Consider the following 112,773-nt stretch of genomic DNA (forward strand, 5'->3'; position numbering starts at 1 on the left):
GTCACGGTGACTTCGGCGTAGCGGCAGTTGTGCGCGGCGAGATCCTCCGCGAGGCCGGTGACCAGGGTGTGGATGTCGTGGCGGTCGCGCACGAGCGAGGTGACCGCGAGGTACACGGTGAGGAAGTGGGCGAAGTTGCGGAAGGTGAAGAACTCCGCCAGCTCGCGTTCGTCGGTGGGGACGCCGGCGGCGGGCCGCCGCCGCGCCAGTGCCAGCACGGTCGGCAGGCTCGCCGAACCGACCAGGTGGACGTGCAGTTCGACCTTGGGCAGGGCGTGCGCGAACGCGCGCAGCGCCTGCCCGGTCAGGATTCCGGGCATGACTGAGCTCCCTGGGAGGTGCGGAAGAGGTGACGGAAGGAGCGCGCGGCTCAGGGAGCGAGGTCGCCGCGCTCGGTGTCGGCTCCGTAGAGCGGGAGCTTGAACGTCGTCACGTGCGCCAGCTTACTGCGTGGGGTACGGGCCCGTCTGGTCTTTCGGGCAGAACCACGTCGGCCGCCGCCGGACGTCCGCACCCTGCGTGCGGACCAGGAGCCTGCCGCCGCAGCGGAAGCAGCCCTGCCGGGTGCGCTCGTACACCCAGTTCTTGCGGTTGCGGTCGAGGTGGCCGGTGGTGCTCTGGTCGAAGCGCCCGGCCACGGCGTTGGCCAGCAGCAGCTTGCGGGCCAGCGCGACCGTGCGCTCGGCGTCCACTTCGGACACGGGCGTCCACGGCGTCACCCCGAGCAGGAAGGCGATCTCGCACTTGTAGAGGTTCCCGACGCCCGCCATCACGCGCTGGTCGAGCAGGGCGAGGCCGAGCTCGCGGGCCGGATCGGCCGCCAGCGCCGCGCTCGCGCGGGCCGCGTGCTCGTCCGTCCACTCCGGATCCAGCAGGTCCGGGCCGAGGTGGGCGACGAGGTCGTGTTCCTTGCTCGTGGCCACGAGTTTCAGGTCGTGGACGCGGAAACCGATCACCTGGACGTCGGCCGCGGTGAGGATCACGCGGGCGTGGTGGCCGGGGCGCCGCCACTTCGCGCCGGCCGGGTAGACGTCCCACATCCCGTCCATCATCAGGTGCGAGTGGAGGGTCAGGTCGCCGGAGAAGCGGGTGAACAGGTGCTTTCCCACTGTTCCGACGCCGAGCACCGCGCGCCCGGAGAGGTCCACAGTGGCCAGTTGCGGTACTCGGAATTCGCCGCGCAGCAACGTCTTTCCGGCCATCGCCTTGGCGAAACGCTGGGCGACCAGGAAGACGGTGTCACCTTCGGGCACGGCTCACCCCGCGGATTCGGTCACCTCGGCCGGCGCCTCGGGGGTCTCCGGGGCCGGGCCTTCTGGCCAGTCCGGGCCTTCGGGGTCCTCGCCGGCGATGCGGTGCCGTCCCGCCCGGTTCGAGCGCAGGATCTTCGCCAGCACCATGTTGAACGTCAGCGCGATCTCCTGGGCGCCCGGCGAGTGCCACTCGTGGATCGGGCTGCACGCGCCCTGGGCCTGCTGCACCGCGAGCCGGTCGGTGATCGCCGTCGGCATCACCAGCGAGCCGAAGTTCTCGCGCAGCTCGGCGATCCGGAACTGGTGCTCGTAGGAGCGCACGCGCAGCTTGTTCACCAGGACGCCGATCGGGCGCAGCTCCGGGTTGAGCTCCTTGCGGATCTTCTCGATCGCCTCCAGGGCCCGGGACGCGCCGGCGACGGCGTACATCGTGGGCTCCGTCACGATGAGCGCGCTGTCCGCGGCGACCAGCGCCGACTTCGTCAGGCGGCCCAGTGACGGCGGGCAGTCGAGGACCACCAGCTCGTACGGCGTTTCGCGGAGTGGGGTGCGGTGCAGCTCGTCCAGCGCGCGCGAGAAGTTCGCCAGGCGGTCGCTGTCGGCGTCCGGGTCGTTGAGCAGCTCCAGCTCTTCGGTGCCGACGAGGACGTCGACGTCTTCGCTCCAGACGCTCGGCGCGATCGCGCGTTCCAGCGTTTCCCGGGTGGGGGTCTCGAGCACGTCCGCGAGGGTGGCGTCGGTGAACGGCGGGTCGAGCGACGTGGTGGCGTTGCCCTGCGGGTCGAGGTCGACCACCAGCGTCCGCGTGCCCCTACGCAAGGCGGCGGACGCGATACCGAGAGCGACCGTCGTCTTGCCGACGCCTCCCTTGAGGCTGAGTACGGCGACCGTGTGCACGTTCACCAGCCTACGGGTGCGCGGGGGAGGCGCCGCCGGGCAAGGGCTGTTCACTCGAAGGGAGGAGCTCGGGAGACGGACGGCGGCGGGCACTACCCTGTGCGACATGAAGACGGAGACCGTGGCCGCCCGGGGTTCGGGTGCCGTCCGCCGGGTGCTCGAAGCCGAGCTCAAGGCCGCCCGTGCCCGGGGCGCCGAGCACCCTCGCGTGGTGGACGTGGGCGGTGGCAGCGGAGGCTGGGCGGTGCCGTTCGCGGCGGCGGGTTGCCGGGTGACGGTCGTCGAGCCGAGCCCGAACGCGCTGGCCACGCTGCAGCGGCGGGCCGAGGAGGAGGGCGTCTCCGAGCTGATCACGGTGATCGCGGACGACTCCGACGCGCTGGGCCGGTACGTCGAGGCCGGCTCGGCCGACCTGGTGCTGGCGCACGGCCTGCTGGAGATCGTCGACGACCCGGCGGCGGTGCTCTCGGCGCTGGCCACGGCGGTCGCGCCCGGCGGCGCGGTGTCGGTGCTGGTGGCGAACCGCCACGCGGCGGTGTTCCACCGCGCACTCGCGGGCCGGGTCGGCGAGGCCCGGCAGCTGCTCGAGAGCGCCGACGGGGTCATCCCGGGCGACACGGTGCTGCGCCGCTTTTCCACCGCCGGCCTGCGGGCCGACCTGGAGGCGGCCGGCCTGGAAGTCACGCTGCTGCAGGGCGATCGGGTGATCTCGGACCTGGTCGCCGGCGACGTCCGGGACGACGAGCTGGCGGAGTTCGAGCGGGTGGCGGCGGGCACGCCGGAGCTGCGGGAGATCGCCGGCCGGCTGCACGCGGTGGCGCGCCCGGCCTGACTCGTTCCACCCGGTTCGCCCGCCTTCGCCCGCCGGTGGTCCGAAACTGTCGGTGGTGGCCGGTAGCGTCCTCCGGCGTGGGGCGAAATGCTGAGTTGCCGGGCGGGATGAGCCGGTTCCGCGTCCGGCCGGGTGAGCCGGTGCCGGACGACACCGGGTGCGGGCTGCTGCACGTCGACATGGACGCGTTCTTCGTGTCGGTCGAGCTGCGGACCCGGCCCGAGCTGGCGGACCGGCCGGTCGTGGTGTCCGGGGGCGGGCCGCGGGCCGTCGTGGCCGCGGCGAACTACCCGGCGCGGAAGTTCGGCGTGCGCTCGGCGATGCCGTTCTCGACGGCGAAGCGGCTGTGCCCGCAGCTGATCAACATCCCGCCGACGTCGGGGCTGTACGGGGAGGTCTCCCGCGGTGTGATGGGCATCTTCCGCGAGCTGACGCCGCTGGTCGAACCGCTCAGCCTCGACGAAGCGTTCCTGGACGTCAGCGGGGCCTTGCGGCGCCTGGGCGCCACGCCGGCATCGCTGGGCGCGGAGATCCGCTCGCGGGTCGCGGCCGAACACGGGATCACCTGCTCGGTGGGGGTGGCGAAGGTCAAGTTCGTCGCCAAGCTGGCGTCGGGGATGGCGAAGCCGGACGGCATGGTCGTCGTGCCCGCCGCGGAGACGCTGGCGTTCCTGCACCCGCTGCCGGTGTCGGCGCTGTGGGGCGTCGGCGCGCGGACCGAAGAGCACCTGCAGCGCCTGGGCCTGGCCACGATCGCCGACGTCGCCGCGTTCCCACCGGAGCGGCTGAAGAAGTCGCTGGGTACCGCGGCAGGCGAGCACCTGTACCGGCTCGCGCACGGGGTGGACGAGCGGTCGGTGGTGGTCGACTCGCCGGAGAAGTCGATCGGCGCGGAGCACACCTTCGACGTCGACCGGCACGACCGGGCCGCGCTCGGGCTGGAGCTGCTTCGGCTCTCGGAGCGGGTCGGCGCGACGTTGCGGGAGCGGGGCGTGCGCGGCCGGACGGTCTCGATCAAGGTGCGGTTCGCGGACTTCCGGACGATCACCCGGGCCCGCACGCTGGTCTCGGCGACGGATGTGGCGCGCGAGATCCACGCGGTGGCCGTGGCGCTGCTCACCGAGCACGCGCCGGCCGGCGCGGTGCGGCTGATCGGCGTCCGCGTCGAAGGGCTGGACACGGGGGAGGCGGGGGAGCAGCTGGTGTTCGACTCGCCGGCACCGCGGTGGCGCGACGCGGAGCTGGCGGCCGACGTCGCGCGGTCGAAGTTCGGGTCGGCGGCGGTGCGGCCGGCGTCGCTGCTGGGGCCACGGGAGGGGTGAGGACGGACGGTGATCTTCGGCGTGGCGGCGTCCCCCACAACGGTGGTCGAGCTGCGAAACGGTCACGATCGGCGACGGTGACCGTCCGCAACGCCTGGTGGGCGGGATTTAGCCCAATTCGATCCCTTCTGGATGCGGGATCGGGTAGTCGTGCGGGCGCGGGCCTCGTATCCTGGACAGTGCCACCCCGCCTGGGGTTGGCTGTTGGGTCCAGGACGTTGCGCGGCCCGGCGCCCGCGACAGCTGTGCCGGAGGAGGAAAGATGCCACTCTCCGAGCATGAGCAGCGGCTGCTCGATCAAATCGAGCGCGAGCTCTATGCCGAGGACCCCAAGTTCGCATCCACGGTGCGTGGCACCCGGTTGCGTCGCCCCGCTCGCCGACGGCGTATTCAGGGCATCGCCCTGTTCGTAGTGGGCGTCGCCCTGCTGGTGCTGGGCGTGGTGGTGCCGCAGTTCCGGGTGGCCGACATCCCGCTGATCAGCGTGCTCGGGTTCCTTGTGATGTTCTTCGGAGTCATGTTGGCCGTCACATCGATTCGGCACGGCGCCGAGGGAGACGGCAAAGGCGGAGGACCGGGTGCCCGCGGCGGTAAGCCATCGGGTGGCCGGAGTTCCTTCACCCAGAGGATGGAGGAGCGCTTCCGCCAGCGCTTCGAGGAACAGTAGCGCCGCAAGACGACGAGATCCGCGTCCCGCCGAACGGGGGGACGCGGATCTTCTTGTGTGCTCACCCACGCCGCGGCGGCTGGGTCACCCGTGGTAACAGTGGGTGACCCCCACGCGGGTGAGCCCCCGCCGCAAACCCGGGCTCACGTGATCAAGGCCGGATCTCGTGTGATTGGAGGGGCGACACGTGTGACTGAAGGGTCGACACGTGTGATTGGAGGGGCGACACGGTGATGCCCGGCCAAGCACGCGTGATGCCCTTCCGGCACAGGTGAGGTCCCTGCCCGGGTCAGTCGCGGTTGCGGAAGACCGAGCGGGGGAACAGCTTGCCCTTCCACGAGAGGGGTGCGTTGCGGCGAAGGCTCCGCCGCAGTCCCTCGACGGCCGGGGGGAGCTCCGGCTGAGGCGCGTCGTCCTCGCCGTACCACGACCGCTCCAGCACCCCGATGACCGTCCGGAGGCCTTCGCGGCCTTCGTCGTCGAGGTGGTGCTTCGCCGCCAGCTTCTGGCCTGCCACGCGGACCGTGTCGCTGGTCGGGATCGGGAGGCCGCGGTCCGCGCACTCCGCGCGCAGCTCCGCCCAGGCCGCGTCGGCCGCGCCCGGCTGCTGCTGGACGATGCGCTGCAGACGCCGTCGGCGGAGGACCTCGCGGACCAGCGCCGGGCCGGCCACCGCCAGCAGCAGGACCGCCACCAGCACGCCGAACCACCAGGCCAGCGTCGCCGCCAGCAGACCGACCGCGATGATCCACAACACCACCGCCAGCAGTGGCAGCCAGCCGAGCAGCGCCTGGGGCCGGGACGGTGCCGCCACCGGGGCCGGCGCCCGCACGAGCAGCGCGCCCTCACTCCGGTCGCCTTCCGACGGAGGAACGGACGCCGGCGTGCCGTCTCGCGGCGTGCGTCCGCGGTTGAGCATCCGGCGCAGCAGCGCCGCGGCGAGCAGCGCGCCCGCGCCCAGCGCGGCGAGGGTGAGGGCGATGTTGAACAGCCAGTCGTCGCTGTCCGAAGCGTCCTTGGTCTCCTGTTCCGGCAGGTTCGGCTCGTTGTCCCGCGGGACGCCGGTCGGCGCCGCGCTCGACTGGACCGTGCTCGGGGCCACCTGGGTGTCCTCCGGCTGGTTGCCGTTCTGCGGGCCGGCCTGCAGGTACGACGGGGTGATGCCGCGGCCGTCGGACAGCGGCGTCGGGTCGAACGTCACCCAGCCCTTGTCGCCGAAGTACGCCTCGACCCACGCGTGCGCGTCCTGGGTGGTGATCGACAGGTAGTCGTTGACCTGCGTGCCCGGGGTGAAACCGATCGCCACCCGCGACGGGATGCCCGCCACCCGCAGCATCACGCCCATCGCCGACGCGAACTGCTCGCAGAAGCCGCGCTTGCCGTTGAGGATGAAGTCGGTGAGCGCGTCGGTGTCGTCCGCCGGCGCGGTCTTCGTGTCGTAGACGAACCCGTTCTGCGCCGTGAAGTAGCGCCAGATCGCCGAGGCCCGGTCGAAGTCGTTGGACGCGCCGGAGATCAGCTGCTCGGTCTTCGCGCGGACGCGCTCGTCGACCTGGTCGATCTGGAGGTAGCGCGGCGGCAGGTCGTCGGTCCGCGGTGTCGTCACGCGCAGTTCCCCGGCCGTCGGTTCCTTCAGTGACGCGTATTCGGTGTACGCCGGCGGCGCTTCGCTGCGGGTGGTGAACACCGTGCCGCTGACCTGGTCGTAGAGGTAGCCGCCGGCCGCGCTGTCGATGGCGCGCGGCGCGCCGTACACCGGCAGCCAGTTGTCGCGCCAGCTCGTCGGCTCGACGTCGATCCGGCGCGCGGTGCCGGTGCCGTCGTCGCCCGGGGCGGCCGGCAGCTCCGGCCCGACCGGGACGCCCTGCTGCGAACGGCCTTCGTCGTGCAGGCCCCAGCCCTTGTTGGGGTAGTAGGTGTCCAGCGTCATCGCGCGCATCAGCCGCCGGTCGGTGCCGAGGCCGCGGACCTTGAACAGCTCGCGGTTGTCGCCCTGGTCGAGCATGCCGCGCAGTTCGGTGAACGGCTGGATGCCGAAGCCGCCGGAGCCGGCCCCGGGGCCGCTGCCGCCCTCGCCGAACGGCATCCGCCCGATCGTGCCGACCCAGGTGACCGCCCCGCCCAGCAGGCCGAGCACGATCGCCGCGCAGACGACCGCGACCGGCGCGGACAGCACGCCCGGCTTGCCGCTGCGCCCCGGGGCTTCCCGGGTGCGCCAGCGCCGGTGCCGGTGGTTGCCGTCGACGGCCAGCAGACCGGCGAACGCCGCCCCGCCGAGCAGGAACGTCCACCACGGCAGCATTTCTTCGCTCAACGCGGCCGGCACGGCGTAGACGCAGAGCAGCACGAGCCCGGTGGCCGCGGGCGCCGCGGCGGCGACCGTCAGCGTGTCGACGAGGACGGCGACCAGTCCGATGAGGATGGTTATGAGGCACAGGATCGGCTGGCTGCCCTCGACCGGCGGCAGCCCGACGCGGATCTGCTCGGCGGCGGCCGACAGCGTGGTCCCGATCTCGGAAAACGCTTCCGGGCCGGGGATGATCTGCAGGATGCCGTGCGTGGTGAAGGCGCCGGTGATCAGGAAGAGCAGGACGAGCAGCTGCCCGAGGCCGACCAGGATGGTCGGCACCTGCAGCGAGCGCAGAGCCAGCCCGGCCGCCCCGATGAGCAGGACGGCGACGAACAGGTAGCCGAACCAGGCCAGCCCGGACACGACGCTGGTGACCGAGGTGGCGGCACAGAGGGTGGCCACCCCGGCGGCGACGGGCGCGAGAACGCTGCTGCGCCAAGCGGAAAGCGGACGTTCCGGCCGCGGCGAGGGCCGCTCGAACTTCCGCGGCGGTGCGGCGGTGCTCATCGCTGACCCCCGAGGTAGGTGCGGCGGGTGGCGCCCGGCGGGACGGCGGTGCTGATCGCGGCTGCCCGGTGGCGTGTCGCGGTCGAGTTCGGTGCGGGGCTGGGGGTCGGCTGGGCGTGCGTGGCGGTGCTCATCGCGGGCCCCCCGGGGACGGTGCGGCGGTGGGGGTGCGGTGCGGGCCGGTGTGTTGCGGTTGCCGGGACGGCAGCGCTGATCGCGGCTGCCCGGCGGCGTGTCGCGGTCGAGTTCGGTGCGGGGATGCGGGTGGCGCCCGGCGGGACGGCGGCGCTGATCGCGGCTGCCCGGTGGCGTGTCGCGGTCGAGTTCGGTGCGGGGCTGGGGGTCGGCTGGGCGTGCGTGGCGGTGCTCATCGCGGGCCCCCGATCAGCGTTCCGCGGCGGGCGCCGCTGCGGCACAGCTCGGCCCACACCTGTGGCATCGGCGAACCCGGGCCCGCGACGATCACGCCCCAGCCGGCCGCGCGCAGCAGGGCCGCCGAGTCCTCCGTGGCCGCCGCTCGCTGCTCCGGTGCGCTCACCCCCGCCGACCACGTCGGGGTGTCCAGCAAGACCGCCAGGCTCCTGATGCCGCGTGGGCGGTACTGGGTCAGCTCGTGCACCGCCTCCGTGCTCACCGTGCCGAGCACCGCGATCAGCTCCTGGCCCTCGGCCGGGTCGCCGGCCAGGGTGATGTCGCGCTGGTGCGCCGGCTGCAGGGCCGCCAGCGCGTCCAGCACGACGTGGTCGTAGTGGTCGCCGCCGTCGCCCGGGGTGTCCGCCAGGGTGATGCCGTGCTCGCTGACCAGCCGGACGCGGTGGCCGGAGCGGCGCAGGTGCAGTGCCGCCGACGCCGCGAACGACACCGCCCACTCCATGCTCGCCGCCGGGCCCGAACCGTGGTGGGCGGCCGCGCGGTGGTCCAGCAGCACCGTCGTGCCGCCGCGCCACGGGCGCTCCTCGACACGGACCATGATCTCGTCGCGGCGGGCCGTCGAGCGCCAGTGCACCTTCCGCAGGTCGTCGCCCTGGCGGTACTGGCGGACGATCACGTCGGGCTCGCCCTGCCCGGCGTGCAGCCGGACCGTGCCGTCGTCGCCGACGCCGATGCCCGCCCCGCTCGGCAGGCCCCACAGCGCGACCACCCGCGGCACCACGACCAGCCGCGAGTGCCCGATCAGCTCGCGCTCGAACTCGCACAGCCCGAACGGGTCGGTGATCGTCGCGCGCAGCGGGCCGACCTGCTGGATCCCGCGCAGCACCGGCTGCAGCGGGTAGCGCAGGGCGACGCGCCGGTCGTGCGGGAGCCGCTCGACGACGAACCGCGGCCGCGAACCCAGTGCGTACGGCACGCCGTCTTCGAGGAGGATCTCGCCGGCGGGCAGCCGCCCGCTGCGCCACAGCTCCAGCTGCACCTCGCTGTTGCCGCCGACCGCGACCCGTTGCGGGCGCAGCGCGCGGGTGGCGCCGATGCGCAGCCGCGTCGCCGAGATGAACGCGGCGACCAGCAGCGGCAGCGCCACCACGAACACCGCGACCCGCAGCAGGTCGCGCTCGTTGAGCACGAACGAGCACACCGCGGCGGCGATCCCCGCGGCCAGGAGGCAGCGGCCGCGGGTGGTCAGGCCGGACAGGGCACGCAGCATGCCGTTCTCTTCTCTTCGGCGGGGAGCTAGGGCCGGGTGCCCTGCGGCACCGGCACCCGGTGCAGCACCGCGCGCACGACGTCGGTCGCCGACCGGCGGGCCGCGTGCGCCTCGGTCGTCAGCATCAGGCGGTGCGCCAGCACCGGGACCGCCACCGTGTGCAGGTCGTCCGGCACGACGTAGTCGCGGCCCGACAGCGCGGCCTGCGCCCGCGCCGCGCGGACGAGGTGCAGCGTGGCCCGCGGGGACGCGCCCAGCCGGATCTCCGGGACGCCCCGGGTGGCCGAGACGACCTCGACGGCGTACCGGCGGACCTCCGGCGCGATGTGCACGCCGCGGACCGTCTCGATCAGCCGGTGCACGGTTTCGCCGTCGGACACCGGCTGCAGGTCGTCCATCGGGTTGTGGCCGGCGTGCTCGTCGACCATGGCCAGCTCGGCCTGCTGGTCGGGGTAGCCGATGGAGACGCGCGCGGTGAACCGGTCGCGCTGGGCTTCGGGCAGCGCGTAGGTGCCTTCCATCTCGATCGGGTTCTGCGTCGCGATCACCATGAACGGCTCTTCGAGCCGGTAGGTCGTGGTGTCGACGGTGACCTGGTGCTCTTCCATGCACTCCAGCAGCGCCGACTGCGTCTTCGGCGAGGCGCGGTTGATCTCGTCGCCCACCACGATGTTCGCGAACACCGGGCCGGGGCGGAAGTCGAACTCGCCGGACTGGCGGTTGTAGATGGAGACGCCGGTGACGTCGCTCGGCAGCAGGTCGGGCGTGAACTGGATGCGGCTGACCGTGCAGTCGATCGACCGGGCCAGCGCCTTGGCCAGCGACGTCTTCCCGACGCCGGGCACGTCTTCGACCAGCAGGTGACCTTCGGCGAGCAGGGTGACCAGCGCGATCCGGATGACGTCGGGCTTGCCGACCAGCACGCGCTCCACGTTGGCGGCGATCCGCCGCGCGGTGTCGTGCAGTTCGTCCAGTGGCACTCTGCCGGGCTGGGGGTGGACCCGGCCGTTGCCCGAGGGCTCCGCCGGGTAAGGCGGCCGCCCGGATGCCTGCTCGCCCGATCCGGGCGCGGCAGACTGGATTCTCGACGTCACTCGACCTCCTGGTGGCGCATGGCCGCGCGCACTGTGCGCACCGCCGGGCCGAACGGCCCCCTCGCTGCTGTCCGCGCGCAGCGACCAGCCTTCCACCCAGTGTGTCAAACCCGGGCGAACCGGGGGCTGGAACCCCGCGATGACACTGCGCAAGCAGCGACGATACCCCGATCGGGTGGGTATTCACCCGATTCTGGGTGCTCCCGCTGACGCCCCGCTCTGTCGTATGCTGCGGTTCGAGGTCGCCCGGCTACGGAGAGGCGTATCCGCTTATGAGCGAGCTGCGAACCCAGCCGTCCTTCGACGTCCGCAGCTTCGCGGTCGCGCCCGAGCTGGCCACGGACGCTTACACGAAGCTCGGCCAGCTGCAGGACGTCGTGGGTGAAATGGTGCGCGAAGCCAAGGTGCTCGGCCGGAGCGTGCCGTTGGGCGGCGGGTACGCCGGTGAGATCGGCGAGTTCATGGCGGAGTACGGCATCGGCGGGCAGGGTTCCGCGGTGCAGCAGCTGACGGCGTTCGGCAAGGAGCTCGAGACGCTCAAGCAGCGGATCGGCGAGGCGCTGGCGAAGTACCAGCACGCCGACGAGATCGCGGCCGAAGGCGTGGACTGCACGGGTGGCTGAGCCGGAACGGGGGAAATCGATGGGCCGCGGGGTGGCGTGCGGGCTTCTCCTCTTCTTCCTCGCGGCGTGCGGGCAGCAGACCGCGCCGCCCGCCGCCGTCGGGCACACCTCGGCGCAGGCGTCCGCCCCCGCCGTGCCGCCGCCGTCCGCTTCGCCCACCGGGCTCGGCGCGCTCGACCCGTGCACCCTGCTCTCCCCGCAGGACCGGTCGACCGCCGGCGTGACCGTGCTCGGGAAGCCCAAGGACATCGCCGGTGCCCGTGCCTGTGACTGGACGGTGCCCGGCACCTTCGGCGTCACCGTCACCTTCGACGACGAACACGGGCTGGCCGAGCTCGACGTCGCCAAGAAGAACGTCACGAAGACGACGGTCGGGCGCCACCCCGCGCTGAAGGTCGCCGACAAGAAGGCCGCCGACGGCACCTGCGCCGTTCTCCTCGGCGTCGGCGACGGTGCCAGCGTCCAGATCGACGTCAGCAACACCGGTTTCTCGGACACCCCGCTCGCGTGCCGCCGCGCGGGCACGGTGGCCGGGCTCGTCGAACCCAAGCTGCCCTGACCAGGAGGTGCGCCGTGCCGGAACCACCCGTGCCCACCGCGCGGTACGAGGCCTACAGCCACGAGGCGATGGCCGCGGAAGTCGACCGCGGCAACGACCCGGTCGCCGCGGGCGAAGCCGGTGCGCGCTGGGACGGGCTGGCCAGGCGGCTGCAGGAGTCCACCGCCGACGTCGCCGCGCTGGTCGCCTCCTCGGAAGAGCACTGGCGTGGCCGGGCGGGAGACGCGGCGCGGGCGGCGCTGGGCCGGGCCGCGCAGTGGCTTTCGCACTCCGCCGCCGTCTCCGCGTCGGTCGGCCAGGCGGTCGGTGCCCAGGCCGAGGCGGCCGCGCGGGCGCGGGCCGACATGCCGCCGCCGGTGACCTACGACCCGGCGTCGATGATCCGCGACGCCGCGTCCAGCGGGAACGTGCTGGTCCTGGCCGGGCTGGCGGGGGAGATGGCGGTCCGCCGGGCCGAAGCCGAGGCCGCGCGGCAGAAGGCGATCGACGTCCTCCGGACGCGGGACACCGCGCTGCGCGGGCACGTGCCGGCCGAGACGTTCCCCGCCCCACCGGCGCTGGGGCGGGCTTGATCCGGGTTTCGGCGTCGGCGTTCGACATCCTCTGGGCCGACCTCGGTCTCGACCGCCCGCCGGAACCGCTGAGCGTCCGCAGCGTGGGCGGCACCGACGCCGAACGCGCCGAGGTGCGCAAGGCCGTCTACGACAACCTCGCGGAGCGGGGCCTCTACGACGGGTCCCGGCTGGAGCCGGCGCTGGCCTCGCGCCTGAACCTGCTCGCCGGCGCGGACGTGTTCGTGGCGTGCGAGGCACTGGCGGACATGACGGCGGCGACGCCGTTCCGCGCGGTGACGGCGGCCCGCGGCCGCCGCGGCGTCCTCGCGACCCAGCCGGAGCAGACGATCGGCCTGGACTCGATCCGCGACGGCGAACTCGGCACGGCGATCATCGACGTCCTGCCGGAACTGTCGGCCGGCCCGGGCTACGGCATCAGCCTCCCGGCGTCGACGCTCTCGGGAGCCTCGGAGGCCGCCTCGGGGACGACGTCGGCGCAGCTCGAGGAGGTCCGGGCGATCCAGGCGCGGCCGGTGTACGCGGCGGGACAGTTCAGCGTCAGCCGCCGGTCGGCGTCGGGCCGGGTCGCGCGGACCGGCGGCCTGACCTGGTTCGACACCGACGTGGGCGCGTACTGCGCGACGAAGACCGCGGGCCGGGGCGGACAGGAGTGGGTGACGGTCAGCCCGGTCGACAGCACCCGTCTCGCCGCCCGCATCGCAGCCCTCCTCACCCCGGAAGCCTGAGCCGGCCGCGCTCCGGAGCGGAACCGGCGTGATCAGGGACGTAGCTGGCGTGATTGAGGCCGTAACTCGCGTGATCAGGGACGTAACTCGCGAGTTCCGGCTTCAATCACGCGAGTTCCGGTCCTGATCACGCGGGATCGGGGTTCCGTCCCCCCACCTTGACCCACCGGTCTCCCCACCTTGACCCACCGAGGGGGCCGCTGGGGGGGGCGGGAGGGTTCTTTCGCGGCCGTTATGCGGACGTTTGGGGAACAGCTGAGGTTGCTCCGGCCCCCGGTGCGGGGGATCTTGGCCACCGTCCCCCACTACGCCCCCCACCAGCCCCCACCCTGCTGACCTGCGCAAACGGAACACCCGACGGAGTGGTGTGCCCGTTTGTCGCGTTGACTGTGGTGAAAAGTGGGGTACGGTGGTGGCCAGTGGGGCGGAAGGGAAGCCCCGTGGCCGTCCGGGGTGGTTCGCCACCGTGGACGGTAGGGAGGTGGAGGCCGTGTTCCTCGGCACCCACACCCCGAAGCTGGACGACAAAGGGCGGCTCGCGCTGCCCGCGAAGTTCCGTGACGCCTTGGCGGGTGGGCTGATGCTTACCAAGGGGCAGGACCACTGCCTCTTCGTCTTCCCCCGCGCCGAGTTCGAGCAGATGGCGCGCAAGGTCGCCGAGGCCCCGTTCACCAACGAGGCGGTTCGGGCCTACCAGCGTTACCTGTTCGCGGGCACGGACGAGCAACGCCCTGACGGGCAGGGGCGCATCACCATCGCGCCCGAGCTCCGCCGCTACGCGGGGCTCACCAAGGAGTGCGTGGTGATCGGGGCGATCACCAGGCTGGAGATCTGGGACGCCCAAGCGTGGCAGGGCTACCTGGAGGAGCACGAAGACAGCTACGCGAAGGCTCGAGAGGAAGTACTGCCGGGCGTCTTCTAGGCGTGCGGTCGCGGTGCACCTTCGTCGTCGGGGGACGAAGAGGTTCGCCGCCCGCACGAAGAGGGGAAGCCCACCCGGATGCCGTGAGGCCTCTGTCCGCTCAACAGCCCTGGTGCACCTTCCCCGGTACCAGGTCGGCAGCGGGCGGACAGGGACCTGACGGCATCCGCCATATTTCCCCCGGGCCGCCCAGGCGAGAAAGGGGGAGGGAACGATGACGGCACCTGAGCACGTCCCGGTGTTGCTCGACCGCATAATCGAGCTGTTCACTCCCGTGTTCGCCGACCGCGACGGCGTCCTCGTGGACGCGACGGTCGGCCTCGGCGGGCATTCCGACGCTCTTCTCGAAGCCTTCCCGCGGCTGCGCCTCGTCGCGCTGGACCGCGATCCCGCCGCGCTCGAGAAGTCCGCGGAGCGGCTGGCCCGCCACGGCGACCGCGTCGGCTTCGTCCACACGGTCTACGACGGGCTCCCGGAGGCCCTCGAAAGCCTGGGCATCGCGAAAGCCGACGGCATCCTGTTCGACCTCGGCGTCTCGTCGATGCAGCTGGACCGCGCCGAGCGCGGGTTCGCCTACTCGAAGGACTCGCCGCTGGACATGCGGATGGATCCGACGACCGGGTTCACCGCCGCCGACGTGCTCAACACCTACGCACCCGGCGAGCTCGTCCGCATCCTCCGTGACTACGGCGAAGAGCGCTTCGCGCAGCGGATCGTCAAGGCGATCGTGGCCGCGCGCGAGAAGGAACCCTTCACCTCCAGCGGGCGCCTGGTCGAGCTGCTCTACGACGCCGTCCCGGCCGCCACCCGCCGCACCGGCGGGCACCCGGCCAAGCGCACGTTCCAGGCACTGCGGATCGAGGTCAACGGCGAGCTCGAAGTGCTCCGCCGCGCCATGCCGGCGGCGCTGGGCGCGCTGAAGACCGGCGGGCGGATCGTCGTCGAGTCGTACCAGTCACTGGAAGACCGGCTGGTCAAGCAATCGCTGGCCGAGCTCGCGAAGTCCCGCACCCCGGAAGGGCTCCCGGTGGAGCTGCCGGGACACGGGCCCGAGCTGAAGCTCCTGACGCGCGGCGCCGAGAAGGCCGGCGAGAAGGAGATCGAACGGAACCCGCGTGCCGCTTCGGTGCGGCTGCGGGCCGCAGAGAGGATCGGAGAGCCGCGATGACCGCTCCCGCGAAGTCCCGCCGCCGGGCCGCGCCGGCGACGCGGGGCCGCAGCGACGCCGCCCGCACCTCGACCACCGTCGAGCCGGACCCGCAGGCGCCGCAGCCGGGTCAGGCCGCGCCCCGGCGCGGTTCGCGTGGCCGCACGTCCGCGGCCGAACGCGCCTACGCACGCCGCGCTCAGCGCGCCGACCTGCTGAAGGAGCGCGAGGCGCGCCCGGAGCCGAAGGCCCGGCCCGCCGAGCTGCCGGAGAAGCCGAAGCTCAAGCTGAAGCTGCTGCTGCCGAAGTCGCGCGCGTCGTTCGTGCTGCTGATGATGGCGTTGCTGGCCGCCGGCGTGGCGACCACGCTGTGGCTGACCACGCAGGCGATCGCCGACTCCTACCGGCTCGAGCAGCTGCGCACCACCAACGCGAACCTGGCCGAGCAGAAGGAACAGCTGCAGCGCGACGTCGCGAAGGCCGAGTCGCCCGCTTCGCTGGCCCCCGCGGCCCAGCAGCTGGGCATGGTGCCCGGCGGTGACCCGGCGCGGATCGTCGTCGGCCCCGACGGGAAGACCTCACTCGTCGGCGAGCCCAAGAAGGCCGAGGCGGACGCCCCGGTGGTGCCGGCCGCGCCCCCGGTCGCCCCGGCCGCCGGGACGCAGTCGCAGCAGGGCGCGCCGGTCGAGGGCGACCAGCCCGCCGTGCCCGCCGAAGAGCCGCCGGCCCAGCCGGGAGGCGGCCAGTGATGGCTTCGGGCCGCAGCCAGGTCCGCGCCCGCGCGGCGGGCAGCGCGCGCCGGACGTACGCCGCCGGCACCCGCAGCGCGGCCGCGCGCCGCGCCAACGGCGGGCACCGCAGCCGGTTCTCCGCGGTGCGCCTGCTGCTGGTCGCCGTGCTGATCGTCGCCGGCGTGAAACTGGTGCAGGTGCAGTGGTTCGACGCCGCGGCGCTCTCGGCCGCGGCCGAACGGCAGCGCGCCCAGACCATCGACATCCCCGCCCAGCGCGGGTCCATTGTGGACCGCAACGGCGCCAAGCTGGCGTTCAGCGTCGAGGTGCGCACCCTCTCGGTGAACCTCAAGGCGCTGCGCAAGAGCATGGACGACTTCGCCGCGAAGAACCCCGGCACGCCGAAGACGTTCGACTCCGAGACCGCCGCGGCCGCCAAGTACATCGCGGGCAAACTGCCGAACGTGATCGGCGAGCAGCAGCTGCTCGACCTGTTCCACAAGCAGGCGTCCTTCACCTACCTGGTGAACAACGTCGAGCCGTCCGTCGCCGCCGACATCGTCAAGCACTTCGCGTGGATCGGCGTCGAGAAGCGCGCGCTGCGGGAGTACCCGGGCGGCAGCCTGGCGGCCAACATCGTCGGCGCCGCGAACTGGCGGTCCGACGACCCGGACGTGTCCAAGCACAACCTGCACGGCCTCGTCGGGCTCGAGCTGCTGCGCGACAACGACCTGGCGGGTACGCCGGGCCGGATGATGGTCAACACCAAGAACGGCAGCGACAACGTCGTCATCCCGGGCACCGAGCGCGACCTGCAGGCCGCCGTCCCCGGCTCGGACCTCGAGCTGACCCTCGACTCCGACCTGCAGTACGAGGTGCAGCGGCAGCTGGCGGACTACGTCCGGCAGTCACACGCCAAGGGCGGGCAGGCCGTCGTCATGGACGCCAAGACCGGCGAGGTCTACGCGCTGGCCAACGACAAGACGTTCGACCCCAACGACCAGCGCAACTGGACCACCGACGACCTGGCGAACCCCGCGGTCACCACGCCGTTCGAACCCGGGTCGGTCAACAAGCTCGTCACCGCCACCGGGGCGATCGACTACGGCATCGCGACGCCGGAGTCGACCGTCGAGGTGCCCGGCGCGCTGCAGGTGGCCGACAAGACGGTGCACGACGCCTGGACCCACGGCACCCAGACGTTCAGCACCACCGGGATCTTCGCCAAGTCGTCCAACATCGGCACCCTGCTGCTGGCGCAGAAGATCGGCGAGGAGCGCTACGCGAACCTGCTCAAGTCGTTCGGCCTCGGCCAGCGCACCGGCGTCGGCCTGCCCGGCGAGAGCGCGGGCGTGGTGCCCGCGCGCAGCCAGTGGTCGGCGACCACCTTCGGCAACCTGCCCATCGGGCAGGGCCTGTCGATGACCGTCCTGCAGATGGCCGGGATGTACCAGACGATCGCCAACGACGGCCTGCGCGTCGAACCCCGCATCGTCAAGGCCAAGGTGAACCCGGACGGCACGACCGTGCCCGAGCCGGCCCCGAAGTCGGTCCGGGTGGTCAGCCCCCAGACCGCCAAGACGGTGCGCGACATGATGCGCGCGGTCGCCCAGAACGGCAAGGGCCTGCAGAAGGGCACCGCTCCCTCGGCGGCGGTCGAGGGCTACCAGATCTCCGGGAAAACCGGCACCGGCCAGCAGGTCGACCCGCGGACGAAGGCCTACAGCGACCACCTGTACAACATCACCTTCGCCGGCATCCTGCCCGCCGACCACCCGCGGTTCGTCGTCGGGATCCGGCTGGACGCGCCGGACACGACGCTGCCCGTCGGTCACTCCGCCGCGCCGCTGTTCCACACCATCGCGTCGTACCTGACGCAGCGGTACCAGATTCCGTTGTCGGACGGCCCCTCGCCGGAAGTCCCGCTCATCATCACGCCGTAGGCCCGCTCATCACCCCGTAGGCACTGTCCGTTAGAGCCCCCTCACCCCGGTGAGGGGGCTCTGGCGCGTGAGCGTCCACATCGGCCTGCGTCGCCGGGGAAACCCTTGCGGGGCAACGACGTCCAGATCGCCGTTTAGCACATGTGCCCGGCTGGCACGCAATCGCCGTACCGCGTGCGGGTGCCCGAACCGGCCGCCGGTAGCCTCTTGGCCGTGTCCGTGTCCTCGTCCAGTTCCCAGGTGCCGGAAAGCCCGGTTAAAGCGGTCCCCGCGCCGCCCCGCCCGGCGCGCATCGACCCGGTCCCGCTGGCGACGCTGCTCGCCAGGGCGGACGCCCGCCTCATCGCCGGCTCGCCCGACGCGGCCGAGCTCACCGTCACCGGCACCACGCTGCGCGCGCAGCACGTGCTGCCCGGTGACCTCTTCGCCGCCCTCCCGGGCGCCCGCGCCCACGGTGCCGACTTCAGCGACCAGGCCGTCGCGGCCGGGGCCGTCGCCGTGCTCACCGACGCCGAAGGCGCCGAACGGCCCGCCCTGCGCGACGCCGGCGTGCCAATCCTCGTGCTCCCGGACCCGCGGGCGGCACTGGGCGAGATCGCCGCCTGGATCTACGGCGAGCCCTCGCTGAGGCTGGCCGTCCTCGGCGTCACCGGCACCTCCGGCAAGACCACGACGTCCTACCTGGTCGACGCCGGCCTGCAGGCCGCCGGGCTGACCACCGGCCTGATCGGCACGGTGGAGACCCGGATCGCCGGCGAACGCCTGGTCAGCGGGTTCACCACGCCGGAGGCGCCGGACCTGCAGGCGCTGCTCGCGGTGATGCTGGAGCGCGGCGTCACGCACGTGCCGATGGAGGTCTCCAGCCACGCCCTCGCGCTGGGCCGGGTCAACGGCACCCGGTTCGCCGTCGGCGCCTTCACCAACCTCTCCCAGGACCACCTGGACTTCCACAAGGACATGCAGGAGTACTTCGCCGCGAAGTCCCTGCTGTTCGACGGCCGCTCGACCACCGAGGTCGTCGTGGTGGACAGCGCGTGGGGCCAGGCCCTGCTCACGCCGCAGACGATCACCGTGACCACCGATCCGGGCACCGACGCCGGGTGGAAGGCCACCGACCTCGAAGCCACCCCGCAGGGGGAGCAGACGTTCACCCTGCACGGCCCGGACGGCCTCCGCGCCCCGGCCCGGATCCCGCTGCCCGGCGAGTTCAACGTCGCCAACGCCGTGCTGGCCGCGGCCATCCTGGGCACGGCCGGGGTGAGCCTGGAGCACATCGTCGCCGGGCTCGCCCGGGTGCAGGTGCCGGGCCGGATGGAGCGCGTCTACGTCGGCCAGGAGTTCACCGCCGTCGTCGACTACGCCCACAAACCGGCCGCGGTTGCCCAGGGCCTCGACGCACTGCGGGCGCGCACCGAGGGGCGGATCATCACCGTGCTCGGCTGCGGCGGCGACCGCGACACCGCCAAGCGGCCGATGATGGGCGAGGCCGCGGCCCGCCGCAGCGAGGTCCTGATCGTCACCGACGACAACCCGCGCTCCGAGGACCCGGCGGCGATCCGCGCCGCCATGCTCGCCGGTGCCCGCGCGGTCGGGCCCGCCGAGGGCGGCGAGGTCGTCGAGATCGGCGACCGCCGCGAGGCCATCGCGCACGCCGTCTCGCTCGCCGGTCCGGGCGACATCGTCTTCCTCGCCGGCAAGGGCCACGAATCCGGCCAGGAAGCCGGCGGCGTCGTGCACCCGTTCTCCGACCGCGACGAGCTGGCCGCGGCCATCCGCAACAAACTCGAGGTGAGTGTGTGATCGTGCTCAGCCTGGCCGAGATCGCCGACGTCGTCGGCGGCCGGCTGCACCGCGCCGATCCGGGCGCGCAGGTGACCGGCACCGTGGAGTTCGACACCCGGAAGCTCACGCCCGGCGGCCTGTTCGTCGCCTTGCCGGGGGAGAAGGTCGACGGCCACGACTTCGCCGCGCAGGCCGTCGAGACCGGCGCGGTGGCCGTGCTGGCCGCCCGCGAGGTCGACGCGCCCGCGATCGTCGTCCCGCCGCTCGCCGCGGGCGAGGCCCACGAGCGGTCGGTCGCGCTGACCGGCGACAAGGACGGCTCCGGCGCCGCGGTGCTGGCCGCGCTGGCCAAGCTCGCCCGGCACGTCGTGCAGCGCCTCGCCGAGGGCGGGCTGACCGTCGTCGGCGTCACCGGCTCCTCCGGCAAGACCTCCACCAAGGACGTCATCGCGCAGCTGCTGGAGCCGCTCGGCCCGACGATCGCGCCGCCCGGGTCGTTCAACAACGAGCTCGGCCACCCCTGGACGGCGCTGCGGGCCGACGCGGCGACCCGGCACCTCGTGCTGGAACTGTCGGCACGCGGGCCCGGGCACATCGCCCACCTCGCCGAGATCGCGCCGCCGAAGATCGGCGTGGTGCTCAACGTCGGCAGCGCGCACGTCGGCGAGTTCGGCTCGCGCGAAGGCATCGCGAAGACCAAGGGCGAGCTCGTCGAGGCACTGCCCGAGGACGGCGTCGCGGTGCTCAACCTCGACGACCCGCTGGTCGCGGCCATGGCGAGCCGGACGAAGGCCAAGGTGGTGTTCGTCGGCGAGACCCCGTCCGCCCAGGTACGGGCCGCGGACATCACGCTCGACGACGAGGCCCGCGCCTCCTTCCGGCTGATCACCCCGGCCGGCGAGGCCGACGTCAAGCTGCCCCTGCACGGCGAGCACCACGTCGGCAACGCCTTGTCGGCGGCGGCGGTCGCGCTGGAGCTGGGCGCGACGCCGGACGAGATCGCCACGAGGCTCTCGGCTCTCGAACGGCGCTCCGCACGCCGCATGGAGGTCGTCACCCGGCCCGACGGCGTGACGATCCTCAACGACTCCTTCAACGCCAACCCCGAGTCGATGCGGGCCGGCCTGAAGGCCCTCGCGGCGATGACCCGGGAGACCGGCCGCCGCTCCTGGGCCGTGCTCGGCGTGATGGCCGAGCTCGGCGCGGACTCGGTCAACGCCCACGACGAGATCGGCAGGCTCGTCGTCCGGCTCAACATCGCCAAGCTCGTCGTCATCGGACCCGAGGCGGCGGCCATGCACCAGGGTGCGTTCCAGGAAGGCTCCTGGGGCGAGGAATCCACTTTGGTACCCGACGTCGAGGCCGCGATCGCCCTGCTGCATGATCAGCTCCGCCCCGGGGACGTGGTGCTGGTGAAGGCCTCCAAGGCCGCCGGCCTCTGGCGGGTCGCCGAAGCTCTGCTCGAACCCCGGGAAACCGACAACTCCGAGAATCGCTCGAACGGTGGTGACGCGTGATCAGCATCCTGATCGCGGCCGCGGCGGGCCTGCTGATCTCCATCCTGCTCACGCCCTACCTGATCCGGGTCTTCTCCCGGCAGGGCTTCGGCCAGGAGATCCGCGAGGAAGGCCCCCAGGGACACAAGTCCAAGCGCGGTACCCCGACCATGGGCGGTGTCGCGATCATCATCGCGATGGTCGTCGGGTACTTCGCCGCGCACCTGATCAACTGGATGTTCAACTCCCGCAGCGGCGCGCCGACGGCCTCCGGGCTGCTCGTGCTGATGCTCGCGGTGGGCCTGGGGATCGTCGGGTTCCTCGACGACTTCATCAAGATCCGCAAGCAGCGGAACCTGGGGCTGAACAAGACCGCGAAGCTGGTCGGGCAGCTCGTGGTCACCATCGCCTTCGCGGTGCTGGCGCTGAACTTCCCGAACGAGCACGGCATCACGCCGGCGTCGGAGAGCCTCTCCTACGTCCGTGACCTCGCGCTGATCACCTTCCCGTCGGTGATCTTCGTGATCTTCTGCTACGTCGTGATCTCCGGCTGGTCGAACGCGGTCAACTTCACCGACGGCCTCGACGGCCTGGCCGGTGGCGCGGCGGCGATGGTGCTGGCCACCTACGTGGTCATCTCCTTCTGGCAGGAGCGGCTTTCCTGCGCCAACGCCCCGGCCGCGGCCTGCTACGACGTCCGCGACCCGCTGGACCTGGCCGTGGTCGCCGCCGCGGCGACCGGCGCCTGCGTCGGGTTCCTCTGGTGGAACGCGGCCCCGGCGAAGATCTTCATGGGCGACACCGGTTCGCTGGCCCTCGGCGGCCTGGTCGCCGGCCTGTCCATGACGACCCGCACCGAGCTGCTCGCCATCGTCATCGGCGGCCTGTTCATGGTCGAGATGATCTCGGTGGTCGCGCAGATCGCGGTGTTCCGGACGACCCGGCGCCGGCTGTTCCGGATGGCGCCGTTCCACCACCACTTCGAGCTCGCCGGCTGGGCCGAAACCACGGTGATCATCCGGTTCTGGCTGCTGTCGGCGGTCTGCTGCATGTTCGGGCTCGGCCTGTTCTACAGCGAGCAGCTCGGTCTCGGAGGCTGACTTTGGACGTCGCCGGTCGTCACGTTCTCGTCGCCGGGGCCGGGGTCACCGGCAAGTCGGTGGTCCCGGTGCTGGTCGAGCTGGGTGCGCGCGTCACCGTCACCGACGGCAACGCCGAGCGCCTGGCCGAGCTCGAAGGCCTGGGCGCCGAGCTGGTGCCCGGCCTGACCGAGCCACCCCCGGACGTCGTCCTGGTCGTCACCAGCCCGGGCTGGCGGCCGACGTCGCCGCTGCTCGTGGCCGCGGCCGAGGCGGGCGTCGAGGTCATCGGCGACGTCGAGCTGGCCTGGCGGGTCGGGCAGCTGCGCGAACACCCGCCGTGCTGGCTCGTGGTGACCGGCACCAACGGCAAGACGACCACCGCCGGCATGCTGGAGTCGATCCTCAAGTCGGCCGGGGCGAACGCCGTGGCCTGCGGGAACATCGGCTACGCGGCGCTCGACGCGGTCCGCGCGGGTTACGACGTGCTGGCCGTGGAGCTGTCGAGCTTCCAGCTGCACTGGTCCTCGACGCTGGCCCCGGATGCCGCCGTGGTGCTGAACCTGGCCGAAGACCACATCGACTGGCACGGCTCGATGGACGAGTACGCGGCCGCGAAGGGCCGGGTCTACACCCGCGCCAAGGTGGCCGTGCACAACGCCGACGACGACTGGTCCACCCGGATCGCCGGCGAGCACGCGCCCGAGAGCGCCCGCCGCGTCGGCTTCCAGCTCGACACCCCGCGCGCCGGCGAATTCGGTGTGGTCGAGGACCTGCTGGTCGACCGCGCCTTCGTCGCCGACCCGGCGAACAGCGCCGAGGAGCTCGCCACGCTGTCGGACGTGCGCCCGGCGGGCCCGCACAACGTCGCGAACGCGCTGGCCGCGGCCGCGCTGGCCCGTGCACACGGCGTCTCGCCGGAGGCCGTGCTGAAGGGCCTGCGGGAGTACCAGCCGGCCCCGCACCGGGCCGTCGAGGTCGCCGAGGTGGCCGGTGTCCGGTACGTCAACGACTCGAAGGCGACCAACCCGCACGCGGCCGCCGGATCCCTGCGCGCCCACGAGAGCATCGTCTGGATCGCCGGCGGCCAGCTCAAGGGCGCCTCGGTCGACGAGCTGGTGAGCAGCATCGCGGGCCGCCTGCGCGGAGTCGTGCTCCTCGGCGTCGATTCACCCGTGATCGCCGCCGCGGTTGCGCGACACGCGCCGGATGTCCCGGTGAACAGCCTCCGTCCGGGTGACGATGAACCCATGACTGCGGCGGTGAGTGCGGCCAGCGCGATGGCCCGACCCGGTGACGTGGTGCTGCTGGCACCCGCCGCGGCGTCGTTGGACATGTTCTCGAGCTACGGCGAGCGCGGCGACGCGTTCGCCGCGGCCGTGCGTGTCCTCCGCGACGACGCAGCGGGGGAGCCGAGTGCCGACAGCTGAGTCCAAGCCCGCACCGCCGCCGAAGCGGCCGCGCCGCGAGCGCAAGGAGAGCGGCTTCGTCGCCTTCCGGACCGCGCTGACCGCGTGGCTCTCGCGGCCGCTGGCGTCGTTCCACCTCGTGCTCGCCCTCACCGGTGTGCTCACCGTCATCGGCATCGTCATGGTGCTCTCGGCGTCGTCGGTCGCTTCGTACAACCCGAAGACCGGCAGCGGCGTGTACTCGCTGTTCGTCAAGCACCTGGTGTTCGTCGCGCTCGGCTCGGTCGTGTTCTGGCTGGGCCTGCGGGTCAAGCTGGAGCGGATCCGGCGGATGTCGGCCACCGCGACGGTGATCTGCCTCGCCCTGCTGCTGCTCGTGCTCACCCCGCTCGGCTCGGAGGTCAACGGCTCGCAGGGCTGGTTCAAGATCGGCGAGTTCACCTTCCAGCCGGTCGAAGCCGCGAAGGTCGCGCTGGCCTTCTGGGGCGCCCACATCCTGGTGATCAAGTACAACGTGATCCACCAGTGGCGGCACCTGCTGGTGCCGGTGGTGCCGATCGCGCTGCTGATGTTCGCCCTGGTCATGCTGCAGCCCGACCTCGGCGGCACGGTCACCCTCGCCGTGGTGCTGCTGGCCCTGCTGTGGTTCGCCGGCGCCCCGAAACGGCTGTTCGGCGTCATCCTCGCCGGCGGCCTGGCCGGCGTGCTGGTGCTCGCCGTCATCGCGCCCTACCGGCTCGACCGGGTCATGTCGTTCCTCTCGCCGGACGCCGACACCAGCGCCGAGGGCTTCCAGGCCAACCAGGCCAAGCTGGCGCTCGCCGACGGCGGCGTCCTCGGCAAGGGCCTCGGGCAGGGCGCGGCCAGCTGGAACTACCTGCCGAACGTGCAGAACGACTTCATCTTCGCGCTGATCGGCGAGGAGCTCGGGCTGATCGGCTGCATCGTCGTGCTCGCCCTCTTCGGCGGCGTCGCCGTCGTCGGGCTGCGGATCGCCACCCGCAACATCGACCCGTGGATCCGGATCGTCTCCGGCACGCTGACGGTGTTCCTGGTCGCCCAGGCCGGCATCAACATCGGCTACGTCGTCGGCCTGCTGCCGGTCACCGGCGTCACGCTGCCGCTGATCTCCTACGGCGGCACTTCCCTGGTGATCACCATGCTCATCATGGGCGTGCTCGCGAACGCCGCCCGGCACGAACCGGAGGCGGTGGCCGCGCTGCGCACACAGGGGCCGGGTAAATTCGGGCGTCTGCTGCGGCTGCCCGCGCCCGACCCGTACCGCCCGCCCGCCACGCGCAAGGCGGCGGGACGCAGTGGGGCGAAGGCGGCCAGGCCGGCGCCCCGTGCGGCCCGGCCCGCCCCGGCTCAGGAACGACGCAGGTCGGTCCGCGAACCGGTGCGCCGCAGCGCGGCACGGACGAGCACGGCCCGCACGAGCACGTCTCGCGGCGGGGCCGCGCGGACAACAGCGAGCCGTGGTACCCGGAGTACCGCGAACCGGAGAGGTCATTGGTGAGTAACCCCGTCAAGGGAGCCGAGCGAGCCGCCGCGGGCAAGGGGCCCGTGGTCGTGGTCGCCGGAGGTGGCACCGCAGGACACATCGAACCCGCCCTCGCCCTGGCCGACGCCGTCATGCGGCTGCGCCCGGACGCGAAGGTCGTCGCGCTCGGCACCGAGCGCGGCCTGGAGAACAAGCTCGTCCCGGCCCGCGGCTACCCCCTGGAGCTGATCCCGCCGGTGCCGCTGCCGCGCAAGCCGACGCCGGAGCTGATCAAGCTGCCGCTGAAGGTCCGCGACTCGGTGCGCAAGACGCGGGAGGTGCTGGACCGGGTCGGCGCGGACGTCGTCGTCGGGTTCGGTGGCTACGTCGCCCTGCCCGCCTACCTCGCCGCGCGCGGGCGTGTCCCGATCGTCGTGCACGAGGCCAACAAGTCGGCCGGCCTGGCGAACAAGGTCGGCGCGCGGTTCGCCGCGCGGGTCGCCGTCGCGGTCCCGGGCACCCCGCTGCCGAAGGCCGAGGTCGTCGGGATCCCGCTGCGGCGGTCGATCACCACCCTGGACCGGCCCGCCCTGCGGGCCGAGGCGCGCGCACACTTCGGCCTGGACCCGGACGCGCCGACGCTGCTGGTGTTCGGCGGTTCGCAGGGCGCGCAGTCGATCAACGCCGCCGTGTCCGGCGCGGCGAAGGACCTCGCGGACGCCGGTATCGGCGTCCTGCACGCGCACGGGCCGAAGAACACGCTGGTCGTCCAGGAGTTCCCGGGCAAGCCGGCCTACGTGCCGGTGCCGTACCTGGAGCGGATGGACCTGGCCTACGCCGCGGCCGACGTCGCGATCTGCCGCTCGGGCGCGATGACCGTGGCCGAGGTGACCTCGGTCGGGCTGCCTGCGGTGTTCGTCCCGCTGCCGATCGGCAACGGCGAGCAGGCCACCAACGCGCGTCCGGCGGTCGACGCCGGGGCGGCGCTGATGGTCGCCGACGCCGACCTCAGCGCGGCCAAGGTCGCCGAACTCGTCGTCCCGCTGGTCACCGACGCCGACCGCGTGGCGAAGATGGGGGCGGCGGCGGTCGGCATGGGCCACCGCGAGGCGGACGAAACCCTCGCCCGGATCGTTCTGGAGGCTGCCGGTGCGTGAGTCGGTACAGCTTGAGTTGCCCGAAGAACTGCGCCGGGCGCACCTGATCGGGATCGGCGGGGCCGGCATGTCCGGCATCGCCCGGATCCTGCTCGCCCGCGGGGCGTTCGTGTCGGGCTCGGACGCCAAGGAGTCGCGCGCGCTGCTGTCGCTGCGCGCCCAGGGTGCCGAGCTGTTCGTCGGGCAGGCCGCGGCGAACCTCGCGGCGCTGTCCGAACCGCCGTCCGCCGTGGTCGTCTCGACGGCGATCAAGGAGACCAACCCCGAGCTGGCCGCGGCGCGCGCGGCGGGCATCCCGGTGCTGCACCGGGCGCAGGCGCTGGCCGGGCTGATGGAAGGCCACCGCGTCGCGTGCATCGCGGGCACGCACGGCAAGACGTCGACGACGTCGATGCTGACCGTGGCGCTGCAGCACTGCCGGCTCGACCCGTCGTTCGCCATCGGCGGCGACCTCAACGAGTCCGGGGCCAACGCCCACCACGGCGAGGGCGGCGTGTTCGTCGCCGAGGCGGACGAGAGCGACGGCTCGTTCCTGACCTACTCGCCGTCGGTGGCGGTCGTGACGAACGTCGAGCCGGACCACCTCGACCACCACGGCACGGCCGAGGCCTACACGAAGGTGTTCACCGAGTTCGTGAGCCGGATCGTGCCGGGCGGGCTGCTCATCGTCTGCGCCGACGACGCCGCGGCGGACGAGCTGGGCAGGCAGGCCGGGGACCTGGGCGTCCGGGTGCGCCGCTACGGCCGCACGGCCACCGGCCCGGGCGACGCGCGCGTCCTGGACTACGTCCCGGCGCCGGACGGCGGTGTCGTGCGGCTCGCGCTGGACGGTGCCGAGGTTTCGGTGCGCGTCGCCGTGCCGGGCGAGCACATGGCGCTGAACGCGATCGCGGCCCTGCTGGCCGGGATCGAGCTGGGCGCGCCGGTGCCGGGCCTGGTGGATGGGCTCGCGGCGTTCGGCGGGGTGCGGCGGCGGTTCGAGTTCAAGGGCCGGGCCGGCGACGTCCGCGTCTACGACGACTACGCCCACCACCCGACCGAGGTGGCCGCGCAGCTGCGCGCGGTGCGGACGGCGGCCGGGACCGGGCGGGTGATCGTGGTGTTCCAGCCGCACCTGTACTCGCGGACCAAGACGTTCTCGGTGGAGTTCGCCGAGGCGCTGTCGCTGGCCGACGAGGTCGTCGTGCTGGACGTCTACGGCGCGCGCGAGGAGCCCGAGCCGGGCGTCACCGGCGCGCTGATCGCGGACCGGGTGACCGCGGCGGTGCACTACGAGCCGGCGTTCGACGTCGCCGCGCCGCTGGCGGCCGGGCTGGCCAAGCCGGGCGACCTCGTGGTGACCATGGGCGCCGGGGACGTGACGCAGCTGGGCACGGAGATCCTCGCCGAGCTGGACAAGCGCTGAGGCCATGAGTCCGACCAGGGAACGCCGCCGTCCGTCCGCGGAAGAGGACGTCCCGGATCGCGCCACCCTGGCCCGGCAACGGCGGGGGCGGCGCTCCGAGGAGGAGCGCCGCCGGACCCGTGCCGCGCGGCCGAAGCCGAGTGCCCGCACCCGGCCCCGCCGGCCCACCCGGCAGGTGGAGATCCGCCGCCGGTGGGTCGCGCTGCTGTCCGTGCTCACCGTGGTGGCGCTGGTGTACCTGCTGTTCTTCAGCTCGATGCTCGGCGTGCGGGACGTCTCGGTCAGCGGTTCCCGCACGGTGCCCGCCGACCAGATCCGCACGGTGGCGGCGGTGCCGGCGGACAAGCCGATGCTGCGGCTGAGCACCGGCGAGATCCGCGACCGGGTGGCGGCGATGCCGGGCATCGCGACGGTCGAGGTGTCGCGCTCGTGGCCGAACACGGTCGAGATCACGGTGACCGAGCGGACGGCGATCGCGTTCTTCGACAGCGGCCCGGGTGGCGACGGCGTCCACCTGGTCGACGGCGGCGGCGTGGTGTTCAAGACGGTCGCGGCGCGGCCGGCGGGCCTGCCGGAGCTCAAGCTGCCGAAGGTGTCGGCCGACGACCCGGTGACGCGCGCGGTGACGGCGGTGCTCGGGGTGATCCCGGAGCAGCTCCTCAAGCAGGTCACGACGGCGACGGCGAAGACGCCGGCGAGCGTGGAGTTCACGCTGGCCAACGGCAAGATCGTCCGCTGGGGCACCGCGGAGCAGACCGACCGCAAGGCCAAGGTCCTGGCCGCACTGCTCACCCAGGACGGCAAGGTCTACGACGTCGCGGCGCCGGAACTGCCGACCATCACCTCCTGACCGGACCGGTCGGCTCGCGTACCCAGAGGGTCGGCTCGGGTATCCAGAGGGTCGGTTCACGCGCCGACGCTCCAGGTACGCCGGCCGACCCTTCGGGTACGCCAACCGACCGTCCAGGTACGCCGGCCGGCTCCTCCGGTACACAAACCACGTGCGCTCCGGCTCTCGTATGCCGTACGATCTCGTACGGCATACGAGAATGAGGAGGACGCATGACGATCCTGGTGACGGGTGCCACCGGCAGTGTCGGCCGGCTGGTGGTCGACGAACTGCTGGCGGCGGGCGTGCCCGTGCGGGCGTTGACCGTCGATCCGGAACGCGCGAAGCTGCCGGCGGAGGCCGAGGTGGTCGTCGGGTCGCTGGCGAGGCCGTCGACGTTGCCGGTGGCGCTCAAGGGTGTCTCGGCGGTGTACCTGGCGCCGATGGCGCGGACCGTCCGGCGGTTCTGCGAGCTGGCTTCGGAAGCCGGCGTGGCGCGGGTCGTCGCGTTGTCGGGCAGCAGCGTCGGAGACGAGCACGAGGGCTCCAGCGGCCACGAGTACGCCGCCGTCGAGGCCGCCGTCCGGGAGGCCGGGTTCGCCTGGACCTTCCTGCAGCCCGGCGCGTTCATGAACAACACGCTCGACTGGGCGCCCATGGTGCGGGCGGGCGAGGTGGCGATGGCTCATGGCGACGCGACGCAGACCCCCATCGACCTCGGTGACATCGCGGCCGTGGCCGCCCGGGTGCTGACGACCGAAGGGCACGTCGGCGCCACGTATGTCCTCAGTGGACCGGAGGCGATCAGCCTGCGCGGGCAGGTCGAAACCCTGGCATCCGTGCTGGGGAAGGAGATCCGCTTCCGCGAGCTGACCCCGGCGGAGCAGCGCGCGCAGTGGATCGGTTACGGCGTACCGGAAGAAGCCGCCGGCTGGCTGCTGGAGGGCTTCGAGCAAACCCTGCGGCACCCGCAGGTGCCGACCGGCGTCGTCGAGGAACTGCTCGGCAGGCCGGGAACGACGTACGCGGAATGGGTGGCGGCGAACCGGGCGGTCTTCGCATAAGGAGTATTGCTTCCGCGGGCCGGGTGGCGATACGTTGCGTGGCAGTGTCGATGCGAACCGCATATCCTTGGGGTTGACGATGGTCAAGGCACGCTGCGCGGCGGTTCTCGCGGCGCTCATCCTGGCAACGCCGCTCACCCTCGCACCGCCGGCCGCCGGCGCGGCACCGAACGCGGTCGTCGTCTGGGACGCCAACGCGCAGACAGCCATCTGGGACATCGCGCACCAGGCCCCGCCGCAGGTCGCCGGCCGCGGGTTCGCGATGGTCAGCGGCGCGGTCTACGACGCGGTGAACGCGATCGAAGGCACCCCGTACGAGCCCTACCTCGTCGCCCCGCGGACCACGGGCCGGGAGTCGGCGGACGCCGCCGTCGGCACGGCCGCCCACCGCGTGCTGGACGCGATTTTCCCGGAACAGCGGGAAAGGCTGCGTGTCCAGTACGACGAATGGCTCGCCGGCCTCCCGGACGGACCGGCGAAGCGCGGCGGCATCCGGGTCGGCGCGCAGGCGGCCGCGGCGATGATCACCGCCCGCCGGCACGACGGTGCCTTCGACCCGCGGCCCTGGACCGTCGGCACCGAGCCGGGCCGGTACCGGCCCACCCCGCCGGCGTTCGAGAACACCGGCGCGTGGGTCGGTTTCCTGAAGCCGTTCGCCGTTCCGGACGCGACGATGTTCCGGACGCCGGGACCGCCGTCGCTCACGAGCCGCGCGTACACCCGTGATTTCGACGAGGTCAAGCGGCTCGGCTCGGCGACGAGCACCGTCCGCACCGCCGACCAGACCGAGGCGGCGCTCTGGTGGCACGACCGGCGTTCCGTCAGCTGGGGGATGAAGCGCGACCTCGCCGTCACCCAGCGGCTCGGCCTGCTGGAAACCGCGCGCTTCTACGCCTTGGCGGACTTCACCGGCACGGACGGCGCGATCGCCTGCGCGAACGACAAGGAGTTCTGGCACTTCTGGCGGCCGGTCACCGCCATCCGGCTCGCCGGCACCGACGGAAACCCCGCCACCGAGCCGGATCCCGGCTGGACGCCGCTGGTGGTCACCCCGCCGAACCCCGACTACCCGTCCGGTCACACCTGCCGCACCGCCGCGCAGATGACGGCATACGCGCACTTCTTCGGCCGGGACAAGGTGTCCTTCAGCGCGTACAGCGTCGACAGCGGCACCACGCGGCACTTCGGCAGCTTCTCGCAGGCGACCGCCGAAGTGGTCGGAGCCCGCATCTGGGCGGGCATCCACTTCCGCTCCGCGGACGTCGACGGCACCCGGCTCGGCACGGGCGTGGGCGACTACATCACGAGGCACCACCTCCAGCCGCGCCGGTGAACCGGGCGGCGAGCCTGCCGAACCCGTCGGAGCCGTGCCCGGCGTCGATGGCTCGCTGCACTTCGGCGCGGGCGGCGGACAGCACGCCGTTGTCGAGGTTCTTCGCCCGGATGGCGCTGAGGACGTGGTCCATCGTGGCCGCGGTGGCTTCGAGCGTGCCGGCGTCGCCGGGGTAGTGGCCGGCCGCGACTTGCCCGGCGAGGAGGTCGATCAGGTCCGGGAAGAAGCCGAGCAGCGCCTTCGCGTGTCCGGCGATGTCGGCGGCATCGATGTGCTCGGCCTCGGCGAGGGCGAACATGTGGACGACGCCGCTCATCGAAGTCCAGAGCATGTCCTGCAGCGACGCGTCGAACGCGGCCGCCCGGCCGGGGTCTTCGCCGAGGTGGGTCGTGTTCTCGCCGAGCGCGGCGAGGGTGCCGCGGTGCTTTTCGTAGGCGTCGGCCGGGCCGCTGTAGAACAGCGTGGCTTCCGGGCCGCCGATGGCGGCGGTCGTCGCGACGATCACGCCGTCGAGGTAGCCGATTTCGTGCGCCGCGGCCCAGGAGGCCAGCTCACGGGCTTGTGCGGGTGAGCCGCCGGTGGTGTTCACCAGGGTGCGGCCGTTGAGTGCTCCGGGGTCGAGGATCGCTTGTGCCGCGGCGTAGTCCCGCACGCAAACGACGACGAGCGGGCTGGCCGCGATCGCTTCGGCGGCTGTCCCGGCAACGGTGGCGTCGAGGCCGTTTTCCTTGCCGGGAGTGCGGTTCCACACGGTGGTGGGGTGGCCGGCGGCGATGAACGCGGCGGCGAGGGCGCGTCCCATGGGGCCGAGTCCGAGGACGGTCACAGAGGTCATGGCGGTTAAGCTAAAGCTTGACGCCGACGGCAGAGTCAAGTCCGGGAGTGCGCATGCGGATCGGGGAGCTCGCGCGGCGGGCGGGCGTCAGCGAACGCGCGCTGCGGTACTACGAGGCACAGGGCTTGCTGACGCCGGAACGGCGGCCGAGCGGCTACCGCGTGTACGGCGAGGCCGATGTGGCGGCGGTGCGGCGGATCAGGATCCTGCTCGCGGCCGGGTTGAACACCGCGCAGATCCGGGAAATCCTGCCGTGCATCATCGACGAGGACGGCTGGTTGACGCCGGACTGCCCGGAGCTGGTCGACGCTCTGCGGCAGCAGCGAAGCCGGCTCGACGAGGCGATCGGCGAGCTGGAGACCACCCGAGCCAACCTCGACACGATCATCGGTGCCGGGAACGGGAAGTCCTAGCCGCGCGTGCGGGTCATCCCGGCCAGGCCGAGCAGCGGGAGCACGCCGGCGAACACGACGACCGCCGTCCAGCCGCCCAGGTGGTAGGCGATCGAGCCGGCCTGGGAGCCGATCGCGCCGCCGATGAAGAACGTGCCCAGGTAGACGCTGTTGATGCGGGCGCGGGCGGAGGGGTCGAGCTGGTAGATCGTGTGCTGGCCGACCACCAGCGTCGTCTGCACGGCCGTGTCGACGGCGATCGCGGCGATCGCCAGCAGGATGACGCTGTGCGCGCCGAACCCGGCGAGCGCGAAGGCGGCGGCGCAGAGCACGAAGGCGCCCGCGGTGAGCCGCCGGCCGTGGCCGTGGTCCGACCACCGCCCGGCCAGGGGCGCCACCGCGGCGCCTGCCGCGCCCGCCAGCGCGAAGAGGCCCACGCCGAGCTGGGAATAGTTGAACGGCGGTGCGGTGAGGACGAACGCGATGGTCGTCCAGAACGCGCTGAACGCGCCGAACATCGCCGACTGGTAGAGCGCGCGGTGCCGCAGGGGAGGGTGTTTCCGCGCCATGGCGAAGGTCGAGCGGAGCAGTTCGCCGTAGCGGATGTCGGTCTTGGGTGCGCGGCGCGGCAGGATGAACCGCAGCACCAGGGCGAGTGCGGCCATCGCGCCGGCCGAGATCAGGAACACGACGCGCCAGCTCGTCACCTCGGCGAGCAGGCTGGCGACGACCCGCGAGAGCAGGATCCCGAAGAGCAGCCCGCTGACGACCCGCCCGACGATCCGGCCGCGGATGTGGTCGGGGGCGAGGTCGGCCGCGAACGGGATGAGGATCTGCACGACCACCGACGCCGCCCCGACGGCGAGCGAAGCGATGAGCAGCACGGCGAACCCGGGTGCGACGCCGGTGACGACCAGCCCGGCGGAGGCGAGGGCGAGCAGCGTCGCGACGAGGCCGCGGTTCTCGAGCCGGTCGCCGAGCGGGACGAGCAGCAGCATCCCGGCGGCGTACCCGAGCTGGGTGGCGGTGACGACCCCGCCGGCGGCGGCCTCCCCGACCCCGAAGGTCTGCCGCAGCTCGGCGAGCAGCGGCTGGGCGTAGTAGAGGTTGGCGACGGTCAGTCCACAGGAGACGGCCAATAGCAGCACGAGCCAGCCGGGCGGGGCCTTCTGCTCGGTCTCGGTCATGCGCGCCCCCGTGGTGGAACCGGTTTGATCGGTTCCCGACGGTACCAGTCAAACCGGTTCCGGCGTAGGGTGATCCGGATGACGGACAGATTCCGCGCGGGAGCGGGCCGCCCGTGCCTCGACTTCATCAGGACGCTCCGGTACCGGGGAACGCCGTCGGAGACGGAGGAGCTGCCGGACGCGCCGGCGTGGGGGGCGTGGATCGACCGGTTCGGCCCGTTCGCCACCCCGGTCCGGCCGGAGTCGGCCGGCGAAGCCCGTGCGGTCCGCGAGGCGATCCACGAGCTGCTGACGGGTCCGGTGCGGGCCGCGACGCGGCAGCGGCTGAACCGGGTCGCGGCGCTGCCGGTGCCGTCGCCGGCGTTGACGCCGTCGGGCGAACTGCGCTGGCAGGCCGCGGAGCCCGCCTCGGCCATGCTGGCCTTGCTGGCCCGGGACGCGCTGGAGCTGGTGACGTCGCCTGAGTTCGCACGGGTCCGGCGCTGTGCCGGGGCCCGCTGCGGGGCGTTGTTCCTGGACACGTCCCGGCCGGGGACGCGGCGGTGGTGCTCGATGGGGGTGTGCGGGAACCAGGCGAAGAAGTCGGCTTATCGAGCCAAGGCCACGACCGGAGACTAGCCCGCGCTCGATCCGGGCCCGCGGGGTAGCCCTGGGTGAAGATCAGGTAGATCACCGCGAGGACGCCGGCCCGGACCAGCCGCTGGGCCGGCGCGGGTTCGGCGACCAGGAAGGCATTCGCCGTGTCCTCCAGCTCGGGCGGTTCTGCGGCGTCGAAGAGGATGACGAACAGCCGGAGTGATGAGTTCTCGCGCCGGTGGCCGTCATACCTGCGAAGGGCCACGACGAAGCGGAGGATGACGTGATGAGTACGGACACGCAGCCGGCGGAGCCGGCGTTTTCGGGACTGGCGGAGCGGCACCGGCGGGAGCTGCACGTGCACTGCTACCGGATGCTCGGCTCGTTCGAGGACGCCGAGGACACCGTGCAGGAGACGTTCCTGCGGGCCTGGCGGCGGCGCGAGACCTTCGCGGGGCGCTCGACGTTCCGGGCGTGGCTGTACGGGATCGCCACCAACGCCTGCCTGGACCTGCTGGCCAAGTGCCGCCCGCAGCCGGCGACCGGCGGCGAGGTGCGGTGGCTGCAGCCCTACCCGGACCAGCTGCTCGACGAGCTGCCCGCGGGCGGCGCGGACGAGCCGGAGACCGCCGCCGTGGCACGCGAGACGATCGAACTGGCGTACCTGGTCGCCGTCCAGCACCTGGCGCCGCGGCCGCGGGCGGTGCTCATCCTGCGGGACGTGCTCGGCTGGCCCGCGAAGGAGGTCGCCGAGCTGCTGGGGGACTCGGTCAATTCCGTGAACAGCGCGCTGCAGCGGGCCCGCGCCGGGATGCGGGAGCACCTGCCCGCCGAGCGGCAGGACTGGACCGGCGGCGAGGAGGACACGGGGACGCGTGCGCTGGTGCGCCGCTTCACCGAGGCCAGCGTGGCCGTCGACATCGAGCGGATCGCCGCCTTGCTGCGGGACGACGTCCGCTGCTCGATGCCACCCACCCCCGGCCTGTACATCGGCCGCGACGCGGTGGTGAAGGACTGGATCGAGGACGGGTTCGAGAACATGACGGGCCTGCGTGGCGTCCCCACGTTCGTGAACCGGCAGCCCGCGGTGGCTTTCTACCTGTGGCAGGAGGCGGCGGGGGCGTACCTGCCGCTGACCCTCGACGTCCTGCGCGTCACCGGCGGGGCGATCACGGAGATCACGACGTTCCACGCCGACCGGTTCCCGCGGCTCGGGGTGCCGGACCGCCTGCCGGCGGACGGCGCGGCGTAGCGGCCAGGCGTTCCGGGTGTCGACAGCGCAGCTTAAGATTCCTGCCTAAGATCAGTCTTCGTGATGACGGAGCTGCCGCTGGACCAGGTGAGGACGCTGCTCGCCGTTGTCGATGCGGGCACCTTCGATGCCGCCGCGGCCGTGCTGCACGTGACGCCGTCCGCGGTGAGCCAGCGGGTGAAGGCACTCGAACAGCGGACCGGCAGTGTGCTGGTGACCCGCACGAAACCGGTGCGGGTCACCGATTCCGGGCAGGTGGTGGTCCGGTTCGCGCGGCGGCTCGCGGCCCTCGAGCGGGACGCGCGAGCCGAGCTGGGCATGCGCGGTGAGCCCCTCCGGGTGCCGATCGCGGTCAACGCCGACTCCCTGTCCACCTGGTTCCTGCCCGCGCTCGCCGGGGTGGCCGCCGATCCGCCGATCTGCTTCGAACTGCACCGCGAGGACCAGGAACACACCACCACGTTGCTGCGGGAGGGCCGGGTGATGGCGGCCGTGACGTCTTCGTCCGCGCCGGTGCAGGGCTGCTCCGTGCGCCCGCTCGGCCACCTGCGCTACCTGCCGCTGGCCGGCCCCGCCTTCGTGGCGCGGTGGGTGACCGGCGCGCTGCGGGACGACCTGTCCACGGCGCCCGTCGTGGTGTTCGACGACCACGACGACCTGCAGGACGCGTTCGTGCGGCTGCTCGGCGGGGCCGGGGCGAGCGCGCTGCGGCACTACGTTCCGGCGTCGGAGATGGTCGTCGCCGCCGTGGAAGCCGGGCTCGGGTGGGGCATGGTGCCGGAGGTGCAGGCGGCACCCGGGCTGCGGGCCGGCACGCTGGTGCCGCTCGTGCGGGACCGTCCGGTGGACGTGCCGCTCTACTGGCAGCAGTGGAAACTGGACCTGCCCGCACTGTCCACAGTGGCCGAAGCGGTCGCGGCCGCGGCGGCGTCCTCGTTGCGCCGCCCCGGTTTCTGAGGGGTCAGTGCGGGCTTCCGGTCTCGGTGACCAGCCGCCGCCAGGAGCCTGTCAACCGGACGGGACAGCTGCCCCCGGCGACGCCCGGGGGCAGCAGAGTGGCGGTCAGCTGCAGCAGCCTTCCGGCTTGGCCGCCGCGAACGTCGCCGAGTCGGCCTTCACCGTGTAGACCTCCCATGGCTCCTTGCCGGGGCCGTGCACCCACACCTTGTCCTGCACCGCGTAGCAGCAGGTGGTGTCGTCCTCGGTCAGCGTCTCGAGGCCTTCGCCGGTCAGCCGCCTGGTCGCCGCGTTGACCTGGTCCGTCGACTCGACCTCGACGCCGAGGTGGTCCAGCACCGTCTCCTGGCCCGGCTCGCCCTCCAGCAGCACCAGCTTCAGTGCGGGCTCCTCGAGCGCGAAGTTCGCATAGCCCGGCCGGAGCTTCGCCGGCTCCGTCCCGAACAGCTTCGAGTAGAAGCCGATCGAGCCCGCCAGGTCGCCGACCCGCAACGCCAGCTGTACGCGTGACATCCCGTCCTCCTTGAATAGACAATCATCGAAACAGACGAGGCTCAGCTTGCTCGCTGCTTAGAAGACTGTCAAGATAGACGTGTGCCGAAACAGCTGCCGATCACCGCGATGGACGCCTGCTGCTCCCCGCTGGCCCGCGAACCGTTGACCGAAGGTCAGGCCGGCGAGCTGGCCAAGCTGTTCAAGGCGATGGCCGACCCGGTCCGGCTGCGGCTGCTGTCGCTGATCGCCTCCCACCCCGGCGGTGAGGCGTGCGTCTGCGACCTGACCGGCGCCTTCGAGCTGACCGGCCCGACCATCTCCCACCACCTCAAGGTGCTGCGCGAGTCCGGCCTGATCACCGGGGAGCGGCGGGGCACCTGGGTCTACTACCGCGTGCACCCCGAAGTGCTGGCGCGGTTGTCGGCGGTGCTCACGACCACGGTCACCGCCTGACGACGGGCGACGCGCACGGAGACGGTTGCCGGTGCGGCGAAGCTGACCGTGCGCCCCATCGCCGTCTTCAAACAGTGGCCAGCGCGGCCCGGACCGCCCGCTCGACCAGGATCGGCACGAAGGCGTGGATGCGGGCGCCGTCGAACCGGGCGCGTTCGCGGTCGACCAGTGCGTGCAGCCGGGTGCGGGTGACGTTCCGGTAGTCCTGGCCCAGGCGATCCTCGAGCTGGGCGAGGTGGATGTCGAGCTGTTCGGAAGCCATGGTGTCCAACGTGCTCATCGCTCACCTTCCGGTCGGCCGTGGTAAGGGGAACGTGCCCCGTGAGACGTCCGGCAGGTGAACGCGAAGTGAACAGACGGGGGGCGCTCACCTGCCACGCTTCGCCGGGAACCTGAGCGGCCTGACCGGGAATCGTGATCCGGCTCGGGTAGCCGTGGTCACGGCATCAGCCGGGGAACTCGGCGGCCCAGCGGTGCGCGGTCGCGCAGACCTCGGCTTCGGTGCCCCGGAGGTGCTCGACGACCTCGCCGCCGGCCCAGAGCATGAGGGCGACCGTGCCGGGCCGGATCGGGGTCAGGCCGATGAGCCGCCGGTGCCCGTTGTGCTCGAGGACCCGCTCGGCGGTGAGCCATTGACCGGTCGTGCCGGTGCGCGTGACCGTCCAAGCCGGATCCGCGGCGAGCTCGGCCACCGACCGGGGAACGAGGGGTTCAGGCTGTTCGTGGTGCACGCACCTCAGCCTCGCACGCGGCGCCGCCCCGGGCGCGCCGCCACCGCGCTCGGCGCGGAAGATCGGGGGGCGGCTCTCGTCGGGGCGCACCGCTCAGATGAGGCCCCGGTCGCGGGCGTAGACGGCCGCCTGGGTGCGGTCGCGCAGGCCGAGGCGGCCGAGGATGCGGGAGACGTGGTTCTTCACCGTGCCTTCGCTGAGGAACAGCCTCGACGCGATCTCCCGGTTCGTCGCCCCGGTCGCGACCAGGCGCAGCACCTCCGTCTCCCGGCTGGTCAGGGCATCCGGGGCCGCCGGGTGCGCCGACAGCGCCGCGGCGACGTGCCGGGCCGCCGTGCGGTCGAGCTGGGTGACGCCGGCGTGGGCGAGCCGGACCGATTCGGCCAGCTCCGCCGCCGGGAGGTCCTTCAGGAGGTAGCCGGCCGCGCCCGCACGCAGGGCCTGCACGACGTACTCCTCGTCGTCGAACGTCGTCAGCATCACCACGCGGCAGTCCGGGGCGCGGCGGCGCAGCACGGCGACCGCGTCGACGCCGTCCATCTCCGGCATCCGGACGTCCATCAGCACCACGTCCGGGCCGAGGTCCAGGGTCCGCTCGATCGCCTCCCGGCCGGTGGCCGCCGTGCCGACCACCGAGATCCCCGGCTGGATGGCCAGCAGGGACGCGATGCCTTCGCGGACCAGCCGCTGGTCGTCGACCACGAGCACCCGCACGCTCACGGCACGGTCACCGTGACCCTGGTGCCCGCACCCGGCGCGCTGTCCACCGCCACCGTGCCGCCCACCAGCGCGGCGCGTTCCCGCAGGCCGAGCAGGCCGAACCCGGACCGGGGCGCGCCGGTGTCGAAGCCGCGGCCGTTGTCGGTGACGACCAGGCGGGTGGTGGCGCCGAAGGTCACCGAAACCCGCACCTGACCGGCCCGGCCGTGCCGGCGTGCGTTCGTGACCGCCTCCTGCGCGGCCCGGTGGAGCGTGGTGACCGTCGCGTGGCCGAGATCGGGTTCCGCGCCGTGCACCTCGAGCGCCACGCCCAGCTCGGTCAGCGCGTCGACCAGGGAACGCCCGCCGGCCCGCAGCGTGCCGACCGAGGTCCGGACGTCGTCCAGCGCGTGTCCCACCGAGCGGCGGGCGTCGGCGAGCGCCTGGCCGGCGACGTCCGGGTCCCGGCCGGCGAACGCGGCCACCTTTTCCAGCTGGATGGAGACGGCGGTCAGGTGGTGGCCGAGGCTGTCGTGGATGTCGCGGGCCAGCCGGTTGCGTTCGGCCGCGGCGGAAAGCTCCGCGACCCGCGCCGCGGCCCGCCGTTCCCGGACCGTGACGTCGGCCATCGCGAGGGCCAGCACCAGTCCCGTGGTGAACATGAGCACGTCGGACACGTAGGTGCTGTCCCGGTACCAGCCGGGCACCCACACCGCGAACCCGCCGACGAGCAACGCCAGGCAAAGCCCGCCGAGCACGAGCCCGGCCGGACGCCCGAACGTCAGGTACGCGGCGAACGGCACCAGCACGAACAGCACCCGCGACAGCCCCGATTCGTCGAGCGCGGCGACGGCGAAGAACAGCACCAGCCGGGCGACCAGGAACGCCACCGGCAGGCGGGCCACCCGCCGCTCGAGCGCTTCCAGCGCGAACAACGCGCCGATCCCGGCGACGAAGCCGGCGAGCCGCGCCCCGTTCGCCGGGCCGAGGCCGGCGAGCACGTAGTACAGCCCGGCCAGCAGCACGATCCCGTACACGGCACCGGAAACCCACGGCACGATCCGCGTCACCATCACCCGAGCCTACGGCCGTTCGACGGCAACAGACCGAACTTCGGCCGAACGGCACGTGCCGGGTGGCCACGCGGGCGCCTGCCGTCCGGCACTTCCGGCGGGCCGCTCGCGGTTCCTACCGTTCACGGAAACCCTTACTCCCCAAGGAGACTCTCCATGCTGACCCGACTGGGCGCCTGGTGCGGTGTGCTCGCCGGCCTCGCCATCGCCGTGCCCGGCCTGATCGAGGCGTTCACCGGCGAAAGCGCGCCGACGAGCTTCGTGCTGGGCCTTTCCCCCGCGTTGGCCGTTCCGCTGCTCACCGTGCTCCACCTGCGGCACGCCACCGCGGCCGGCCCGTTCGGCGCGGTGGCCTACACGGTGAACGCCGTCGGGCTCGGCCTGTTCGGCGGCGCGGCGTTCACGCTGAACCTGGCGCTGTTCTTCCTCGACGACGCGGTGGTCGCGGAACTGCTGCGGGGCCCGACCATGGTGGCCCTGCTGGGCAGCGCGCTGGTCTTCGCCGCCGGCGCGGTGTTGTTCGGGGTGGCCATGCTGCGCGCCGGGATCCACGCCCGCATCCCGGCGGTGGCCTACCTCGTCGCGTTCCCCGTGCTGGCGGTTGCGGCGCGGCTGCCGGACACCCCGGTGACCAGCCTCGTGCACGTCGTGGCCGGCGGATCGCTCGTGTGGCTGTCCTTCGGTGCCGTCCAGCGCGGGGACGGCCGGATTCCCGGTGAGCCACGCCCGGTCACCGCGGGATCCCCCGGGACCGTCCGAAACCGAGCTCCTGGGTGCCGTGCCGGGCGAAGACGGGGATGACGGCCGGTGGGCAGCTCCCAGTACGTGGTGTGCGCGACCGCGTCGGTGAGCGACGTGTTCGCCGCGGGCCGCCCCGCCGGCGAGGATCGGCGGCGGACCGGGAAGTGTCGTAGGGGGCGTCAATCACAGACTTCGTAGCCGATATCCGCCACGCAGGCGGCCAGCACCGAGCCATCGGGTCCGCTGAACACGAGCTGAACCATTGCGGCGCCGCCAGGAACATCGGCGGGTACGGTGATGTGTTGTTCGGACACTCCACATTGGAGACTGGTGCTTTGCTGGCCCAGTACCCGGGCGCCGGAGGTCATTGTCGCGGCGTACACCCGTCGACAGCTGCCGGGCAGGGCACGGAGCAGGCCATCGACTCGAACAGACCCGTGACGCCCCCTTTTCCTCGCGCCTGACTGATCCGGCGCCTCGTCGAAGAGTTGCACCACTCCGGGTTTCCCGTTGCCACATCGAGAGTCGTTCACTCGTTCGGGGCAGCCCTGCGGGCGGCTACTCGCTCCGCGGCCCGGGCCGGCTGATTTCCAGGGCCCGGTAGAGCTCCCGCGGCGGCGGCAGGCCGGGAAGCGGGCCGGTGTTGCCGGCGGCGCACGCCTGCAGCAGGTAGCCGACGAGCCGGTCGGCCGCCGCGGCCAGCGCCGGGGTGCCGGCGCGCGTCACCCCGCCCGTCGCCAGCATGATCAACGGCAGGTCGTGCGGGGAGAAGTCCGGGCGCAGGCCGCCGGCCTCCTTGGCCCGGCGCACCAGGCGGATGAACTCGCGCAGCCCGCGCTGGCGCTCCGATTCGAGGACCTCGACGCCCGGGAACATCGTCGTCAGCACCTGGCCGAACCCGCGGTCGCGCCCCGGGATGCGGCAGACGTATTCGATGAAGCCGCAGAACGCCCGCCACGGGTCCGGGTCGGCGGCCGCGGCGGCCGCGGTGTCCGCGTAGGCGGTCATCGAGGCGCCGAAGACGGCCGCGATCAGGTCTTCGCGCGCCGGGAAGTTGCGCGCCAGGGTCGCGATGCCGACGCCGGCCCGCCGGGCCACCTCGCTCATCGGCACGTCGATGCCGGCCTCGCCGAACACCTCGACCGCGGCGTCCAGCAGGCGCCGGCGGTTGCGCGCCGCGTCCGCGCGGGGCCGCCGGGGGCCGGGTGGCATGGCTCACTCACCTCGATCTGGAAAGGGTCTTCCGGATAGCGTACCGTAGCGAAAACGGAAGACCCCTTCCAGATTTCACGAAAGCAGGAGATGCCATGCAGGCACCCGCCCGGAAGGGCGTCGAGATCGGCGTGGCGACCCTGGCCGACCGGCAGCCGCGGACCGTGGACGGCCGGGAGGTGACGGAAGCCGCGCGCCTGGCGCAAATCGTGGAACTGGGGGTGCAGGCGGAGGCGGAAGGTCTCGACGTCTTCGGCGTCGGCGAGCACCACAGCGGCGACTTCGCCGTGTCGTCGCCCGTTCCCGTGCTCACCGCCGTCGCCGCGCGGACCTCCCGGATCCGGCTGACCAGCGGCGTGACCGTGCTCAGCGTGCACGACCCGGTCCGGGTGCACCAGGACTTCGCGACGCTCGACCTGCTCAGCGCCGGACGCGCGGAGATCACCGCCGGGCGGAGCGCCTACCCGGAACCCTTCGCGTTGTTCGGCGTGGACATCGAGCGGTACGACGAGGTCTTCGCCGAGAAGCTGGAGTTGCTGCTGCGGCTGCGCGACGAACCCGTGCTGTCCTGGCGCGGCCGCCACCGGCCGCCGCTGGACCGGGCGGCCGTGGTGCCCCGGAGCGAGTCCCTGCCGATCTGGATCGGCGCGGGCGGCTCGCCGTCGAGCGTGGCGAGAGCCGGCGCGCTCGGGCTTCCCCTGATCCTCGGCTACCTGGGCGGAAATCCCGGTCACCTGCGGCAGCTCGCCGACCTCTACCGCGCCGCGGGGCAGCAGGCCGGTCACGCCGACCGGCTCCGCTTCGGCGTCGCCGTCCACTACTTCGGTGCGGCCTCGGCGGAAGAGGCGGCCTCGACCTACCGCCACTACCACGACTTCCTGCGGCCCAAGCGACCCGGCGGGGGCGGCTACCCCGTGTCGCGGCAGGACTTCACCGACGGCACCGGACCGGACGGGCCGCTGATGATCGGCACGTCCGAGCACGTGACGGCCAAGCTCGTGCGCCTGCACGACGTCGTCGGCTACGACCGCGTGCAGCTCCTCGCCGACTGGGGCGGCCTGCCGCCCGGCCGCGTGCGCGAGTCCGTGCACCGGCTGGGCAGCGAGATCGCCCCCGCCGTCCGCGCCGCCATCGACCGCACCCGGAAGGAACCGGCATGAACCTCGAACCCCTGTCCCCGGCCAACGCGACCGTCGTGCTCGTCGACCACGCCGTCGGCTTCGCGAACCTCCTGCGCTCACACGACCTGCGCGAGCACGTGAACAACGTGGTCGGCCTGGCCAAGACCGCGAAGCTCTACGGCGCCGGCCTGGTCGTCACCAACGGCGAGCCGGCCAAGCCGTCCGGGCCGCTCTACCCCGAGCTGCTCGCCGCGCTCGGCGACCAGCCGGTCATCGAGCGCGCGACCGCCTTCGACTCCTTCCTCGACCCCGCCTTCCGGGCCGCCGTCGAGGCGACCGGCCGCCGCCGGCTGCTGATCGGCGGGATCGCCACCGACGGGTGCGTCCTGCAGACGGCCCTGGGTGCCCTGCGCGCCGGCTACGAGACGTACGTGGTGGCCGACGCCACCGCGAGCACCAGCAAGGAAGCCCACGACACGGCGATCCAGCGCATGGTGCTGTCCGGCGTCGTCCCGGTCACCTGGTGGTCGATCGCCGCGGAGTTCCAGCTGGACCCGCGCTTCGCGGACTCACCGATCCGCACGCAGCTGATGACCGAGTTCCAGCCGGCGATGACCATGGGCGGCCGCACCTTCTTCGCCGGCGTCGCCCAAGGCCGCCGCACCGCCGGCTCGGCACCGGAGGACGGCCCCGGCCGCTGATCGGCGGGGACCGAAGCACCAATCCCGGCAGGAGAGCAGTTGCCGAGGACTGGGATTTGCGGCATTCCACAGCATCGTGGTCCGGCCGAGAGCGAACGGGCGTGTTTTCGAACGGCTACCCGGAACGGACGAATCGGAGTATTCTCGCCGGCACCGCGGCTGCCGGCCGGGGAAACGATCTTCGGCGCCGTGGTCGTCTGGGGGACGGAACCATGGCCAACGAACGTCGGGAATCCTTCACGCGCGAAGGTGTCGAGACGATGAAATGGGGACTGGTCCGATCCGCGATCAACCGCGAGCTCTGGGACCTGACCCTCGGAAAGAATCCACTGTGCTGCCACAGCGGGAATGCGGACTCCGGTTATCGCGTCTCGTTCGAGCACGACGAGACGTTCCACGACCGGGAGAACGAGCCGGGGTACGAGCCGCGGCCGTGGATGAACCACTACCACTTCCCGCCGGTTCCCCGCACCCGGGACGAGCCGAAGTACCGGCTCGGGTGGCAGGAGGACCACCAGGGCAACCGCATTGCCGAGTTCGACGTGTGGGACGGGCCGGAGAACTCCGGAGCGGCCGAGTTCGGTGGGCTCTACGGCAAGTGGAAGCGGCGGGTGGACAAGGTTTTCACCGGCTGGGGCGAGCCCGATCGCATCCCGTACGAGAAGGACTTCTGGGAAGCCGCGACCCGGTTGCGCGACGCGATCAAGCCATTGGGGATCGTCAACGTTCCGGGCGAATCCTACTATCTGGCGTGCCGCAGTCTCGGTCTTCTCACGCGCGATCCGGGGGCGCAGGGCACCACCCCGCCCGCCCGGATGTGGGCGCCGCAGATCAACGGGCCGATCGACCGGTTCGTCATTCCACTGCAGGGAACCCTGCTGAACCTCCACGTCCTCGGCGAAATGCTGGCCGCCCAGCTCGAAGGGCTGGGGAACATGTGGCAGAGCACGCGGATCAGCGTGATGGAAATCGGCAGGCACGCCACGCGCAGAATGGATTTCACCGGAGACGGTGACACCACTCCGGCTCTCATCAAAAGCGCCGGCTGGGTCATCGGCGCCATGGGGCTGATTCCGATGGCGACGGCGGCGAGCATCGGCCTGGCGGCCACCGGCCTCATCCTGGCCGGCGCGGATGCGCTCATCGACGACGTCAAGAGCAGGGCCAAGGACGTGTTCGACATCCCGGCCGCGATCGACGGGGCCACCGCGGAAGAGATCATCCGGTCGGTGGAGGACACGCTGGACAGCGGCCAGGACCGTGACCTCGAGACGCAGCTCCAGCTCGACGAAAGCGACAGCGCCGAGACACTCGACGTCGCGCACAAGCACATCGTGGAAGACCACGCCGTCTACAACGCCGAAGCGAACATCTACACGACCTGCTTCACGATGGATCTGAGCGACGTCCGGGCGGACTCCCACCCGGAAACCGCCGGGGACGTCGACATCAGCGTCGAGTACGAGCGCCTGCGCGACGCGGGGAAGATGTTCGCGGACGAACTGGGGGAGGAACTGCGCGCCGCCTCCCGCGGAGTGGGCGACGTCTATTCCTCGGGTGCGACGTGGGACCGCCCGGAGCTGAGCGGAGGCAGGACGATCGGTTTCGGCCCGACCGGCTCGTGGCCGAACTGGAGCGTGGTCCGCGACGATCTGGCCGGCATCCTCGACGCGACCGCGAACCAGGTGGTGGAGGTCGGCGAGTACCTGATCGCCGCCGCGAACTACCTGGAGCGGCAGGACGCCTCGGCGAAAGAGGCGATGGAGCAGGCCGGCCGGGAGCTCGACAACGCGGTCAACCGGGCGGGGTGACGACCGGCGCGGAAGCCGTGCGGGTCGGGCAGCGGGGAGGTCGGGCGGTCACGGCCGGCCGGCGCCCTCCGCCGCGCGGAGAATGCCGGCGGCGATCGCCGGAATGTCCGCCGGCTCGCTGGTGTCGACCTCCACCAGCGGGCCGACGCCCAGCGGGAGCGCCGGTTCACCCCACAGTTCGGCCTCGTCGCGTTCCAGGTCGAGGTGGGCCGGGTGCCGGCCGGCGGCGCGCGCGTAGTAGCGCGACCGGGCGATCTCCACCGGCACGACGCAGCGCACCTCCACGATCCTCCCCGGCAACGCGGTCACGTGCGGTCTGGTGTAGCCGAACCAGGTGCTGTCCAGCACCGCACCCGGACAGCGACGCGCGACCCGCAGCGCGGCCAGCACCGCGGCCCGGCCCAGCCGCCGTGATTCGCCGACTGTGCCGGGCATCCCGAGTTCTTCGGCCAGTGCCTGCTTGATCTCGTCCTTCGCCAGCACCGGCAACCCCAGCCGCGGACCGAGTGCGGCCGCCAGCGTGCTCTTGCCCGATCCGGGCCGGCCGCCGACCAACACGAACAACGCGTCCACCGGCCCTGTGGTCTGGCTCAGCCGCGTGCGTTCGGATCGATCGCCTCGCCGATCGGGCCCGTGGCGCCGAGGGCGTCCATTCCCTGCGCGGTCGCCGAGTCGGCGATGTTCTGCCCGGACTCGGTCACATTGGCGGCGGATTCCGCGACCTGATCGGTGGTTTCGCCGATCGGCAGGTCGACGCCGGTCAGGTCGCTGACCTTCTCGCTCGCGCCGCCCAGCAGTTCGGAGGCCTTGTCCTTGATCATGTCGAACAGGCTCATCAGGTGCCCTTTCCCATCGGTTCGAGCAACCCCGCGTGATCAGCCCGTAGCGGAGCGCGGCAACACCCTCACCGTACAGGACAAAGCGGACCTTTCGGCCGCCGAGGGCAGCGAGTCCGACGCGCGCTTGACGGCACTGCTCTGACTGCGTAGACATGTCAGCGTAGTCACACGGCTCACCAGGCACGCAGCCCGGTGCGCGAGGACCGGGAGAAGCCATGACGCGATCGGGCCGGAGCGGGGGCACGTCCGCACCCAGCAGCAAGGACGTGGCGCTGGCCGCCGGCGTCTCGCAGAAGACCGTCTCCCGGGTCTTCAACAACGAGCAGTACGTCTCCGCCGACGTCCGCCGCCGGGTGCTCGCGGCCGCGGAAGAGATCGGTTACCGGCCCAACAACGCCGCCCGGGCGCTCGCGTCCGGGCGCACCCGCTCGATCGGGATCGTCACGCTCGGCACCGCGCTCTACGGACCCGCGTCCCTGCTCGCCGGCATCGAGCGGGCGGTGCGGAACTCCGGCTACGCGCTGCGCGTGGTCAGCACGCTGGAGGGCGATCCGTCCGGGGTCGCCGGCGCCGTCGAGTCGCTGCTCGAACAGGGCGTGGACGGGATCGTCGTTTCCGAGCCCATCGACGAAGGCCCGCTTTCCCTGCGGGTGGACGTCCCGGTGCTGGTGTTCGGTTCCGCGCCGGTGCCGGCTGCTCCCCGGATCATCACCGCGGGGGTGATCTCGGAAGCGCTCGCCCGGCTCGCCACGGACCACCTGCTCGACCTCGGGCACGAGACCGTCCACCACATCGCGGGCCCGCGGCCGTGGTACGCGGCACGCGACCGCACCGAGGGCTGGCGCAAGGCGTTGCGGGCGCGTGGCGCGCCTGCGCCCCCGGTCGTCGACGGCGACTGGTCGGCCCGGTCCGGGTACGCCGCCGGGCGGGTGCTGGCCGACGACGACGTCACCGCGGTGTTCGCGGCCAACGACGACATGGCCATCGGGCTCATCCGCGCGCTGCTCGACGCGGGCAAGCGGGTTCCCGAGGACGTCAGCGTCGTCGGCTACGACGACACGCCCATCTCCGCTTACGTGACCCCGCCGCTGACCACCGTGCGGCAGCCCTTCGACGCGATGGCTTCCACCGGGCTGCGGCTTCTCGTGCACGCCATCGAACAGCCGCAGGCGGGCGCCCTCGATCCCGGGGAACCGCCGCTCGAACTCGTCGTCCGCGCCTCGACCGCCCCGCCGCGGTCCCGGACGGCGCTGGGTGCCGCCGGCGCTGTCAAGCAGTGATCCCGACCCTTCCCGGAGGTGCTCCCATGGCGGTCCTGCCCGCCCGCGTCCTGTTCGGTGCCGCCTACTACCACGAGTACCAGCCTTACGAGCGGCTCAAGACCGACCTCGACCTGATGGCCGAGGCGAAGTTCACCGTGATCCGCGTCGGCGAATCGGTCTGGTCCACCTGGGAGCCCGAGAACGGCCGCTTCGACCTCGGCTGGCTGCAGCCGGTCCTCGACGGTGCCCACGAGCGCGGGATCTCCGTGGTCCTCGGGACGCCGACGTACGCCGTGCCGCCGTGGCTGGCCCGGCAGTACCCGGAGATCGCCGGCGAACGGGCCACCGGGCAGCGCATCGGCTGGGGTGCCCGCCAGGAGGTCGACTTCACGCACCCGGCGTTCCGGTTCCACGCCGAGCGGGTGATCCGCCGGATCCTCGCCCGCTACGCGAGTCACCCCGCCGTCATCGGCTTCCAGGTGGACAACGAGCCGGGGGCCGAGCTGCTGCACAACCACGGCGTCTTCCAGCGGTTCACCGACCACCTGCGCGCGAAGTACGGCGACGTCGAGACGCTCAACCGCGAGTGGGGCCTGGTCTACTGGTCGCACCGGCTCTCGACGTGGGCCGACCTGTGGACCCCGGACGGCAACGCCCAGCCGCAGTACGACGTCGCCTGGCGGGAGTTCCAGGCCCGCCAGACCACGGAGTTCATCGCCTGGCAGGCGGACATCGCCCGCCAGTACGCGCGGCCCGGGCAGTTCGTCACCACGTGCCTCTCCTACCCGCGGCCGGCGGTCGAGGACGACGAGCTCACCGACGGCCTCGACATCGCCTCGGGCAACCCGTACTACGTCATGCAGGACAGCCTCACGCTGCCGGACCCGACCCCGGCGGGCCACGAGCAGCAGTGGAAGACCGAGGGCGTCTGGTCGCTGTACCAGAGCGCGGACCGGATGTTCTCCTCGCGCCAGGCCCCGTTCCTGGTCACGGAGACGAACGCCATGCACATCGGCCCGCCGTGGGACAACCGGCCCGCGTTCGACGGCCAGTGGCGCCAGGCCGCCTGGGCGCTCGTCTCGCGCGGGGCCCGGATGATCGAGTACTGGCACTGGCACACGCTGCACTTCGGCGCCGAGACGTACTGGGGCGGCGTTCTGCCGCACAGCGGGCAGCCCGGCCGCACCTACGGCGAACTCGCCCGCCTCGGCGAGGAGTTCGAGCTCGCCGGGGCCGCGGTCGCCGGGCTCGAGCCGGACGCGGACATCACGATGGTGTACTCGACACCGAGCAAGTGGCTCATGCAGAAGTACCCCGCACTGTCCACACCGGACGGTGGCCCGGACGCTGCCTCCTACCACCGGTTCTTCGACCCGTTCTACCGGGGCGCCTTCGACGCGGGCCGCCAGGTCCGGATCGTCCACATCAGACAGCTGCACGACGGGCGCGGCGAGCGCGAAGGCGTTCCGCCGGAGGAAGCCGCGCGCCGCCACCCCGTCCTGGTCGTGCCGGCGCTGTACCTCGCCGGCGACAGCACCCTGGACTGGCTCGCCGAGTACGCCCGCGCGGGCGGCCACCTCGTGCTCGGTCCCCGCACCGGCTACGCCGACCACGAGGCCCGGGCGCGGCACGAACCGGCTCCCGGACGGCTCGTCGACGTCGCCGGCGTCCGGTACGACGAGTTCGGCAACCTCACCGCCGACGTCCCGCTCAGGCAGGTCCCGGGCAGCCCGCTCGAGCTGCCGCCGGGCGCGTCGGCGACGCGCTGGGTCGACGGGCTGACGGTCCTCGACGCCAAGGTGCTCGCCGAGTACGACCACCCGCACTTCGGCCGCTGGCCGGCGGTCACGACCCGGACGGCGGGGGACGGCCGGGTCACCTGCGTCGGCACGGTCCCCGACGCCGCGTCCGGCCGGGCGCTGGCCCGCTGGCTGGTGCCGCTGCCGGCGCACGCGTGGCCGAACCTGCCCGGGTCCGTGACCGCGTCCACCGGAACCGCGCCGGACGGCCGCCGGGTGCACGTGATCCACAACTGGAGCTGGCACTCCACGGGCGTGACCGCGCCCGCGCCGCTGTCCGACCTGCTCGACGGCACCAGCGTGCCGACGGGGATGGCACTGAGCCTCGGCCCGTGGGACGTCCGCGTCTTCGTCGAACGACCCCCCGCGAAGAAGTAGCAAAGTCGCCTGGCGGCCTGCCGGGCCTGAGCACCACATCAGCCCCACTAGCCCCACCAGCCCCAAAAAACGTCACTTTCCCTATGAAAGATGAGTCTTTGGACCGGCGGCTGGCGCGCAGACGAGTGGTGGGTCAACGGGGGTGTTCGAGCGGGGTGACCGATTCTCGTTCCAGTGCCTTGAACGTCGCGCGGTAGCGCTGCACCGTGTCCGGTTCGGAGACGAAGATGAGGTTGTCCTGGTGTCGCAACGCGACGGTGAAGACCTTGCCGCCGGTCTCGTAGATGGTGAAGGGCGCACTGGTTTTCGCGACGCCGACGCGCGAAGGGACGATCCCGACCGTCAGGCCGGGAAGGCCGGCGGCGGCCCGGAGGGCGTGCAGCTGCGCGTCGATCGCCGGATCCAAGGCCCCGGCACCCAGGAGCACGGTGCGGTCGCCGGTCCGGCCTGCGTCGAGCTGCCGGACGTGGTGCTCGAAGATGGCCAGATCGATGTCGTCGGGCGTCCGCAGCAGCTTCGGGATTTCGTGCGGTGCCCACTCGAAGGTGCGGATCGCGAGTTCTTCCAAGGCTCGCTGGTGACCGACCGAGTCCACGTCGAGGGTTTCGATCGAGATCGGGGCGTCGAGCTGGCGTCGAAGCCGCATGACGCGGTGGTATTCGGCCGGGCCGACCCGGAGGTACCCGAGGATGTGCGCCACGTCTTCGATCGCCGGTGCCCGTTTGCCCGTCTCCCAGAGCGACAAGGTCTGGGCGGAGATCCCCAGCTTGTGCGCCAACCTGCGCAGGCCGAGTCCATCCGAGGTCCGGGCGTCACGCAGGGAGGCACTCAGGGCGAGCAGGGCGGGAAGACAGGGACTTGCCTTGGTCATGCGCATTCTCGTTCCGGGTTGCGGGGCGCCGGGATGATTCCGGCGTCGGTGTCGTCGGCGTGGGATCGGAGCAGGTCGAGCAGTTCGTCGAGCTCGTCGGCGGCTTTGTGCTGTTCGGCCGCCGTCGCGGTGTTGTCCCGGAGCTGGGCGACGAGCAGGAAGAGGCGCCCTTGCGCGGCTTCGAGGACATCGACGAGTCTCTGCGTGTCACGGGTCAAGGTCGCTCCCGAGGTGGCGGCAGGGCTGTCCGCGTGGCGGAGCCGGCGCAGGCCGAGGAGAACCCGGCAGAGGCGGACGTACTCCGGGTGCTCCGCGAACCGCAGATCGTTCTCGTCAGGCCACATCTTCGGGCCAGCCCAGAACTTGGGACAGGACGACGTCGAGTGTTCCGTCGACCGGTCCTCGCAGCGGACGTGTTCCGGGTTTTCCCCAGTCTCCCGACGCGAACCGAGCGCCCAGCGCCCGCGCCGGGTGCTTGAGCACTTCGATGACGACAACGTCGTCGTGCGTGCTGGTCGTCCAGCGGCCGACCAGCACCTCGGGCTCGGCCGAACCGGCGGGGGTGCCGCGCCATTCCCAGCCGCGGCGGCGCGACTCGCCGATGGCTTCGGCGGCTCGCTCCCACACGAGGGAGGCCGCGTCCCACTTGTCGGGGCCGTTCATCGTGGATTCCGGCGTTTCGCAGGTGCGGTGGCCATCGCGATTCTCCGCGGTCGAGCTCGATTGACGGATGGTGGGCACCCGGCCGGTGCGCTGGGTCGGGGCGAGCGCACCGGCCGGGCTGATCAGGGGGCGGCCTTCGCCGTCAAGAGCCGGGACGGCTCCGCGGCCCGCGGCCGGTCATCTCCGGTCTCCGGGGAGGTCGCGGGTCAACATCGTCTGGGCGTGGCTGACCAGTTCGGCCATCGCCTGCCGGGGCAGCAGCGCAGGGGGGCCGTCGGCGCCGACCCGGACGGCACGCATGAGCCCGTCGGTCGTGTCGACGAGACCGAGTGTGACCTGAGTCGCCGAGCCGGCCGGGGTGCGTGCGGGGACGATCAGCGGTGCTCCGTGCCAGCGGTGTCCTCGCATGTTCGCCTCCCCGTTACGCTGTCAACGCCATGACCAGCGCGCTGACAGTGCTACCGAATGTTGGTAGCAAGTGTCAGCGCTGGTAGCGTGACTGCGCAATGACCTGATCGGGTGAGCTCTGCGGTCGGCTCCACCTGCACTAGCATGTGCTGCATGGCTGGTAGCACCGCGAGGCGCCGATGAACCTCGGCGACGCGCTGAAAGAGGCGCGGGAGTCGCGTGGAGTTTCGCTGCGGAAGCTGGCCGTGCTCATCGGTCGCAAGGAGTCGGATTCCGGGCTGATCTCGCGCTGGGAAACCGGCGAGCGCAACCCCAAGCCGGACGACGTGGCATCGATCGTCGAAGCACTCGGTATCGGAGACGACGCCGGCGCCGAGTTGATGGCGATGGTGGCCAATGCAGAGCAGGGCGGCCGCTGGCATGCCGTGACGGTGGTAGAGCGGCGGCAGCAGGTGAACGCGCTGCTGGCCGCAGAGCGGACGGCGACGACCGTCACGCACGTGGCTCCGCTGCTGATCCCCGGCGTTCTCCAGACCAGTGCGGTAATCCGCGCCATCATGGTCGACGCGGAAGTGCCCGTCGACGAGATCGATGAACGCGTGGCGATCCGGATCGGCCGACGCGATCTCATCACTCGCAAGTCGCCGGCAACCCTTGATGTGCTGCTTGGCGAGGCGGCGATCAGGCATGTCATCGGCGGCCGCGACGTCTGGGTCGAGCAGCTGACGTACCTCTCGGAGATGATCGAGCTGCCCAACGTCAAGGTGCGGATCATCCCGTTCGAAGCCGGATGGACGCCTGTTCTGACTGGATCGTTCATCTTGTTCGACTCCGATCAAGCGCCGTCGATGATCAATCTCGAGCTGCATCGCGGCGGGCTGATGCTTTACGCCGAGGAAGACATCGTGGCGCACCGGCAGAAGGCCGAGTCTGCGCGCAGCAAGGCGATGAGCGAGGAGAAGAGCCTCGAGCTCATCGCGAAGGTGAAGAACGAGTTGATGGAGGCGAAGAAATGACGAATTCGACCGGCTGGTTCAAATCGAGCTGGAGCTCCGAAACAGCGGACTGCGTTGAGGTTCGTCTCGGTGGCGAAGTCGGGGTGCGTGACTCGAAGGCGCCGTCCGACGGCCGGCTTTCGGTTGCCCCGGCGGCTTGGAGCGCATTGCTGGTGCGCCTCACGACGGCCGACGGCCGCCCCTCGTAGCCAGGCGCCTCAAAGTGAAGACCGAGCTGTTGGAGGCGAAGAATTGACGAACTCGACCGATTGGTTCAAGTCGAGCTGGAGCACCGAAACGCAGGACTGCGTTGAGGTGCGTCTGGGTGACGACATCGGGGTGCGTGACTCGAAGGCGCCCTCCGACGGGCAGCTTTCCGTCGACCAGGCTGCTTGGGGCGCGTTCCTGTCGCGCCTCACGACGGTCTGACCGGACGGCCCTTTGCCGCACCCGGCTTGCCGAGCCGACGAGCTCTCCCGTCGGCTCGGCACGGACAGCTACCCCGGCGCTTCACCAAGATCGATGCCCTCCAGCCATTGCCGCACCTGGACAGCCGACTCATCGTCGCCGGCGTCCTGGTACGCGGCCACGGCTTCACCGTAAGCACGGACAGCCTCGCCGGACCGCCGCACTTCCTGCAGTGCGTTCGCGAGGTTGCTCCACGCCCGGCCTTCGCTGTGGCGGTCGCCCAGTTGCCGGAAGATGTCGCGGGCCTGCCGGTGGGCGGTGATGGCCTCGTCGAACCGCCGCACTCTCTGCAGTGCGTTCGCGAGGTTGCCCCACGCCTGAGCTTCGCCGTGACGGTCACCCAGCTGCCGGGAAAGGTCCCGGGCCTGGTTGTGGGCGTCGATGGCGTCGTCGAACCGCCGGACTTGCTGCAGTGCGTTGCCGAGGTTGTTCGACGCGGTGCCTTCGCCGTGGCGGTCGCCCAGTTCCCGGGAGATCGTGAGGTTGTTCTGGTGGGCGTCGATGGCGTCGTCGAACCGCTGGACCTCGCACAGTGCGATTCCGAGGTTGTTCCACGCGGTGCCTTCACCGTGGCGGTCGCCCAGCTGCCGGTAGATGTCGCGGGCCTGCTGGTGGGCGTCGATGGCCTCGTCGAAGCGCCGGACCTCCCGCAGTGCGTTCCCCAGGTTGTTCCACGCCGTGCCTTCGCCGCGGTGGTCGCCCACCTCCCGGTAGATGTCGCGGGCTTGCCGGTGGGCGTCGATGGCCTCGTCGAACCGTCGTACATCCCACAGAGCGAGCCCGAGGTTGTTCCACGCCTCGCCTTCGTTGCCGCGGTCGCCCAGCTCGCGGAAAATGTCGCCGGCCTGCCGGTGGGCGGCGAGGGCGTCGTCGAACCGCCGCACTTCCCCCAGTGCGTTGCCGAGGTTGTTCCACGCCGTGCCTTCGCTGTGGCGGTCGCCCAGTTCCCGGCAGATCGTGAGGTCGTTCTGGTGGGCGGCGATGGCCTCGTCGAACCGCCGGACCGCGTTCAGCGCGTTGCCGAGGTTGTTCCACGACCGGGCTTCCCCGTGGCGGTCGCCCAGCTCCCGGAAGAGGTCCCCGGCCTGGCGGTGGGCGGTGATGGCCTCGTCGAACCGCCGGACCTCCTTCAGCGCGCTCCCGAGATCGATCCAGGCGGCGGCCTGGAGGCGGGGGTCGGCGAGGGTGCCGGCGGCGGTGCCGGCGTGGGTGGCGACGGTGACCCCGTCGTCGAGGAACCACCGCCATTCCAGATACCGCCGCAAATGCGCGGCAAGGCTGGTGGTGTGGTGGAGGTGGCCGGTGTGGTGGGCGTGGGCGACGGCGGCGGTCAGGTTGGCGTGTTCGGCGTCGAACCAGGCCAAGGCGTCCCGCCGGCCGGCGAACCGGTGCGGAACGGGCCGGCCGGGCAGCGCCCGGAGGTGGGCGTCGGCGGCGCGGGCGTTGCCGGAGTAGCAGTCCAGCAGGCGGACCGTCGCCGGACCCTCGGCATCGGGAGTGAGGTGGCGTCGGGCGTAGAGGGCCAGCAAGTCGTGCAGCCGCCACCGGCCGGCGGGAGTGTGCTGCAGCAGCGACGCCGCGCGCAAGGCCCGCAGCTGCGTCGCGGCCACCACGCTGCTGGTGCCGGCCAGCGCGGCGGCGGTCTCGGTGGACAGGTCCGGTCCCGGGTTCACCGTCAGCAACGCCAGCAGTGCCGCCGCCTCCGGTGCGCGGGCCGCCAGGCGGTGGTAGGAGAAGTCGATGACCGCAGCGACGTCCCGGTCCCCGTAGGCCATCGCGTGCAGGCGGGTATCGGCGTCGCCGAGCTGGCCGGCCAGCTCGGCGACGGTGAGGGCGGGTTCGTCGGTCAGGATCGCCGCGACGATCCGCACCGCCAAGGGCAGCCGCCCGCACAACCCCACCAGCCGCAGTACGGCGTCCGGTTCCGCGTCCGCACGCGGGTCCTGCGGGTCACCGGCGCGCAGCAACCGGCCCAGCAAGCCGGCGGCCCCGGGTTCGCCGAGGACGTCGAGGAAGATCCGCCGCGCGTCCGGCAGGTCCAGGACGTCGCGGGTGGTGACCAGCGCCCGGTGCTCCGGCCGGCGGGGCAGCAGGTCCTGGATCTGGCCGGGGTGGGCGGCGTTGTCCAGCACGAGCAGCACCCGCGCACCGGCCGCGGCGAGCCGGTCGAGGACCCGGTGGTAGACACCGGCCTGTTCGCCCGGGGTGGCGGGGATCTGCCCGGCGGGCAGGCCGAGCTCGCGCAGCAGCGAGGCATACACCTGCTGCGGCTGCACCGGCGCCCGGCCGGGAACGTAACCGCGCAGGTCCAGCAGCAGCACGCCACCGGGAAACCAGCCACGCCCGGCGGCCAGCAGCGCGGTGTGCACCGCCAAGGCCGTCTTGCCGATCCCGCCCATCCCCGCCACCGCCGACACCACCACGGCGCGGCCTGCCGCGGCCGGCACGGTGGTGGCCGGGGCGAGCAGGTCCAGCAGCTGGTTCGTCTCCGTTTCGCGGCCCACGACCAGGCCGGCGACCCGGCCCGGACGCAGCACCTCCACCACCGCCGCCGGGCCCGGCTCGGCCGCGGCGGCGATCATGGTGAGGTGGGCGACGGCACCGATCGAGGTGCCACCGGGTCCGGCGTGGCTGTGCCCGACGACGGAGGCAGGCGGGCCCGCGGCCGCGGAGCAGTCTGACGCCGGGGCGGGTGGCGTCAGACCCGGCCCGGCGGCCGAGGGTCCGGCGCCACCACCTTGGTCACACTGCCCACCGCACCGAACGCGTCACCCGGGCCGGTGGTCGTCGCCGTGCCGGTGATGACGGTTCCGCCGTGGGTGGCCACCGCGCCACTGCGGCGTCCGGCTTCGACCACGGCCGCCGCCAGCGCCGCGGCGAACCGGGCGTCGTCTCGCTGGGCGGCGGTGACGGCCAGCTCGACCCGGGTGCGGGTCAGCTCCGACACCTCGCCGGACGCGGCGACCTCCGCCTCCAGCGTCGCCACCGCCGAGTCGGTCCCGACCTTGCCCAGCACCAGCTCCAGCACCTTGACCCTGGCCTTCGCCGCGACCGCGTCGACCACCTCGTCCGTGACACCGTCGAGCGTCCTGCCCGCCCGGCGTGCCTTGCCCGCCGCCCACGCGATCAACGCACCCAGCACGATCTCGAACCCCACCGGGCAGCTCCCCTCACCGAACGCACCCGGCCGGGTGCACGACCTACAGTCGCTGCCGCACCTCCGAATGCAACACCCCCGGGCGACGGCGACTGCCAACCTGCCGGATCTCACGCCGGAGCTCGTCGCACGCCAGTGCCCATGACCAGCCCGGTTTACTGGCGCAGCACCTGACGGTTGGGCGGGCCGGCGGCTCCGGCAGTGGTGAGCCCCGCACCCGCCCAACCGCACCGGCCAGGCGATCCCTATCGGGCTACGGGAGAACCTTGAACGTGTAGGTCGCGTCGGCCGAAACCGTCGCGCCGGTGGCGGCCAGGACCCCGCTGACCCGGAACGTCACCGTGTAGGTGCCGGCCGAGCCGAACGCCCAGTTCGCGTGGACGTGTGCACCGGTGGCCAGTGGTTTCGCGTCGGGGAGGCCGTCGCCGCTGTTGAACAGCACGGTCGGCGTGCCCAGCGACTGGGTGTAGACGCCGACCCGCCCGCCGGAGACGCTCTGCAGGCTCAGGGTGAGCGAGTTGCCCTGGAAGACGCCGGAGGCGACGTCGGTGCTGTTCCAGCCGGGCCACAGCAGGTTCGCGTTCTGGGTTTGGGGGAGGATCCAGACGGTCGATCCCGGGGTGCCGAGAAAGCCGTACGCGGAGTTCGACGGCACCGTCGTCTTGGCGGCGGCGAGGACGTCGAGTTCGACGGTCGACGGGTCGCGTCTGACACCGCCCGACGTTCCGTCGAGCAGCTGGACCGACAGCGCGCCGGAGGTGTAGTCGACGTCGAGGACGTCGACGTGCCCGGTGGTCAGGACCGTGGTGGCGGCGTCGGCGGGGACCGTCGTCCCGAGGGCCAGTGCCGCGCCGAGGGTGGCGGTGGCGAGTGAGCGTGCTACGAGACGCATGATCGTCCTTTCGGTGCTTGCGGATTCGGGGTTCACTCGACGCAGAAGGTCAGCACGGCCGGCGGGGACGACACGGCGGTGCCGTCGGTCAGCTTCGCGGTCGCGCGGAAGGTGAGCTTGTAGACACCGGGCTTGGTGAATCCCCAGCTGGCGTGTTCGTGCAGCCCGACGGACTGGGTCAGCGCGTCGGGCAGGCCGTCGCCGCTGTTGAGCAGAACCGTTGCCGCGCCGAAGGAATCGGTGGTGAACACGCTGACCTTCCCCGGGCCGGAGACGCCGGTCAGGCGGAGCGTCACCGCGTCGGACCGGAACACGCCGGTGGTGAGTTCCTCGGTGCTGATGCCCGGCCACAGCAGGTCGGGGTCCTGGGTCTGCGGCAGGACCGAGACCGGGGCCCCGGCGGCACCGAGGAACCGGTAGGACGGGTCGGCGGGCACCGTGGTGCGGGCACCGGCCAGGGCCTTGAGCACCACCTCCGACGGTTCGTACTCCTGCGAGGGCTCGACCGATTCGTCGTGGACGATCAGCGCGAGGGCGCCGTCTTCGTATTCGACGTCGATCGCGTCGACGTGTCCCTTGTCCAGCACGACGGCCGGCGTGGCTGACGTGGCCAGTGCCGGGGTGGTGCCGGTCAGGAGCGCCGCGGTCGCGGTCGCGACCGCGAGCAGGGTGAGACGTACGCGCATGCGGATTCCTTGATGGAAGAGGGCAAACAGCCTGGACAGGCAGTAACGGTAATGATATTCATTATCGAGTGCAATGGCCGATTCGCGGCCTGCTGCCGACTTGGGGACGAGTTCAGATGCTGAGATGCAAGAGACCGATGCGCCTGCTGCTGGCCTGTTGCCTGCTGGCGCTGCCGGTGCCGCTGCTGGCCGGCCCGGCCGCGGCCGACACCGGCCCGGCGCCCGCGCCGAAGTCGCGGACGGTGCTCAACGAGGTACACACCGACACTCTCGACATCCAGTACCGGGACGGCCGTCTCGAGCTGCAGACGCGCGTCGGCAGCGACCCCCACCAGTTCTTCTCGCCGCAGGACGTCCTGTTCCAGCTGCGGGACAACGACGCTTCCCGGACCGTCGTCCCGGCGGTCCCGGAGTACGCCTTCCTCGGCGCGGCCGGGGCGCGGGTGTGGATCGCGCCGCAGGTGCAGGACTTCTCGTTGTTGTTCGCCGGCTGGGACACCGAAAGCCTGAGTCCCGGGGTGTTCGCCGGGGACGCGGTGGACATCCGGCTTGCCGGGGTCGACGGGCCCGGGGCCGTGGAGGTGTTCCAGACCGACTCCTTCGGCCTGCCCCTGCGCGTGTTCAGCTCCACCGACCCCGCCCACCAGGTGCTGCACCAGGCGGTCGGCAGCCACGTGCACGCCAACTGGGGGTTCACCGCGCTCGGCCGGTACCGGCTGACCTTCGAGGTCACCGCCACCGACACCACCGGACACCTCGTGCGCAGCGGACCGGTGACCTACACCTGGTTCGTCGGTGGCAGCCAGGCCGGTGACGTTCCCGCGGTGCCGACCGCGACCGCCCTCGCGGTGTCTCCGGTGGCCGCCGGCCCGGTCACCCTGACCGGCACCGTCACCCCCGCCGCCGCCGGAGCGATCGAATTCGCCGACGGCGACCGGGTTCTCGGCCACGCCGCGGTCGCCGACGGCCGCGCCTCCCTGGTCACCGCGCTCGGCGCGGGCGCCCATTCGCTGACCGCGCGGTTCGTCCCCGCCTACGTCACCGATTTCACCGGCAGCACCTCCGCGCCGGCGACGGTCGTCGTCTCCGGTGACGGGCAGCCGACCGTGACGTCGGCCTCCGCCCCGCCGACGACGTCGAATTCGCCCGCGCCACCCGGTACCTCGTCCGCGACGTCGCACACCGGTACCCCGGCACCGTCCGCGCCGAGCAGCAAGACCTGCGTCCCGGCCGGGCCGGCGACCGCCACCGCGGGCACCGTGCTGGCCGACGGTCACGTCGACTACGCGGTCCGGGTGCTGGACGGAAAACTGGTCTCCCAGGTCAAGGACGGCACCGTCGCGGCGGTCACCACGTGGCGGGCCCCGTCGAGCGTGGTCCTGCACGTCGTCGACAAGGCCGCGACGACCGTGCCCGCCGGCGACCGGTTCGCCTTCCTCGGCAAGCCGGGCGACCGGATCTGGCAGATCCCGCAGACCCAGCAGGCCGGGGTGCTGTGGCTGGGCTGGAACACCGAATCGGTCACCGCCGCGCAGGTGCGCGGCGACATCACCTGGTCACTGGACACAGTGGACGGTCCCGGTTCGCTGGCGGTGTTCGAGTTCGATCCGTTCGGCAGCCCGGTCATCCTGTTCGACAGCGGCAACGGCGGCCCCGACACCACGCCGGTGCGGCTGGGCACCCACGCCCACGGCAACTGGACCTTCACCAAGCCGGGGATCTACCACGCCACCTTCACCCACAGCGCCACCCTCACCTCGGGCGCGAAGGTGAGCGACAAGCAGGTGGTCACCTTCGCCGTCGGCCCGGTCGACCCGAAACAGGCGCTGCCCGTCACGACTTCCACTCCGCCACCAGGCACCTGCGCCTCCGACGTTCCGGCGAATCGCGCGAACGGCGGCCGTGGCGGTTCGCTGGCGTCCACCGGGTTTTCCGCAGCGGCCCCGGTCACCGCCGGTGCGCTGGCGGTCCTCGCCGGCGTGTTGTGCCTGATCGTCGTCCGCCGTCGCCGGTCCGCCGTGGCGGGTGACCGGTGAGCCGCGGGACGCGCACCGGGATCGCCCTCGTCGCGGCCACGGCGGTGCTGGCGGCGTGCTCACCGGGCCAGGCTGCCGGGACCGGCGCGCTGCGGGTGGTGACCACCACCGAGATCCTCGCCGACCTGGCGCACGAGGTCGGCGGCGACCGGGTGTCGGTCGATTCGATCGTGCCCTCGGGTGGGGACCCGCATTCCTACGAACCGACCCCGCGGGACGCGGCGAAGGTCGCCGAAGCCGACGTCACGTTCACCAACCACCTGCTGCTCGAGGAACACGCGCTGATCAAGACGATCGACGCCAACGCCCGGCCCGGCACGCCCAACGTGTCGCTGGCCGAGGCGGCGGAAACCTACGGCGCGTCGGTGATCCCGCTCGTCGAGGACATCGGGCTGGACGTGGCGTGGCTCGGGCTGGCCGTCCGCGGCGACGGCAAGGCCCGCGGCGCCACCCGCGCTTCCGACGTCCGGCTGTCGGCGGCGAAACTCGACGGACCCGGCACCGTCGCGGTCTACCTCACCGAAGCGCTCGGGCAGCCGGAGGTGTACTTCAACTCCGCCGACGGGCTCGACGGTGCCGACACCACGACCCTGCCGCCCGCGGCGCACACGCACCTGAACTGGGCGTTCAGCAAGCCCGGCGTGTACCGGCTCACGCTGTCCGCGCAGCTGGCCACCGGATCCGCCGCCGCGGCCGACGTCGGTTCGGGCACGTTCACCTTCGCCGTCGGCGTCGACCCGCACACGGTGCCCGGCCGGCCGGTGATCATCGGGACGGGGCACACGGACCTCGCCGTCGACCTCGACCGCGGCCAGGTGTACGCCTACACCGACGCCGGAACCGGGCAGCAGCACGCCGTCGCCGCCGACCAGGTCGTGATCGACGTGCCCAACCGGGCCCTGGAAACCGTGCCCGGCGATCCACGGTTCGCGTTCCTCGGCGCGCCCGGGACCTCGATCCACCAGCTCCCGCAGGCCGTGCTCGGCAAGCACGTCCACGGCGAGATCGACCCCCACCTGTGGGAAGACGTCCGCAACGCCAAGGCCTACGTCCAGCTGATCCGGGACACGCTCAAGCAACGCGACCCCGCCGGGGCCGCGACCTACGACGACAACGCCCGCGCCTACGTCGCCCGGCTCGACGAACTCGACACCTACGTGCGTGACCAGATCGCCCGGATCCCGGCCGACCGGCGGCAGCTGATCACCACCCACGACGCGTTCGGCTACCTGGCGAAGGCCTACGCCATGACCGTCGCCGGGTTCGTGGTGCCCAACCCCGCCCAAGAGCCCAGCGCCGACCAGGTCCGCAAGCTCACCGAAACGATCCGCAACCTGAAGGTGCCCGCGGTGTTCGCCGAACCCAACCTCAAGCAGCGGGCGACCGTGCTGACCCAGATCGCCGGCGACCTGAACGTGCGGGTCTGCCAGCTCTATGGCGACTCGTTCGACGCGACCACCCGCAACTACCTCGCGATGATGCGGCACAACGCCGACGAACTGCACCGGTGCCTGGGAGCCGCGGCATGACACTCCGCCCCGTCGCCGCCGCCGTCCTGGCGGCCGCACTCCTCACCGCCGGTCCCGCACCGGCGGTCGCCGCCGACGGCGTCACCGTCATCGCCGACGGCCACGTCGACATGGGCCCGCGGATCGTCGACGGCGCCTGGAAGATCCAGATCCGCGACGATTCCGCCACCCCGGTCGCCTGGCGGCCCGTGCCGCAGGTCGTGCTGCAAGCCGTCGGCGCGTCGTCGATGACCGTGCCACCCGGACCCGAGTTCGCCTTCCTCGGCCGCAGCGGCGCACCGGTGTGGCTGCTGCCGCAGGTGCAACGCCCCGGCGTGCTGTGGCCGGGGTGGAACACGCAGGACCCCTCGATCGCTCCGGTGATCGGCCGGGAAGTCACCTGGGTACTGCACGGTGTCCACGGCCCCGGGCAGTTCACCCTGTTCCTCAACGGGAACTTCGGCACCCCCGAGATCGTCTTCGACAGCACCAGACCCTTCCCCCAGGAAACCGGGATCGAAGCCAACTCGCACGTCCACGGCAACTGGGCCTTCTCCGCCCCGGGCAGCTACGCCCTCGACATCGACATGCACACCACCGCACCCGACGGCAAAACCCTGAGCGACCGGCAGACGCTGCGGGTGTTCGTCGGCGACGGCGACGCCGCCCAGGCCTACATCGCCCCCGCCACGCCATCGCCCAGCGCCACAGCTTCGTCCGCGTCGGCTCAGGTCGCTCAGCCCGCGGAACCGGACCGGACCGGCCTGCTCCTGGGGAGCGCGGCCGGCGTCGTCCTCGTCCTGGGCGGCGTGCTGTGGTGGCGGCGTTCCCGCCGCCGGACCGGAGGAGATTCGTGACCGCCCTCGACATCCGCGGCCTGACCATCCGGCTCGCCGGCCGCGAAGTCGTGTCCAATGTGGACTTCCGGCTGACCGGCGGGGAACTCGCGGGGCTCATCGGCCCCAACGGCGCGGGCAAGACCACCCTGCTGCGCTCGGTGCTCGGGCTCCTGCCCGCCACCGCCGGAACCATCGACGTCGACGGCACGATCGGCTACGTCCCGCAACGCCACGAGTTCGCCTGGGACTTCCCCATCTCGGTGGAGAAGGCCGTCCTCACCGGCCGGACCTCGGCCATCGGGTTCCTGCGCCGCCCGGGACGCACCGACCGCGACGCCGTCGCCGAAGCCCTGCACCGGGTCGCCATGACCGACCTGGCCCGCCGCCCCATCGGCGAGTTGTCCGGCGGCCAGCGCCAGCGCGTCCTCGTCGCCCGGGCGCTGGCGCTGCGGCCCCGGCTGCTGCTGCTCGACGAACCCTTCACCGGCCTCGACGTCCCGACCCAGGAACTGCTCACCGGCCTGTTGCGCAGCCTGCGCGAGGAAGCCACGGCCGTGCTCATGACCACCCACGACCTGCCCGCGGCCGCGAACCTGTGCGACCGGCTCTGCCTGCTCAACCGGACCGTCATCGCCGACGGGCCACCCGAGGCGCTGCGCGACCCCGGCCTGTGGCTGCGCGCGTTCGGCGTCACCAGCTCCGAACAGCTCATCCACTCCCTGGGGATCACCCGATGACCGGCTACCTGACCGCTCCCTGGGAGCACCTGTTCATGCAACGCGCGTTCCTCGTCGCCATCCTGTCCGGCGTCGTGTGCGGCGTGATCGGCAGCCACGTCGTGCTGCGCGGCATGGCCTTCATCGGCGACGCCGTCGCGCACTCGGTGTTCCCCGGCGTCGCCCTCGCGTTCGTCTTCCAGGTCAACCTCGCCCTCGGCGGCGCGATCGCCGGACTGGTGACCGCGCTGAGCGTCGCGGTGTTCGCCCAGAACAAACGCCTCAAGGAGGACACCGTCATCGGGGTCTTCTTCGCCGCCGCGTTCGGGCTGGGCATCGTCATCCTCAGCGGCGCACCCGGCTACAGCGGTTCCCTCGAATCCTTCCTGTTCGGGCAGATCCTCGGCATCAGCGACGGCGACACCCGCACCGTCGCGGTCACCACCGTCGTCCTGCTCGCCGTGGCCGCGTTGCTGCACAAGGAACTCGTCACCGTCAGCCTCGACCGGGAAACCGCCCGCGCCGCCGGCCTGCCGGTGTTCGCGCTCGACCTCGCCCTCTACGCCATGGTCACCATCGCCATCGTCGTCTCCCTGCAGGCCGTCGGCAACATCCTCGTCCTCGCCCTGCTGATCACGCCCGCCGCCTGCGCCCGGCTGCTCACCGACCGGCTCGGGACGATGATGCTGCTCGCCCCGGCCATCGGGGCGCTGGCCTGCGTCATCGGGCTGTACCTGTCCTACTGGCTCAACCTCGCCGCCGGCGGCCTCATCGTCCTGGTCGCCACCGCCGTCTTCCTGGCCTGCTGGCTGTTGGCCCCCCGCCACGGCCTGCTCGGCAAGCTCCGCGCCACCCGCCGGAGCCACCACGACCAGACGGTGGCGGATGTCCGGGAGGCGAGCGCAGGATGACCGCCGCACCGGCGGTGGCCGTACTGCGCTGAGCAGCCCGTCAATCCCCGGACGGCTGTGCGCGGCTTGACCGGTACGCATCGGCCATGGCGTGGAAGGACCGTTTGGGGGCGAGGCTGCCGTCGGGCATCAGCTTGCAGACCCCGTAGGAGGCGACGTCGAGGTCGAAGCGCGGATCGGGGTGGTGCGGGTATTCGTAGCCGGCGAAGGTGAACCAGAAGGCGGTGTCCACCCCTTCTTCGTCGAACACCGCGAGCATCTCGCGCAGGTACCGGGCCTGCTCCTCCTCGTCGCGGACGTAATCCCCGGCGACGCGGGGCGGATCGGCGTCGTGGTCGACGACGCCCAGCCAGCCCATGCCGCCGCGTTCGGCGGCGCCCCGGTAGGTGCAGCAGCCGAACTCGGTCGCCGCGAGCGGTTTTCCGTGCCGGAAGTATTCCCGCAGGCCCTGGCGGAAGGCGTCCCCGGGATCGCCGTAGGCATCGGCGCTCACGATGTCGAAGGGCGTCCAGTCGATCTGTTCCCAGGTTCCGGAGGCGTAGGTGATCTTGCCGCGGAACCGGGTGCGCACCGTCGCCGCGATGCCGGCCAGCAACGGGTCCAGCTTCGCGCTCACCTCGGCGACCTCGGCCAAGGCGCCGGGCACGCCGCCCACCAGGGCATCGATCCTCGCGAGGCTGTCGTGGCCGGGGAAGAAACCGGGGGCGAACAGGCTCAGCTCGCAGCCGGTGACGAACACCGCCGCCCCCACCTCCTCGGCGAGGTCCGCGCAGTCGGTGAAGTACGGCACCAGTTCTGCCGCGGGAAGTTCGCAGGGGAACGGGGAGAACCAGACTTCCAGCCCGGCGTCGGCGGCGTGCCGGGCCGCGACGGCCAGCCGCTCGGGGTCACCGCCGGTGATCCGCACCGCGTCGCAGTGCAGGTCTTCGGCGATGACGCGGATCTCCCGTCGTACCGCCTCGGCGTCGAAGACGGGCCGGGAACACCGGCCACCCGGGGTGAAGCCGGTGTCGTACGTGATGCCTCGAGCCCTCATCGGATACCCCCATTGGTGGATGGACGACTGTCTCTGCCGGCCCGGACATTAGGCAGGGGACAAAATGCCGGTCAACGAGGCCGGTCCCGGATTGGCCTGTTTATCCAGGTCATACCGGCGACGATCATTGCAATGGCGCTGCGGGCTAATGCACGCGAACGGCAGCTTGTTGCAAGGATTGACGAGCGGCACGCATACTGGCCGCCACCACCGAAACTCAGGAGCCGGCCGGATGCCAGGACGCAGGCTGACCGCCGCCGACCGGCACCGGATCGCCGAGGGGCTGGCGCAGGACCTGGATTACGCCGAGATCGCCCGCGGCCTCGGCCGTCCCGCTTCGACGGTGAGCCGCGAGGTCGCGCGCAACGGCGGGCCGGGCCGCTACCGCGCGGACCTGGCGCAGCTGGCGACCACCCACCGCGCCCGGCGCCGGCCACGCCCGCCCGCGGCGCGGGAACTCGGCGAGCACGCCGGGCCCGATCCCGGCGCGACGGCCGCGTTCGTCACCGATCTCACCGCCGCTCTCGTCGAGACCGGCATGCCGCGCACGGCCGCCGGCGTGCTGGCCTGCCTGTTCACCTCCGAGACCGGCAGCCACACGGCCGTCGAGCTGGCGCGGCGCCTGCGGGTCAGCGCGGCGACCACCTCGCACGCGGTCGCTCTGCTGCACCAGCACGGACTGATCCGCCGCGGCCGCGACAGCCACAGCCGGCGCCACCGCTACTTCCTCGACGAGACCGCCGGCGTCCGCTCCGCGGTGGCCGGTGTCCGCGCCAACCAGCGACTCGCCACCACCGTGCTGCGCGGAGCCGGCGTCTTCGGCGCCGACACCGCGGTCGGAACCCGGCTGGCCACCGCCGGCCAATTCCTCGAACAACTCGGCAACGACATCCTCCGCGCCGTGGAAAAACGCGCACGCTTGGTTTCCGCCGCCGGAACCAAGCGCCCGCGGACGCCCCGCACAACGACCAGGCGATGAATCCCGCGGGGGTCACCCGAGGTCGCTGTCCCAGGTCAGCATTCCCTCGTCGCCGGTGGCTGCCTCGCCCGTGGCGAGACGATCGGCGACGTCGGTGAGCATGTGCGTCACGCTGGACCACTCGACGGCGTAGGCGCCTTCGCTGGCGTACCAGTGCATCAGGCAGCCGTACCGCTCACCAGGCCGGGTGTCGACACACAGGGGTCCGCCGTCGATGGAGCGGCAGACGGGGACCAGCGCGGTGCAGTACGGGAAGACGGGTACGCCGGCGGGCATGCGGTGCCGGTCGTCGGCGGTGCAGCAGCGGTCATCGGGATAGTTCTGCTGCCGGAGGTACTCTTCCCGCACTCGCGGCACCGCCAGCGGCACGAAGTGGTGCGGGATCACCGCCCCGGCCCGGTAATCGCGCTCGTCGTCGATGCCGTCCATGGCCGCCCACCACCCGAGGAGGTCGTGGGGCAGGTCGGCGGGAAGCACGCTCAGCGCTCGCCGCACTTCCGCGCCCGGTGACGGCGGCCTGATCACTCGTGCCGTCGCCGGCGCCGAGTCCTGGAGCAGAGTGACGATCCGCTGCCACGTCCGTGCCACCGGCTCTGTCATCCGGATCCCCTTTCCCGGTTCGTCAGCTCGTCACGGGTACCGTCGGGTACACCCTGGCATCCACCGATCGGTTGATGGGCGGCTTTCCCGGATGAGGTGCGTGGTCGTCCGAATCCTCGATTCGGGGCGTCGCGCGCCGCAGCAGGCTGAGGCCATGACACTGACAAGCACCGCGGTGGGACCGGTCACCACCCGAGAACGTGCGCTCGCGCCGGACCTGGGCCGCGGGGTGATGCTGGCCCTGATCGCGCTGGCGAACTGCGCGGTGTACCTCTACGGCCGCCGGTACGGCGTGCGTCAGCACATCGTCGAGGACGGCCTGCTCGACCGGGTTGTCAGCGTGCTGGTCGTGACCTTGGTCGACATGCGCGCATACCCGATGTTCGCGGCCCTGTTCGCCTATGGCGTCGTGTACGTGTACCGGCGGCAGCGGGCGGCCGGGGCGGACGACCGGGAAGCCGCGCGGCTCCTGCGGCGGCGCAGCCGCTGGCTGATCGTGTTCGGGGCGGTGCACGTGGTGCTGTTGTTCCCCGCCGACATCCTGGTGACCTACGGGATCGCCGGGTTCCTGCTGGTGCGGTGGCAGCGGACAGCGGACCGCAAGCTGCTCACCGCCGCGGCACTGTGGCTGATCGTCGTGGCACTGATGCAGGTGGCCTCCGCCCTGGCGCCCTCGAACGGCGGGCGTTCCTACTTCCTCTCCTTCGAGACGGCGGACCCGTTCGTGGCACTCGCCCTGCGGCCGGCCGAATGGCTGCTGACGCCGTTCGGCATCATCGGCGTGGGCAGCGCCATCCTGGTCGGCACCTGGGCGGGCCGGCGTGGGGTGCTCACCGACCCGGCCGCGCACCGAACCCTGCTGCTGCGCACCGCCGTTGCCGGGCTGACGGCGGCCGTGGCGGGTGGGTTGCCGTTGGGCTTGGCGGTGGGCGGTGTGTGGGAGCCGACGTCGGTGCTCACGCTGTGGGGTGTCTCGGCGTTGCACGCGGTGACCGGGGTCGCCGGAGGTCTCGGGTACGCGGCGCTCATCGGCTTGGTCGCGATCCGTGTGGGTGAACGTCGGGGGCCGGTGGTGCGGGCGCTCGTCGCGACCGGCCAGTATTCGCTCAGCTGTTACCTGTTCCAGTCCGTGGTGTTCGTGGCGTTGCTGATGCCGTACACCCTGGGGCTGGGCGCGACGCTCGGGACCGCCGAGGCCGCCGTCGTCGCACTGGGCACGTGGCTGGTTTCGGTGCTGCTCGCCGCCTTGCTGCGACGCACGGGCAGGCGCGGTCCCGCGGAGGCGCTGTTGCGCCGCCTGACTTATCGACGGCCAACGGACAAGATGGCGGCATGACGTCGGTGGCGGAACAGCAGGACCTGGCTCGGGAGCAGCGGTGGAACCAGGCGTGGGCGTGGGCTCCGCTGGGCCTGCTGCTCCTGGTCAGCGTGGTGTGGGTGGCCACCGGCACGCGGGGCTGGCCGGAGCGGGCGGTCACCCTGGGCATCGCCGCCGGTCTCGCGGGGTGGCACTGGTGGTTCGTGGTGGCGCACCCGCAGTGGTGGGACCGCTGGGTGTGGCCGATGGCCGGGTACTTCGCCGGGCTGCTCGCGTTCACTTCCGTCCTGGTGTTGCGCGGCGACGCGTTCCAACTGTTCGTCCCCATGTGCTACGCGCTCGCGTTCTTCACGCTGTCGGGGTGGCGGGCGTACGTCGGTGTGGTGGCGGCGAACATCCCGTGGCTGGTGCTCCCCGCGACGAACCCGCGCCAGTTGCTGCTCAACCTCGCCCTGAGCACGGCCCTGGCCGTGCTGGTCGGCGCCATGATCAGGGCACTGGGGCGGGAGACGGTCCGGCGCCGGGAGACCAACGCCGAACTGGTCGCCGTGGCCGCCGAGAACGCCCGGCTGCACAGCCTCCTGGTCGAGCGGGCCAGGGCCGCCGGAGCCGACGGGGAACGCGCGCGGCTGGCCCGGGAGATCCACGACACGGTCGCCCAGGGGCTGACCGGGATCGTCACCCAGCTGGAGGCGATCGACGAGCGCGCCGTCCCGCCCGGTCCGGTGCGTTCCCGGCTGGAGATCGCCGGCGGTCTGGCGCGCACCAGCCTGGTGGAGGTCCGCCGCTCGATCGAGGCGCTGCGCCCCGGCCCCCTTCAGGACGCCCGCCTGGGTGACGCCGTGCGGCAGGCCGTGGCGACGTGGCGAGAGCAGTACGGCGTCGCGGCCACCTTCACCGTGACCGGAACACCCCAGCCGCTGCACTCGGAAGTCGAGGTGACCGTCCTGCGCGCCGCCCAGGAGACTCTGTCCAATGTGGGCAGACACGCCAAGGCGCAACGCGTGGACGTCACACTCTCCTACATGGAAGACGTGATCATCTTGGACGTGTGCGACGACGGGACCGGGTTCTCGCCGAGACAGGCCGGCGGCTTCGGGCTCACGGCGTTGCGGGAGCGGGTGCGCGCATTGGCCGGTGGCGTCGGCATCGAGTGCGCGCCAGGTGGCGGGACGGCGGTCAGCGTCACCGTGCCGGTGATCGGGGTGGACCGGTGACACCGCTGCGGCTGGTGGTCGTCGACGACCACCCGGTGGTGCGCGACGGACTCCGCGGGATGCTCAGCACCCAGCCCGACCTGGTGGTCGTCGGCGAAGCCGCCTCCGGGACCGAGGCACTGACCGTGGTCGCCGCCGCCCGCCCGGACGTGGTGCTGACCGACCTGCGGATGCCCGACCCCAGCGGCGGCACCCTGATCCGGCTGCTCATCGAGCGGGTCCCGACCACCCGGGTCCTGGTGCTCACCACCCACGACACCGACTCCGACGTACTCCCCGCCATCGAGGCGGGCGCCATCGGCTACCTGCTCAAGGACGCACCCCGCGAGGAACTGTTCCGCGCCGTACGCGCCGCCGCCCGCGGCCAGACCGTCCTCGCCCCCTCCGTCGCCACCCTCCTGCTCACCCGCATCCGGCCACCACACCCGCTCACCGAAGGCCGGCTCAGCGCCCGCGAACGCGAGGTCCTGACCCTCGTCGCCGAGGGCAAGACCAACCGCGAGACCGCCGCCCGGCTCTACATCAGCGAAGCCACCGTCAAAACGCACCTCCTGCACATCTACGCCAAGCTGGAGGTCACCGACCGCGCGTCCGCCGTCGCAGCCGGCTACCGGCGCGGCATCCTCGGCAGGTGACCGCCGGGCCCCGGGCCGACCGCGTCGTCGCTCGGACCAATCGAGCCGTCGGCGTGTTGCGGCGGTCTGTCCATAGTGGACATGTTCGCCTGGCCCGCTGCCACAGAGGTTGACGGCGGTCCGGGCCCGGGGGCACACTGTTCGCGTTAACATCGCAAAGGGGCGACCATGACCGCGAAGAAAGCGCTTTCCCGGATCCTCGGTGTGCTGGTGGCCGCGGTGCTGCCCCTGGTGCCCGCCACGCCCGCGGAAGCGGCCGTGTCCGTGGTCAAGATCGCCGACACCCAGCTCGACGCGAAGGCGTTGTACTTCGTCTCCTACGACGGGGTGGTGAACAACAACTCCTTCCAGCAGAGCGGCATCTTCAGCTACGCGGGCTACCAGTACGCGGCGTGGTACACCGCGGACCGCAGCGCCGTGCTCGCGCGGCGCGCCGGCGCCGGGGCGTGGCAGACCGTCGTGCTGCCGCACAAGCTGACCGTGAACGACTCGCACAACGTCATTTCGATGGGGGTCTCACCGGAGGACGGCCGGCTGCACGTGGCCATGGACACCCACGGGAACCAGGTCTACTACGTCCAGTCGGTGGCCGGGCTGCTGTCTTCGCCCGCTTCGCACGCCTGGACGTCGTCGGTGTTCGGTGCGGTGCAGCGCACGTTGAACGGCGTCGACCTCGGCGCGATCACCTACCCGCAGTTCGTCGTCACGCCGGAGCGGAAGCTGCAGCTGTCCTACCGCACCGGCGGCTCCGGCAACGGCGTCAACGAGCTGGCGGAGTACAGCGCGGGCAGCTGGCGCAAGCTCGGGAAGTGGTCGTCGGCGACCGGCTCGTGGAAGTCCGGCAACGGCGTGACCAGCACGACGCGCAACATGTACCTGCACGGCATCACCTACGGCCCGGGCGGGCGGCTGCACGCCGCGTTCACCTGGCGCGAAGGCAATTCCCGGGTCCTGTGCAACTCCGGCGGGCTGGCCAACCACGACACCGGCTACGTCTACAGCGACGACCGCGGCCGGACCTGGCGGAACAACACCGGCACGGTGGTGGCGACCACCGGCAGCTCGCCGGTGGCGGTGGGTTCGCCGGGTACGGTCGTCGACCCGCTCGGCGTCGACCACGGGCTGATGAACCAGGAGAGCCAGGCCGTCGACGCCGCGGGACAGCCGCACGTCGTGATCAGCTACGTGCCCGGCCGGTTCACCCAGTGCGTCACGAACTACTCCGCGCAGCGCAAGCAGTACGGCCGGACGTTCTTCCTCAGCCGCGCCGCCGACGGCAGCTGGACCAAGCGCGAAGTGCCGGTCGCCCCCGAGTCCACCCAGCGCACGAAGCTGGTCTTCGACCGCGGCGACAACGCCTACCTCGTCATGCCGTACGGGCGGATCGTCGCGGCGACCAAGGCGAGCGGCTGGACCGACTGGAAGACCGTCCACAGCCCGGACCTGCGTGCCTTCGGCGAGGTCGACGTCGACGACTCGCGCCTGGCCGCCGAAGGCGTGATCTCCGTGATGTACCAGCAAGCTTCCACCGGAACGACGCCGTCACCGATCCGGGTCGCCGACTTCCGCCTCGGCTGAAATCAATCGAGGTCGCCCGGCTCGTCGCCACCGCCCTGCGCGACCAGGGTGCCGTGCCGTCGGCCGCCTTCCGGCAGCTGACCGCGACCGTCCCCACCAGCGCGATCGTCTGGCCGGCGACCGCGCCCTACTGAGACCGCCGCGGTACCGCGGCTGCGGTACCGCCGATGACCGCGGGAGGCTGACGCCACGGAAGGCCCGGACGGGAAGGCTGGTCGACGACCGTCCTCCTTCCCCGAAAGGCTGTTCACCGTGAGCTCTCTCGCACGTTGGTGCTTCCGAAGGCGGGGTGTCGTCCTCGCCGGCTGGGTGGGCGGCCTCGTCGCACTGGCCCTGCTGGTGTTCGGCGCGGGTGCGGCGTTCACCGACTCCGCGGACCTGCCGGACAGCGAGTCGGCCACCGCGTACCACCTGCTCGGCGAAGCCGGCGGGCAAGCCTCGGCGAACGTCGTCCGCGGCACGATCGTCTGGCACGCCGGCGAGGTCGGTTCCGGCCCGGTGCGCGAGCGGGTTACCGCGGTGCTCGGCGACATCGCGGCGATGCCCGGGGTGAAGCAGGTCGTCAGTCCGTACACCGCGGCGGGCGCGACCCAGCTCAACCCGGGCGCCGGCACCGCGTATGCGAGTGTCGTCCTCGACAAGGCCGCCGCCACCGAGCCCGTCGTGCAGGCCGCCGAACGGCTGCGGGCGCCCGGGCTCGACGTCGAGGTCGGCGGGCAGGCGTTCACGGAGAAGCCCGCCGGGTCGAACGGCACCGAGGCGATCGGCATCCTCGCCGCCCTGGTCCTGCTGCTGCTGTTGTTCCGGTCCCTGTGGGCGGCGGTCCTGCCGATCGTCACCGGCCTGGCCGGCGTGGGTGCGTCGCTGCTGGTCGTGATGCTGGCGTCCCACGTGGTCGACCTCGCGGCGACGAGCCTCACCATGGGCGCGCTCATCGGTCTCGGCGTGGGCATCGACTACGCGCTGTTCATCGTGAACCGCCACCGCAAGGCGCTGCGAGCCGGGGCGAGCGTGCCGGACGCGCTGGCGCAGGCCGCGGACACGTCCGGACGTGCGGTGGTGTTCGCCGGGGTGACCGTGATGATCGCGCTGCTCGGCATGTTCGTCGTCGGCCTCGGCCTGCTCACCGGCATGGCGCAGGCTGCCGCGGTCACGGTCCTCTTCACGGTCGCGGCCGCCCTCACGCTCCTGCCCGCCTCGCTGGGGTTCCTGGGTTACCGGGTGCTGTCGCGGAAGGACCGCGCCGCGATCGCCGGTGGCCGGTTCCCGCTGCTCCCGCGGGAAGACGGCAAGACCACGACGGCGGGCCGCTGGGCGGACCTGGTGCAGCGCTTCCCGGTGGCCGCCGGTGGGGCCGCGCTCGTCGTGACGGTCCTGCTGGCCTCGCCCGTGCTGGGCATGCGGGTGGGCAACGCGGACGCGAGCAGCGACCCGGCCGGAACGCCCACCCGCGCTTACCACGACCTGATGGCCGGCGCTTTCGGTGACGGCTTCGACGCTTCCCTGCTGCTGGTCGCGAGCACGCCCGACGCAGCTTCGTCCCAGGCGTTCACCACTCTCGCGCACCGGCTGGAGTCCCTCCCCGGCGTCGCGCACGTCGTGTCCGCCCCGGCACGGGCCGGGCAGCAGGTCGCCTCGGCAACCGTGATCCCGGCGACCACGGCTCAGGCGGAGCAAACCGCCGACCTCGTCGAGACCTTGCGCGACGACGTCATCCCGGCCGCGGAGGCGGGCACCGGGTTGCAGGTCTACGTGGGTGGCCAGACCGCGAGCAGCATCGACGTCGCCGACGCGCTGATGAGCAAGCTGCCGCTCTACCTGGGGCTCATCGCCCTGCTCGGCTTCCTGCTGCTGGCCGTGGCGTTCCGCAGTGTCCTGGTGCCGCTGGTGGGCGCGCTGAGCAACATCGCCACGATCGCGGTCGGGCTCGGCGCGGTCACCGCGATCTTCCAGAACGGCTGGGGCCTGGCGCTGCTGGGGGTCGGCTCCGGGGCACCGGTGATGTACCTGGTGCCGGTGCTGGTGGTCGGGGTGATGTTCGGGTTGTCGATGGACTACCAGGTGTTCCTGGTCAGCCGCATGCACGAGGAGTGGACTCACACCCGCGACAGCAGGCGTGCCGTCCGGGCGGGGGTGGCCGAAACGGGCCAGGTGATCTCGGTCGCGGCGACGATCATGCTGTGCGTGTTCGCGTCGTTCGGGTTCAGCGGGGAGCGGATCGTGGCGATGATCGGCATCGGCTTGGCGATCGCCGTTCTGGTCGATGCGTTCGTGGTCCGGCTGACGCTGATCCCCGCCGTGATGACGCTGCTCGGCCGGGCGAACTGGTCGTATCCGCGGTGGGCGGAGCGGATCACGCCGCGGCTGTCGGTCGAAGGCCCCGAGCGGGTGCGGGACGAGCACGAGATGATGGCCGGATGACGATCCGCGTCCTGCTCGCCGACGACCAGGCCCTGCTCAGGGCGACCTTCCGCCTCCTCGTCGATGCCACCGAGGACATGGAGGTGGTCGCGGAGGCCGCCGACGGGCAGGACGCGGTCACGAAGGCGCGCGAGGCGCAGGCGGACGTCGTCGTGATGGACGTCCGCATGCCCGGGGTGGACGGTATCGAGGCCACCCGGCGGATCACCGCGGACGAGGACCTGGCCGGGGTGAAGATCCTGGTCCTCACCACGTTCGAGACCGACGAGTTCGTGGTGGCCGCGCTGCGGGCCGGCGCGAGCGGCTTCCTCGGGAAGGGCGTCGAGCCGGAGGCACTGCTGCAGGCGATCCGCACGGTGGCGGCGGGGGGAGTCGCTGCTGTCGCCGTCGGCGACCACGGCGTTGATCGGCCGGTTCCTGGCCCAGCCGGAAGCGCGGCCGGTCGAAGCGCGGGCGGAGCTGGGTGAACTGACCGCGCGCGAACGGGAGATCACGGCGCTGGCCGGGGCCGGGTTGTCCAATGTGGAGATCGCCGCCAGGCTGTTCATCAGCGCCGCGACGGCGAAGACGCACGTCAACCGCGCGATGATGAAGACCGGTGCCCGTGACCGCGCCCAGCTGGTCGTGTTCGCCTATGAGACCGGGCTCGTCGCCCCACGGGCGTCGCGGTGACCTCCTCCGGTCCGGGAACGGAGGACGCCGCGCCGCGACGGCGGTTCGTCGTGCTGCCCGCGGTGATCGTGCTGCTGGTCGGGGTGTTCCAGCTGGCCGATCGGGACAGCGCGGCCTGGGTCGCCCCGCACGGCTGGCAGGTTGTGGTCACCGGCACGGCGAGTGCCGCCCTCCTCTGGCGCCACCGGTACCCGGTGCCGGTCGCATGGGTGACCGCGGTGCTCGGTGGCGTGCTGCCGGTGATCCCACCGCACACCGTCGTGGTCGACACGGCGTGCATCATCGCGCTCTACACGGTGGCCAGGCGGACCGACCGCCGGACGGCGTGGACCATGGCCGCGGTCGCGACGGCGCTGCTCACCGTCAGCTCCGTGGCCTGGCTGCCGGATCACCTGGCCAACATCCGCACCGTGCTGCCGGCCAACTACATCGCGATCGCCGTCGCCGTCGGCGACTCCGTGCGCGCCAACCGCGCGCTTCTGCGCCAGGCCGAGGAACGGGCCCGCGAAGCGGAACGAAGCGGGGAGGAGGAGGCACGCCGCCGGGTGCGCGACGAGCGCGTCCGCATCGCCCGTGATCTGCACGACGTCGTCGCCCACCACATCACCCTGGTCAACGCCCAGGCCGGGGTCGCCCACCACCTGCTGGACCGGCAACCGGACAAGGCCCGGCAGGCACTGGCCGGCATCAAGGACACCAGCCGTGCGGCCCTCGACGAGCTGCGCGCCACGGTGGGCCTGCTGCGCCAGGACGACGACCCACCCGAATCCCTCCGGCCCACGCCGGGATTCGCCGACGTCGGGGCGTTGGTGGAATCCTTCCGGACTGCCGGGTTCGACGTCCGCCTCAGCTCCCACGGCGCCACCCGGCCCCTCGCCGGCGCCGCCGACCTCGCGGCGTACCGGATCGTCCAGGAAGCACTGACGAACGCTGGCAAGCACGGCACCGAGCGTGGCGCGCACGTGGATCTCACCTACACAGCCGACGTTCTCCGGCTGACGGTGACCAACTCCGCGTCACCCGGCCATCGCGGACCCGGCACCGGGCACGGGCTCATCGGCATGCGCGAACGCGCCGGCAGCGCCGGTGGCTCCTGCACGGCCGGGCCGCGTGCCGACGGGCAGTTCGAGGTGCGCGCGGTGCTGCCACTGCGCGCTCGGGTCTAGTACCGCGAACGCGGTACGGCCGGATACCGCTCGGTGCCGACGTTTTCCGGGTCCGGGCCGACCAGCATGGACTCGTGATCGACAGCCGAAGCGACGCACACCCGTCCACGAAACGCCGGGCTACGGCGAACACGCTGATCCGCTGCGCGGCGGCGGTGGCCGTCGTGGTGGCGGCGGCGGTTTTCGTCCGCACCGCCGGCACCGCCGATTTCGGCGCGGTTCTCGGGACCGCCGAGCCGGTCTGGGTTTTCGCCGCGGTGACGGTTTTCCTCGTGCCGTTGCTGGGCAACGTGCTGGCCCTGCGGGCCGTCGCGCCGGTGCGCCTGCCGTGGGGACTGACGACGGCCGCGCAGCTGGCGGGAACGTTCGGCAACCTCGTCGCGCCGGGGAACCTCGGTGGCATGGCGACCAACGCCCGGTTCCTGCACCGGCGCGGGGTGGCGACCACCGGCGCGGCGGGTGCGGTCGGGGCGGTGCAGGCCGCCGCGGTGGTCGTGACGGTGGCACTGGCGCTGCCGGGGCTGATCGCCTCGGGGCGGCTCGCGGCCGCGGGTTCGGTGGTTTCCGGCCCGGTGGTGCCGATCGCCGCGCTCGTGCTGCTCGCCGCCGGGACGGCGCTGCGGTGCACGACGGCCGGCCGTCGGTGGACAGGCCGGATGCGTCCGGTCGCCGCCGCCACGCTCGAGGCGTTCCGGCTCGCCCTCGCCGCCCCAGGGCGAGCCGGTCTCGCCGTGGCCGGGAACCTGCTGGTGACCTTGGGCTCGACCGCGGCCCTCGCCGCGGCTGTCCGGGCTTTCGGCGCCACGGTTCCGTTCGGCGATCTCCTCCTCGTCGTGGCCGGCAGCGCGTTCGCCGGCCTGGTGCCCCTGCCCGGTGGAGCGGGCGGGGCCGAGGTGATCCTGGCGGCCCAGCTGACCGCGGTGGGGCTCCAGCCCCCGGTCGCCCTCGCGGCGGCCGTGCTCCACCGCGTGGTCACGTTCTGGTCCCGGGTCCCGGTGGGCTGGTTCGCCTTCGCGTGGCTGCGGCGGGCCGGCCACCTCTGAGCCGAGACGCGGCACGCCGGAAGAGGCCACCCGGTCGCGAGCAGGGCAGTGGCGGCTGGGTTCCGCGCCACGGGGAGGGTGCCGAAGCCCGCCGGCCGGAGGGGTTCGCGGTGCGGGTGCGGTTCGGCCCGCTGCGGGTGAGCGCCAAGCTCGGCGACCCGGCCGCCTCCGACGCGGCACGCCCCCAGACGCAGTCGCCTGCCATCCGGCGGTGTCAGGTGACTGTCAAGACGTCTCTTGCTTCTTGCGTCGGGTGTCCGCCCAGCCCGTCAGCACCAGGCCCACCAGGGCGATGACGCAATGACCGGCCAGCCAGGCGGCGAAGCCACCCGGCAGCCAGCTCAGCAGTCCCGCCCGGTCGTGGTCGATCGCCAGCCGGATGACTCCCTGGCCGCCCAGTACCAGAACCACCATGCCCAGGACCTGTAGCGCCACGTACTTGTTCATCGCCGTTCCCCTTCGCTCGTTTGGTGCGATCGCATCATAACCAGTTTTGGTGCGATCGCACCAGCGCGTGCTAGACATGACGCATGGCTCGTCCCGCAGACCATGAGCAACGCCGCCGCCAGATCGCCGAGGCGGTGTGGCGGCTGGCTGCGCGCCACGGCTTGGAAAGCGTCACCCTGCGTCAGGTCGCCACCGAGGCCGGCGTCTCGATGAGGCTGGTGCAGTACTACTTCGGGAGCCGCAGTGGCCTGCTGCTCTCCGCGCTGGAGCTGCTCAACGCGGATGCCGAGCGGATCGGCCAGCAACGCATCGCCGCCCTCGGTGCCGACCCCGGACCGCGCGCCCTGCTGCGAGGGGTGCTGCTGGAACTGCTTCCCCTGGACGAACAGCGGCGGCTCCGGCACGTGGTGTACGCGGCCTATTTCGTCCGCTTCCTGACCGACCCGGACCTGACCGGCGTGGCCGCCGCCGCGCCCCCGGCCTTGGAAGAGCTGGCCGCCGCGCTGATCGACGAAGGAAAGCGCCGCGGCGACGTCGCCCCGGTCGTCGACAGCCGCGCCGAGGCCGAACTCCTGCTGGCCGCGGCATCCGGCCTCCAGGGCGGTGTCCTGCTGACCCAGCTCAGCCCGGAGCGGGCGGTGGCACTGATCGACCACCAGCTCGACCGGGTCTTCACCGGCGAGGAGAAGCCGGCGCGGCCGGCAACGGAGGCGTCCCCGGACCGATCACCCTGACGACCCCGCGCCGTGCCCGGAGCTTCAGGGGGAGACTCCGTCGAGCTGGAACGTCTGCACCTGGCCCGCCGCGAAGGGCGCTCGCAGCGTCTTGCCGTCGAGGCGGACGTCGGTGCGCTGGACGTACCGGTCGCTGCCGCTGCTCGTCGAGGTGGACCAGCGGGTGATCAGGCCGGTGGGCAGGGTGGTGAACCGGGACAGGTCGAAGGTGATCGGCTGGGCCGACGTGGCGGTGTTGACCGCGACCAGGACCAGCCGGCGGGCCGAAGGATCGTAGGCGACCGCCGCGTTCCCGGTCGACGCGTCGAGGATCCGCATGCCCGGCCGGATGTGGCGGGTGAACTGGGCCAGCACGTACAGCTTGTTCTGCACGGCGCCGGCCTGCAGGGTGTCCGGGTCGTAGCTGATCAGCGCCCACGCCGGGGTCGGGTCCATCACCTGCCAGTAGCACCAGGCCGTCGGGTGCAGCCACCGCATGTCCAGGCAGAGGTTGCTCGCCATCGACAGCCCGGTGACCTCCCGGTCGCCGTACTCGGAGTTCCACAGGACCTTGCCCGCCGCTCGCGCGTCGGCGTAGACGAGGTCGCGGCGGCCGCCGGAGCCCTGGTAGCCGTGGACGTTGATCTGGTCCACGAGGGACTTCGTGGTGGTGTCGAAGGAGTTCCACGTGCTGTGGGCCAGGTCGTAGCTGGTCTCGTCCGAGGCCGCGATGCGCGTCCCGGACAGGCCGCGGCGGTCCAGTTCCTCCCGCAGGTACCGCAGGATGGTCCGCTGGGAGGCCGCGCCGACGTGGCAGCCCTCCTGCTTCCCGGTTGCCGACCAGTAGGCCGAGGAGGGTTCGTTGAAGGGTTCGACCGTGCGGAACGTGACGCCGAACCGGTCGCGGAACTGCCGGGCGACCTCGGCGAGGTGGATACCGTGGTCGCGGTGGTGCTGGGACTTCAGGTTGTCGTTGGCTGCGTTGGCCGCGCCGGATGGGTTGTGGTTGGCGCACATCCACCACACCGGCGAGTTGGCGAACAGCTCGGTCGTGGCGCCCCGCGCGGCCGCCTTGACCACCGCCGCTCGCTGCTTGGCGTCCGCGGTCCACTTCCACGCCGACGAGGCCGGGTCGCTGCTGCGCCAGTCCTGCCAGTAGGCCTCGATCTGCTTGAATCGGGGGATGTTCGGCGAGACGGCCATGGACTGGCCCTCGACGGAGTTCCAGCTGCACGCGCCGAGGTTGTAGCGGGCGATGGTCATCCCGAGGCCGGGAAGCGTTTTGCCGTTGTAGGTGACGGTCTTGGTGGTGAACCACAGGTCGGCGAAGTCGTCGCGGTCGCCGAACACGTTGGCCCACCAGGCGAGCGAGGTGCCCCAGCCCTCCCACGTCCCGTAGCCGGTGCGGGGGTCGACGGTGATGGTCTGGTCCGCGTGCGCGACGCCCGCGCCCACCGCCGCCGCCGCGACCGCGGCCGCCGTTCCGGACAGCATCGTCCTGCGTGTGATCATGGGTTTCTCCTGTGGTAGCTCAGCCCCAGCGTTGCAGGAGCCGGTCGTACTCGGCCTGGGTGACCGGCAGGACGGTGCCGTGGCGCGGCCGGCCGGGCATGGTGTAGCCGGAGACGGGGGACCATTGCCGGGCGTTCAGGTCGGTGGTCGTGAACGGGACGTAGCCCCGGCCGCCGTACTCGTCGATGAACAGGTACCAGCGCTCTTCGGTGTTCGATTTGAAGACCAGCGGCCCTTCACCTTGGCTGATCGCGTTCTTCCCGAGGCAGTCGGCGACGAACGAGTAGCTGCGGTTGAGGACCGTCGCCGACTTCTCCGCGAGGACGAACTTGCCACAGGCGGACTGCGAGGCGCTCCGCTCGTCCTTGGTGAAGCGGTAGTAGGTGCCGTTGTGCCTGATGAGCGTCGAGTCGATCGTCGAGTAGCCCTTGTCGACCCAGACCTGCGCGGGGCTGAACGTCCGGAAGTCGGACGTCGTGGCGTACATCATCCGGTTGTAGGTGGTGCCGGTGTGGTTCGGGTCGCCGGCGGAGTACAGCTTCGACGCCCAGAACACCACGTACCGGCCGAGTCCTTCGTCGTAGTACGCCTCCGGGGCCCACGTGTTGCCGGCCGTGTCCGGTGAGACGCGTGCCAGGCGCGGCGCGCTCCAGTTCACCAGGTCGGCCGACTCCCGGACCACGATGGACTTGCTGCCCGTCCGCTGGACCTGGTCCCAGTTGCCGTTGCCGTACATCCGCAGGTCGGTGGCGATCTGGTAGAACCGGTCGCCCTGGGGTGACCGGATGACGAACGGGTCGCGCACGCCGCGGGTTCCCACGGTCGAGGTCAGCACCGGCTTGCCGCCGTTGAGCTGCCGCCACCGGGTCGGGTCGTTGCCTTGGCTGAGCGCGAAGTAAACCTGTTCGCCGGTGGCGGAGCCCTCACCGGTGAAGTAGGTGAACAGGTAGCCGGCGTACGTCGGGGCCGATGCCGCGCCGGCCGGCGGTCCGGCGGTCAGCGCGGCGAGCAGTGCGCCGACCAGAGCGATTACGGCGCGGCGTCGGCGCGGACGTCGCGATGGGACCGGAACGTGGGAAGGCTGTGTCATCGAAACCGTCCAATGTGGTTGCGAAGGGGCTGCCGGGCATCGCCGGTGTGGTGGGCCACCGGGGCGTGGGTGGCCCACCACCGGCGGGTCAGCCCAGCTGGGCTTCCCACTTGATCTTGGTGCCGGACGCGTCGGCCGCGAGGCGGTCCCGTGCGGCGGTGTCGCCGTACATGGTCCAGCGGGCCCAGTCGACCACGGTCCTGGGGAAGCGCTGGTCGCTCCAGAAGCTGGTGTGGCTGCCGCCGACGAAGGTGAGGAACGCCTTGGGCCACTTGATCTCGTTGTAGGCCTGGCGGGCCGAGGAGTAGGCGCAGGTGGTGTCCTTGTCGCCGTGGACGAACAGGACCTTGGCGTTGACCGAGGCGGCGGGGTTGCCCATGTCCACACAGGACTGAGGGTTGGCGGAGACGATCCGGCTGTCGGGCCAGGAGGTCAGCAGACCGTGGGTGACCATGCCGCCCAGGGAGTGGCCCGAGACGCCGACGCCGATGGTGGTGTTGATGTGCCCGGCCAGCGGACCACTCGCGTTGAGGGCGAGGGTGTTGGTGAGGATCTGGGAGACGTCCTTGGAGGTGTTGCCGTTGTTGACGTCGCCGAAGTTGTGGTTGAAGTGCGGGGCGGGGACGACGAAGCCCGCGGCGGCGAGGGCGCGGATGATGAACAGGGAGTTCTGCGGGCTGCTGCCGAAGCCGTGGGTGAAGTTGTAGACGGGGAAGACCCCGCCGGCTGCCGGGGCGTTGGTGACCGGGTTGCCGCCGGCGGTGCCGGTGGCGGGGTAGTAGACGTAGGTGGTGCACGGGCGGCTGCCGCGTTTCCAGTCGTAGCGGCGCACGCCGACCGCGAACGGGGTGGCCGGCGCCGAGCCCAGTGGGCCGAGGGCGGCCAGCGCCGGTCCTGCGCCGAGCAGGGCCAGGCCCGCGCCCGCCGCGCCGACGGCGGTCATGCTGAGGAACGTCCGTCGTTGCATGGTCATGACGACTCCTTGGTGTGGGGATGGCTAGCCGGCGACGGCGACCGCGTCGACGACCAGGATTCCGCTGCGTACGTTGATCTGAACGGTGTGCCTGCCATACGTGAGCCCGCGAAGGCCGAAGGTCTGGTAGAACTCGGCCGATGCTGTCGTGCGGGCCGCGCTGTCGGTGACGCGTCCGTCGACGGTCGTCTCGAGCACGGCCGAACCGTCGTTGGGGCCGGTGATGTCGAGTCCGGTTCCCGTGAAGGTGTAGCTCAGCGTCGAGCCGGATCCCTGACTGGTGGACAGCGTCCGCTGGTAGTTGTACATGCTCTTGCCGCTTTCGTGCGCCCACTGTCCGCCGTAGCCGAGCTTGGTGGCGGGCGAGGCGCTCAGGTCGGTCATCTCCAGGTTGTCGAGCAGTTCGGTGTAGTACGGCGTGAAGCCGTCGAGGGTCCGGACCCGGAGGTTGTCGAACCTGGTGTGGTAGTAGCCGCTGCCGATCTCGATGCGGCCGGAGAGCCGGGGAGCCGGATCGGTGTACCTGGCGAGCGTGACGCCGTCCAACGAGGCGGTCAGCTCACCGCCGGCCGCCTTGAGGGCGAGCCTGTGCCAGGCGTGGTAGGTGGTGTCGAAGCCTGGGATCTGGACGCCGCCGGCGCCACTGACCACGTTGCCGCCGGCCGCCACCTTGTTGTCCACGATCAGCTGCCAGCCGCCGTCGAAGGTGAACTTCAGCTTGTAGGGCGCGCCGACGTCGCCGTGCTGCTGCCGGACCCCGAGGACCGCGTAGTTCGCGCCGTCCTGGAGACCGTCGTTCTCGAACGAGACGTCGATGGCGGCCTCGTAGTTCAGCCACCGGCCGTCGCCGATCCGGGTGACCGGATCGCCGCCGCTCCAGGCGCCGCCGAGCCCGTTGACCGACTTGTCGAGCTGCTGGCGGAGGACGTAGTTCCTCGACCCCTCCGGGCGATGGGCTTCGAAGGCGCCGTTGCGATCGCTGGTGTAGAGCGGTATTGCGCTCTTGGATCCGCCGCGGGAGGCGACGAAGTCCTCGCTTCCCACGATGGCACCGCCGGCCCCGAGCACCGGAGTTCGCTTGCCGGTGTAGTCGAAGCCGTCCGCGTACAAGGTGTCGTCCTGGGGGTTGGCACCCGAACCGGACGCGTCGGTGTCCAGCACGGTCCGCGCACCCTCCACCGGCAGCGGCGCCCGGTACGCCGGGTTCGTGTGCCGGGCCAGTGTCGTCACGGTGACCACCGAATAGGGCTTGACCGTGACGGTGTACCCGCCGTCGGAGCCGGCGGTGACGTGGCCGAGGTACTTCAGGTAGTTCGCGTTGAAGGCCTGACCACGATCGGCCGCCCGCGTCTCCCACTTTTCCAGGGCCGGCGTCCCGGTGCAGGCCATGTTGACGGTGCTGATGCGGTAGGTCTGCGGGTACTCGCTGTCGTTCATGAAGACCGTCGAGAAGTTCCGCTTGTCCGGAGCGGCCAGCGTCAGGTAGCTGGGGGTGCCGTTGCGCCCGTTGACGGGGTTCGTGCCCGCCGCCCCGGTCTGGCTCGCCTGGGGGACGGCCCGCCAGACGCCCGTGGTGTTGCCGGGGTTCTCCCAGCCGGTCTTCGCGAACCAGCTGAAGTGCCGCAAGATGTCGATGCCCACGTCGTAGTGGAGCCAGCCCGACCACGGGTCACGCGCGCTGACGAGTTCCTTGAAGCCGTACTGCCCGCCCTCGTAGAAGGAACCGACGGCCGGCTGGTAGATGAAGTTCGTCCGGTTGGAGCTGGTGAACCCCTTGACGATGGTGTTGCCCATTTCCAGCGCGCTGTTCTTCCCGCCGATGCCGGTGCCCGCGACGGTCGGGTCCTTCGTGTTGTTGTTGGGCCGGAAGGCCGAATTGCCGAAGGTGGCCTGCGCCTCGCTGTTCCAGACTTCCTTGTCGAACTCCTGCGCCAGTCGCTTGAAGTTTCCCGCGCTGTCGTCGTCCGGGTTGTAGTGGTACCCGGCCACCGCGACGGCGTCGCGCAGCGCGGCGTCGTTCACCATCGTCCCGCCGAAGCTGCCCAGCCCGGCCTCGTCCGAGATCACCACCTGGATGCGGTTGTACCGGGCTCGTTCGGCGGCGTTGGCGAAGCCGGCCGCGTCCGTCCTGACCAGACTGGCGTACCGCTTGCTCCAGGCCAGGTCGGCGGTGTGTTCGTTGAGCCCGGGGTTGACGTAGTCGACCATGAACCCGTAGGTGCGGTACGCCTCGAGGATCGTTTTCTTGTACCAGGTGTAGACCTTGTCGTTGTCGGTCACCCACGCGGGCGCGTTCCAGCGCAGCAGGCTCACCTTGAGGGCGGGGTTCACCTTCTTCGCGTCGGCCGCCAGCTGGAACCCCTGGTCTCGCTTGACGTTCGGCTTCTCGCTTTCCGTCCGCATGGTGGCCGGATCCGGCCCGGTGGAATTGTTCCGGTCGTTGCCCATCTCGACCTTCACGTTCGTCAGCACCGGGCTCGGTCCGCCGAACAGGGTCCGGAGGAGCTCGGTGTACTTGGCCGGATGCTGGGCCTTGTAGTCCATCAGCAGCTCGCTCGTGCTGTTCGCGCTGAGCATGCCGAACCCCTTGAACGTGAGACCGTTGACGTTCCCGGCCTTGATGTCGTTCCCGTCGAGCACGATCCCCGTGGCCGCCTCGGCCGCGCTCACCGGCGTGGTGATCAGCGGCCCGGCGAGGACGGCCGCCACGAAGAGCGCCGGCGCGCACAGCACGGCGCGGGGGAGGCGGACGTGAGCCGGCGAGACTCGGGTGGTTCCGCGGTCCGGCGGAGGCGAAGCGGGTCGGCGGGGCAAGTCGGGTCTCCGATCGGTGTGGGTGCCGGTACCCGCCGGTCACCACGATCCGGTGGAGCACGGCTGGTCGGCGAGGTGGCCGGGTGGGCGCCTTGCCGTTCGGCTCGACGTCGCGCGGGAGCGCCGGACCGGGCCGGCCGGCCGGGCGCCGGAACGGTGGCCGGGTGGGCATGGCAGCGCTTCTAGGAAAGCGCTTTCATTCGCCGAGCACAAGAGGTATCTCCCCGGTGTCCCGATTCGACACGGCCATGGTCGAACCTGTCGACGAGCCGGCTCGGTGCCGGCGGTGCCGTCGCCGGTCGGCTGCTGGTTCGAGTGATTCGATCGCCGGTCGTCGACCCGGCTTCAGCGGCCGCACGCCGCCGAAGCCTTCGTTCGTGACCGTTTCTGATCGAATTTTACGTAAGTGGTTGACTCCCACTGCGGCGTGGGCCGAAGGTGACAGACAGCACTGCGACGGAGGAAGCGATGAGGCTTCGGGATCGCCGGCCTGGCCCCGGCGGACGTTCGTGCCCGCCACTGTCCGGGCGCCACGTGAGCGGTGATCGCCACCGCCGGGCTGGTCGCGCCGGCGCCCGGCACCGCCGGCGCGGCGACGCGCAATCCGGTGATCCCCGGGTACTACGCCGACCCGTGCGTGATGCACTTCGGTGACCGGCAGGATGGCGGCCCATACCTGCACTTCGGCAACGGAACCTGCTTCGTCGTCCGGCTCGGGCCGTTCACCAAGGCCGCCGGGAACCCCGTGCTCAAGCGGAATCCGTCGGCGCGCATCCTCGCCACCGGCAGCCGCTGCGTCTTCCAGTGGCCCGGGACGACGAGTGGTACATCGCTACCCCCGGTTCCCGGCATCACTTGTGAAGCTTGACCGGCCGGCAATGCGCCTCCAATAGCCCGCCGCATTCCCGTGCCGGACGAACATCTGGTTCGGGAATGCGGCCTCCACTCCTGGCTTTTGCGCGTCGGCGGCTCTCTTGGTGGAGTGCTGTCTGCTAGTTCGGGCTGAGCGAATGATCGTGTGATCGTGTGATCGGTTCGCTCCCTGTATTTGACGACCGAAGTGTCGTCGCTGCCTGTGCACGTTCACAGATGACGACGTTGGCAGTCTTGAAAAAACTTCACCGATGCGGTTTCATCTTTGTTAGTGCTGTTGGTGGTGGGTTGTGAGCGTGCACAATCGTGCTCGTTCCTGCGCCTCGTCACGTCGTCGATCAAAGGAGATCGAAAGCGCTTTCTCAGTTGATCGGCAGCGTGCCGAGAAAATCTCGGCCGACCCACCCGAAGCTCGCTGGTCGTAGAGCGGGCGCCCACTATTCGCGTACGGCGAACCGACAGGAGAATCCGTGTCTCTCAAACGTCACGCCATCGTTCTGGCCGGAATGGCGGTCGTCGCCCTGGTCCCCGCCCCGTCGGCGCTGGCGGCGCCGTCGGCGTTGCCACCGCAGTGTTCGGGGACGGCGCCGATCAAGTGCCACTTCGCGGTCTCGCCGGGCAACTACGACGTCACGGTGGGGCTCGGCAGTACCGCGAAGGCGGCGAACACGTCGATGTCGGTGGAAGCGCGCAGGCAGGTGCTGAACGCGGTTTCGACGAGCGCGGGCCAGGTCGTCCCCACCACCGTCACGGTCAACGTCCGCAACCCGGAGGGACAGCCCACCGGTCAGGGCGGCAACGGTACGCCGGGACTGGACATCACCTTCGCCGGCAGCGCGCCGGCGATCACCTCGTTGACGGTGACCGCCGCCGCACCGCTGGTGGCGTACCTGGCGGGGGACTCGACGGTGTGCGACCAGATGCTCGCGCCCTGGACGGGCTGGGGGCAGGAGTTGCCGGCGAGTGTCCGCAACGGTGCCGTGGTCGCGAACTACTCGGACTCGGGGGAAAGCTCGGGGAGCTTCTTGTCCAACAGTGCGTTGTTCCCCCGGATGAAGCCGTTGATCAAGAGCAAGGATCTGGTGTTCATCCAGTTCGGGCACAACGACAAGCAAACGACGGCGACGGCGTTCCGGGACAACCTGACCAAGCTGGTCAACGGGGTGCGGGAGCGTGGCGGGGTGCCGGTGCTGGTGACGCCGCCGGTGCGGCGGCAGTTCAGCGGGAGCAAGCTGACCTCGACCGCGTTGCACGTCAACGGCAAGGGTGTCGACCTGCCCGCGGTGATGCGGGCGCTGGGAAGCAGCGCGAACGTGCCGGTGATCGACCTGACGGCCAAGAGCAAGGCCCTGGTGGAATCCCTCGGTCCGTCCGCGTCGCAGCGCCTCTTCCTCACCGAGGCCACCGACGGCGTCAAGGACAACACCCACTTCTCGGTGTATGGCGCGACCCAGATGGCGAACCTGGTCGTGCAGGGCATCCGCGAGAAGAACCTTCCCCTCGTCGCCTACCTCCGCTGAACCGGAATACTGGAGTGAACGGATGAAACCCGTTGTCATGGGTCGTACCCTCGTGTTTTCGGCGGCTGCGGTCGCCGCTGTCGCGGTCGCCGGCACGCCGGTGGCCGCCGCCGCTCCCGCGGCCGCCACCACCTACTACGTCGCGCCGTCGGGCAGCGACGGCGCCGCCGGGACGCAGGCCGCGCCGTGGGCGTCGATCGCGCACGCCCAGGCCGTCGCCAAGCCGGGCGACACGGTCTACTTCCGGGGCGGCACCTACGCGTACTCCCGCGCGAACAAGAGCTGCGCGAGCCAGACCGACCGGGTGGACGCGATCACCCTGAACAAGAGCGGGAGCTCGGGCAACCCGATCCGGTACTGGGCGTACCCGGGGGAGAAGCCCGTGTTCGACTTCTCCCGGATGAAGGACGACTGCCGGATCAAGGGCTTCGACGTCACCGGCGGCTGGATCCACCTCAAGGGCCTGGAAGTCAAGGGCGTGCCCCAGAACAACAACCGCAACCACGAGTCGTGGGGTGTCTGGGTCTCGGGCAGCAACAACACCTTCGAGCTGATCGACACCCACCACCACATGGGGGCCGGTTTGTTCATCCAGAACGGCGGCGGCAACCTCGTCCTCAACTCCGACTCGCACGACAACTACGACCTGCGCACCTCCAACGGTGCGGGGGAAAGCGGCGACGGGTTTGGTGCGCACATCTCAGCCGGCAACCCGGGCAACGTGTTCCGTGGCTGCCGCGCGTGGTGGAACTCCGACGACGGGTTCGACCTGATCAGCGCCTACTCGCCGGTGACCATCGAGAACTCCTGGGCGTGGCGCAACGGGTACGTGCCGGGGACCACCACGAGCGCGGGCAACGGAAACGGCATCAAGGCGGGCGGCTACGGCGGCAACTACGATTCCCGAGCCGTCAAGCACACCGTCCGCAACTCGGTGGCGTTCCTCAACAAGGCGGCGGGCTTCTACGCCAACCACCACCCCCTCGCCAACGACTACTTCAACAACACCGGCTACGGCAACCACCCCGACTTCAACATGCTCGGCGTCACCACCGGCGGCGCGGCCGTCGGCCGGGGCAACCTGCGCAACAACATCGCCTACACGGGCACCCTCACGTCCAACATGAACGGCACGAACGCCGCGAACAACTCCTGGAACCTCGGCGTCACCCTCTCGGACGCGCAGTTCCAGAGCGTGTCGACAGCCGGCTGGGAGTCGGCTCGCCAAGCCGACGGCAGCCTGCCCGTGCGGCCCAACCTGCGGCTCGCCGCGAACAGCAGCCTGATCGACAAGGGCGCCGATGTCGGCCTGCCCTACCACGGGAAGGCGCCCGACCTCGGCGCCTTCGAATACTGAACCGGGAACTCCGGGAGCGCGGAAGGCCGGATGAATCGCCAAGAGGCCGTCCAAACGAAGGATACGAAATGGTGATAAAAGTTTCCAAGAAAATGATCGTCTCGGCCCTGTTGCCACTGGTGCTGGCGCTGACCCCGGTCGGCGGCTCCGCCACGGCCACCGCGGCGGCTCCGGCGCCGCAGGTGACCGCGGCGGCCACGATCCAGAACGACGTGTTCTGGAAGGACACCGCCGGGAACCCGATCTATTCCCAGGGCGGGGGTGTGCTGAAGGTCGGCGGCACCTACTACTGGTACGGGGCCAAGTACAACGGCGCGGTCACCTACTACAACAATCCCGCCGCCGGGAAGAACAGCAACACTTCCTTGAGCGCGATCACGATCTATTCGTCCACCGATCTGGCGAACTGGAAGTTCGAAGGCAACGCGATGACCGCCGCGGACCTCGGGGGAGCGGGCTGGGTCGGCCGGATCGGGGTCGCGCGCAACCCCAACACCGGCAAGTACGTGCTGATCTCCCAGCTCAACAGTGAGCTGGTGTTCGGTACGAGCAGCACGCCGAACGGCCGCTTCACCCGGGCGGCCACGCAGTCGAACATCACAGGTGTCACCACCGGCATGTCCGGTGACCAGTCGGTCTTCGTCGACGACGACGGGAAGGCGTACCTGGCCTTCAGCAACAAGAGCGGCCGTTCGCACCTGTACGTCGCGGCCCTGCGGCCGTCGGACTACCTGCACGTCGAACCCGCCGCGAACATCTACAACAGCTCCGCGGGTGGCCGTGAAGGCAACATCATGTTCAAGTACAACGGGACCTACTACTTCTGTTCCTCCGATCTGCACGGCTGGAACGCGTCCCACACGTACTGCAACACGTCGAAGAAGGTCTCGAGCGGGTACGGCCCGGAGTTCGTGATGCAGGGCACGGGCGCCGACTTCTCGCACGTGACGCAGACCGGCCTGGCCTTCACGGTGACCGGCTCGCAGGGTTCGTTCGTGATGTTCGGCGGTGACCGCTGGAGCGACTTCGCGGGCAACGGCATCGGGTACAACCAATGGCTGCCGGTGACGTTCAACGGCACGACGCCGGTGTTCCACTCGCTGAGCCAGTGGAACGTCGACGCGGCCGCGGGCACGTGGTCGGTCGGGGCGGGCAACAACTACGTGCTGAACCCGAGTGCCGAGGCCGACCGGGTGGCGCAGAACAACCTCGCCGGCTGGACCATCTCCGGCGGCAATGTCAACAGCAACAAGCAGGGCGGGCACACCGGGCGCTGGGCGTTCGCGCAGAGCTCGTCGTCGGCGTACAACGCCTCGCGGTACCAGAACATCTCGCTGCCGAACGGGACGTACACGCTGTCGGCGTGGGTCAAGAGCAGCGGCGGCCAGAAGAAGGCGACCATCTTCGCGAAGAACTTCGGCGGGAGTGAGCTGAGCTCGTCGATCAACCGGTCGATCGGCAGCTGGACGAAGGTGACGATCTCCGGCATCACGGTGACCAACGGGTCGATCCAGGTGGGCGTGTTCTCCGACGCGAACGCGGGCAACTGGGTGAACGTCGACGACTTCAGCCTGGTGCAGGGCTAGCCGGGTGCTCACCCCGCCGCCGTTCCGTCGGCGGGGTGAGCCGGGAACCGATGTTCGGCGCGTCCATCTGCTGACTGGAGCCGTAAAGTTGTGGTGACCAGCCGGCAGATGGGGGGCCCATGACGGAGACAACGCCGCAGCGGCGTCCGCGGCACCGGCGTCCGCCGACCATTCACGACGTGGCCGCGCACGCCGGTGTCTCGCGCGGCACCGTCTCGCGGGTGCTGCAAGGCGGGCACAACGTCAGCCCGGCGTCGCAGGAGGCGGTCAACGCGGCCATCCGCAAGCTGGGGTACGTGGTGAACCGGGCGGCGCGGAGCCTGGTCACCCAGCGCGCGGGCTCGGTCGCGTTCCTGCTGTCGGAAACGCAGGACCGGTTCTTCGCGGACCCCAACTTCACCACCCTGCTGCGCGGCTGCACCGAGGCGCTGGCGGTGCACGACATCCCGCTCGTGCTCATCACGGCGGGCACCGAGGCCGAACGCCGTCGGATCACGCCCTTCCTGCTGGGGCACCACGTCGACGGCGTGCTGCTGATCTCCTCGCACCGCGGCAGCCCGATGGTCGAGCACCTGCGGCGGGCCGAGCTGCCGTTCGTCTGCTGCGGCCAGCCGCTCGGCCAGCGCGGCCGGGTCTCCTACGTGGCGGCCGACGACCGTGAGGGCGCCAAGGACATGGTGCGCCACCTGCTCGGGTCCGGCCGGCGGCGGATCGCGACCATCGCGGGTCCGCAGGACTCGCCCGGCGGGGTGGAGCGGCTGGCCGGCTACCGCGAGGTGCTGGCCGAGCACGGCATCGCGCCCGACGAGCGGCTGGTCGAGGTCGGGGACTACAGCTGGGCGAGCGGGGAAGCGGGCATGCAGCGGCTGCTCGCCAGGGTTCCGGACCTCGACGCGGTGTTCGTCGCCTCGGACCTGATGGCCGACGGCGCGTTGACCGCGCTCGAGCGGACGGGCCGCCACGTGCCCGCCGACGTCGCCGTCGGCGGGTTCGACGACTCCCCGGTCGCCTCCGCGACCCGCCCGCCGCTGACCACGATGCGGCAGCCGTGGGACCGCATCAGCGAGACGATGGTGCGCCGGCTGCTGGCCCAGATCGACGGGGAAGGGCCGGCCACGGTGATCCTGCCGACCGAGCTGGTCGTCCGCGAATCGGCCTGAACCCGCGGGCCCGCGGTCCTGATCTTGCCCGGCTGTGCACGTTCACGGGAAATTGTCGAACAGTCTTGAAAATTTCCCACCGGTGCGGTTCCATGCATTTACGCCTACCGTGTGTAGCAGATTGTGCCTTCACCGCATCCCGTCCCCGGATTGTCGCGTCGTCGATCAAGGGAGATCGAATGACCGTGTACCGCACCGGCCGCACCGTGAAGGCCGCCGTGTTCCTCGCGGCGGTCACCCTTTCCGCGGTGCTCCCCGCACCCGCCGCTTCGGCGGCGAACACGCTCACCGTGCTGGGCGCGGACGTCTCGACCGCCCAACGCGCGCTCGATTCCGGCGCGAAGTACTCCGACGCGAACGGCATCGCGGGAGACCCGCTCGACATCCTCAAGGGTGCCGGCGTGAACTACGTACGCCTGCGCGTCTGGAACAACCCGCGCAGCGGCTACAACAACAAGGCCAAGGTCCTGCAGTACGCGCAGACGGTGAAGGCCAAGGGGCTCAAGCTGCTGGTCGACTTCCACTACTCCGACACGTGGGCCGACCCCGGGACGCAGACCAAGCCCGCCGCCTGGGCTTCGCACGGTATCGGCGCGCTCCAGACCGACGTCTACAACTACACCTACGACGTCTGTTCCGCGCTCAAGGCCCAGGGCACGGCACCCGACAGCGTGCAGATCGGCAACGAGATCAACACCGGCATGCTGTGGAACGACGGCAAAGTCGTGAACAGCAACTTCACGAACCTCGGTCTGCTGCTCAAGGCGGGCTACAACGCCACCAAGGCCTGCAACAGCGCCACCCAGGTGATCATCCACACGGCGCTGGTGGAAAGCGGTGCCCGCTGGTTCTACGACGGCATCCGGGCTAAGGGCGTCCAGTGGGACATCACCGGCCTGTCCTACTACTGCTACTGGCACGGCACGATGGCGAACATGGCCGGTGTGGTGTCCGACATGCGGTCCCGCTACGGGAAGCCGGTCGTCCTCGCCGAAACCGCATACCCCTACACCACGGCGAACCACGACGGCACGCCGAACGTCATCTCGGCCTCGCAGCCGTGTTCGGGGTACCCGGCCACCCCGGCCGGGCAGGCGGCGAACTTCACCGCGGTGCAGAACACCGCCCGCACCGCCGGCGCGATCGGCGTCTTCTACTGGGAACCCACCTGGTACGCGGTGACCGGCAACGGCTGGGACCCGGCCGACATCGCCCATTCCGGCAACGGCTGGGAGAACCAGGCCGTCTTCGACCGCACCGGCCGGCTCAACCCGCACGTCCGGTGGAACTCCTGATCGGACCCGCCGGCCACCACGGAGGCCGCGGTGGCACGACGGGGAAGTAAGCGCTTTCTTGGCTGAAACAGTCCACTGCGGACAGAATCGGGAGAAGCCATGAAGATCGGCACGAGATCGCGGGCCATGACGCTCGCGATGGCGCTCGTGGCCGCGGTGACCACGATGGTGCACCCGGCCGAGGCCGCCACGGGTGACGGCTCGCCGTCCGACTCGAACATCCGGTACTTCGGCCGGTGGGACACCCGTTCGACGGGGGCGTACGTGTCCGAGTGGGCCGGTGCGTACGTGGTGGTCGGTTTCACGGGCACCACGGTGAAGCTGCGTCAACGCCGGAGCATCGACCTGTTCACCAGCATCGACGGCGGTCCGTGGGTGTCGCGCACGAACGTCAGCGGGACGGTGGACCTGACTCCGTCCCGGCTGCCGCCGGGCACGCACACGCTGCGGGTGTCCTACCGGCCGGTTGCCGGCTCGTACCACGGCGACGCGGTGTTCCAGGGCGTGGTGCTGGATTCCGGAGCCAGGACCGTGGTACCGGGCGTGCCGTCGCGGATCATCGAGTTCATCGGGGACTCGATCACGGTGGGCCAGCGATCCTCCCAGCAGGCACTGACCGCCTACGGCTGGCTGACCGGGGAGAAGCTGGGGGCCGGGCACACCCAGATCGCGGTCGGCGGTGCCTGCCTGTACCCGGCCCCGGACGGGTGCATCGGCATGCAGGACCGGTTCTTGAAGACCGGCCTGGACGCCGCCGGGCCGGACTGGAACTTCGCCCGCTACCAGGCCGGTGACGTGGTGATCAACCTCGGCACCAACGACCGGTCGCACGGTGTCTCCGGCCCGCAGTTCCAGAGCGCCTACACCACCCTGCTGCAGCGGATCCGCGCGAAGTACCCGCAAGCGAACATCTACGCGATGGAGACGTTCCACCGGCGGTACGTCACCGAGACGACGGCCGCGGTGACCGCCCGGAACAACGCCGGTGACAGCAAGGTGCGGTTCATCAACACCGAAGGCTGGATCACCCCGGCCACCGACACCGCGGACGGCACCCATCCCAACGACGCCGGGCACCGGAAGATCGCGGCCCGGCTCGCCGCGGCCATCGGGTGAGCCTCCGACGCCGTCATTCATGCGGAAGGGAGTTGTCCATGCGTACTACGTTCCCCTTCAGCCGGTGGCTGGCCGCGGCCGCCGGAAGCCTGTTGATGATCGCGCCGGTGTCCGTGGTGCCCGGCACCACCGGCGCTGCCGCCGCGGCCACGAGCACGGTCGCGGCGGCCAACCGGTACCGGACGGTCACGGACTTCGACGCCGGCTGGCTGTTCAACTACGGTGACGCCAGTGGTGCCGGCGGGGCGTCCTACAACGACGGCGGCTGGCGCAAGCTGAACGTGCCGCACGACTGGAGCATCGAGGGGCGCACCCCGCCGGCGAACCCGTTTTCGCAGTCGGCGGCGAGCACCGGCCGCGGCGGCTACCTGCCGTCCGGGATCGGCTGGTACCGCAAGCACTTCTCACTGGCCGGGGTGCCGTCCGGGCGCAAGGTGTTCCTCGAGTTCGACGGCGTGATGGCCAACGCGAGCGTGTACGTCAACGGCACCCTCATCGGCACCCACCCGTACGGGTACACCAGCTTCCGCTACGACATCACGGCCGCGGCGAAGCTCGGCGGCGACAACGTGGTCGCGGTCAAGACGGACACGACGTCGCAGCCGGCGTCGCGCTACTACACCGGCGCCGGGATCTACCGGGACGTCCGGCTGATCGCGACCGATCCGGTGCACGTCGCCCAGTGGGCGACCCGCGTGACGACGCCGGGCAACAACACCGTGCACGCGGAGACCACGGTGGTCAACGAAGGCAGCTCGGCGGCGAGCGTCAGCGTCCAAGGTGTGCTCAGCGACCCGGGTGGCGCTGCGCTGCCCGCGGTCACGACGGCGACGAAGACCATCGCCGCCGGCGCGTCGGCCACCTTCGCCTACGACGTACCGGTGAGCAACCCGAAGCTGTGGGACCTGGCGAGCCCGAACCTGTACTCGCTGGCCACCACCGTCCTGGTCGGCGGGACAGCGGTGGACGACGACGTCACGTCGGTCGGGATCCGCACCCTGACGTTCAACGCCTCGACCGGCATGAGCCTCAACGGCAAGAACGTCAAGTTCCAGGGTGTGGCACTGCACCAGGACTTCCACGGGCTCGGGATGGCCGCGCCGCAGCGGGCCGTGCAGCGGCGGCTCGCGCAGCTGAAGGCGCTCGGGGTGAACGCCATCCGCACCGCGCACGACCCGCCGAGCCCGGCGTTGCTCGAGCTGACCGACCGGATGGGGTTCCTGGTCCTGGACGAGTTCTTCGACGTCTGGACCCAGCACAAGTACACCGACGTGGGTGACTACGCGACGTACTTCAACCGGACGGCGGCCGCGCCGACCGGCGCCCCGGCGGTGCCCGGTGCGACTGGGTCGGTGCCGTGGTACCAGGTGGACGCGACCAGCGTGGTCATGCGTGACCGCAACCACCCGAGCGTGGCGATGTGGAGCACGGGCAACGAGATCCGGGACCCGATCGCGACCCGGACACCGCTGCTGACCCGGATGGTCTCGATCGCGCACAGCCTGGACCCGGGCCGTCCGGTGACGCAGGCTCTGTTCCGGCCTCGTGACAGTGGTGACGTCACCGGGGCCACCCGGACCCTCGTGGACGTCTTCGGCGGCAACTACCGGGCCGACGAGGTGATCGCGGCCGCGAAGACGTCTCCCGCGCGGCCCGGGCTGTTCACCGAGATGGGCACCGACACCTCGGCGTGGACGACGGTGAAGAACAACCCGATGATCACCGGCCTGTTCCTCTGGACCGGTGCGGCCTACCTGGGCGAGGCGGACGGGCTGTGGCCGCGGGTCGAGGCGGACTTCGGCCTGCTGGACGGGGTGGGGACGGTCCGGCCGATCGGGTACTCGTGGCAGCGCACGTGGGGTGCGCCCACGACGTCGCCGCCGGCGACCGGGACCACGGCGAGCCGTGTGCTGCTGTCGCCGGATCACAGCACGGTGTCGTCCGATGTGGACGACGTCTCGTACGTGAAGGCGACCGTGGCCGATGCTTCCGGCCGGGTGGTGACCGGCTCGTCGGCCCCGATCACGTTCAGCGTCAGCGGACCGGGCGTGCTCGTCGCGGTCGACAGCGGGAGCCCGGTGCAGGAGACCTTCCGCGGGAGCGTGCGCAAGGCCTACCAGGGCGTCGCGTTCGGCCTGGTCCGGGCGACCGGGCCGGGGACCATCACGGTGACCGCGAGCTCGGCCGGGCTGACGCTCGGCACGACCACGCTGACCGGCACGACGGCACCGTTCGTGCCGTGTTCCGGCAGCTGCAACTGAAACGCGGCCTGGCGTTGCCCGTTCCCGCGCAACGCCAGGCCTCTCACCTTGGGAGTGTGCACATGAATCGCCGAGCCGGCCGGAAGCTGCGATCGGGAAAGGGAACGAAGGCGATCTGGCCGGCCGTGGCCGCCGTGGTGCTCGCCTGCGTCAGCTTCGCGCCACCCGCTCAGGCGGCCGACGTGCCGCCGAATCCGCTCGACAGGCCGGGCTGGACCCTCGACCGGCACGACGAGTTCAACGGCCGTCTCGACCCGAACCTGTGGATAACCAACTACCTCGAATCGCGAACGCCGGAATGGCGGTCCAGGGCGCGGTACGGGTTTCGGAACGACGCGCTCGTCCTGCGGATCGACAACGACCAGCCGACCTACTACGCCGGCGAACCGATGAAGGTTTCCAGTATCCAGACGGGCCAGCGCACCGGTCTGCACAAAACCTCTCCCCTGGACCACTCGATCCCGGCGGTCTGGAAGTACGCGCCCAAGTACGGCTACTTCGAGATCCGTGGCAAGACGTCCGCGAGAAGCGGGCTCCATGCCGCGTTCTGGACGGTGGGAAAGCAGGACGCGTCGAACCAGAACGCCGAAATAGACATCATGGAACACCCTGGGCGCACGCCGCGGAACTTCAATTTCAGCCTGCACAAATGGTCGGACCCGAATGTTCCGGAAGTCAACAACTCGATCTCGGTCGGATTCGACCTGGCGAACGGAATGCACATCTACGCCCTGGAGTGGACGCCTGCTCAGATCAAGCTCTATGTCGACAATGTGCTCAAGAAGACCATAAACGCTTCTCCTGCCTACGCTTCGGCTTTCCTGCTCGGTATCTACGAGAACGCGGGGTGGACGGGATCCGTGGATCCCGCGGACCCGAGACCGAAAGAGTTCGTGGTGGACTACTTCCGCGCCTACCGCAAGAGCTGAGGGAGTACGTCCGCCACTACGACAACATCGCCCCGACGGCGATCCCGGAATGCCCATGGAGGCACCATGCCCGCCACTCGTTCACGGTTCATCGCAGCTTTCCTGTTCGTGGCAACGCTTCTCGTCACGCCGGCCGCCGCCGCGGCCGCGTACCCGAATCCCGGGCGCGTCACCGGTGACATCGGCGTGCACGACCCGAGCGTGGTCAAACGCCCGGACGGCAGCTACCTGGTGGCGCACACCGGGGACAACATCGCACTGAAGACGTCCACCGACCGCATCGCGTTCCGCAACGCCGGTTCCGCCTTCCCGAACGGCGCACCCTGGACCACCACCTACACCGGCGGTGGACGCAATCTGTGGGCCCCGGACATCTCCTACCGCAACGGCCAGTACTACCTGTACTACTCGGCCTCTACGTTCAAGTCCAACCGGTCGGCGATCTTCCTGGCCACCAGCCCCTCCGGCAACTCCGGCACCTGGACCCACCGCGGTCTCGTCGTCGAATCCCGCAGCACGGACAACTTCAACGCCATCGACCCGAACCTGGTCGTCGACGACCAGGGCCGGTGGTGGCTGGACTTCGGCTCGTTCTGGTCGGGCATCAAGCTGATCCAGCTGGATCCCGCGACGGGCCTGCGCCTGGGCAGCGGTATGACCGCCATCTCCGGGCGCGGCGGAGGTCCGATCGAGGCGCCCGTCATCGTCAAGCGCGGCCAGTACTACTACCAGTACGTCTCGTTCGACTTCTGCTGCCGCGGCGCGGCGAGCACCTACCGCGTGATGGTCGGCCGCTCCGCGAGCATCACCGGCCCCTACAGCGACCGCAACGGCGTGCCGATGACCTCCGGCGGCGGCACCGAAATCCTCGCCGGCCACGGCAGCATCCACGGACCCGGCCACCAGGCCGTGCTCTCCGACAACGACGGCGACCTGCTCGTCTACCACTACTACGCCGACAACGGCGCGGCCCGCCTCGGCATCAACCGCCTGACCTACGACTCGGCCGGCTGGCCGCAAGTCGGCTGAGGGCCGCCGAACCTGCTCGACCGGCACGCCACTGATCGATACCCTTTGTCCAAACGGTCAAACGAACAGCCGATGGACGAAGGTCGAGATGCGGGAGTCGGGGGAAGACCGGCGGCGGCGGATCCTGGCCGTGGTGGAGGCGCGCGGCCAGACGCGGGTCACCGAGCTCGCCGCGGAGCTGGCGGTCTCGGTGATCACCGTGCGCCGGGACGTCGAGGAACTGGCCAGGGCCGGCCGGTTGAGGCGGGGCCACGGCGTCGTCCGTTCGCTGGTCCCCCGGCGGCAGGAGACGGCACCCGCACCGGCCGGCGGTGGCCCGGTCGCCCTCGTCGTTCCCGAACGCCACGCCTACCTCACCGAGGTCCTGCACGGTGCCCGTGCCGCGCTGGAGGAGGCCGACGTGCGCGTCGTGCTGCACCCGGCGCCGCAGGTCCCCGGCGCCGAGCGGACGATCGTCGAGCGGCTCCTCGACGACGACGACGCCCGGGGCGTGCTCATCGCGCCGCGCTGGCGCAGCGTGGTCACCGAGGAGGCGGACGACGGCTGGCTGGCCGCCGCCGCGGTTCCCGTCGTCCTGATGGAACGGCGGCCGCGGCCGGGGAGTGCGCTGCACGCCAGGGATTCGGTCTGCACCGACCACTGGTACGGCGTCCACCTCGCCGTGACGCACCTGCTCGCGCTGGGCCACCGCCGGATCGTCCTGGCCGCGCGTGACGACAGCCCGACCGCGCGATCGCTGCGCGCGGCGTTCACCGGCATCTGCACCGGGCAACCCGAAATCGAGGACTGGACCGTGGTGCTCAGCGCGCCGGGCGCGGTAGCCGGCCAGGAGCCGGTGCGAGACCTCGAGCCACTCGCCGACGTGCTGCGCGAGCACGCCGCGACGGGGGTGATCATGCACGGCGACGTCGACGCCCTCATGCTCGTCCAGCAGCTGGCGGAGGCGGGGATCACGGTGCCCGGCGGCTGTTCGGTGGTGGCCTACGACGACGTCGTGGCGGCGCTGGGCAGCACACCGCTCACGGCGATAGCGCCGCCGAAGGCCGAAGTCGGCAGGCTGGCCGCGGGACTGCTGCTGGAGCGGCTGCGCGAACCGGCCGCCCGCCCGCCGCGGCGGATCGCCGTCCTGCCGGAACTGAAGGTGCGGGGGTCGACCCGACCCCTGATCGATTGACCGTGTTGTCCGGGACTATTGACCGGAATTCGTTCAAGCGCCCAAACTGCGTGGAGTTCGCGACCGCAGGAGGCATCGATGCCCGTCCGACCCAGCCGCCGGACTGTTCTCGCCGCGGGTCTCGCGTGGCCGCTGGCGTCGGCGTGCTCGGTGGCCGGCGGGGGAATGCCGGGGGGCGCCACCCGGATCACGTTCTGGTCGGCGTTGCGGGGCAGCCAGCAGGTCGTCGACGCGTTCAACCGCTCGCAGAGCCGGATCCACGTCGTGTTCCAGCAGATCCCCTCCGGCGATCAGGGCGGGTACGCGAAGCTGAGCAACGCGGTCCGCGCGGGCAACGCGCCGGATGTCGCCACCATCGAATACCCGCAGGTGCCGGGGTTCGCCATCGACGGGGTGGCCCGGGACATCACCGACCTCGTCTCCGACCGCCTGCGGGCCAGGCTCTTCCCGCAGGCGTTGCGCCTGACGACGTTCGCTGGGCGGGTGTTCACCGTGCCGCTGGACGTCGAGCCGATGGTGCTGCACTACCGCACGGATCTGTTCACCCAGTACGGTTCCGGGCCGCCGCGTACGTGGGACGAGTTCACGGCGGTGGCCCGCAAGGTCCGCGATGACCGCCAACGGCTGGTGGCCTTCCCGACCGACGGCGCGACCCAGTTCGCCGCGCTCGCCTGGCAGGCCGGCGCCCAGTGGTTCGACACCGCCGGCGGCGCTTGGAACGTCTCGCTCGCCGACGCCGCGACCCGCCGGGTCGCCGGCTATTGGCAGGACCTGATCGACGAAGGTCTCGTGTTCGCGAACGGTGTGCAGGGCAGGCAAGGGGACGCGCAGATCGGCCAGGGGCTCGTGCTGGCCCGGCTCAGCGGCGCCTGGGACGCGGGAGCGCAGATGAAGGCCCGGCCGGGCCAGAAGGGCAAGTGGGCGATCGCACCGTTGCCCCAGTGGGATCCCGCGCACCCGGCGGTCGGGACGCACGGCGGTTCGACGTTCGCCGTCACGCGCGACAGCGCGCACCCGGAAGCCGCGATGGAGTTCATCGAATGGCAGGTGTCGCACCCCGACGCGTTGCGCGCCCGGCTTTCCAGCGGCACCAGCAGCCAGTACCCGGCCGTGCCGGACCTGGTCGAGGTCGGGCGGAAGGCGTTCGATCGCCGCTACTACGGCGGCCAGGACATCTACCGGCTGTTCGAGACCGAGGCTGCGAAGATCCGCGACGGCTGGACGTGGGGCCCGCGGATGAGCGCGACGCAACGGGTCCTGCAGGACGGCTTCGCGCGGGCGAGTGCCGGGCAGGGCACCCTGCTCGACGCCGTCCGCGACGCGCAGCGCGCCACCATGCCGGACCTGGTCGCCCTGGGGCTGGCGACGACCGAGCACAGCAGCTGAGGAGACTCATGACGACGACACTCGCGCGTCCGGAAAGCGCTTCCAGAACGCCGGCACCGCGCGTCCGGAAAAGGCACTCGCAGGGCGCGGCCTGCGCCGTGCTGATGGCCCCGTTCTTCGCGCTGCTGGTGGTGGTCTTCTTGGTCCCGGCCGGGACAGCGCTGTGGCTGAGCTTCTTCGGTGCCGACGAACCGGGTCTCGGGTTCGGCCCGGAACACACGGTCTTCGTCGGCCTGCGCAGCTACGCCGCGGTCCTGTCGGACCCGACGTTCCTCAATGGACTCTGGGTCGTCGCACTGTATTGCCTGCTGTACCTGCCGGTGCTGGTGATCGCGTCCCTCGGGCTCGCTTTGCTGCTCGACTCCGGCGTCGCGCGGCTGCGCGGGTCGGCGAGGCTCGCGTTGTTCCTGCCGCACGCGGTGCCCGGGATCATCGCCGCGATCATCTGGCTCTACCTCTACATCCCCGGCCTCAGCCCGGTGGTTGACCTGTTCGGCAAGGCCGGGATCACGGTGGACTTCCTCGGTGTCCACGCGGTCATCCCGTCGATGGTGAACATCGCGCTGTGGAGCAACCTCGGCTACAACGTCGTCGTCTTCTACGCCGCCCTGCAGGCCGTGCCGCGCGAAGTGATCGAAGCGGCGGTGGTCGACGGCGCCGGCGGCGTCCGGACCGCGCTGCGGATCAAGACCCCGCTGATCCGCGCGTCGATCGTGATGGTCTTCCTGTTCTCGCTGATCTGGTCGCTGCAGCTGTTCACCGAGCCGATGCTGCTGTCGCAGGCCACGCCGATGATCACCGCGCGGTTCTCGCCGAGCATGTACATCTACGACGCCGCGTTCACCCGCAACAACTACGGTCTCGCCGCGGCCGCGTCGGTGATCCTGCTGGCGTGCACGATCGCGTTGTCCTACGGCGTGACGCGCTGGACCAACCGCACCCGGGAGGCCGCACTGTGAACCCACCGAAGTTTCTCGGCCGTGCGGCCGTCAACACCGTCGTGGCGATCTCCGTGTTGTACACCCTGCTCCCGGCGCTGTGGCTGGTGCTGGCCGCGGCGAAGGACCGGGATGCGCTCTTCGGTAGCGACATCCTTTCCCTGCAAGGGTTCTCGCCGATCAAGAACCTGCAGGACCTGTTCGCCATGGACAAGGGGATCTACGGCCGCTGGTACCTCAACAGCCTGCTCTACGCCGTCGGCGGCGCCGCGGTCGGCGCGCTGGTCAGCATCGCCTGCGGCTACGCGTTCGACAAGTACGTCTTCCGGCACAAGGAGAAGCTGTTCGGGCTGGTGCTCGCCGCGGTGATGGTGCCACAGACCGTGCTCGCGCTCCCGCTGTACCTGCTGGCGTCGGGCACCGGTGTCGTCGACACGGTGTGGGCGGTGTTCATCCCGGTGCTGTTCAACCCCTTCGGCGTCTACCTCGGCCGCGTGTTCAGCCAAGGCTACGTGCCCGGTGAGATCCTGGAGGCGGCGCGGATCGACGGCGCGGGGGAGCTGGCGACCTACTTCCGGGTCTCGCTGCGGATGCTCGGCCCCGGCGTCGTCACCGTGTTCCTGTTCCAGCTCACCGCCATCTGGAACAACTTCTTCCTGCCCATGGTGATGCTCTCGACCCAGAAGCTCTACCCGGTCAGCCTCGGCCTCTACAGCTGGAACAGCGCGGCCACGACGTCGCCCGAGTACTACCCGGTGGTGATCATGGGCTCACTGCTGGCCGTCCTGCCACTGGTGCTCGCGTTCGCGCTGCTGCAACGGTTCTGGCGGTCCGGGCTCACCGCAGGGGCGGTCAAGTGAGCCGTCCCCGGGCCGCGCTCGCGATGGCGCCCCGGGTCGCGGCGGCGGTGCTCGACGACGGCGCGATGACGGCGTTGCGCCGCGTCACCGACCTTGCGGACGGGGTGCTCGACGACTTCGCGAGTCCAGCCGCCCACGCCGTCCTGCGCGACGTCGAGTTGCTGGTCACCGGCTGGGGCTGCCCGGCGCTGGACACGGCCGTGCTCGCCGCCGCGCCCCGGCTGCGGGCGGTCGTGCACACCGCCGGCTCGGTCCGCGGTCACGTCACCGAAGCGTGCTGGGAGCGGGGGATCGCGGTGACGTCCGCCGCGGCGGCGAACGCGGTACCGGTGGCCGAGTACACCGTGGCGATGATCCTGCTCTCCGGCAAACGGGTGCTGGAACGCGCCCGCGGCCACCGCGCGGCGCGCCGCGCCGACGACGGGCTGGGCGTGCCGCCGCACCTGGGCAACTACGGCCGGACCGTCGGGATCCTGTCGGCGTCGATGATCGGGCGCCGGGTACTCGGGCTGCTGCGCCCGCACGACCTGCGGCTGCTGGTGCACGACCCCCACGTGTCCGGCGAGGAGATCACCGGCCTCGGGGCGGAGGCGGTGAGCCTGGCCGAGCTGTTCGCCCGCAGCGACGTCGTCAGCCTGCACACCCCGCTGCTGCCCGAAACCCGCGGGCTGGTCGGACGCGAGCTGATCGCTTCGATGCGGCCGGACGCGGTCCTGATCAACACCGCGCGCGGGGCGGTGCTCGACCAGGACGCGCTGGCCGAGGCCACCGGGGCGGGGCGGATCCGGGCGATCCTCGACGTCACCGACCCGGAGGTGCTGCCGCCGGGCCATCCGCTGTGGGACGACGGGAACGTGCTGATCACCCCGCACCTGGCCGGCTCGCAGGGCAACGAGCTGCGGCGGCTGGCCGAACTGGCCGTCGCGGAGGTCACCCGCTGGGCGGCGGGGCAGGCGTTCGCCCACCCCGTCCACCGCGAACGCCTGGGGATGATCGCGTGAAGCTGCCCGCTGAGGACCGCGCGCTGAGCCCGCACACCGGGTACACGCGGGACCACTGGGTCGCGGTGGCGGACAGCCTGCTGGCGGCGGCCTGGCGGTGGGCGACCCCGGGCGGCGCCCGGCTCGACCTGCCGGGACCGCCCTCGGGCAGCGGAGTCCGCTCGGACGGGCTGGAAGGGTTCGCGCGGACCTTCCTCGCCGCGGCCTTCCGGGTCGCGGGTGACGCGGGGAAGGACCCGCACGACTGGCTCGAGCGGTACGCCGGGGGACTTGAAGCGGGCACCCGCACGCCGGGGCGTGACGACGCCGAGTCGTGGCCGGTGATCCGCGACCACCACGTCGCCGGTCAGCCGATGGTCGAATCCGCGTCCGTCGCGCTCGGCCTGCGGCTGACCCGGCCCTGGCTGTGGGACCACCTCGCACCCGGCGTGCAGGACCGGATCGAGGAGTGGTTGCACGGCGCGCTGCGGCACGTCCCGGCGCCGAACAACTGGTACCTGTTCCCCTTCACCGTGGCGGGGTTCCTCGCCTCGGTGGGACGCGCCGACGCCGAGACCGCGCGGGCCCGCGACCGGGCGCTCGAGCTGCTGGAGAGCTGGTACCGCGGGGACGGCTGGTACGCCGACGGCGACGGCCGCGCCTTCGACCACTACAACGGCTGGGCGTTGCACCTGTACCCGGTGCTGGACGCCCACCTCGCCGGCGAACCCGCCCACTTCGGCGCCCGGCTGAGCGAGCACCTGGACAGCTTCGGGCTGTGGTTCGGCGGCGATGGCGCCCCACTCCACTTCGGACGGTCGCTGACCTACCGCTTCGCCGCCGCGTCCGCGGTCGGCCTCGGCGCGGTCACCGGGAACACCCCGCTGCGGCCGGGCGTGTCCCGCCGGCTGCTCAGCGGGGCGCTGCGCTACTTCCTCGACCGCGGCGCCGTCGACGAGCGCGGGCTGCTGAGCCTCGGCTGGCACGGGCCACACGCACCGACGGTGCAGCGCTACTCCGGACCGGGCTCGCCCTACTGGGCGTCGAAGGCGTTCGTGTGCCTGCTCGCACCGCCGGAGCATCCACTGTGGACCGCCACCGAGGAGCTCGCCCCGACCGAGACCGCCGACACGGTGCTCGCCCTGCCGCGGCCGGGCCTGCTGCTGCAGTCGACCCGCGACGACGGCGTCGTCCGGCTGCACAACCACGGCAGCGACCACCTCCGGCCGCACGAGAGTGAAGCGGCCGCGGAGGAAGACCCGCACTACGGCCGGTTCGCCTACTCCACCCGGACCGGGCCCACCACGCGGGACAACCCGGCGGACAACCACTTCGCCGTCGTCGTCGCCGGCGTGCGCAGTGTCCGCCGCCGGATCCACCCCCTCGGCACGGGACAGGCCGGCGAGTGGGGCTGGGCGGCGTCCTGGCACCGCCCGGTGTTCGGGCGCGGCCCGGCGACGGTGCCCGGGCTGCGCGTCGAGAGCGTCACCGTGGCTCGCGGGCGGCACGAACTGCGGGTCCACCGCGTGCTCGGCGCCCCGCCCGGCGCGCGCGTCGAACAGACGGGCTGGGCCACCGCGCCCGGTGAGTCCGTGCTCCGGCCCCTGGCCGGCTGGACGGGACAGGACGAGGCTCGCGCCCCGCACGGCACCGCCTTCACCCCGTGGGTGTCGCTCCCGCGGCTCACCGGTGACGTTCACGGCACGACGGTCTTCGTCGCGTTGGCCGTGCTGGGCACCGAGACGGACGACCTGGTCGCCTCGGCCACCGCGGACGGAGCAGAGCTCCGCTGGCCGGACGGGTTCACGGCGTGGATCCGGTTCGGCCCGCTGCGGGTGAGCGCCGGGCCGGCGGACCGGTAAAGCTGCCGCTCTGGGACTACCGCCGGTCGGTGCTTTCACGGGCCGTCAGACGGTTTCGAAGTTGGCCATCATGCCCATGTCCTCGTGCTCGGCGTTGTGGCAGTGGAACATGTAGCGGCCGCGGTAGCCGTCGAACCGGGCGATCACCTCCACCGCCTCGCCGGGGCGCAGGTCGACGGTGTCCTTGCGGCCGGCGTCGTACTGTCCGGGTTCGCGGCCACCGCGGGAGAGCACGTGGAAGTGCACCAGGTGCAGGTGGATCGGATGGTGCAGATCCGTCACGAACCGCCAGATCTCCACGTCGCCGAGCCGCGGCCGGGCGTCGATCCGGGCCGGCGCGTAGGGCAGGCCGCCGATCGTCCAGCCGTGCCGGTCACCGAGACGCCCGCCGCGGAAGGAGAACTCCCTGGTCACGGTCGCCTGTGCGCGGTCGAGGGGGTCGGTGTCGCCGAGCCGGTCCGGGATGTGGCTGTCGTCGGTGTCGCGCCGGACGACGCGGAACCGCATCACCCGGGCGGTCGAGCCGGTGCCGAGCCGGTTGACCAGGGTGACCTCGGTGCCGACCGGGTAGGCGCCGAAGTCGACGACCAGGTCGTAGCGTTCGGCCGGGGCGATCGGCAGGTGCTCGTGCCCGCGCGGCGCGTCGAGCAGGCCCTGGTCGGAGCCGATCTGGGTGAAAGCCCGGCCACCGGGCGGCGGCGGGTCGAGCGCGAGGTCGTAACGGCGGGCGTTGGACGCGTTGAGCACCCGCAGCCGGTGCCTGGTCGCGGACACCTCGGCCACCGGCCAGGGCGCGCCGTTCACCAGCAGCACATCGCCGAGCACACCCTCGATGTAGGGCTCCTCGACGCCGGGCACGGCGGTCAGCGTCCGGTCGAGGGACGGGTAGTGCAGCGAACCGTCCGCGGCGAACGCCCGGTCGGTGATCATCAACGGCAGTTCCCGCTCCCCGCGTGGCAGCGGCAACGCGTCCTCCTCCTCGTCCCGGATCAGGTGGAACCCGGCCAGACCGCGGTAGACGGCCGGTCCGGTGAAGTCCATCCGGTGATCGTGGTACCAGAGCGTGGCCGCCTTCTGCCGCAACGGATACACGTACTCGCGCTCGCCCTGGGTGAGCACCGCGTCCGGGTCGTGCATGCCGGTGTGCCCGCCGCGCGCGTGCGCCGGGTGCGTGCCCCCGGCAGGCAGCACGAGGTCGGTGGGGTACCCGTCGGACTCCGGCGGGGTGCGGCCACCGTGGAGGTGGACGACGGTCGGTACCGGAAGTTCGTTGCGGTGCCGGACGATCGCCGTCCGGCCGCTGCGGGACTCGATGGTCGGCCCGGGGAAAGTGCCCTGGTAGCCCCAGATCGGCGTCCTCACCCCAGGGAGGATCTCCACCGTGGCCTGCCGCTGGACGATCTCGTACCGATCGAAGTCCGCGTTCCGCGCCACCGGGGCCAACACGGCCGGGATCGGCAGCGGGACCCGGAACGGCGCGGGCAGCGGTACCTCGCTGGTGAGCAGTTCCCCGGTAGCCGCGGCACGCCCGAGCAGCCGCGGCCCGGCGAGGCCGGCCGCGGCCAGCGCGCCTGCCCCGCCGGTCAGGCCGAGGAACCGGCGCCGGGACAGTCCGCTCATCGCTGTTCTCCCGGCTCGCTCCCGGCCGTCCGCCAGATCCCGGCCAGTGTGATCGCCGCGCACGTGGCGAGCACCACGCCCAGCGGGACATGCAGATCCAGCGCACCGGAAACGCCGGCGAAGTACTGCCCGGACTCGCCCAGGAACAGCAGCAGGCTCGCCCAGAACGGCCACCGCATGCCACCGCGCCACCAGAGCAGCGCCGACGCCACCAGCTGCGCCAGCCCGAGACCAGGTCCGCGCCGAATGCGTGCAACGCCAGCATGTCGTAGTCGCCGATCAGGTAGCGGCCGGCGAGCACCGGCTGGGCGAAGACCGCGACGGTGTGCACCGTGACGAACCCACGCAGCACCCTCAACGCCGCCCGCCCCCGCAGCCGCGGAGCCTGGCTCCGAGCCTCGGTCGTCGGCTCGATCGCGCCGGTCATCGTGCGCCCTTCCCTGGTGTGACTGAAAGTGTGATGCCGGTGCGGCCGGCGGTCATGGTGCCGGTGTGCCGGCTTCGGGTGGTTCGAAGAAGTCGTGCGGTGAGGGCGGGGGCAGGGTGGTCGGCGACGGGCGCAGGCCGTCGACCAGCAGGGCGAGGTAGCGCCTGCGGTCATCGCCGTGCGGATCGCCGGGGTGCACCGTGGCCAGGCTCATGAAGGTGATCGCGTTCAGGTCGCGAGGCAGCAGTTCCGGTCGCACCACGCCGGCGTCGATGGCGCGGCGGAGCACGGGTTCGATGGCGAGCAGGAAGCGGTGCGTGCTGTCGTTCGCGAACGCCTCGAACTCGTGGGCGAGTGAGATGATGGCCTGTCGCCGGGCGAGCAATTCGGTGACGGCCTCGAGCACTCCGACCAGGTCCTGCCACGGATCGTCGGTGTGCACCGCGGTGATGGGCTCGAGTTCGGCGGCGAGGACGTGGTCGAAGACGGCTTTGACGAGCTGGCCGCGCGTGCGGAAGCGGCGGTAGACCGTCATCACGCTCACGTCCGCGCGCGCGGCGATCTCCTCGAGCGTCACCTGTGGCCCGATCTCCTCGAACGCCAGGACCGCGGCGCCGACGATCCGCTCGTGGTTGCGGGCAGCGTCGGCTCTCACCAGGTCACCCGCAGCGAGTTCACTCCGTATACGGCGCTGAAGACCCGGAAGTCGGGCTGTTCGTCCGCGAGGGCGAGGCCGGGAAAGCGCCGTAGCAGGGCCGCGAGAGCGATACGCATCTCCATGCGTGCCAGTGGCGCCCCGAGACAGTGGTGCACACCGTGGCCGAAGGCGACGTGTTTGGGCGCGCCCCGGGTGATGTCGAGAGCGTCGGGATTCCCGATGAAGCCACCGTCGCGGTTGGCGGCGGGAAGCGAAAGGACCACCAGCGACCCCGCGGGGATGACGTGGCCGGCGATCTCCACGTCGGTCGTGGTCGTGCGTGGCGGCAGCGAGTGCACCACGGACAGCCAGCGCAGCAGCTCCTCGACGGCGGGCTCGATCCGGGCGGGATCCTCGCGGAGCATGGCGAGCTGGCCCGGGTGCCGCAGCAGGGCCAAGGTGCCCAGACCGAGCATGTTCGAGGTCGTCTCGTGCCCGGCGAGCAGCAGCAGGCCCGCTACGCCGACGAGTTCGTCGGTGCTCAAATCGTCGCCGTGCTCGCGCACCAGCATGCCCAGCATGTCCTCGCCAGGGTTTGTCCGCGCGCGGACGACCAGGCTCTCCATGTAGCCGCGGTTCTCCCGCATCGCCGCGGCCTGCTCCGCCATCGGCAACGAGATGTCCAGCAGGCGAACGGAGCGTTCCTGGAACCCGGCGCGGTCGGCGTACGGCACGCCCAGCAACTCGCAGATCACCAGCGACGGCACCGGCAACGCGAAGTGCGGCACCAGATCGGCCGGCTTGCCGGCACGCTCCAGATCGTCCAGCGCCGCCTCGACGATCTCCACGACCCGCGGCTCGAGCCGGCGCATCCGGCGGATCGTGAACTCCGGGGTGAGCATCCGCCGCAACCGGGTGTGATCCGGCGGGTCGAACGTGAGCAGGAACCCGGCCCGCATCTTCTCCTGCTCGTCCTCACTCATGTCACCGGCGGCGGCGAACGGTGTCATGGCATTGCTGAACCGGGCCGAATCCGACAGCACCTCGCGAACATCGTCGTGGCGGAGGACCAGGTACGCGGGCTGCCCGAACGGCGTCACCACCCGCACGACACCCTCCTCATCCCGCGCCCGGGCCAGCTCCCCGACCGGACCGAACCCGTCCCGCCGCATCTCCAGCGGCAACTCCGGCGCCTCCGCCACCACCCGTCTCCTCCCATGATCGTCTCGTTGTCCCCAACGTACCAGATAAGTGAAAGTCGACTAACAGTTAGGGGAGGAGCGTCGGACGCGCCACGACACGAACGGTGGTGATCGGTTCCTAGCCGGCTGGGTGGAGTGTGAGCACGGTGTGCAGGCCGAGCAGGGTGAGTTTCTGCTGGGCCTGCCGTGAGGTGATGATCCGCAGCGTGCCGCCCTGGGTCGTGTGGTGGTGGGCCAGGGTCACCAGCGGCACGACGGCTTCGAGGGCAGGTAGGTCACAGCCGGGCCCGGCGTCACGGGGTCAGCAGCGAGGACGGAAAGGCCGGAAAGGGTGATGTCGTCATGCCCGAGCGGAACACCGGTTGCACCGGGTCGACGCCGTGGTCGATGGACTTGCGGGGCACGACGGCCCCGGCTCTGGTGGAGGTCCGGCGGTGGGCGTCCCGCACCCTGACCGACGTCGGCGACGCGCACCTGGGCGATGTGCTGTTCCTGCCGGACACCGTGGCCGGCTCGCCTCCGTCACCTCCCGGCCGTCCGCAGCAGCGTCGGGGTTCCGGTGATCTCGTCGGTTTCGACACGGGTGCCGTCCAGGCGCTCTACTGGGCTCGGTGCCGGGAGGCGGGCTGTGCCTTCGTGGGTCCAGCAGATCCGGAACCCCTCGCCGTTCCGCTCGAAATCGCACTGCCAGAGGTTCTCCGGCAAACCGGCCTGTGCCCCCTTCCGGCACGACGTGATCCGGGCGCCGGCCAGCCACTGGCCGAGCCGTTCGACGTACGCCGCCGCTTTCGTGGGTGGGCCGCCGACCGGTTGCAGGACTATCGGCACGCGGGCGCTGCCCCAGCTGTAGAAGTACATCCGCTGGTAGCGGGCGTACAGACCGGTCAGGTAGAACCGGGCCGCGTGGTCGGCCGCGACCTCCGGGTCGACCGGTGGCTGGTACGGGGTCTCGAAGTCGGTTCCGGTGCTCCACAGGTTGGCGTGCCCGCCTGCCCGGTGGAAGATCTGCTCGAGCTCGTCGACCGTGGCGAGCATGGTCTCCGGCGGGTCGGCCGCGTGCCGGGCGTGCAGTTTGACCGCCGCCGCGTCGCAGCTCTCGTACCCTCCCAGTTCGCCGAAGCGTTCGAGGATCCGGCGGGGGGCGGGCTCGGCGAGCTGCCCCATCGACGGGCACACGACCGTGGCTTCCGGGTCCCCCGCTTTGATGATCCGGCTCGCCCGCCGGGTCATTTCCACCAGCCGCTCGACCGGGCCGGTGAAGAACTTCGGATGGTTGGCCATGTCCCACAGTTCGTAGGCCTCGATGCGACCGCGGTAGCGCTCGACCACCTTCCCGACGAAGCGGTCCCAGTCCGCCAAGTCGTCGGGGGGCGCGGCCTTCGAACCGTCCGGATAGGCCGTCGGCGGCCCGCTCGGACTGGCCCAGCGCGGAGTTCCGCCGAAGACGAACAGCACCGGGAAGCCCGCCTTGCGCGCTCCTTCGACCAGCCCGTCGAGGGTCGACCACTCGAACCGCTCCCGTGCCGGCTCGATGTTCTGCCACCGCGTCCGCGAATCCCACAACCGGACCGAGCCGACGCCGAACGTCGGCATCATGCCGGTCGCACTGTTCACCGTCACCCCGAACAGTTCCCGCGCGACCGGCTCCGGCCGGAGGGTCCACATCGGAGCCACGATGTGCCTCGCCGGCGGTGGTGGCTCGGCGTTCACCGTGGGCAACGCGCTCGCGCCGACCAGCGTGACCAGGGCCAGCGTGGCGACCAGCAGTGACCACCGCCGTTTCCGCGCCGGGCGGGCGGGGACCGGCGCCGGGCCGGGAACCGGCTCGGGAGCGAACGGCGCGGACGTGGCCGCCTTGTCGCGTGCCACGTCCGCGCGTTCCCACAACCGGTAGAGCTTCGACAGTTCGCCGCGATCGGCGCCGCAGACGGTCGCGATGCGTTCCAGCGGCCCGAAGGCGGCCGGGAGGCTGCTGCCCCGGCAGTAGCGGTGCACCGTCGAGCGGCTCAGATGGGTCTTGACGCCGATCCGTTCGTAGCTGTAGCCGCTACGGCGTTTCAGCTCTTCGAGCAGCTCCGCCAGGGCTCGGGCATCTTCTTCCCCCACCGTGCCTCCCCGTCCGCCCCGATGATTTCACGAGGCGGAAGGGGCGAAGATCAGAGGTGCTCGTCGAACACCTCCGTGCAGCTGCTCTTGCCGTCCTTGATGAAGTACTTGTCGACGACGAGCCTGGTCGCCGTCCAGTGCGTGTCGTCTCCCGGCGCCTTGTCGAAGTACGCCTTCTCCCCTTCGGGCAGGCGTGCTCCGACCAGTCGGTGTCCTGCTTGCCGCCGGACCCGAACCAGGTGAGCCGCGCCTGAACGCAGTAACCGTCGGACGCGGTGTCCTCCGCGTCTCCCAAGGTTCCGGAAGCACCGCGGACCGGACCATCCCTTTTCCGCCGGGGGAAAACATCGGCCGCGCCCGAAGAACCGACGATGCTCCCGGCTGTCCCAGGCACCCGCGTTCCTGCTGGTCAGCGCCGTGATCTCGTCTCAGCGTCCCGGATCCGGCGGGACTGCTTGCCCCGGATCGGCCGGGCACGTTTGGGTTGCGCCGGGGAGCTGGCTGCCGTCCGGAGGGGGACGCGACGTGACTTTGCGCATGGTTTTCGACCGCGACGATCTGCTGCGGGTGCGGGTGGCGGCCGCACCGGATCCGATGTGGGAACTGGTGCTGAGCCTGCACCGGCTGCGAGAGAACCCGGTTTCCGCGCGCCACGCGGCGTGGGGGTACCGAGCCGGGTTCGCCGCGCGTCCCGAAGCCCGGGTGCTGACGACCTTGTTCACGCTGGTCCCGTCGCGGGGCGGCTTCCCGGACTTCCTCACCCCGCCGGGCCGGGCCACCGAGGTCGAAAGCCGCTGCGAGGAGATCGCCTGTACTCCGCGCACCCGGTTGCTGACCGATCTGAAGAAGGTGTTCACCACGACCGCGCCGGACTGGGTGCGCAGGCTCGCGGCAGGCGATCGGGAGCAGCTCCACACGGTCGTCGGTGCCCTCCGTGCCGCCTACGACCTGCTGATCTCCCCGTGCTGGCACCACGTGCGCGACACCGTCGGCGCCGACCGGGCGGCCCGGGTCGGCGTGCTGGGCAGGGACGGGGTGGGAGCGCTGCTGAAGGGCATCCCGGGCGTCCGCCGCTGGGACGGCGAACTGCTCGAGGTCGCGTACCCGGCCTCGCGAACCGTGCGGCTCGCGGGAAGAGGACTGACCCTCGTGCCGAGCTACTTCTGCGCGGGCAGGCCGGTGACGCTCATCGACCCGGAGCTGCCCCCGGTCCTGATCTACCCCGCGCAGGACACCGTCGCCCGGCCGGGCGACGGATCACCGGGGCTGGTCGCGCTGCTCGGCCGGACCCGAGCCGAAAGCCTCGGCGCGCTCCGGGTTCCCCACACGACCAGCAAGCTGGCCGCGTGCCTCGGCACCTCGATCGGCACGGCCAGCAAGCAAGCGGCCGTGCTGCGGGCGGCCGGGCTCGTCACCAGCGAGCGGCAGGGCAGCGCGATCGTGCACCGGCTCACCCGCCTCGGCGGGGCCCTGCTTTCCGCCGAATCCGACCACGAAGGAAGCCTGGCATGAAATCAGTGCTCGCGGTGGCCGCCCTTCTCCTGGGCACGAGCGCACCGGCCGTCGCGGCGGCCGCGGACTTCACCGTGCTGCAGATGAACCTCTGCCGCAGCGGCGCCGCCGGCTGCTTCGACCAGGGCGGGACGAACCCGATGGCGAAGGCGGCGAGCACGATCGTCGCGGCGAACCCGGCTGTCGTGACCTTGAACGAGGTCTGCTCCGCCGAGACGACGAAGCTGGCCGACGACGTGAAGGCGCAGTCGGGCCGGGTGTACACCCTGGTCCGGCAAGCGGTCGGGAAGCAGCAGGACGGGCGAACCGAACCGCTTCCGTGCACCGGCGGCCGAGGCGAATACAGCATCGCGGTGCTGGCCAGGCAGGACGTCGGCGGACTGCAAGCGCGTGAAGGCGGCTACTACACGGCGCAGGACGGCGGGCGCGAACAGCGGGCCTACCTGTGCGCGAGGTTCGGCACGGTCAACGCCTGCACCACCCACTTGTCCACGAAGCGGCCCGCGGTCGAACAGCAGTGCGGGGAACTGAAGGCACTGCTGACGAAGTACGGACCCGCAACCGTGTTCGGCGGGGACCTCAACCTGCGGTACCCGGGCGACCCGAGTGCGCAGGCCTGTGTCCCGGCCGGCTCGTTCCGCAAGGGCGACGGCAGCGTCCAGCACGTCATCGCCGGTGGCGCCTTCGAGTTCGCGAGTTCCGGCCGGACGTCGATCCCGGGCACGGATCACCCGGCCTGGCGGGTCACCTTGACCCGGTGACCGCACCGCCTGCCGGCGGGCCCGGGCGTCTCGCCGGACTCCGGTGCGCACGGCCCTTGAGGTGAACCGATCGTGGTCAGGGGCAGGGTGCGCGGGTCCGGCTGCCGCAGGAGAGCCGTGCCCAGACTGTCTTGCCGTCGGCGTCCGGGTTGTCGTGGACGCTCCAGGTGTCGGCGAGCTGGTGGATCAGGGACATGCCGTACCCGGAGGCGTTGCGGGGGTCCGATCCCGAGGCGGGAGGGACTGGATGCGCGGGTGAGAGGTCGTCGACTTCGACGACGACGCGGCACGGCGTGGTCAGCGCGGTGATGCGGGCGCGGACCGGTCCGCCGCCGTGGACGTAGGCGTTGGCGGCCAGTTCGTCGATCACCAGCAGCACGTCGCTGAGGTGCTCGGCGCCGAGGTGGGGCAGGGCCCGCGCCGCCCATCGGCGGATCCGGGCCAGGGCGGCGGGATCGGTGCCGCGCAGGTCGATGAT

Annotated in this window: 106 protein-coding genes and 1 pseudogene (2 of these 107 only partly in view); 68 read left to right on the top strand and 39 right to left on the bottom strand. The window is 71.5% G+C overall.

Annotated features, from left to right (window positions below; all coding sequences use genetic code 11):
- From add to ACLJQE_RS31785, 3 genes are all read right to left on the bottom strand, one after another.
- Nucleotides 1-320, bottom strand: the 5' portion of a protein-coding gene (add, locus tag ACLJQE_RS31775) for an adenosine deaminase (RefSeq protein WP_410643208.1). Its footprint begins 712 nt before the window's first position; 320 of the gene's 1,032 nt are visible here — the first part of the coding sequence; it begins with the start codon at nt 318-320; its stop codon lies off the left edge, out of view.
- A gap of 123 nt (nt 321-443) precedes the next feature.
- Nucleotides 444-1,253, bottom strand: a complete 810-nt coding sequence (locus tag ACLJQE_RS31780) for a DNA-formamidopyrimidine glycosylase family protein (RefSeq protein WP_410643209.1) — start codon at nt 1,251-1,253, stop codon at nt 444-446.
- Nucleotides 1,254-1,256: 3 nt separating this feature from the next.
- A complete protein-coding gene (locus tag ACLJQE_RS31785) occupies nt 1,257-2,150 on the bottom strand; it encodes a ParA family protein (protein ID WP_410643210.1) in 894 nt (297 codons plus the stop codon).
- A gap of 106 nt (nt 2,151-2,256) precedes the next feature.
- Between ACLJQE_RS31785 and ACLJQE_RS31790 the strand changes: the two genes are divergently transcribed.
- The 3 genes from ACLJQE_RS31790 (at nt 2,257) to ACLJQE_RS31800 (ending at nt 4,971) form a co-directional block, all read left to right on the top strand.
- Nucleotides 2,257-2,982: a methyltransferase domain-containing protein gene (locus ACLJQE_RS31790; RefSeq protein ID WP_410643211.1), complete on the top strand. Its 726-nt coding sequence runs from the start codon at nt 2,257-2,259 to the stop codon at nt 2,980-2,982.
- 107 nt (nt 2,983-3,089) lie between these two features.
- Complete coding sequence (dinB, locus tag ACLJQE_RS31795) at nt 3,090-4,304, top strand: DNA polymerase IV (protein ID WP_410643379.1); 1,215 nt, start codon at nt 3,090-3,092, stop codon at nt 4,302-4,304.
- Between the two features lie 262 nt (nt 4,305-4,566).
- Entirely contained in the window at nt 4,567-4,971 is a 405-nt protein-coding gene (locus ACLJQE_RS31800; protein WP_410643212.1) for a DUF3040 domain-containing protein, read from the top strand.
- 289 nt (nt 4,972-5,260) lie between these two features.
- Here ACLJQE_RS31800 and ACLJQE_RS31805 read toward each other — a convergent pair whose 3' ends face one another.
- The 3 genes from ACLJQE_RS31805 to ACLJQE_RS31815 all read right to left on the bottom strand — a co-directional run bounded on the left by ACLJQE_RS31805 (nt 5,261) and on the right by ACLJQE_RS31815 (nt 10,564).
- A complete protein-coding gene (locus ACLJQE_RS31805; protein ID WP_410643213.1) occupies nt 5,261-7,828 on the bottom strand; it encodes a transglutaminaseTgpA domain-containing protein in 2,568 nt (855 codons plus the stop codon).
- 367 nt (nt 7,829-8,195) lie between these two features.
- Complete coding sequence (locus tag ACLJQE_RS31810; RefSeq protein WP_410643214.1) at nt 8,196-9,470, bottom strand: DUF58 domain-containing protein; 1,275 nt, start codon at nt 9,468-9,470, stop codon at nt 8,196-8,198.
- A 26-nt stretch (nt 9,471-9,496) separates the two neighbouring features.
- Complete coding sequence (locus ACLJQE_RS31815; protein WP_410643215.1) at nt 9,497-10,564, bottom strand: AAA family ATPase; 1,068 nt, start codon at nt 10,562-10,564, stop codon at nt 9,497-9,499.
- Nucleotides 10,565-10,836: 272 nt separating this feature from the next.
- Here ACLJQE_RS31815 and ACLJQE_RS31820 point away from each other — a divergent pair, with 272 nt between their 5' ends.
- From ACLJQE_RS31820 to ACLJQE_RS31905, 18 genes are all read left to right on the top strand, one after another.
- A complete protein-coding gene (locus ACLJQE_RS31820; RefSeq protein WP_410643216.1) occupies nt 10,837-11,187 on the top strand; it encodes a hypothetical protein in 351 nt (116 codons plus the stop codon).
- Complete coding sequence (locus ACLJQE_RS31825; protein WP_410643217.1) at nt 11,180-11,746, top strand: DUF3558 domain-containing protein; 567 nt, start codon at nt 11,180-11,182, stop codon at nt 11,744-11,746. The genes ACLJQE_RS31820 and ACLJQE_RS31825 overlap by 8 nt, the downstream gene beginning before the upstream one ends.
- 14 nt (nt 11,747-11,760) lie before the next feature.
- Nucleotides 11,761-12,318: a PPE domain-containing protein gene (locus ACLJQE_RS31830; protein ID WP_410643218.1), complete on the top strand. Its 558-nt coding sequence runs from the start codon at nt 11,761-11,763 to the stop codon at nt 12,316-12,318.
- Nucleotides 12,315-13,046, top strand: a complete 732-nt coding sequence (locus ACLJQE_RS31835) for an ESX secretion-associated protein EspG (RefSeq protein ID WP_410643219.1) — start codon at nt 12,315-12,317, stop codon at nt 13,044-13,046. Before ACLJQE_RS31830 ends, ACLJQE_RS31835 begins: the two co-directional genes overlap by 4 nt.
- 490 nt (nt 13,047-13,536) lie before the next feature.
- Nucleotides 13,537-13,968: a division/cell wall cluster transcriptional repressor MraZ gene (gene mraZ / locus ACLJQE_RS31840; RefSeq protein WP_310972684.1), complete on the top strand. Its 432-nt coding sequence runs from the start codon at nt 13,537-13,539 to the stop codon at nt 13,966-13,968.
- 214 nt (nt 13,969-14,182) lie between these two features.
- Entirely contained in the window at nt 14,183-15,136 is a 954-nt protein-coding gene (gene rsmH / locus ACLJQE_RS31845; protein ID WP_410643220.1) for a 16S rRNA (cytosine(1402)-N(4))-methyltransferase RsmH, read from the top strand.
- Nucleotides 15,133-15,864: a hypothetical protein gene (locus ACLJQE_RS31850; RefSeq protein WP_410643221.1), complete on the top strand. Its 732-nt coding sequence runs from the start codon at nt 15,133-15,135 to the stop codon at nt 15,862-15,864. Before rsmH ends, ACLJQE_RS31850 begins: the two co-directional genes overlap by 4 nt.
- Nucleotides 15,864-17,789: a peptidoglycan D,D-transpeptidase FtsI family protein gene (locus tag ACLJQE_RS31855; protein ID WP_410643222.1), complete on the top strand. Its 1,926-nt coding sequence runs from the start codon at nt 15,864-15,866 to the stop codon at nt 17,787-17,789. The genes ACLJQE_RS31850 and ACLJQE_RS31855 overlap by 1 nt, the downstream gene beginning before the upstream one ends.
- Nucleotides 17,790-18,029: 240 nt before the next feature.
- Nucleotides 18,030-19,589 carry a UDP-N-acetylmuramoyl-L-alanyl-D-glutamate--2,6-diaminopimelate ligase gene (locus tag ACLJQE_RS31860; protein WP_410643380.1) on the top strand — a complete coding sequence of 520 codons (1,560 nt, stop codon included), beginning with the start codon at nt 18,030-18,032 and terminating at the stop codon, nt 19,587-19,589.
- Nucleotides 19,586-21,088: a UDP-N-acetylmuramoyl-tripeptide--D-alanyl-D-alanine ligase gene (locus ACLJQE_RS31865; protein ID WP_410643223.1), complete on the top strand. Its 1,503-nt coding sequence runs from the start codon at nt 19,586-19,588 to the stop codon at nt 21,086-21,088. The genes ACLJQE_RS31860 and ACLJQE_RS31865 overlap by 4 nt, the downstream gene beginning before the upstream one ends.
- Nucleotides 21,085-22,167: a phospho-N-acetylmuramoyl-pentapeptide-transferase gene (mraY, locus tag ACLJQE_RS31870; protein ID WP_410643224.1), complete on the top strand. Its 1,083-nt coding sequence runs from the start codon at nt 21,085-21,087 to the stop codon at nt 22,165-22,167. Before ACLJQE_RS31865 ends, mraY begins: the two co-directional genes overlap by 4 nt.
- 2 nt (nt 22,168-22,169) lie before the next feature.
- Complete coding sequence (gene murD, locus ACLJQE_RS31875; protein WP_410643225.1) at nt 22,170-23,576, top strand: UDP-N-acetylmuramoyl-L-alanine--D-glutamate ligase; 1,407 nt, start codon at nt 22,170-22,172, stop codon at nt 23,574-23,576.
- Nucleotides 23,563-25,074, top strand: coding sequence for a putative lipid II flippase FtsW (gene ftsW, locus ACLJQE_RS31880; RefSeq protein WP_410643226.1), 1,512 nt, complete (start codon nt 23,563-23,565; stop codon nt 25,072-25,074). Before murD ends, ftsW begins: the two co-directional genes overlap by 14 nt.
- Entirely contained in the window at nt 25,071-26,195 is a 1,125-nt protein-coding gene (murG, locus tag ACLJQE_RS31885) for an undecaprenyldiphospho-muramoylpentapeptide beta-N-acetylglucosaminyltransferase (RefSeq protein WP_410643227.1), read from the top strand. The genes ftsW and murG overlap by 4 nt, the downstream gene beginning before the upstream one ends.
- Entirely contained in the window at nt 26,188-27,600 is a 1,413-nt protein-coding gene (gene murC / locus ACLJQE_RS31890) for a UDP-N-acetylmuramate--L-alanine ligase (RefSeq protein ID WP_410643228.1), read from the top strand. The genes murG and murC overlap by 8 nt, the downstream gene beginning before the upstream one ends.
- A 4-nt stretch (nt 27,601-27,604) precedes the next feature.
- Nucleotides 27,605-28,450: a cell division protein FtsQ/DivIB gene (locus tag ACLJQE_RS31895; protein ID WP_410643229.1), complete on the top strand. Its 846-nt coding sequence runs from the start codon at nt 27,605-27,607 to the stop codon at nt 28,448-28,450.
- Nucleotides 28,451-28,662: 212 nt separating this feature from the next.
- Nucleotides 28,663-29,493, top strand: a complete 831-nt coding sequence (locus ACLJQE_RS31900) for an NAD(P)H-binding protein (RefSeq protein WP_410643230.1) — start codon at nt 28,663-28,665, stop codon at nt 29,491-29,493.
- Nucleotides 29,494-29,572: 79 nt separating this feature from the next.
- Nucleotides 29,573-30,826, top strand: coding sequence for a vanadium-dependent haloperoxidase (locus ACLJQE_RS31905; protein WP_410643231.1), 1,254 nt, complete (start codon nt 29,573-29,575; stop codon nt 30,824-30,826).
- On the opposite strand, the gene ACLJQE_RS31910 is transcribed toward ACLJQE_RS31905, so the two are convergent.
- Entirely contained in the window at nt 30,795-31,661 is an 867-nt protein-coding gene (locus tag ACLJQE_RS31910) for an NAD(P)-dependent oxidoreductase (RefSeq protein WP_410643232.1), read from the bottom strand. The genes ACLJQE_RS31905 and ACLJQE_RS31910 overlap by 32 nt on opposite strands.
- A 53-nt stretch (nt 31,662-31,714) precedes the next feature.
- On the opposite strand from ACLJQE_RS31910, the gene ACLJQE_RS31915 reads away from it, so the two are divergent.
- Entirely contained in the window at nt 31,715-32,074 is a 360-nt protein-coding gene (locus ACLJQE_RS31915) for a MerR family transcriptional regulator (protein WP_410643233.1), read from the top strand.
- Here the strand turns inward: ACLJQE_RS31915 and ACLJQE_RS31920 are convergent.
- A complete protein-coding gene (locus tag ACLJQE_RS31920; protein WP_410643234.1) occupies nt 32,071-33,240 on the bottom strand; it encodes an MFS transporter in 1,170 nt (389 codons plus the stop codon). The genes ACLJQE_RS31915 and ACLJQE_RS31920 overlap by 4 nt on opposite strands.
- Nucleotides 33,241-33,318: 78 nt before the next feature.
- On the opposite strand from ACLJQE_RS31920, the gene ACLJQE_RS31925 reads away from it, so the two are divergent.
- The 3 genes from ACLJQE_RS31925 (at nt 33,319) to ACLJQE_RS31935 (ending at nt 36,025) form a co-directional block, all read left to right on the top strand.
- On the top strand, nt 33,319-33,858 hold the full coding sequence (locus ACLJQE_RS31925) for a CGNR zinc finger domain-containing protein (protein ID WP_410643235.1): 540 nt from the start codon (nt 33,319-33,321) through the stop codon (nt 33,856-33,858).
- 244 nt (nt 33,859-34,102) lie between these two features.
- Entirely contained in the window at nt 34,103-35,068 is a 966-nt protein-coding gene (locus tag ACLJQE_RS31930) for an RNA polymerase subunit sigma-70 (RefSeq protein WP_410643236.1), read from the top strand.
- A 63-nt stretch (nt 35,069-35,131) separates the two neighbouring features.
- Nucleotides 35,132-36,025, top strand: coding sequence for a LysR family transcriptional regulator ArgP (locus tag ACLJQE_RS31935; protein WP_410643381.1), 894 nt, complete (start codon nt 35,132-35,134; stop codon nt 36,023-36,025).
- A 105-nt stretch (nt 36,026-36,130) separates the two neighbouring features.
- On the opposite strand, the gene ACLJQE_RS31940 is transcribed toward ACLJQE_RS31935, so the two are convergent.
- Nucleotides 36,131-36,538, bottom strand: coding sequence for an ArsI/CadI family heavy metal resistance metalloenzyme (locus ACLJQE_RS31940; protein ID WP_410643237.1), 408 nt, complete (start codon nt 36,536-36,538; stop codon nt 36,131-36,133).
- A gap of 81 nt (nt 36,539-36,619) precedes the next feature.
- Here ACLJQE_RS31940 and ACLJQE_RS31945 point away from each other — a divergent pair, with 81 nt between their 5' ends.
- The gene (locus ACLJQE_RS31945; RefSeq protein ID WP_410643238.1) at nt 36,620-36,973 is read left to right on the top strand and encodes a metalloregulator ArsR/SmtB family transcription factor; all 354 of its coding nucleotides are present in this window, start codon (nt 36,620-36,622) and stop codon (nt 36,971-36,973) included.
- Nucleotides 36,974-37,040: 67 nt separating this feature from the next.
- Here the strand turns inward: ACLJQE_RS31945 and ACLJQE_RS31950 are convergent, their stop codons facing one another.
- From ACLJQE_RS31950 to ACLJQE_RS31965, 4 genes are all read right to left on the bottom strand, one after another.
- On the bottom strand, nt 37,041-37,253 hold the full coding sequence (locus ACLJQE_RS31950; RefSeq protein ID WP_410643239.1) for a three-helix bundle dimerization domain-containing protein: 213 nt from the start codon (nt 37,251-37,253) through the stop codon (nt 37,041-37,043).
- A gap of 166 nt (nt 37,254-37,419) precedes the next feature.
- On the bottom strand, nt 37,420-37,704 hold the full coding sequence (locus tag ACLJQE_RS31955; RefSeq protein ID WP_410643240.1) for a hypothetical protein: 285 nt from the start codon (nt 37,702-37,704) through the stop codon (nt 37,420-37,422).
- Between the two features lie 93 nt (nt 37,705-37,797).
- On the bottom strand, nt 37,798-38,424 hold the full coding sequence (locus tag ACLJQE_RS31960) for a response regulator (RefSeq protein ID WP_410643241.1): 627 nt from the start codon (nt 38,422-38,424) through the stop codon (nt 37,798-37,800).
- A complete protein-coding gene (locus tag ACLJQE_RS31965) occupies nt 38,421-39,476 on the bottom strand; it encodes a sensor histidine kinase (RefSeq protein ID WP_410643242.1) in 1,056 nt (351 codons plus the stop codon). Before ACLJQE_RS31965 ends, ACLJQE_RS31960 begins: the two co-directional genes overlap by 4 nt.
- Nucleotides 39,477-39,632: 156 nt before the next feature.
- Between ACLJQE_RS31965 and ACLJQE_RS31970 the strand changes: the two genes are divergently transcribed.
- A complete protein-coding gene (locus tag ACLJQE_RS31970) occupies nt 39,633-40,277 on the top strand; it encodes a hypothetical protein (protein ID WP_410643243.1) in 645 nt (214 codons plus the stop codon).
- Nucleotides 40,278-40,396: 119 nt separating this feature from the next.
- Here ACLJQE_RS31970 and ACLJQE_RS31975 read toward each other — a convergent pair whose 3' ends face one another.
- Complete coding sequence (locus ACLJQE_RS31975; protein WP_410643244.1) at nt 40,397-40,585, bottom strand: hypothetical protein; 189 nt, start codon at nt 40,583-40,585, stop codon at nt 40,397-40,399.
- A 190-nt stretch (nt 40,586-40,775) separates the two neighbouring features.
- Nucleotides 40,776-41,429, bottom strand: a complete 654-nt coding sequence (locus tag ACLJQE_RS31980; RefSeq protein WP_410643245.1) for a TetR/AcrR family transcriptional regulator — start codon at nt 41,427-41,429, stop codon at nt 40,776-40,778.
- Between the two features lie 95 nt (nt 41,430-41,524).
- Here ACLJQE_RS31980 and ACLJQE_RS31985 point away from each other — a divergent pair, with 95 nt between their 5' ends.
- The 3 genes from ACLJQE_RS31985 (at nt 41,525) to ACLJQE_RS31995 (ending at nt 45,062) form a co-directional block, all read left to right on the top strand.
- Nucleotides 41,525-42,589: an LLM class flavin-dependent oxidoreductase gene (locus ACLJQE_RS31985; RefSeq protein ID WP_410643246.1), complete on the top strand. Its 1,065-nt coding sequence runs from the start codon at nt 41,525-41,527 to the stop codon at nt 42,587-42,589.
- On the top strand, nt 42,586-43,251 hold the full coding sequence (locus tag ACLJQE_RS31990) for an isochorismatase family protein (protein WP_410643247.1): 666 nt from the start codon (nt 42,586-42,588) through the stop codon (nt 43,249-43,251). The genes ACLJQE_RS31985 and ACLJQE_RS31990 overlap by 4 nt, the downstream gene beginning before the upstream one ends.
- Nucleotides 43,252-43,463: 212 nt before the next feature.
- A complete protein-coding gene (locus ACLJQE_RS31995; RefSeq protein ID WP_410643248.1) occupies nt 43,464-45,062 on the top strand; it encodes a hypothetical protein in 1,599 nt (532 codons plus the stop codon).
- Between the two features lie 48 nt (nt 45,063-45,110).
- On the opposite strand, the gene ACLJQE_RS32000 is transcribed toward ACLJQE_RS31995, so the two are convergent.
- Together ACLJQE_RS32000 and ACLJQE_RS32005 are read right to left on the bottom strand one after the other, a co-directional pair.
- Entirely contained in the window at nt 45,111-45,635 is a 525-nt protein-coding gene (locus ACLJQE_RS32000) for an AAA family ATPase (RefSeq protein ID WP_410643249.1), read from the bottom strand.
- 17 nt (nt 45,636-45,652) lie between these two features.
- Nucleotides 45,653-45,898, bottom strand: coding sequence for a hypothetical protein (locus ACLJQE_RS32005; protein ID WP_410643250.1), 246 nt, complete (start codon nt 45,896-45,898; stop codon nt 45,653-45,655).
- A 218-nt stretch (nt 45,899-46,116) separates the two neighbouring features.
- On the opposite strand from ACLJQE_RS32005, the gene ACLJQE_RS32010 reads away from it, so the two are divergent.
- Nucleotides 46,117-47,181, top strand: a complete 1,065-nt coding sequence (locus ACLJQE_RS32010) for a LacI family DNA-binding transcriptional regulator (RefSeq protein WP_410643251.1) — start codon at nt 46,117-46,119, stop codon at nt 47,179-47,181.
- Nucleotides 47,182-47,207: 26 nt separating this feature from the next.
- Nucleotides 47,208-49,340: a beta-galactosidase gene (locus tag ACLJQE_RS32015; protein ID WP_410643252.1), complete on the top strand. Its 2,133-nt coding sequence runs from the start codon at nt 47,208-47,210 to the stop codon at nt 49,338-49,340.
- Between the two features lie 133 nt (nt 49,341-49,473).
- On the opposite strand, the gene ACLJQE_RS32020 is transcribed toward ACLJQE_RS32015, so the two are convergent.
- From ACLJQE_RS32020 to ACLJQE_RS32035, 4 genes are all read right to left on the bottom strand, one after another.
- A complete protein-coding gene (locus ACLJQE_RS32020) occupies nt 49,474-50,211 on the bottom strand; it encodes a Scr1 family TA system antitoxin-like transcriptional regulator (protein ID WP_410643253.1) in 738 nt (245 codons plus the stop codon).
- Nucleotides 50,208-50,555, bottom strand: coding sequence for a hypothetical protein (locus ACLJQE_RS32025; protein WP_410643254.1), 348 nt, complete (start codon nt 50,553-50,555; stop codon nt 50,208-50,210). Before ACLJQE_RS32025 ends, ACLJQE_RS32020 begins: the two co-directional genes overlap by 4 nt.
- Entirely contained in the window at nt 50,545-50,874 is a 330-nt protein-coding gene (locus ACLJQE_RS32030; protein WP_410643255.1) for a hypothetical protein, read from the bottom strand. Before ACLJQE_RS32030 ends, ACLJQE_RS32025 begins: the two co-directional genes overlap by 11 nt.
- A 177-nt stretch (nt 50,875-51,051) precedes the next feature.
- Nucleotides 51,052-51,282, bottom strand: a complete 231-nt coding sequence (locus ACLJQE_RS32035; protein WP_410643256.1) for a hypothetical protein — start codon at nt 51,280-51,282, stop codon at nt 51,052-51,054.
- 179 nt (nt 51,283-51,461) lie between these two features.
- Between ACLJQE_RS32035 and ACLJQE_RS32040 the strand changes: the two genes are divergently transcribed.
- From ACLJQE_RS32040 to ACLJQE_RS32050, 3 genes are read left to right on the top strand one after another with little or no spacing between them, the layout of a single operon-like run.
- Entirely contained in the window at nt 51,462-52,298 is an 837-nt protein-coding gene (locus tag ACLJQE_RS32040; protein WP_410643257.1) for a helix-turn-helix domain-containing protein, read from the top strand.
- Nucleotides 52,295-52,486: a DUF397 domain-containing protein gene (locus ACLJQE_RS32045; RefSeq protein WP_410643258.1), complete on the top strand. Its 192-nt coding sequence runs from the start codon at nt 52,295-52,297 to the stop codon at nt 52,484-52,486. The genes ACLJQE_RS32040 and ACLJQE_RS32045 overlap by 4 nt, the downstream gene beginning before the upstream one ends.
- Before the next feature lie 43 nt (nt 52,487-52,529).
- Nucleotides 52,530-52,706 (top strand): DUF397 domain-containing protein, encoded by a 177-nt coding sequence (locus ACLJQE_RS32050; protein ID WP_410643259.1) that lies wholly within the window; start codon nt 52,530-52,532, stop codon nt 52,704-52,706.
- A 68-nt stretch (nt 52,707-52,774) separates the two neighbouring features.
- Here the strand turns inward: ACLJQE_RS32050 and ACLJQE_RS32055 are convergent, their stop codons facing one another.
- The 4 genes from ACLJQE_RS32055 to ACLJQE_RS32070 form a co-directional block, all read right to left on the bottom strand.
- Entirely contained in the window at nt 52,775-55,327 is a 2,553-nt protein-coding gene (locus ACLJQE_RS32055; RefSeq protein ID WP_410643260.1) for a tetratricopeptide repeat protein, read from the bottom strand.
- Nucleotides 55,328-55,443: 116 nt separating this feature from the next.
- Nucleotides 55,444-55,902, bottom strand: coding sequence for a hypothetical protein (locus tag ACLJQE_RS32060; protein ID WP_410643261.1), 459 nt, complete (start codon nt 55,900-55,902; stop codon nt 55,444-55,446).
- Nucleotides 55,903-56,155: 253 nt separating this feature from the next.
- Entirely contained in the window at nt 56,156-56,794 is a 639-nt protein-coding gene (locus tag ACLJQE_RS32065) for a choice-of-anchor M domain-containing protein (protein ID WP_410643262.1), read from the bottom strand.
- A gap of 32 nt (nt 56,795-56,826) precedes the next feature.
- Nucleotides 56,827-57,480, bottom strand: coding sequence for a choice-of-anchor M domain-containing protein (locus ACLJQE_RS32070; RefSeq protein WP_410643263.1), 654 nt, complete (start codon nt 57,478-57,480; stop codon nt 56,827-56,829).
- Nucleotides 57,481-57,617: 137 nt separating this feature from the next.
- Between ACLJQE_RS32070 and ACLJQE_RS32075 the strand changes: the two genes are divergently transcribed.
- Genes ACLJQE_RS32075 through ACLJQE_RS32095 form a run of 5 tightly spaced genes read left to right on the top strand, consistent with a single transcriptional unit; the run spans nt 57,618 to nt 63,490 of the window.
- Nucleotides 57,618-59,516 (top strand): TIGR03773 family transporter-associated surface protein, encoded by a 1,899-nt coding sequence (locus ACLJQE_RS32075; RefSeq protein WP_410643264.1) that lies wholly within the window; start codon nt 57,618-57,620, stop codon nt 59,514-59,516.
- Nucleotides 59,513-61,045, top strand: coding sequence for an anchored repeat ABC transporter, substrate-binding protein (locus ACLJQE_RS32080; protein WP_410643265.1), 1,533 nt, complete (start codon nt 59,513-59,515; stop codon nt 61,043-61,045). Before ACLJQE_RS32075 ends, ACLJQE_RS32080 begins: the two co-directional genes overlap by 4 nt.
- Nucleotides 61,042-61,881 (top strand): TIGR03773 family transporter-associated surface protein, encoded by an 840-nt coding sequence (locus ACLJQE_RS32085; RefSeq protein ID WP_410643266.1) that lies wholly within the window; start codon nt 61,042-61,044, stop codon nt 61,879-61,881. The genes ACLJQE_RS32080 and ACLJQE_RS32085 overlap by 4 nt, the downstream gene beginning before the upstream one ends.
- The gene (locus ACLJQE_RS32090) at nt 61,878-62,600 is read left to right on the top strand and encodes an anchored repeat-type ABC transporter ATP-binding subunit (protein ID WP_410643267.1); all 723 of its coding nucleotides are present in this window, start codon (nt 61,878-61,880) and stop codon (nt 62,598-62,600) included. Before ACLJQE_RS32085 ends, ACLJQE_RS32090 begins: the two co-directional genes overlap by 4 nt.
- Entirely contained in the window at nt 62,597-63,490 is an 894-nt protein-coding gene (locus ACLJQE_RS32095; protein WP_410643268.1) for an anchored repeat-type ABC transporter permease subunit, read from the top strand. Before ACLJQE_RS32090 ends, ACLJQE_RS32095 begins: the two co-directional genes overlap by 4 nt.
- Nucleotides 63,491-63,530: 40 nt before the next feature.
- Here the strand turns inward: ACLJQE_RS32095 and ACLJQE_RS32100 are convergent, their stop codons facing one another.
- Entirely contained in the window at nt 63,531-64,526 is a 996-nt protein-coding gene (locus ACLJQE_RS32100; RefSeq protein ID WP_410643269.1) for a hypothetical protein, read from the bottom strand.
- Nucleotides 64,527-64,758: 232 nt separating this feature from the next.
- On the opposite strand from ACLJQE_RS32100, the gene ACLJQE_RS32105 reads away from it, so the two are divergent.
- A complete protein-coding gene (locus ACLJQE_RS32105; protein WP_410643270.1) occupies nt 64,759-65,505 on the top strand; it encodes a helix-turn-helix domain-containing protein in 747 nt (248 codons plus the stop codon).
- 12 nt (nt 65,506-65,517) lie between these two features.
- On the opposite strand, the gene ACLJQE_RS32110 is transcribed toward ACLJQE_RS32105, so the two are convergent.
- Complete coding sequence (locus tag ACLJQE_RS32110; RefSeq protein WP_410643271.1) at nt 65,518-66,105, bottom strand: SMI1/KNR4 family protein; 588 nt, start codon at nt 66,103-66,105, stop codon at nt 65,518-65,520.
- A gap of 154 nt (nt 66,106-66,259) precedes the next feature.
- On the opposite strand from ACLJQE_RS32110, the gene ACLJQE_RS32115 reads away from it, so the two are divergent.
- From ACLJQE_RS32115 to ACLJQE_RS32150, 8 genes and pseudogenes are all read left to right on the top strand, one after another.
- On the top strand, nt 66,260-67,441 hold the full coding sequence (locus ACLJQE_RS32115) for a DUF418 domain-containing protein (RefSeq protein WP_410643272.1): 1,182 nt from the start codon (nt 66,260-66,262) through the stop codon (nt 67,439-67,441).
- Nucleotides 67,438-68,640, top strand: a complete 1,203-nt coding sequence (locus ACLJQE_RS32120; protein WP_410643273.1) for a sensor histidine kinase — start codon at nt 67,438-67,440, stop codon at nt 68,638-68,640. The genes ACLJQE_RS32115 and ACLJQE_RS32120 overlap by 4 nt, the downstream gene beginning before the upstream one ends.
- The gene (locus ACLJQE_RS32125) at nt 68,637-69,275 is read left to right on the top strand and encodes a response regulator (RefSeq protein ID WP_410643274.1); all 639 of its coding nucleotides are present in this window, start codon (nt 68,637-68,639) and stop codon (nt 69,273-69,275) included. Before ACLJQE_RS32120 ends, ACLJQE_RS32125 begins: the two co-directional genes overlap by 4 nt.
- 168 nt (nt 69,276-69,443) lie before the next feature.
- Nucleotides 69,444-70,853 carry a BNR repeat-containing protein gene (locus ACLJQE_RS32130; protein WP_410643275.1) on the top strand — a complete coding sequence of 470 codons (1,410 nt, stop codon included), beginning with the start codon at nt 69,444-69,446 and terminating at the stop codon, nt 70,851-70,853.
- Between the two features lie 252 nt (nt 70,854-71,105).
- Nucleotides 71,106-73,274 (top strand): MMPL family transporter, encoded by a 2,169-nt coding sequence (locus ACLJQE_RS32135; RefSeq protein WP_410643276.1) that lies wholly within the window; start codon nt 71,106-71,108, stop codon nt 73,272-73,274.
- Nucleotides 73,271-73,946 (top strand): annotated as a pseudogene (locus ACLJQE_RS32140) (response regulator). The gene ACLJQE_RS32135 and the pseudogene ACLJQE_RS32140 overlap by 4 nt, the downstream one beginning before the upstream one ends.
- Nucleotides 73,943-75,112, top strand: coding sequence for a sensor histidine kinase (locus ACLJQE_RS32145; RefSeq protein ID WP_410643277.1), 1,170 nt, complete (start codon nt 73,943-73,945; stop codon nt 75,110-75,112). Before ACLJQE_RS32140 ends, ACLJQE_RS32145 begins: the two are co-directional and overlap by 4 nt.
- Before the next feature lie 74 nt (nt 75,113-75,186).
- Nucleotides 75,187-76,155, top strand: a complete 969-nt coding sequence (locus tag ACLJQE_RS32150) for a lysylphosphatidylglycerol synthase transmembrane domain-containing protein (RefSeq protein ID WP_410643278.1) — start codon at nt 75,187-75,189, stop codon at nt 76,153-76,155.
- Between the two features lie 225 nt (nt 76,156-76,380).
- Here ACLJQE_RS32150 and ACLJQE_RS32155 read toward each other — a convergent pair whose 3' ends face one another.
- On the bottom strand, nt 76,381-76,602 hold the full coding sequence (locus ACLJQE_RS32155; RefSeq protein WP_410643279.1) for a hypothetical protein: 222 nt from the start codon (nt 76,600-76,602) through the stop codon (nt 76,381-76,383).
- 83 nt (nt 76,603-76,685) lie between these two features.
- Between ACLJQE_RS32155 and ACLJQE_RS32160 the strand changes: the two genes are divergently transcribed.
- Entirely contained in the window at nt 76,686-77,336 is a 651-nt protein-coding gene (locus ACLJQE_RS32160) for a TetR/AcrR family transcriptional regulator (protein ID WP_410643280.1), read from the top strand.
- Between the two features lie 24 nt (nt 77,337-77,360).
- On the opposite strand, the gene ACLJQE_RS32165 is transcribed toward ACLJQE_RS32160, so the two are convergent.
- From ACLJQE_RS32165 to ACLJQE_RS32180, 4 genes are all read right to left on the bottom strand, one after another.
- Nucleotides 77,361-78,827, bottom strand: a complete 1,467-nt coding sequence (locus tag ACLJQE_RS32165) for a glycoside hydrolase (protein WP_410643281.1) — start codon at nt 78,825-78,827, stop codon at nt 77,361-77,363.
- A gap of 19 nt (nt 78,828-78,846) precedes the next feature.
- Nucleotides 78,847-79,917: a glycoside hydrolase family 43 protein gene (locus ACLJQE_RS32170; RefSeq protein WP_410643282.1), complete on the bottom strand. Its 1,071-nt coding sequence runs from the start codon at nt 79,915-79,917 to the stop codon at nt 78,847-78,849.
- Nucleotides 79,918-80,005: 88 nt separating this feature from the next.
- Nucleotides 80,006-80,890: an alpha/beta hydrolase family protein gene (locus tag ACLJQE_RS32175; protein WP_410643283.1), complete on the bottom strand. Its 885-nt coding sequence runs from the start codon at nt 80,888-80,890 to the stop codon at nt 80,006-80,008.
- A 24-nt stretch (nt 80,891-80,914) separates the two neighbouring features.
- A complete protein-coding gene (locus ACLJQE_RS32180) occupies nt 80,915-83,623 on the bottom strand; it encodes a hypothetical protein (protein WP_410643284.1) in 2,709 nt (902 codons plus the stop codon).
- Between the two features lie 622 nt (nt 83,624-84,245).
- Between ACLJQE_RS32180 and ACLJQE_RS32185 the strand changes: the two genes are divergently transcribed.
- The 16 genes from ACLJQE_RS32185 to ACLJQE_RS32260 all read left to right on the top strand — a co-directional run bounded on the left by ACLJQE_RS32185 (nt 84,246) and on the right by ACLJQE_RS32260 (nt 104,030).
- Entirely contained in the window at nt 84,246-84,572 is a 327-nt protein-coding gene (locus tag ACLJQE_RS32185) for a hypothetical protein (protein ID WP_410643285.1), read from the top strand.
- A 475-nt stretch (nt 84,573-85,047) separates the two neighbouring features.
- On the top strand, nt 85,048-86,097 hold the full coding sequence (locus tag ACLJQE_RS32190; protein ID WP_410643286.1) for a rhamnogalacturonan acetylesterase: 1,050 nt from the start codon (nt 85,048-85,050) through the stop codon (nt 86,095-86,097).
- Nucleotides 86,098-86,134: 37 nt separating this feature from the next.
- Nucleotides 86,135-87,454: a right-handed parallel beta-helix repeat-containing protein gene (locus tag ACLJQE_RS32195; RefSeq protein ID WP_410643287.1), complete on the top strand. Its 1,320-nt coding sequence runs from the start codon at nt 86,135-86,137 to the stop codon at nt 87,452-87,454.
- A gap of 68 nt (nt 87,455-87,522) precedes the next feature.
- Nucleotides 87,523-89,040, top strand: coding sequence for a family 43 glycosylhydrolase (locus ACLJQE_RS32200; RefSeq protein WP_410643288.1), 1,518 nt, complete (start codon nt 87,523-87,525; stop codon nt 89,038-89,040).
- A gap of 119 nt (nt 89,041-89,159) precedes the next feature.
- Nucleotides 89,160-90,200: a LacI family DNA-binding transcriptional regulator gene (locus ACLJQE_RS32205; protein ID WP_410643289.1), complete on the top strand. Its 1,041-nt coding sequence runs from the start codon at nt 89,160-89,162 to the stop codon at nt 90,198-90,200.
- Between the two features lie 179 nt (nt 90,201-90,379).
- Nucleotides 90,380-91,495: an arabinogalactan endo-beta-1,4-galactanase gene (locus ACLJQE_RS32210; RefSeq protein ID WP_410643290.1), complete on the top strand. Its 1,116-nt coding sequence runs from the start codon at nt 90,380-90,382 to the stop codon at nt 91,493-91,495.
- A 99-nt stretch (nt 91,496-91,594) separates the two neighbouring features.
- On the top strand, nt 91,595-92,611 hold the full coding sequence (locus tag ACLJQE_RS32215; RefSeq protein ID WP_410643291.1) for a GDSL-type esterase/lipase family protein: 1,017 nt from the start codon (nt 91,595-91,597) through the stop codon (nt 92,609-92,611).
- A gap of 38 nt (nt 92,612-92,649) precedes the next feature.
- A complete protein-coding gene (locus ACLJQE_RS32220) occupies nt 92,650-94,872 on the top strand; it encodes a glycoside hydrolase family 2 TIM barrel-domain containing protein (protein WP_410643292.1) in 2,223 nt (740 codons plus the stop codon).
- A complete protein-coding gene (locus ACLJQE_RS32225) occupies nt 94,851-95,801 on the top strand; it encodes a glycoside hydrolase family 16 protein (protein ID WP_410643293.1) in 951 nt (316 codons plus the stop codon). Before ACLJQE_RS32220 ends, ACLJQE_RS32225 begins: the two co-directional genes overlap by 22 nt.
- 66 nt (nt 95,802-95,867) lie before the next feature.
- Complete coding sequence (locus ACLJQE_RS32230; RefSeq protein WP_410643294.1) at nt 95,868-96,830, top strand: arabinan endo-1,5-alpha-L-arabinosidase; 963 nt, start codon at nt 95,868-95,870, stop codon at nt 96,828-96,830.
- 88 nt (nt 96,831-96,918) lie between these two features.
- Nucleotides 96,919-98,004 (top strand): substrate-binding domain-containing protein, encoded by a 1,086-nt coding sequence (locus ACLJQE_RS32235; protein ID WP_410643295.1) that lies wholly within the window; start codon nt 96,919-96,921, stop codon nt 98,002-98,004.
- Between the two features lie 78 nt (nt 98,005-98,082).
- On the top strand, nt 98,083-99,390 hold the full coding sequence (locus ACLJQE_RS32240) for an ABC transporter substrate-binding protein (RefSeq protein WP_410643296.1): 1,308 nt from the start codon (nt 98,083-98,085) through the stop codon (nt 99,388-99,390).
- Between the two features lie 8 nt (nt 99,391-99,398).
- Nucleotides 99,399-100,349, top strand: a complete 951-nt coding sequence (locus tag ACLJQE_RS32245; protein WP_410643297.1) for a carbohydrate ABC transporter permease — start codon at nt 99,399-99,401, stop codon at nt 100,347-100,349.
- The gene (locus ACLJQE_RS32250) at nt 100,346-101,188 is read left to right on the top strand and encodes a carbohydrate ABC transporter permease (protein WP_410643298.1); all 843 of its coding nucleotides are present in this window, start codon (nt 100,346-100,348) and stop codon (nt 101,186-101,188) included. The genes ACLJQE_RS32245 and ACLJQE_RS32250 overlap by 4 nt, the downstream gene beginning before the upstream one ends.
- Nucleotides 101,185-102,189 (top strand): hydroxyacid dehydrogenase, encoded by a 1,005-nt coding sequence (locus tag ACLJQE_RS32255; protein WP_410643299.1) that lies wholly within the window; start codon nt 101,185-101,187, stop codon nt 102,187-102,189. The genes ACLJQE_RS32250 and ACLJQE_RS32255 overlap by 4 nt, the downstream gene beginning before the upstream one ends.
- Nucleotides 102,186-104,030 carry a DUF2264 domain-containing protein gene (locus ACLJQE_RS32260; RefSeq protein WP_410643300.1) on the top strand — a complete coding sequence of 615 codons (1,845 nt, stop codon included), beginning with the start codon at nt 102,186-102,188 and terminating at the stop codon, nt 104,028-104,030. The genes ACLJQE_RS32255 and ACLJQE_RS32260 overlap by 4 nt, the downstream gene beginning before the upstream one ends.
- Nucleotides 104,031-104,075: 45 nt before the next feature.
- Here ACLJQE_RS32260 and ACLJQE_RS32265 read toward each other — a convergent pair whose 3' ends face one another.
- The 6 genes from ACLJQE_RS32265 to ACLJQE_RS32290 all read right to left on the bottom strand — a co-directional run bounded on the left by ACLJQE_RS32265 (nt 104,076) and on the right by ACLJQE_RS32290 (nt 110,022).
- Nucleotides 104,076-105,650 carry a multicopper oxidase family protein gene (locus tag ACLJQE_RS32265; protein WP_410643301.1) on the bottom strand — a complete coding sequence of 525 codons (1,575 nt, stop codon included), beginning with the start codon at nt 105,648-105,650 and terminating at the stop codon, nt 104,076-104,078.
- Nucleotides 105,647-105,862, bottom strand: a complete 216-nt coding sequence (locus tag ACLJQE_RS32270) for a hypothetical protein (RefSeq protein ID WP_410643302.1) — start codon at nt 105,860-105,862, stop codon at nt 105,647-105,649. Before ACLJQE_RS32270 ends, ACLJQE_RS32265 begins: the two co-directional genes overlap by 4 nt.
- Before the next feature lie 267 nt (nt 105,863-106,129).
- Nucleotides 106,130-106,732, bottom strand: a complete 603-nt coding sequence (locus ACLJQE_RS32275) for a TetR/AcrR family transcriptional regulator (protein WP_410643303.1) — start codon at nt 106,730-106,732, stop codon at nt 106,130-106,132.
- Nucleotides 106,729-107,916 carry a cytochrome P450 gene (locus ACLJQE_RS32280; RefSeq protein WP_410643304.1) on the bottom strand — a complete coding sequence of 396 codons (1,188 nt, stop codon included), beginning with the start codon at nt 107,914-107,916 and terminating at the stop codon, nt 106,729-106,731. Before ACLJQE_RS32280 ends, ACLJQE_RS32275 begins: the two co-directional genes overlap by 4 nt.
- Nucleotides 107,917-108,034: 118 nt before the next feature.
- Nucleotides 108,035-108,169 carry a hypothetical protein gene (locus ACLJQE_RS32285; RefSeq protein ID WP_410643305.1) on the bottom strand — a complete coding sequence of 45 codons (135 nt, stop codon included), beginning with the start codon at nt 108,167-108,169 and terminating at the stop codon, nt 108,035-108,037.
- Nucleotides 108,170-108,438: 269 nt separating this feature from the next.
- On the bottom strand, nt 108,439-110,022 hold the full coding sequence (locus tag ACLJQE_RS32290) for a helix-turn-helix domain-containing protein (protein ID WP_410643306.1): 1,584 nt from the start codon (nt 110,020-110,022) through the stop codon (nt 108,439-108,441).
- Nucleotides 110,023-110,547: 525 nt separating this feature from the next.
- Here ACLJQE_RS32290 and ACLJQE_RS32295 point away from each other — a divergent pair.
- Together ACLJQE_RS32295 and ACLJQE_RS32300 are read left to right on the top strand one after the other, a co-directional pair.
- On the top strand, nt 110,548-111,534 hold the full coding sequence (locus tag ACLJQE_RS32295) for an ArsR family transcriptional regulator (protein WP_410643307.1): 987 nt from the start codon (nt 110,548-110,550) through the stop codon (nt 111,532-111,534).
- Entirely contained in the window at nt 111,531-112,295 is a 765-nt protein-coding gene (locus tag ACLJQE_RS32300; protein WP_410643308.1) for an endonuclease/exonuclease/phosphatase family protein, read from the top strand. The genes ACLJQE_RS32295 and ACLJQE_RS32300 overlap by 4 nt, the downstream gene beginning before the upstream one ends.
- Nucleotides 112,296-112,371: 76 nt before the next feature.
- On the opposite strand, the gene ACLJQE_RS32305 is transcribed toward ACLJQE_RS32300, so the two are convergent.
- Nucleotides 112,372-112,773: the 3' portion of an ATP-binding protein gene (locus tag ACLJQE_RS32305; protein WP_410643309.1), read on the bottom strand. The gene runs 36 nt beyond the window's last position; only the last 402 of its 438 coding nucleotides appear in the window; its start codon lies off the right edge, out of view; its stop codon occupies nt 112,372-112,374.

Origin of the sequence: Amycolatopsis sp. lyj-346, from assembly GCF_046548975.1 — a bacterium.
GTDB lineage: Bacteria > Actinomycetota > Actinomycetes > Mycobacteriales > Pseudonocardiaceae > Amycolatopsis.

Excerpts from the sequence above, each read along its gene's own strand:
- ACLJQE_RS32025 (WP_410643254.1), bottom strand. The coding sequence starts at position 50,555 with ATGTGGCCTGACGAGAACGATCTGCGGTTCGCGGAGCACCCGGAGTAC.
- ACLJQE_RS32105 (WP_410643270.1), top strand. The coding sequence starts at position 64,759 with ATGCCAGGACGCAGGCTGACCGCCGCCGACCGGCACCGGATCGCCGAG.
- ACLJQE_RS32220 (WP_410643292.1), top strand. The coding sequence starts at position 92,650 with ATGCGTACTACGTTCCCCTTCAGCCGGTGGCTGGCCGCGGCCGCCGGA.
- ACLJQE_RS32170 (WP_410643282.1), bottom strand. The coding sequence starts at position 79,917 with ATGACACAGCCTTCCCACGTTCCGGTCCCATCGCGACGTCCGCGCCGA.
- ACLJQE_RS32155 (WP_410643279.1), bottom strand. The coding sequence starts at position 76,602 with ATGAACAAGTACGTGGCGCTACAGGTCCTGGGCATGGTGGTTCTGGTA.
- ACLJQE_RS32045 (WP_410643258.1), top strand. The coding sequence starts at position 52,295 with ATGACGAATTCGACCGGCTGGTTCAAATCGAGCTGGAGCTCCGAAACA.
- ACLJQE_RS32005 (WP_410643250.1), bottom strand. The coding sequence starts at position 45,898 with ATGAGCCTGTTCGACATGATCAAGGACAAGGCCTCCGAACTGCTGGGC.
- ACLJQE_RS31900 (WP_410643230.1), top strand. The coding sequence starts at position 28,663 with ATGACGATCCTGGTGACGGGTGCCACCGGCAGTGTCGGCCGGCTGGTG.
- ACLJQE_RS31910 (WP_410643232.1), bottom strand. The coding sequence starts at position 31,661 with ATGACCTCTGTGACCGTCCTCGGACTCGGCCCCATGGGACGCGCCCTC.
- ACLJQE_RS32200 (WP_410643288.1), top strand. The coding sequence starts at position 87,523 with ATGGTGATAAAAGTTTCCAAGAAAATGATCGTCTCGGCCCTGTTGCCA.
- ACLJQE_RS32065 (WP_410643262.1), bottom strand. The coding sequence starts at position 56,794 with ATGCGTCTCGTAGCACGCTCACTCGCCACCGCCACCCTCGGCGCGGCA.
- ACLJQE_RS31905 (WP_410643231.1), top strand. The coding sequence starts at position 29,573 with ATGGTCAAGGCACGCTGCGCGGCGGTTCTCGCGGCGCTCATCCTGGCA.
- ACLJQE_RS32015 (WP_410643252.1), top strand. The coding sequence starts at position 47,208 with ATGGCGGTCCTGCCCGCCCGCGTCCTGTTCGGTGCCGCCTACTACCAC.
- ACLJQE_RS32235 (WP_410643295.1), top strand. The coding sequence starts at position 96,919 with ATGCGGGAGTCGGGGGAAGACCGGCGGCGGCGGATCCTGGCCGTGGTG.
- ACLJQE_RS32215 (WP_410643291.1), top strand. The coding sequence starts at position 91,595 with ATGAAGATCGGCACGAGATCGCGGGCCATGACGCTCGCGATGGCGCTC.
- ACLJQE_RS32030 (WP_410643255.1), bottom strand. The coding sequence starts at position 50,874 with ATGAACGGCCCCGACAAGTGGGACGCGGCCTCCCTCGTGTGGGAGCGA.
- ACLJQE_RS32165 (WP_410643281.1), bottom strand. The coding sequence starts at position 78,827 with ATGATCACACGCAGGACGATGCTGTCCGGAACGGCGGCCGCGGTCGCG.
- ACLJQE_RS32085 (WP_410643266.1), top strand. The coding sequence starts at position 61,042 with ATGACACTCCGCCCCGTCGCCGCCGCCGTCCTGGCGGCCGCACTCCTC.
- ACLJQE_RS31800 (WP_410643212.1), top strand. The coding sequence starts at position 4,567 with ATGCCACTCTCCGAGCATGAGCAGCGGCTGCTCGATCAAATCGAGCGC.
- ACLJQE_RS32075 (WP_410643264.1), top strand. The coding sequence starts at position 57,618 with ATGCGCCTGCTGCTGGCCTGTTGCCTGCTGGCGCTGCCGGTGCCGCTG.
- ACLJQE_RS32055 (WP_410643260.1), bottom strand. The coding sequence starts at position 55,327 with ATGATCGCCGCCGCGGCCGAGCCGGGCCCGGCGGCGGTGGTGGAGGTG.
- ACLJQE_RS31810 (WP_410643214.1), bottom strand. The coding sequence starts at position 9,470 with ATGCTGCGTGCCCTGTCCGGCCTGACCACCCGCGGCCGCTGCCTCCTG.
- ACLJQE_RS32265 (WP_410643301.1), bottom strand. The coding sequence starts at position 105,650 with ATGAGCGGACTGTCCCGGCGCCGGTTCCTCGGCCTGACCGGCGGGGCA.
- ACLJQE_RS31850 (WP_410643221.1), top strand. The coding sequence starts at position 15,133 with ATGACCGCTCCCGCGAAGTCCCGCCGCCGGGCCGCGCCGGCGACGCGG.
- ACLJQE_RS31975 (WP_410643244.1), bottom strand. The coding sequence starts at position 40,585 with ATGACCTCCGGCGCCCGGGTACTGGGCCAGCAAAGCACCAGTCTCCAA.
- ACLJQE_RS31980 (WP_410643245.1), bottom strand. The coding sequence starts at position 41,429 with ATGCCACCCGGCCCCCGGCGGCCCCGCGCGGACGCGGCGCGCAACCGC.
- ACLJQE_RS32245 (WP_410643297.1), top strand. The coding sequence starts at position 99,399 with ATGACGACGACACTCGCGCGTCCGGAAAGCGCTTCCAGAACGCCGGCA.
- ACLJQE_RS32130 (WP_410643275.1), top strand. The coding sequence starts at position 69,444 with ATGACCGCGAAGAAAGCGCTTTCCCGGATCCTCGGTGTGCTGGTGGCC.
- ACLJQE_RS32120 (WP_410643273.1), top strand. The coding sequence starts at position 67,438 with ATGACGTCGGTGGCGGAACAGCAGGACCTGGCTCGGGAGCAGCGGTGG.
- ACLJQE_RS31990 (WP_410643247.1), top strand. The coding sequence starts at position 42,586 with ATGAACCTCGAACCCCTGTCCCCGGCCAACGCGACCGTCGTGCTCGTC.
- ACLJQE_RS32035 (WP_410643256.1), bottom strand. The coding sequence starts at position 51,282 with ATGCGAGGACACCGCTGGCACGGAGCACCGCTGATCGTCCCCGCACGC.
- ACLJQE_RS32115 (WP_410643272.1), top strand. The coding sequence starts at position 66,260 with ATGACACTGACAAGCACCGCGGTGGGACCGGTCACCACCCGAGAACGT.
- ACLJQE_RS32240 (WP_410643296.1), top strand. The coding sequence starts at position 98,083 with ATGCCCGTCCGACCCAGCCGCCGGACTGTTCTCGCCGCGGGTCTCGCG.
- ACLJQE_RS31995 (WP_410643248.1), top strand. The coding sequence starts at position 43,464 with ATGGCCAACGAACGTCGGGAATCCTTCACGCGCGAAGGTGTCGAGACG.
- ACLJQE_RS31805 (WP_410643213.1), bottom strand. The coding sequence starts at position 7,828 with ATGAGCACCGCCGCACCGCCGCGGAAGTTCGAGCGGCCCTCGCCGCGG.
- ACLJQE_RS31940 (WP_410643237.1), bottom strand. The coding sequence starts at position 36,538 with ATGTCACGCGTACAGCTGGCGTTGCGGGTCGGCGACCTGGCGGGCTCG.
- ACLJQE_RS32160 (WP_410643280.1), top strand. The coding sequence starts at position 76,686 with ATGGCTCGTCCCGCAGACCATGAGCAACGCCGCCGCCAGATCGCCGAG.
- ACLJQE_RS32210 (WP_410643290.1), top strand. The coding sequence starts at position 90,380 with ATGACCGTGTACCGCACCGGCCGCACCGTGAAGGCCGCCGTGTTCCTC.
- ACLJQE_RS32070 (WP_410643263.1), bottom strand. The coding sequence starts at position 57,480 with ATGCGCGTACGTCTCACCCTGCTCGCGGTCGCGACCGCGACCGCGGCG.
- ACLJQE_RS31915 (WP_410643233.1), top strand. The coding sequence starts at position 31,715 with ATGCGGATCGGGGAGCTCGCGCGGCGGGCGGGCGTCAGCGAACGCGCG.
- ACLJQE_RS31920 (WP_410643234.1), bottom strand. The coding sequence starts at position 33,240 with ATGACCGAGACCGAGCAGAAGGCCCCGCCCGGCTGGCTCGTGCTGCTA.
- ACLJQE_RS31895 (WP_410643229.1), top strand. The coding sequence starts at position 27,605 with ATGAGTCCGACCAGGGAACGCCGCCGTCCGTCCGCGGAAGAGGACGTC.
- ACLJQE_RS32230 (WP_410643294.1), top strand. The coding sequence starts at position 95,868 with ATGCCCGCCACTCGTTCACGGTTCATCGCAGCTTTCCTGTTCGTGGCA.
- ACLJQE_RS32010 (WP_410643251.1), top strand. The coding sequence starts at position 46,117 with ATGACGCGATCGGGCCGGAGCGGGGGCACGTCCGCACCCAGCAGCAAG.
- ACLJQE_RS31935 (WP_410643381.1), top strand. The coding sequence starts at position 35,132 with ATGACGGAGCTGCCGCTGGACCAGGTGAGGACGCTGCTCGCCGTTGTC.
- ACLJQE_RS32020 (WP_410643253.1), bottom strand. The coding sequence starts at position 50,211 with ATGACCAAGGCAAGTCCCTGTCTTCCCGCCCTGCTCGCCCTGAGTGCC.
- dinB (WP_410643379.1), top strand. The coding sequence starts at position 3,090 with ATGAGCCGGTTCCGCGTCCGGCCGGGTGAGCCGGTGCCGGACGACACC.
- ACLJQE_RS32110 (WP_410643271.1), bottom strand. The coding sequence starts at position 66,105 with ATGACAGAGCCGGTGGCACGGACGTGGCAGCGGATCGTCACTCTGCTC.
- ACLJQE_RS31970 (WP_410643243.1), top strand. The coding sequence starts at position 39,633 with ATGCTGACCCGACTGGGCGCCTGGTGCGGTGTGCTCGCCGGCCTCGCC.
- ACLJQE_RS32040 (WP_410643257.1), top strand. The coding sequence starts at position 51,462 with ATGAACCTCGGCGACGCGCTGAAAGAGGCGCGGGAGTCGCGTGGAGTT.
- ACLJQE_RS32175 (WP_410643283.1), bottom strand. The coding sequence starts at position 80,890 with ATGACCATGCAACGACGGACGTTCCTCAGCATGACCGCCGTCGGCGCG.
- ACLJQE_RS32100 (WP_410643269.1), bottom strand. The coding sequence starts at position 64,526 with ATGAGGGCTCGAGGCATCACGTACGACACCGGCTTCACCCCGGGTGGC.
- ACLJQE_RS32195 (WP_410643287.1), top strand. The coding sequence starts at position 86,135 with ATGGGTCGTACCCTCGTGTTTTCGGCGGCTGCGGTCGCCGCTGTCGCG.
- ACLJQE_RS31790 (WP_410643211.1), top strand. The coding sequence starts at position 2,257 with ATGAAGACGGAGACCGTGGCCGCCCGGGGTTCGGGTGCCGTCCGCCGG.
- ACLJQE_RS32300 (WP_410643308.1), top strand. The coding sequence starts at position 111,531 with ATGAAATCAGTGCTCGCGGTGGCCGCCCTTCTCCTGGGCACGAGCGCA.
- ACLJQE_RS31985 (WP_410643246.1), top strand. The coding sequence starts at position 41,525 with ATGCAGGCACCCGCCCGGAAGGGCGTCGAGATCGGCGTGGCGACCCTG.
- ACLJQE_RS32095 (WP_410643268.1), top strand. The coding sequence starts at position 62,597 with ATGACCGGCTACCTGACCGCTCCCTGGGAGCACCTGTTCATGCAACGC.
- ACLJQE_RS31950 (WP_410643239.1), bottom strand. The coding sequence starts at position 37,253 with ATGAGCACGTTGGACACCATGGCTTCCGAACAGCTCGACATCCACCTC.
- ACLJQE_RS31930 (WP_410643236.1), top strand. The coding sequence starts at position 34,103 with ATGAGTACGGACACGCAGCCGGCGGAGCCGGCGTTTTCGGGACTGGCG.
- ACLJQE_RS31925 (WP_410643235.1), top strand. The coding sequence starts at position 33,319 with ATGACGGACAGATTCCGCGCGGGAGCGGGCCGCCCGTGCCTCGACTTC.
- ACLJQE_RS31820 (WP_410643216.1), top strand. The coding sequence starts at position 10,837 with ATGAGCGAGCTGCGAACCCAGCCGTCCTTCGACGTCCGCAGCTTCGCG.
- ACLJQE_RS31855 (WP_410643222.1), top strand. The coding sequence starts at position 15,864 with ATGGCTTCGGGCCGCAGCCAGGTCCGCGCCCGCGCGGCGGGCAGCGCG.
- ACLJQE_RS31965 (WP_410643242.1), bottom strand. The coding sequence starts at position 39,476 with ATGGTGACGCGGATCGTGCCGTGGGTTTCCGGTGCCGTGTACGGGATC.
- rsmH (WP_410643220.1), top strand. The coding sequence starts at position 14,183 with ATGACGGCACCTGAGCACGTCCCGGTGTTGCTCGACCGCATAATCGAG.
- ACLJQE_RS32205 (WP_410643289.1), top strand. The coding sequence starts at position 89,160 with ATGACGGAGACAACGCCGCAGCGGCGTCCGCGGCACCGGCGTCCGCCG.